We start from the raw sequence: 115,030 nt of genomic DNA on the forward strand, positions 1-115,030 counted from the left end.
GCAGCCGGGTCGTGTGGTCGGTCAGGCCCAGCGCCTCCACGACCGCGTAGTCGACGAACTCCTCGTCGCGCAGCGGCGCCAGTTCCACCCGCCAGACCCCGTCCCGGGGCGCACACCGCGCGGCCGCCCGCGCCGCCAGGCGCGACTTGCCCACCCCGCCGGCCCCGGTCACCGTCACCAGCCGCCCGGAGTCCAGTGCCCGGGCCAGCTCCGCGAGCTCCGTCGCTCTCCCCACGAAGGTGTCGAGTTCCAGGGGAAGGTTGCCGTGCGGGATGCCGTCGCGCCGATGGTCTCGCATGAAACACGGAGCGTACTGAACCGAATTCACTCCGTACAATCGCTTCACGCAACTCCACCCCGCTCCACTGCCCTTCCCCGCACTCCGCCACACGGCACCGGACGCGGGCGGCAATCCGGTACGGAGCCCAGCCCCCGGCGCGATAGGCTCGGTGAACGACTTTCCCGATGTTCAGGTACGTCTTTCAGGGAGCGGGTGCACGCAGTGTCCGGTGGTGAGGTGGCCGGGATCCTGGTGGCCGTCTTCTGGGCGATCCTGGTCTCCTTCCTCGCCGTCGCACTGGCGAGGCTGGCCCAGACGCTCAGGGCGACCACCAAGCTCGTGGCGGACGTGACCGACCAGGCCGTCCCGCTGCTGGCCGACGCCTCGTCGGCGGTGCGGTCCGCGCAGACCCAGATCGACCGGGTCGACGCGATCGCCTCCGACGTCCAGGAGGTCACGTCGAACGCCTCCGCGCTGTCCACCACCGTGGCCTCCACCTTCGGCGGCCCGCTGGTCAAGGTCGCCGCGTTCGGGTACGGCGTGCGCCGGGCACTCGGCGGTCGCAAGGAGGACGTGCCCGCGGGCCCGGCCAAGGAGCCGCGGCGCACCGTGATCGTCGGCCGTACGATCCCGGCGGCGCGGCGGACGAAGCGGAAGAAGGACTGATCCAGCGATGTTCCGCCGTACGTTCTGGTTCGGCACCGGCGTCGCCGCCGGCGTGTGGGCCACCACCAAGGTCAACCGGAAGCTCAAGCAGCTGACCCCCGAAAGCCTCGCCGCGACCGCGGCGAACAAGGCGCTCGACGCGGGCACCCGGCTCAAGGGCCGCGCGGTGGGCTTCGCACTCGACGTCCGCGAGAACATGGCCCGGCGGGAGGCCGAACTGGACGACGCGCTCGGGCTGAACGCCCCCGTCGACCGCGAACTCCCCGAACCCCGGCGTTACAACGCCATCGAGAACCGCAACAACCCGAAGTCCGTCGTCGACGTCAGGGCGACGTACTCGTACAACCGGAATGAGGACCACTGATGGAGTCGGCCGAGATTCGTCGCCGCTGGTTGAGCTTCTTCGAGGAGCGCGGTCACACCGTCGTCCCTTCGGCGTCGCTCATCGCGGACGACCCGACTCTGCTCCTCGTCCCGGCCGGCATGGTGCCCTTCAAGCCCTACTTCCTGGGTGAGGTCAAGCCGCCCTTCGACCGCGCCACCAGCGTGCAGAAGTGCGTGCGCACACCCGACATCGAAGAGGTCGGCAAGACCACCCGCCACGGCACCTTCTTCCAGATGTGCGGCAACTTCTCCTTCGGCGACTACTTCAAGGAAGGCGCCATCAAGTACGCCTGGGAGCTGCTCACCAGCCCCCAGGACAAGGGTGGTTACGGCCTCGACCCCGAGCGTCTGTGGATCACGGTCTACAAGGACGACGACGAGGCCGAGCGCATCTGGCACGACGTCGTCGGCGTCCCCTCCGAGCGCATCCAGCGCCTCGGCAAGAAGGACAACTACTGGTCCATGGGCGTCCCCGGCCCCTGCGGCCCCTGCTCCGAGATCAACTACGACCGCGGCCCCGAGTTCGGCGCCGAGGGCGGCCCCGCCGTCAACGACGAGCGGTACGTGGAGATCTGGAACCTCGTCTTCATGCAGTACGAGCGGGGCGAGGGCATCGGCAAGGAGGACTTCGAGATCCTCGGGGACCTGCCGAGCCAGAACATCGACACCGGGCTCGGCCTGGAGCGGCTCGCCATGATTCTGCAGGGCGTGCAGAACATGTACGAGATCGACACCTCCATGGCCGTCATCAGGAAGGCCACCGAGCTGACCGGCGTGGCCTACGGCGACGCCCACGCCTCGGACGTCTCCCTGCGCGTGGTCACCGACCACATGCGCACCTCCGTGATGCTCATCGGCGACGGCGTCACCCCCGGCAACGAGGGCCGCGGCTACGTGCTGCGCCGCATCATGCGCCGCGCCATCCGCAACATGCGGCTGCTCGGCGCCACCGGCCCGGTCGTCAAGGACCTGATCGACGTCGTGATCGGGATGATGGGGCAGCAGTACCCCGAGCTGATCACCGACCGCGAGCGGATCGAGAAGGTCGCCCTCGCCGAGGAGAACGCCTTCCTGAAGACGCTGAAGGCCGGCACCAACATCCTCGACACCGCCGTCAGCGACACCAAGGCCACCGGCGGCACCGTCCTCGCCGGCGACAAGGCCTTCCTGCTCCACGACACCTGGGGCTTCCCGATCGACCTCACCCTGGAGATGGCCGCCGAGCAGGGGCTGTCCGTGGACGAGGACGGCTTCCGGCGTCTGATGAAGGAGCAGCGGGAGCGCGCCAAGGCCGACGCGCAGGCCAAGAAGACCGGCCACGCCGGCACCGGCGCCTACCGCGAGATCGCCGACCAGGCCGGTGCCACCGACTTCGTCGGCTACAGCGACACCGAGAGCGAGTCGACGATCGTCGGCATCCTCGTCGACGGCGTCTCCTCCCCGGCCGCCACCGAGGGCGACGAGGTCGAGATCGTCCTCGACCGCACCCCGTTCTACGCCGAGGGCGGCGGCCAGATCGGCGACACCGGCCGGATCAAGGTCGACACCGGCGCCGTCATCGAGGTCCGCGACTGCCAGAAGCCGGTCCCGGGCGTGTACGTCCACAAGGGCGTCGTCCAGGTCGGCGAGGTCACCGTCGGTGCCAAGGCCCAGGCCTCCATCGACGACCGCCGCCGCAAGGCCATCGCCCGCGCCCACTCGGCCACCCACCTCACCCACCAGGCGCTGCGCGACGCCCTCGGCCCGACGGCCGCCCAGGCCGGCTCCGAGAACCAGCCCGGCCGCTTCCGCTTCGACTTCGGCTCGCCGTCCGCCGTTCCGACGGCCGTGATGACCGACGTCGAGCAGAAGATCAACGAGGTGCTCGCCCGCGACCTCGACGTGCGCGCCGACGTCATGGGCATCGACGAGGCCAAGAAGCAGGGCGCCATCGCCGAGTTCGGCGAGAAGTACGGCGAGCGCGTGCGCGTCGTCACCATCGGCGACTTCTCCAAGGAACTGTGCGGCGGCACCCACGTGCACAACACCGCCCAGCTGGGCCTGGTCAAGCTGCTCGGCGAGTCGTCCATCGGCTCCGGCGTGCGCCGCATCGAGGCCCTGGTCGGCGTGGACGCCTACAACTTCCTCGCCCGTGAGCACACGGTCGTCGCCCAGCTCCAGGAGCTGATCAAGGGCCGCCCGGAGGAGCTCCCGGAGAAGGTCTCCGCCATGCTCGGCAAGCTCAAGGACGCCGAGAAGGAGATCGAGAAGTTCCGCGCCGAGAAGGTCCTCCAGGCGGCCGGCGGACTCGCCGACTCCGCCAAGGACGTGCGCGGCGTCGCCCTGGTGACCGGCCGGGTCCCGGACGGCACCACCGCCGACGACCTGCGCAAGCTGGTCCTCGACGTGCGCGGCCGCATCCAGGGCGGCCGGGCCGCGGTCGTCGCCCTGTTCACCACGGTCAATGGCAAGCCCCTCACGGTCATCGCCACCAACGAGGCCGCCCGCGAGCGCGGTCTCAAGGCCGGTGACCTGGTGCGCACCGCCGCCAAGACCCTCGGCGGCGGCGGTGGCGGCAAGCCGGACGTCGCCCAGGGCGGCGGCCAGAACCCGGCCGCCGTCGGCGAGGCCGTCGACGCCGTCGAGCGCCTCGTGGCGGACACCGCCAAGTGAGCGACTCTGCGAACGGCCGGAGTGACGGCCGGATGGACGAGCCGGCCGACGCCCCGGTCATGCGCCGCGGGCGCCGTCTGGCCGTCGATGTCGGGGACGCCCGGATCGGGGTCGCCTCGTGCGACCCCGACGGGATCCTCGCCACCCCGGTGGAGACCGTCCCCGGACGCGACGTCCCCGCGGCGCACCGCCGGCTGCGGCTGCTGGTCGAGGAGTACGAGCCGATCGAGGTCGTCGTCGGCCTCCCCCGCTCCCTCAAGGGGGGCGAGGGCCCGGCCGCGGCCAAGGTCAGGCGCTTCGCGCAGGAACTGGCCCGCGGCATCGCGCCGGTCCCGGTCAGGCTCGTCGACGAGCGGATGACGACGGTGACCGCCAGCCAGGGACTGCGCGCCTCGGGAGTGAAGTCCAGGAAGGGCCGGTCCGTCATCGACCAGGCCGCCGCTGTGATCATCCTCCAGCAGGCACTGGAATCCGAACGGGTGTCAGGCAGAGCACCCGGCGAGGGCGTCGAAGTGGTCATCTGATCGCGATACGGTAACGTTCCGCGCGATGCGGAGGCATTCGAACAGCCACCGCACAGCAAGAGGCGGAACGGAAGCCGGCCCTACATGCGAGGTCGGAAACACCCCGTCGCCTCGCGGCTCTAGGGGATCGATGACTGAGTATGGCCGGGGCCCAGGCTCCGAACCGTGGCATCCGGAGGACCCGTTGTACGGGGACGGCGGATGGGGCGGACAGCAGGCCCATACGGGTCAGCAGTCCCCCTACGGCGGCCAGCCACAGCAGTATCCGGAGCAGCAGCAGTCGCAGCAGCAGTACGGCGACTGGGGCGACGGCGGCCAGTCCGCGTACGGTCAGCAGCCGCAGTACGACCAGTACGGCCGGCAGCATCCCGAGCCGCAGTACGACCAGTACGGCCGGCAGCACCCCGAGCCGCAGTACGACCAATACGGTCGGCATGGGCACGACCAGCAGCAGTACGACCAGCAGTACGCCTCCCAGGGGCAGCCCGAGCAGGGCTACGACAACGGCGGCTGGGGCACCGGCGCGCATCCCCACGCGCAGTACCCCGCCGATCCGTCGGACCCCTACGGCCAGCAGCCCGCCGCCTATGGCGCGGAGCAGCCCGATTTCTACGGCACCCCGGAGGCGTACCCGCCGCCGGAACCGCCTGCCCGTCGCCGCGCCGAGCCCGAACCCGAGAACACGGACTGGGACCCCGGTCCCGACGAGGGCGAGCACGCCTTCTTCGCGGGCGGTGACGGCGACGGCGCGGACGGCGAAGGGGACGACGGCGGACGCGGCGGCCGCAGGGGCCGGGGCGGCAAACCCAAGAAGGGCCGCAACGGAGTCGCGTGCCTCGTCGTCTGCCTGGTGCTCGGCGGCGGCGTGGCGGGCGTCGGATATTTCGGCTACCAGTTCTACCAGGATCGTTTCGGCGCGGCCCCGGACTACGCGGGGGACGGCAACGGCGAGCAGGTGACCGTCTCCATCCCCAAGGGCGCGGGTGGCTCGACCATCGGCCAGGAGCTCAAGCGCAAGGGCGTGGTGAAGAGCGTCGACGCCTTCATCGCCGCCCAGCAGAGCAACCCACAGGGGAAGAGCATCCAGGACGGCGTGTACACGCTGCAGAAGGAGATGTCGGCCGAGAGTGCGGTCGAGCTCCTGCTCGACCCCAAGAGCCGCAGCAACCTGATCGTCGCCGAGGGCAGGCGCAACGTCGACGTCTACAAGATGATCGACAAGCAGCTCGGGGTGGACGAGGGCACCACGGCCGGCGTCGCAAAGAGCGAGTGGAAGAGTCTCGGTCTGCCCGACTGGGCGATGAACCACAAGAACGTGAAGGATCCGCTGGAAGGATTCCTCTACCCGTCCAGCTATTCGGCGGCCAAGGGTCAAAAGCCCGAGGAAGTGCTGAAACAGATGGTGGCGCGGGCCAACGAGCAGTACGAGGAGATCGGACTCGAGGAGAAGGCGGAGGGCCTCGGCCTCGAAGGTCCCTGGCAGCTGCTCACCGTGGCGAGCCTGGTGCAGGCCGAGGGCAAGACCCACGACGACTTCCGCAGGATGTCCGAGGTCGTCTACAACCGGCTCAAGCCCACCAACACCGAGACCAACCAGGAACTTCAGTTCGACTCGACCTTCAACTACCTGAAGGGCCAGAGCAAGATCCGCATCAGCGAGTCCGAGATCAACAGCAACCCGGACCCGTACAACACCTACACCAACAAGGGCCTGCCGCCCGGCCCCATCGGCAACCCCGGCGAAGAGGCCCTGCAGGCGGCGCTGCAACCGACGAAGGACGGCTGGATGTACTTCGTGGCCACCGACGGCGTGAGCAAGACCGAGTTCGCCAAGACGCACGACGATTTCCTGAAACTGAAGGAAAAGTACAATGCCAGCTCCAGCAGCTGACCGGCGCCGGGCCGCCGTCCTCGGCTCTCCGGTCGCGCACTCCCTCTCCCCGGTACTGCACCACGCCGCCTATGCGGAGCTGGGTCTGGAGAACTGGACGTACGACCGTTTCGACGTCGACGAAGAGGCGCTGCCGGGCTTCTTCGAGCAGCTGGGCCCCGAATGGGCGGGTCTGTCGCTGACCATGCCGCTCAAACGCGCGGTCATCCCGCTGCTCGACGAGATCAGCGAGACGGCGGCCTCCGTGGACGCGGTGAACACCGTGGTCCTCACCGAGGACGGCCGGAAGACCGGCGACAACACCGACATCCCCGGCATCATCGCCGCCCTGCGCGAACACGGCGTCGAGAAGGTGGAGACCGCCGCGGTCCTCGGCGCCGGCGCCACCGCCTCCTCCGCACTGGCCGCGCTGGCCCGGATCTGCACCGGAGAGGTCGCCGTCTACGTCCGCAGCGAGGCGCGCGCCGACGAGATGCGGGGCTGGGCCGAGCGGCTGGACGTCGCCGTGCGCATCGCCGACTGGGCGGACGCCGAGGAGGCGCTGCGCGCTCCGCTGGTGGTGGCCACCACCCCGGCCGGCACCACCGACGCCCTCGCCGCAGCCGTCCCCGAGATGCCCGCGACCCTCTTCGACGTGCTCTACGACCCGTGGCCGACCGCACTCGCCGGCCGCTGGTCGGCGTGCGGCGGGGCCGTCGTCAGCGGACTCGACCTGCTGCTGCATCAGGCGGTGCTCCAGGTGGAGCAGATGACGGGCCGCGCTCCGGCTCCGCTCGCCGCCATGCGCACGGCGGGGGAGCGAGCCCTAGCGAACCGTTGACGCCCCCGGGGCCTCGCGGGCGTGGCCCGGGCATCGGGCGGCGTCCGCGCGCCCGTCCGCCAGATGGACCGGCGGGCGGGTCCGGAGTCCGGGCGTGGGAGGATCGGGGGTGGCGGACCGGGGCCCGCGCACCCGGACACGCCGTCGCCGTACGCGGAGAAGACGCGTACGCAGGGCATAACCGGGGCGCGAGCACTGAGGAGCACCGTTGAGCAGGTTGCGCTGGCTGACCGCGGGGGAGTCACACGGTCCCGCACTCGTCGCGACGCTGGAGGGTCTGCCCGCCGGCGTGCCGATCACCACGGACATGGTGGCGGACCACCTGGCGAGGCGGCGGCTGGGCTATGGGCGCGGTGCGCGGATGAAGTTCGAGCGGGACGAGGTCACCTTCCTCGGTGGTGTCCGGCACGGGCTCACCCTCGGTTCCCCGGTCGCGGTGATGGTGGGCAACACCGAGTGGCCGAAGTGGGAGCAGGTCATGGCGGCCGACCCGGTGGACCCGGAGGTGCTGGCGGGACTCGCCCGCAACGCCCCGCTGACCCGGCCCCGTCCCGGCCACGCCGACCTCGCGGGCATGCAGAAGTACGGATTCGACGAGGCCCGGCCGATCCTGGAGCGCGCCTCGGCGCGGGAGACGGCCGCCCGGGTGGCGCTGGGCGCGGTGGCACGGTCGTACCTGAAGGAGACGGCCGGTATCGAGGTCGTCAGCCACGTCGTCGAGCTGGCCGCCGCGAAGGCTCCCTACGGCGTGTACCCGACGCCGGCGGACGTGGAGAGGCTGGACGCCGACCCGGTGCGCTGCCTGGACGCGGACGCGTCGGAGGCGATGGTCGCGGAGATCGACCAGGCCCACAAGGACGGTGACACCCTCGGCGGCGTGGTGGAGGTGCTGGCCCACGGCGTTCCGGTGGGCCTCGGCTCGCACGTGCACTGGGACCGCCGGCTGGACGCCCGGCTGGCCGCCGCCCTCATGGGCATCCAGGCCATCAAGGGCGTCGAGGTCGGTGACGGCTTCGGGCTGGCCCGGGTGCCCGGCTCCCAAGCGCACGACGAGATCGTCACCGGTCCCGACGGAATCAAGCGCGCCTCCGGCCGCTCCGGCGGCACCGAGGGCGGTCTGACCACCGGCGAGCTGCTGCGTGTGAGGGCTGCCATGAAGCCGATCGCGACCGTGCCGCGGGCCCTGCAGACCGTGGACGTCGCCACCGGTGAGGCCGCGCAGGCCCACCACCAGCGCTCCGACGTGTGCGCGGTGCCCGCCGCCGGCATCGTCGCCGAGGCGATGGTCGCCCTGGTCCTGGCGGACGCGGTGGCGGAGAAGTTCGGCGGCGACAGCGTGGCCGAGACCCGCCGCAACGTCACCTCGTACCTCGACAACCTGGCCATCCGGTGACCGCGGCCCCGCTGATCGTCCTCGTCGGACCGATGGGCGTCGGCAAGTCCACCGTCGGGCAGCTGCTGGCCGAGCGGCTCGGCGTCGGCTACCGGGACACGGACGAGGACATCGTCACCGGTCAGGGGCGGACCATCGCCGACATCTTCGTCGACGAGGGCGAGGCGGCCTTCCGGGCTCTGGAGAAGCAGACCGTGCGGCGGGCGCTCGCCGAGCACGACGGCGTCCTCGCCCTCGGCGGCGGCGCGATCCTGGACGCGGACACCCGCTCACTGCTCGCCGGGCGGCGCGTCGTCTACCTCTCGATGGATGTCGAGGAAGCCGTCAGGCGCACCGGTCTGAACGCCGCGCGCCCGCTGCTGGCGGTCAACCCGCGAAGGCAGTGGCGCGAGCTGATGGAGGCTCGGCGCCACCTCTACGAGGAGGTCGCCACGGCCGTCGTGGCCACCGACGGCCGCACGCCCGAAGAGGTCGCCCAAGCCGCCCTGGACGCACTGGAGTTGAAGGAAGTATGAGCGAGGCAGTGACCCGGATCCAGGTCGGCGGCACCGCGGGGTCCGACCCCTACGAGGTCCTGGTGGGCCGTCAGCTCCTGGGCGAGCTGGCCGGGCTGATCGGCGCCAAGGCCAAGCGGGTGGCCGTGATCCACCCCGAGGCCCTCGCCGAGACCGGCGACGCGCTGCGCGCCGACCTCGCCGACCAGGGCTTCGAGGCGGTCGCCATCCAGGTGCCCAACGCCGAGGAGGCCAAGACCGCCGAGGTCGCCGCCTACTGCTGGAAGGCGCTCGGCCAGTCCGGCTTCACCCGCACCGACGTCATCGTCGGTGTCGGCGGCGGGGCCAGTACCGACCTGGCCGGTTTCGTGGCCGCGACCTGGCTGCGCGGGGTGCGCTGGATCGCCGTCCCGACCACGGTGCTCGCCATGGTGGACGCGGCCGTCGGCGGCAAGACCGGCATCAACACCGCCGAGGGCAAGAACCTCGTCGGCTCCTTCCACCCGCCGGCCGGCGTCCTGTGCGACCTGGCCGCGCTGGACTCCCTCCCGGTGAACGACTACGTCTCGGGTCTGGCCGAGGTCATCAAGGCCGGCTTCATCGCCGACCCGGTGATCCTGGACCTGATCGAGTCCGACCCCCAGGCGGCGCGCACCCCGGCCGGACCGCACACCGCCGAGCTGATCGTGCGCTCGATCAGGGTCAAGGCGGATGTCGTCTCGTCCGACCTGAAGGAGGCGGGCCTGCGGGAGATCCTCAACTACGGTCACACGCTCGGCCATGCCATCGAGAAGAACGAGCGGTACAAGTGGCGCCACGGCGCGGCCGTATCGGTCGGCATGCACTTCGCCGCCGAACTGGGCCGCCTCGCGGGCCGTCTGGACGACGCGACCGCCGACCGCCACCGCAGCATCCTCGAAGCGGTCGGGCTGCCGCTGCACTACCGGTACGACCAGTGGCCCAAGCTCGTCGAGAACATGAAGGTCGACAAGAAGTCCCGCGGCGACCTGCTGCGCTTCATCGTCCTGGACGGCCTGGCCAGGCCCACCGTCCTGGAGGGGCCCGACCCGGCCGTCCTCCTCGCCGCCTACGGTGAGGTGGGCGAGTAGTACCCCGGCGCACCTTCCGTCCGATTCTCCTTGCGAGACGGGCACTTCGGACCGCCCCCGGCCGTTCACCAAACGACGGCCGGGGGCGGTACCGTTCGGTGGGAAGCGGGCGGGTACCCGTCCCGCAGTCAGCGCCCATCGCCTGTACGAGACGGAGTGGCACCGGATGCAGCACGCAGTGGGTTCTCCGCTGCCGCCGCCCCATCAGCCGGGGCACGGACCGGCCGTCGGCTGGTCCCCGGCCGCACACCACCCGGGCCCGCACCAGGGTTCCGTCCCCGTTCCGCCGCCCGCGCCGGGCTATCCCGTGCAGGTCCCGCCCCCCGTGGCGCCCCAGCAGGCCCCGGCCCCGGGTGCGCGCCAGGCACCGGCTCCGGGTGCGCACCAGGCCCCGGGGCCGCACCGGGCGGCGCCCGTCCCGCCCGTTCCGGACACCACCGGCCACGTACCGCTGCCGCCCGGCGGCCCCGTGGCCGTGCCCAGCGTGCCCGCCGCCACGGCCGCCGCGCCCGACCCCACCTCCACCACCCTCGCGGTGCTGCTCATCGGCCCCGCGGGTGCCGGCAAGACCAGCGTCGCCAAGTACTGGGCGGACACCCGCCGGGTTCCCACCGCGCACATCAGCCTCGACGACGTCCGCGAATGGGTCCGCTCCGGCTTCGCGGACCCCCAGACCGGCTGGAACGAGCACTCCGAGGCCCAGTACCGCCTCGCCCGCCGCACCTGCGGCTTCTCCGCGCGCAACTTCCTTGCCAACGGCATCTCCTGCATCCTCGACGACGCGGTCTTCCCGGACCGTCCGGTCGTCGGCCTCGGCGGCTGGAAGCGGCACGTCGGCCCCGGCCTGCTCCCGGTCGTCCTCCTGCCGGGCCTGGACATCGTCCTGGAGCGCAACGCCGAACGCAGCGGCAACAGGCGCCTCACCGACGAGGAGGTCGCCCGCATCCACGGCCGCATGGCCGGCTGGTACGGCTCGGGACTCCCGATCATCGACAACTCCACACTCGACGTACCGGAAACGGCCCGGGTCCTGAACGAGGTCCTGGCCCGCTCGATAGCCAGCCCCCCGAACTGGTAGTGCCCCGAACCGGTAGCGTCCCAAAGGGGCGCGGGGGACCGCGCGACCAGCCCCCACCGACCGGCGGACGCCACACGACGACGAGCCCCACCCCGATCGGCGCACCCGGCGTCCCCCGCCCCGCCCACTCGGCCCTCCCAAGCGGCGCCCCCCGAGCGAAGCTCTTACGCTCGGCTCATGTCAGAGGTGTACGCGGCCCGCCGGACGCGCCTACGAGAACGCTGCAACGCGGGCGGCAGCGCGGCGGCGCTCGTCTCCCGGCCCGCCAACGTGCGCTATCTCGCGGGCGCCGCCCCGCACGGCGCCGTGCTGCTGCTGGGCAAGACCGAGGATCTCCTGGTCTGCTCCGGCCCGCCGGACGACCGGTCGGCACAGGGCCGGCCCGACGAGTCCCTGCCGGTGCGCGCGCTGCCCGGCCCCGGCGGTGATCCGGCCGTCGCGGCCACCGGCCTCGCCGCGGCCCAGGGCACCGAGTCCCTCGCCACCGAGGACCACCACCTCACCGTGGTCCGGCACCGCGCCATGCGCTCGGTCGCGCCCCGGCTGCGCCTGACCGACCTCGGCCAGGCGGTCGAGCAGCTCCGGGTGGTCAAGGACGAGGAGGAGATCTCCTGTCTGCGTATCGGCGCGGAGATCGCCGACCAGGCGCTCGGCGAACTCCTGGAGTCCATCCTGGTCGGCCGCACCGAACGGCACCTCGCCCTGGAACTCGAACGCCGCCTGGTCGACCACGGCGCCGACGGCCCCGCCTTCCCCACCTCCGTCGGCACGGGCCCGAACTCGGGACGCCGTGGTCACCGGCCCACCGACCGGCGGGTGGAGGAGGGCGACTTCCTCTCCGTCTGCCTGGGCGCCACCTACCGCGGCTACCGTTGCGAGATCGGCCGTACGTTTGTCATCGGCACCTCTCCGGCGGACTGGCAGATCGAGTTGTACGACCTCGTCTTCTCGGCCCAGCGGGCCGGCCGGGAGGCCCTCGCACCCGGCGCCGCCTGCCGCGACGTGGATCGCGCGGCCCGCCAGGCACTGGACTCCGCCGGGTACGCGGAGAACCTTCCGACCCTCACCGGTCACGGTGTCGGACTCGAAATCGACGAGGACCCGCAATTGGCCCCCGCGGCCATGGGTAAACTGGACGCTTGTGTGCCGGTCACCGTCGAACCGGGAGTCCACCTCCCGGGCCGGGGCGGGGTCCGGATCGATGACACGCTCGTCGTGCGCCCCGAGGCGGACGGCGGACCCGAGCTACTCACCATCACGACCAAGGAGCTGCTCGCGCTCTAGCCTCGCGCTGTGCGCATGTCTGCACCGGGGTCGTCCACGTCAGTCCAGTCCAGGAGATTCCGCAACCGTGGCTTCCACGAACGACCTCAAGAACGGCATGGTGCTCAAGCTCGAAGGCGGCCAGCTCTGGTCCGTCGTCGAGTTCCAGCACGTCAAGCCCGGCAAGGGCCCCGCCTTCGTGCGCACCAAGCTCAAGAACGTGCTTTCCGGCAAGGTCGTCGACAAGACCTTCAACGCCGGCGTCAAGGTCGAGACGGCCACTGTCGACAAGCGTGACATGCAGTTCTCGTACATGGACGGCGACTACTTCGTCTTCATGGACATGGAGACCTACGACCAGCTGCACGTCGACCGCAAGGCCGTCGGCGACGCCGCCAACTTCCTGGTGGAGGGCTTCACCGCCACCGTCGCGCAGCACGAGGGCGAGGTGCTCTTCGTCGAGCTGCCCGCCGCCGTCGAGCTCACCATCCAGGAGACCGAGCCGGGCGTCCAGGGCGACCGCTCCACCGGCGGCACCAAGCCCGCCATCCTGGAGACCGGTCACCAGATCAACGTCCCGCTCTTCATCACCACGGGTGAGAAGATCAAGGTCGACACCCGCTCGAGCGACTACCTCGGCCGGGTGAACAGCTAACCGTGGCTGCCCGCAACACGGCCCGCAAGCGCGCCTTCCAGATCCTCTTCGAGGGTGATCAGCGCGGCGCCGACGTCCTGACGGTGCTCGCCGACTGGGTCCGGCACGCCCGGTCCGACACCCGGCAGCCGCCGGTGAGCGAGTACACGATGGAGCTGGTCGAGGGCTACGCCGAGCGCGCGAAGCGCATCGACGAGCTCATCGCCCAGTACTCCGTCGGCTGGACGCTCGACCGCATGCCGGTCGTCGACCGCAACATCCTGCGTCTGGGCGCGTACGAGCTGATCTGGGTCGACGCGACCCCGGACGCCGTCGTCCTGGACGAGATGGTGCAGCTGGCGAAGGAGTTCTCCACGGACGAGTCACCCGCGTTCGTCAACGGCCTGCTCGGCCGGCTGAAGGAGCTCAAGCCCTCGCTGCGCCGCGGCGAGGACTGAGAGAGGCCCGAGGCCCGAGGAGACCCACCATGCCGGAGGGCCCGCAGCAGGCGCGCTGCGGGCCCTCCGGCATGTCCCGCAACTGTCCCGCCGGTCCCGCCAGGCACATGAGCCATAGGACGATGCGCTCAGTGCGAGGCGCACAAGAAGCCGCCGGGATGGCCGGAACCGTTGGGTTCCGGCCATCCCGGCGGCACGTTTCTGCTGAGGCGGCTGAGGCTCAGACGTCCTCGTGGGACGCCACCGCGCGACGCGCGTCCGCGTCCAGGACACCCCAGCTGATCAGCTGCTCGGTCAGGACCGAGGGCGACTGGTCGTAGATGACGGCGAGTGTGCGCAGGTCGTCCTGGCGGATCGAGAGCACCTTGCCGTTGTAGTCACCGCGCTGCGACTGGATCGTGGCCGCGTACCGCTGGAGCGGGCCCGCCTTCTCGGCCGGCACCGTGGCCAGCCGCTCCAGGTCCAGGACCAGCTTCGGCGGCGGCTCGGCGGCGCCGCCCGGAGTGGTGCCCGGGAGCAGCTCCTGCACGGGAACGCCATAGAAGTCCGCCAGCTCGGCGAGGCGCTGCACGGTCACGGCGCGGTCGCCGCGCTCGTACGAACCGACCACGACGGCCTTCCAGCGGCCCTGGGACTTCTCCTCGACACCGTGGAGGGAAAGGCCCTGCTGGGTGCGGATGGCCCGGAGCTTGGCCCCGAGCTGTTTGGCGTATTCGCTGGACATATGGCTCCCCGGACAAGGTGTCGACGCGGCCTGCTGTGTTGCGTGCCGCGCGGCTGGTAACTCACTGTGAGGTTACGCAGCGTTACTCTCCTGCGTCAAGCCGAATGGTCCGCACCGACTCTTCCGTGGTATCCGCCTTGGGTTACGCCGAACGGGTGGCGCTAGTGAGGCAAAAGGGTGACGGGGGAGTGTCCGGGGGGTCGGCGGGACGTCTCTGTGGGCCTGGTACCGTAGGTGGCGCATATCCGACGTCCTTTAAGGTCCGTCCCGTGAGGCGGAGAAGGAGGTCCGTTTCGTATGGACAAGCACGACGAGCAGCAGGACCCGCGGCACGAAGCGCAAGCTCCGCGAGGCGCGCAGTCCGACGCCCGGCCCGTTCTCGAAGGGCCCGACATCGCACGGGTCCTGACCCGCATCGCCCACGAGATCGTCGAACGCGCCAAGGGCGCCGACGACGTGGTGCTCCTCGGCATCCCGACCCGGGGCGTCTTCCTCGCCCGGCGGCTCGCCGACAAGCTGGAGCAGATCACCGAGCGCAAGATCCCGGTGGGTTCGCTCGACATCACCATGTACCGCGACGACCTGCGCATGCATCCCCCGCGTGCGCTGGCCCGCACCGAGATCCCCGGTGACGGCATCGACGGCCGCCTGGTCGTCCTCGTCGACGACGTGCTCTTCTCCGGCCGCACCATCCGTGCCGCCCTCGACGCGCTCAACGACATCGGCCGCCCGCGCGCGGTGCAGCTGGCGGTCCTCGTCGACCGCGGCCACCGCGAACTGCCCATCCGCGCCGACTACGTCGGCAAGAACCTCCCCACGTCGCTGCGGGAGACGGTCAAGGTCCAGCTCGCCGAGGAGGACGGTCGCGACACCGTGCTGCTGGGCGCCAAGCCGGCCACCCCGGGCGCCCACCCGTAGCACCGCGCGTGCGCGTCCAGTCGTGGCGTACGCCCACTCGGTGCGCCCGCACGCGTGCCCGGCCGCCCGAATTATCCCGCTCTTCCGCATGAATCGCCTTACGGAGCCTGACAGATGCAGCGTCATCTCATCTCGGCCGCCGACCTCTCCCGCGACGACGCCGTCCTGATCCTCGACACCGCCGAGGAGATGGCCCGGGTCGCGGACCGGCCGATCAAGAAACTGCCGACCCTGCGCGGCCGGACCGTCGTCAACCTCTTCTTCGAGGACTCCACCCGGACCCGGATCTCCTTCGAGGCCGCCGAGAAGCGCCTGTCCGCGGACGTCATCAACTTCACCGCCAAGGGCTCGAGCGTCTCCAAGGGCGAGTCCCTCAAGGACACCGCCCAGACGCTGGAGGCCATGGGCGTCGACGCCGTCGTCATCCGGCACAGCGCCTCCGGCGCCCCGTACCGCCTGGCCACCTCGGGCTGGATCGACGCGGCCGTCGTCAACGCCGGGGACGGCACCCACCAGCACCCCACGCAGGCCCTGCTGGACGCCTTCACCATGCGCCGCCGCCTGGTCGGCCGCGACACCGGCCTCGGCAAGGATCTGGACGGGCGCCGGATCACGCTCGTAGGCGACATCCTGCACAGCCGGGTCGCCCGCTCCAACGTCGACCTGCTGCACACCCTCGGCGCGGAGGTCACCCTCGTGGCCCCGCCCACGCTGCTGCCGGTCGGCGTCGAGACCTGGCCCTGCGAGGTCTCCTACGACCTCGACTCGACGCTGTCCAAGTCCGACGCGGTGATGCTGCTGCGCGTCCAGCGCGAGCGCATGAACGCCGCGTTCTTCCCGACCGAGCGCGAGTACTCCCGCCGCTACGGCCTCGACGGCGACCGCATGGCGAAGATGCCCGACCACGCCATCGTGATGCACCCCGGCCCCATGGTCCGCGGTATGGAGATCACCGCCGAGGTCGCCGACTCCGACCGCTGCACCGTCGTCGAGCAGGTCACCAACGGCGTCTCCATCCGGATGGCCGTCCTCTACCTGCTGCTCGGCGGCAACGAACCCGCCGTGACCCACGCCCGCACCACCGAGGAGAAGTAAGACAGATGAGCAAGACCCTGATCCGCGGTGCGAAGGTGCTCGGCGGCGAGCCGCAGGACGTGCTGATCGACGGCGGCACCGTCGCAGAGGTGGGCACCGGACTGAGCGCCGAGGGCGCCGAGGTCCTCGAGGCCGACGGCAAGGTGCTGCTGCCCGGCCTGGTCGACCTGCACACACACCTGCGCGAGCCCGGCCGCGAGGACTCCGAGACCGTCCTCACCGGCACCCGCGCCGCGGCGAGTGGCGGCTACACCAACGTGTTCGCCATGGCCAACACCTTCCCGGTCGCCGACACCGCCGGCGTCGTCGAGCAGGTCTGGCGGCTGGGCAAGGAATCCGGCTACTGCGACGTGCAGCCGATCGGCGCCGTCACGGTCGGTCTGGAGGGCAGCAAGCTCGCAGAGCTGGGCGCCATGCACGAGTCCGCGGCCGGCGTCACCGTCTTCTCCGACGACGGCAAGTGCGTCCACGACGCCGTGATCATGCGGCGTGCCCTGGAGTACGTGAAGGCCTTCAACGGCGTCGTAGCGCAGCACGCCCAGGAGCCCCGCCTCACCGAGGGCGCCCAGATGAACGAGGGCGTCGTCTCCGCCGAGCTGGGCCTCGGCGGCTGGCCCGCCGTCGCCGAGGAAGCGGTCATCGCCCGGGATGTGCTGCTCGCCGAGCACGTCGGCTCCCGCGTCCACATCTGTCACCTGTCGACCGCCGGGTCCGTCGAGATCGTCCGCTGGGCCAAGTCCCGCGGCATCGACGTCACCGCCGAGGTCACCCCGCACCACCTGCTCCTCACCGACGAGCTGGTCCGGTCGTACAACCCGGTCTACAAGGTCAACCCGCCGCTGCGCACCGAGCGTGACGTCATGGCCCTGCGCGAGGCGCTCGCCGACGGCACGATCGACATCGTCGCCACCGACCACGCCCCGCACCCGCACGAGGACAAGGACTGCGAGTGGGCCGCCGCCGCCATGGGCATGGTGGGTCTGGAGACGGCACTGTCGGTGGTCCAGGAGACCATGGTGGACACGGGCCTGCTGGACTGGGCCGGCGTCGCCGACCGGATGTCCTTCAAGCCCGCGCAGATCGGACAGGCCACCGGGCACGGCCGTCCCGTCTCGGCTGGTGAGCCCGCCAACCTCACCCTCGTCGACACGGCATACCGTGGCCAGGTGGACCCCGCGGGCTTCGCCTCGCGCAGCCGCAACACCCCGTACGAGGGACGTGAGCTGCCGGGCCGTGTGACGCACACGTGGCTGCGGGGCAAGGCCACGCTCGTCGACGGGAAGCTCACGTGACACCTGTAATCCTGCTGGCCGCCGAGAAGGAATCGGCGGAAGTGACCGACTGGGCCGCCCGCATCGGCTGGGTCGTCGGACTCGGCCTGTTCGTCGCGCTCGTCTACTGGCTGATGCGCGAGGGCTGGAAGTGGCGCAGCACCCTCCAGGGCGACCTCCCGGAGCTGCCCAGCGCGCCGGACGCCCCCGGCCCCGCCAGACTGAGCCTGAGCGGCCGCTACCACGGCTCCACCACCGCCGGGCAGTGGCTGGACCGCATCGTGGCGCACGGCCTGGGCACCCGCAGCCGGGTCGAGCTCACCCTGACGGACGCGGGACTGGACGTCGTACGCCCCGGCGCGGACGACTTCTTCGTCCCCGTCGCCGCACTGCGCGAGGCCCGGCTCGACAAGGGCATCGCCGGAAAGGTCCTCACCGAGGGCGGCCTGCTGGTCGTCACCTGGGCGCACGGCGACAAGCTGATCGACTCCGGCTTCCGCTCCGACCACGCGGCCGAGCACAACGAGTGGGTCGAAACACTGAACGACATGATCAACAAGACGGAAACGGAAGGCGCACGATGACGACCTCCACCAGGGGAGCCGGCAAGGCTCCCGCCGTACTCGTCCTGGAGGACGGCCGGATCTTCCGCGGCCGCGCCTACGGGGCCGTGGGGGCCACCTTCGGCGAAGCCGTGTTCTCCACCGGCATGACCGGCTACCAGGAGACCCTCACCGACCCGTCGTACCACCGCCAGGTGGTCGTGATGACCGCGCCCCACGTGGGCAACACCGGTGTCAACGACGAGGACATGGAGTCCAGGAGGATCTGGGTCTCCGGTTACGTCGTGCGCGACCCCGCGCGCGTACCCTCCAACTGGCGCTCGACCCGCACGCTGGACGAGGAACTGGCCGCCCAGGACGTCGTCGGCATCTCCGGCATCGACACCCGAGCCCTCACCCGCCACCTGCGCGAGCGCGGCGCCATGCGCGTCGGCATCTTCAGCGGGGACGCGATCCAGGACGACGCCGCGCTGCTGGCCCGCGTCCAGGAAGCCCCCGAGATGACCGGCGCCGACCTCTCCGCCGAGGTCGCCACCACCGAGGCCTACGTGGTCCCGGCGATCGGTGAGAAGAAGTTCACCGTCGCCGCCGTCGACCTCGGCATCAAGGGCATGACCCCGCACCGCATGGCCGAGCGCGGCATCGAGGTGCACGTGCTGCCCGCCACGGCCACCGTCGAGGACGTCTACGCCGTCAACCCCGACGGTGTGTTCTTCTCCAACGGACCCGGTGACCCCGCCACCGCCGACCACCCGGTCTCCGTCATGCAGGGCGTCCTGGAGCGCGGGACTCCGCTCTTCGGCATCTGCTTCGGCAACCAGATCCTCGGCCGCGCGCTCGGCTTCGGCACCTTCAAGCTGAAGTACGGCCACCGCGGCATCAACCAGCCGGTGCAGGACCGTACGACCGGCAAGGTCGAGGTCACCGCGCACAACCACGGATTCGCCGTCGACGCCCCGCTCGACAAGGTCTCCGACACCCCCTACGGCCGCGCCGAGGTCTCCCACGTCTGCCTCAACGACAACGTGGTGGAGGGGCTCCAGCTCCTCGACCGGCCGGCCTTCAGCGTCCAGTACCACCCCGAGGCGGCAGCCGGCCCGCACGACGCCGCCTACCTGTTCGACCGCTTCACGTCTTTGATGAGCACCGTCATGGAGGGCCAGCGTGCCTAAGCGCACCGATATCCAGTCCGTCCTGGTCATCGGCTCCGGCCCGATCGTCATCGGCCAGGCCGCCGAGTTCGACTACTCCGGCACCCAGGCGTGCCGCGTGCTCAAGGCCGAGGGCCTGCGCGTCGTCCTGGTGAACTCCAACCCGGCGACGATCATGACCGACCCGGAGATCGCCGACGCCACCTACGTCGAGCCGATCACCCCCGAGTTCGTCGAGAAGATCATCGCCAAGGAGCGGCCCGACGCGCTGCTGCCCACCCTGGGCGGCCAGACCGCGCTCAACACCGCCATCTCGCTGCACGGCAACGGCGTCCTGGAGAAGTACGGCGTCGAGCTGATCGGCGCCAACGTGGAGGCCATCAACAAGGGCGAGGACCGCGACCTGTTCAAGGAGGTCGTGGAGGAGGTCCGCAAGAAGATCGGCCACGGCGAGTCGGCCCGGTCCTACATCTGCCACTCCATGGACGACGTCCTCAAGGGCGTCGAGGAGCTCGGCGGCTACCCGGTCGTCGTCCGCCCCTCCTTCACCATGGGCGGCGCCGGCTCCGGCTTCGCCCACGACGAGGAGGAGCTGCGCCGCATCGCCGGCCAGGGCCTCACCCTCTCGCCGACCACCGAGGTGCTCCTGGAGGAGTCCATCCTCGGCTGGAAGGAGTACGAGCTGGAGCTGATGCGCGACAAGAACGACAACGTCGTGGTCGTCTGCTCCATCGAGAACTTCGACCCCATGGGCGTGCACACCGGCGACTCGATCACCGTGGCGCCCGCGATGACACTGACCGACCGCGAGTACCAGGTGCTGCGCGACGTCGGCATCGCGATCATCCGCGAGGTCGGCGTCGACACCGGCGGCTGCAACATCCAGTTCGCGGTGAACCCCGAGGACGGCCGCGTCATCGTCATCGAGATGAACCCGCGCGTGTCGCGCTCCTCGGCGCTCGCCTCCAAGGCGACCGGCTTCCCGATCGCCAAGATCGCCGCCAAGCTCGCCGTGGGCTACACGCTGGACGAGATCCCGAACGACATCACGCAGGAGACCCCGGCCTCCTTCGAGCCCACGCTCGACTACGTGGTCGTGAAGGCCCCGCGGTTCGCCTTCGAGAAGTTCCCGAGCGCCGACTCCACGCTGACGACGACCATGAAGTCGGTCGGCGAGGCCATGGCCATCGGCCGCAACTTCACCGAGGCCTTCCAGAAGGCGCTGCGCTCGCTGGAGAAGAAGGGCAGCCAGTTCACGTTCGTCGGCGAGCCCGGCGACAAGGCGGAGCTGCTGCGCGAGGCCGTCCGGCCGACCGACGGCCGGATCAACGCCGTCATGCAGGCCATCCGCGCGGGCGCCACGCCCGAGGAGGTCTTCGAGTACACGAAGATCGACCCCTGGTTCGTCGACCAGCTCTTCCTCATCAAGGAGGTCGCCGACGAGCTGGCCGAGGCCCCCGAGCTGACCGCCGACCTGCTCGCCGAGGCCAAGCGGCACGGCTTCTCCGACCAGCAGATCGGCGAGATCCGCGGCCTGCGCGAGGACGTCGTCCGCGAGGTGAGGCACGCGCTCGGCATCCGGCCCGTCTACAAGACGGTCGACACCTGCGCCGCCGAGTTCGCCGCGAAGACGCCGTACTTCTACTCCTCCTACGACGAGGAGACCGAGGTCGCGCGACGCGAGAAGCCGGCCGTCATCATCCTGGGCTCCGGCCCGAACCGCATCGGCCAGGGCATCGAGTTCGACTACTCCTGCGTCCACGCCTCCTTCGCGCTCGGCGACGCCGGGTACGAGACCGTGATGGTCAACTGCAACCCGGAGACCGTCTCCACCGACTACGACACCTCCGACCGGCTGTACTTCGAGCCGCTCACGCTGGAGGACGTGCTCGAGATCGTCCACGCGGAGCAGCAGGCCGGCCCGATCGCGGGCGTGATCGTCCAGCTCGGCGGCCAGACCCCGCTGGGCCTGTCCCAGGCGCTCAAGGACAACGGCGTGCCGGTCGTCGGCACCCCGCCCGAGGCCATCCACGCCGCCGAGGACCGGGGCGCCTTCGGCCGGGTCCTGGCGGAGGCCGGCCTGCCCGCCCCCAAGCACGGCACCGCCACCACCTTCGCCGGGGCCAAGACCATCGCCGACGAGATCGGCTACCCGGTCCTCGTCCGGCCCTCCTACGTCCTCGGCGGACGCGGCATGGAGATCGTCTACGACGAGACCCGCCTGGAGGCGTACATCGCCGAGTCGACCGAGATCAGCCCGTCCCGCCCCGTCCTGGTCGACAGGTTCCTGGACGACGCGATCGAGATCGACGTCGACGCCCTGTACGACGGCGAGGAGCTGTACCTCGGCGGCGTCATGGAGCACATCGAGGAGGCCGGCATCCACTCCGGCGACTCGGCGTGCGCCCTGCCCCCGATCACTCTGGGCGGCTTCGACATCAAGCGGCTGCGCGCCTCCACCGAGGGCATCGCCAAGGGCGTCGGCGTGCGCGGACTGATCAACATCCAGTTCGCGCTGGCCGGGGACATCCTCTACGTCCTGGAGGCCAACCCGCGCGCCTCGCGCACCGTCCCCTTCACCTCGAAGGCGACCGCGGTGCCGCTGGCCAAGGCCGCCGCCCGCATCTCGCTCGGCGCGACCATCGCCGAGCTGCGCGCCGAGGGCCTGCTCCCGGCCACCGGCGACGGCGGCGAGCTGCCGCTGGACGCGCCGATCTCCGTCAAGGAGGCCGTGATGCCGTGGTCCCGCTTCCGGGACATCCACGGCCGCGGCGTCGACACGGTCCTGGGCCCGGAGATGCGCTCCACGGGCGAGGTCATGGGCATCGACTCCGTCTTCGGCACGGCGTACGCCAAGTCGCAGGCGGGCGCGTACGGCCCGCTGCCGACCAAGGGGCGGGCGTTCATCTCGGTCGCCAACCGTGACAAGCGCTCGATGATCTTCCCGGCGCGGGAGCTGGTCGCCCACGGCTTCGAGCTGCTCGCCACCTCCGGCACCGCCGAGGTCCTCAGGCGCAACGGCATCAACGCCACGGTCGTGCGCAAGCAGTCCGAGGGCACCGGCCCCAACGGCGAGAAGACCATCGTCCAGCTCATCCACGACGGCGGGGTCGACCTCATCGTCAACACCCCGTACGGCACCGGTGGCCGCCTCGACGGCTACGACATCCGTACGGCGGCCGTGGCGCGCTCCGTGCCGTGCCTGACGACGGTCCAGGCGCTCGCCGCGGCGGTCCAGGGCATCGACGCCCTCAACCACGGCGACGTGGGAGTGCGCTCCCTCCAGGAACACGCCGAGTTCCTGATCGCGGCCCGCGACTAGCAGCCCCGAGGGGGGACACCGGAAACGGTGTCCCCCTCTTCTTGAGCCCTGCCCACGCGCCTTTCCCTTGAGCCCTGCAATGTGGCTCCACGAGGACACCATGTACAAGATCTTCTTCAAGCTGTTCTTCTCCCGCATGGACCCGGAGCAGGCCCACCACCTGGCCTTCCGCTGGATCCGCTGCACCGCCCGCGTCCCCGTGCTGCGCACCTTCGTCGCCGCCGCGCTCGCGCCCCGCCGCAAGGAACTGCGCACCCAGGCCCTCGGGCTGCGGATGCACGGCCCCTTCGGGCTCGCGGCCGGCTTCGACAAGAACGCGGTCGCCGTCGACGGCATGGCGATGCTCGGCTTCGACCACGTGGAGATCGGCACGGTCACCGGGGAGCCGCAGCCCGGCAACCCCAAGAAGCGGCTGTTCCGCCTGGTGGCCGACCGGGCGCTGATCAACCGCATGGGCTTCAACAACGACGGCTCGCTGGCCGTCGCCGCCCGCCTGGCCTCCCGTACGCCCGTCTTCCGGACCGTCGTCGGCGTCAACATCGGCAAGACGAAGGCCGTACCGGAGAAGGAGGCCGTCGGCGACTACGTGAAGTCCGCCGAGCGGCTCGCTCCCCACGCCGACTACCTCGTCGTCAACGTCTCCTCCCCGAACACCCCCGGGCTGCGCGACCTCCAGGCGGTGGACCACCTGCGTCCGCTCCTGAGCGCCGTCCGCGAAGCCGCCGACCGCGCGGTCACCGCGCGGCGCGTGCCCCTCCTCGTCAAGATCGCGCCCGACCTCGCCGACGAGGACGTCGACGCGGTCGCCGACCTGGCCGTGGAGCTGGGCCTGGACGGCATCATCGCCACCAACACCACCATCGCGCGGGAGGGACTCGGACTGACGTCCTCGCCCGTCCTGGTCCGGGAGACCGGCGGCCTGTCCGGCGCACCCCTCAAGGCGCGCTCCCTCGAGGTGCTGCGCCGCCTCTACGCGCGCGTGGGCGACCGGATCACCCTGGTGGGCGTCGGCGGCATCGAGACCGCCGAGGACGCCTGGGAGCGCATCCTGGCCGGGGCCACGCTGGTCCAGGGCTACAGCGCGTTCGTCTACGAGGGTCCCTTCTGGGGCCGCGCCATCCACCAGGGGCTCGCCGCGCGCCTGCGGCAGAGCCCGTACGCCACCCTCGCCGACGCGGTCGGCGCCGATGTGAGGAAGTCCCGGTGACCGGTATGACCGAGCCCTTTGGCGCGCGCCTGCGGCGCGCGATGGACGAGCGGGGCCCGCTGTGCGTCGGCATCGACCCGCACGCCTCCCTGCTCGCCGAGTGGGGTCTGAACGACGACGTGGCGGGTCTGGAGCGCTTCAGCCGCACCGTTGTGGAAGCGGTGGCCGACCGGGTCGCCGTGCTCAAGCCGCAGAGCGCCTTCTTCGAACGCTTCGGCTCGCGCGGTGTCGCCGTCCTGGAGAAGTCGGTCGAACATGCGCGGGCGGCCGGTGCCCTGGTCGTCATGGACGCCAAGCGCGGCGACATCGGCTCGACCATGGCCGCGTACGCCGAGTCCTTCCTGCGTGCGGGCGCCCCGCTGTTCTCGGACGCGCTGACCGTCTCGCCGTACCTCGGCTACGGTTCCCTGAAGCCGGCCGTCGACCTGGCCCGCGAGAGCGGCGCGGGCCTGTTCGTGCTGGCGCTGACCTCCAACCCGGAGGGCGGTGAGGTCCAGCACGCGGTCCGGGCCGACGGGCGAAGCGTGGGGGCGACGGTGCTGGCGCACCTGGCCGCCGAGAACGCGGGGGAGGAGCCCCTCGGTTCCTTCGGCGCGGTGGTCGGTGCCACCCTCGGTGACCTGTCGTCGTACGACCTGGGCATCAACGGTCCGCTCCTGGCGCCCGGGATCGGGGCCCAGGGAGCCACCCCCGCGGATCTGCCGCGGGTCTTCGGCGCGGCGGTGCGCAACGTCGTTCCCAACGTCAGCCGGGGTGTTCTGCGTCACGGTCCCGACGTGGCCGCGTTGCGGAGGGCCGCGGACCGTTTCGCGGAGGAGGTCAGGACCGCCGTCGCGGCGTCCTGACCCTGGATACATCCTCAAATCCGAGGCAGTATGTCCTAAATGTCCAAGCTGATGGAGGCTGACCAGGACTTTTCCGCTGTTCTCGCTGACTCTGGAGGACTTGGACGCTAGTCTCCGGGAAGAGTCAACGGGCAAGCGTGTTGCTCGTGGCTCCCCAGGTGTGGGGCGACTAGGTTCCTCACCGGTCCGTATCCGACAGTTCGACATCCGAGGTGACGTAGGCGTGGCTCTTCCGCCCCTTACCCCTGAACAGCGCGCAGCCGCGCTCGAAAAGGCCGCCGCGGCTCGCCGGGAGCGGGCCGAGGTCAAGAATCGACTCAAGCACTCCGGCGCCTCCCTCCACGAGGTCATCAAGCAGGGCCAGGAGAACGACGTCATCGGCAAGATGAAGGTCTCCGCCCTCCTCGAGTCCCTGCCGGGCGTGGGCAAAGTCCGCGCCAAGCAGATCATGGAGCGACTGGGCATCTCCGAGAGCCGCCGCGTGCGCGGGCTCGGGTCCAACCAGATCGCCTCCCTGGAGCGTGAGTTCGGCAGCACCGGCAGCTGAGTCCGGACCACTCCGGGATTGCTGGAATAATCGCTGCATGGCTGCAACACCCCGGGGGACGTCCCCCGTACCCCCGGACGCACGTCCGCGGCTGACCGTGCTCTCCGGCCCCTCCGGGGTCGGCAAGAGCACGGTCGTCGCCCATATGCGCAAGAAGCACCCCGAGGTATGGCTGTCGGTCTCGGCGACGACCCGCAGGCCCCGCCCCGGCGAGCGGCACGGTGTCCACTACTTCTTCGTCACCGACGAGGAGATGGACAAACTGATCGCCAACGGCGAGCTGCTGGAGTGGGCCGAGTTCGCCGGCAACCGCTACGGCACGCCGCGCGCGGCCGTACTGGAGCGCCTGGAGGCCGGCGAGCCGGTGCTCCTGGAGATCGACCTCCAGGGCGCGCGACAGGTCCGCGAGTCCATGCCCGAGGCCCAGCTGGTGTTCCTGGCCCCGCCCTCCTGGGAGGAGCTGGTGCGCAGGCTCACCGGCCGGGGCACCGAGCCGCCGGAAGTGATCGAGCGCCGCCTCGCCGCGGCCAAGGTCGAGCTGGCGGCCGAGCCGGAGTTCGACCAGACCCTGGTCAACACCTCCGTCGAGGACGTGGCGCGCGAGCTGCTAGCCTTGACGAACGTCGTGTGATCGTCACTGGTCCGCTGATCCCGACCGATCGGCCGACCGGTCACCCGACTGAATCTTTCCCATCCATCGGAAGGTAGAGCGTGTCCTCTTCCATCTCCGCGCCCGAGGGCATCATCAACCCGCCGATCGACGAGCTCCTCGAGGCCACGGACTCGAAGTACAGCCTCGTGATCTACGCGGCCAAGCGGGCCCGCCAGATCAACGCGTACTACTCGCAGCTCGGCGAGGGCCTCCTCGAGTACGTCGGTCCCCTCGTCGACACCCACGTCCACGAGAAGCCGCTCTCGATCGCCCTGCGCGAGATCAACGCGGGTCTGCTGACCTCCGAGGCCATCGAGGGTCCGGCGCAGTAACACCGGCGGTAGTATTTTCAGCCTGAAGCTGACTTTTCCACAGGCCCGGCAGTCCGACTGCCGGGCCTGTGGTGTGTGATGGGTCGTAGGCGATATCCGAGTCGGGGAGAGGTCGGGGAGAGACGGTGGACAAGCCCAAGGTCGTTCTGGGGGTCAGCGGCGGCATCGCCGCCTACAAGGCCTGTGAGCTGCTGCGCAGATTCACGGAGTCGGGGCACGAGGTCAGGGTCGTCCCCACCGCCTCCGCGCTGCACTTCGTCGGCGCCGCCACCTGGTCCGCCCTGTCCGGCAACCCGGTGTCGACCGAGGTGTGGGACGACGTCGACCAGGTCCCGCATGTACGCATCGGCCAGCACGCCGACCTGGTCGTCGTCGCCCCGGCCACCGCCGACATGCTCGCCAAGGCGGCCCACGGCCTCGCCGACGACCTCCTCACCAACACACTCCTCACGGCCCGCTGCCCGGTCGTCTTCGCGCCCGCCATGCACACCGAGATGTGGGAGCACCCGGCCACCCAGGAGAACGTGGCGACGCTGCGCCGCCGTGGCGCGGTCGTCATCGAGCCGGCCGTCGGCCGCCTCACCGGCGTCGACACCGGCAAGGGCCGGCTGCCCGACCCGGGAGAGATCTTCGAGGTCTGCCGCCGGGTAATCGCCCGCGGCGTGGCCGAGCCGGACCTCGCCGGACGGCACGTCGTGGTCAGCGCGGGCGGCACCCGGGAGCCCCTCGACCCGGTCCGCTTCCTCGGTAACCGCTCCTCCGGCAAGCAGGGCTACGCCCTCGCCCGCACCGCCGCCGCCCGGGGTGCCCGCGTCACGCTGGTCGCGGCGAACGCGTCGCTTCCGGACCCGGCCGGAGTGGACGTGGTGCCGGTGGGTACGGCCGTGGAGCTGCGCGAGGCGATGCTGCGCGCCGCGGCGGACGCCGACGTCGTCGTCATGGCCGCGGCGGTCGCGGACTTCCGCCCGGCCACGTACGCCGCCGGGAAGATCAAGAAGAAGGACGACCAGGAACCCGCGCCGATCACCCTGGTACGCAACCCGGACATCCTCGCGGAGATCTCCGCGGACCGGGCCCGCTCCGGACAGGTCGTCGTCGGCTTCGCCGCCGAGACCGACGACGTCCTGGCCAACGGCCGGGCCAAGCTCAAACGCAAGGGCTGCGACCTCCTCGTGGTCAACGAGGTGGGGGAGCGCAAGACCTTCGGCTCCGAGGAGACCGAGGCCGTGGTCCTCGGCGCCGACGGCAGCGAGACCCCGGTGGCACACGGCCCCAAGGAAGCCCTGGCCGAAACCGTGTGGGACCTCGTGGCCGAACGGCTCGGCTGAATGACTCATTCACTCCACCCGGCCCGCGAACCCCGCGCATTCGAGCGTGGCGGCCCTGGCCAAGGGCGCTCCGTTCCGGGCAGAATGCCCGTGCCGCAGGTCACAGCCCTTCCGAGAGGCGAGACGGGTGGGCCCGTGGCGGAGCGCGACCGATAAACTGTTCTCGGACGTCGCCGGGTGCAGCTCCCCGTGCCGTCCACCAATGATCAGCCAGCAGCCGCTGCAACCCCAGGGAGCGTTGTGTCCCGTCGCCTGTTCACCTCGGAGTCCGTGACCGAAGGTCACCCCGACAAGATCGCTGACCAGATCAGCGACACGATTCTCGACGCGCTACTGCGTGAGGACCCGGCCTCCCGGGTCGCCGTCGAAACCCTGATCACCACCGGTCTCGTGCACGTGGCCGGCGAGGTCACGACCAAGGCCTACGCGGACATCGCCACGCTGGTCCGCGGCAAGATCCTGGAGATCGGCTACGACTCCTCGAAGAAGGGCTTCGACGGCGCCTCCTGCGGTGTCTCGGTCTCGATCGGCGCCCAGTCCCCGGACATCGCGCAGGGCGTCGACACGGCGTACGAGAACCGGGTCGAGGGCGACGAGGACGAGCTGGACCGCCAGGGCGCCGGCGACCAGGGCCTGATGTTCGGCTACGCGTCCGACGAGACGCCGACCCTGATGCCGCTCCCGGTCTTCCTGGCGCACCGCCTGTCCAAGCGCCTGTCGGACGTCCGCAAGAACGGGACCATCCCGTACCTGCGCCCGGACGGCAAGACGCAGGTCACCATCGAGTACGACGGCGACAAGGCCGTCCGCCTCGACACGGTCGTCGTCTCCTCCCAGCACGCGAGCGACATCGACCTCGAGTCCCTGCTGGCGCCGGACATCAAGGAATTCGTCGTCGAGCCGGAGCTCAAGGCACTGCTCGAGGACGGCATCAAGCTCGACACGGAGAACTACCGCCTCCTGGTCAACCCGACCGGCCGCTTCGAGATCGGCGGCCCGATGGGCGACGCCGGTCTGACCGGCCGCAAGATCATCATCGACACGTACGGCGGCATGGCCCGCCACGGCGGCGGCGCCTTCTCGGGCAAGGACCCGTCCAAGGTCGACCGCTCCGCCGCCTACGCGATGCGCTGGGTCGCCAAGAACGTGGTGGCCGCGGGCCTCGCGGCCCGCTGCGAGGTCCAGGTCGCCTACGCCATCGGCAAGGCCGAGCCGGTCGGCCTCTTCGTGGAGACCTTCGGCACCGCCAAGATCGACACCGAGAAGATCGAGAAGGCGATCGACGACGTCTTCGACCTCCGTCCGGCCGCCATCATCCGCGACCTCGACCTGCTCCGCCCGATCTACGCCCAGACCGCGGCGTACGGCCACTTCGGCCGTGAGCTTCCCGAATTCACCTGGGAGCGCACGGACCGCGTGGACGCGCTGCGGCAGGCGGCGGGGCTGTAAGACGCCCGAGCGCCCGCACGACGGCAGGTCGCGAGGCCCGGTGCCCCCGGTGGGGGCGCCGGGCCTCGGCGCGTCCGCGGGCGGGTACGCGGCGCGGGAGCGCGCGAACCCGGACGCCGCCGGTTGTCAGTGGTCTTTGGTAGGAATGCAGGCGTGAGCAGCGAGAACGAACCGGCGGGTGGTGGCGCGCAGGACGCGCCGCCCGAGCAGCTCGCGCTCATCCGGGAGAGCGTGCGCCAGGCGAAGACGCCACGGGCCAAACCGCGGACCTGGCGCGGAGCCGCGCTCGCCGGCAAGCTGCCCGTCGCCCGGGTCCTGGTCGACAAGGGGGTACTCCACCTCGACCGGTACTTCGACTACGCCGTGCCCGAGGAACTCGACGCGGACGCCCAGCCCGGGGTGCGGGTGCGGGTGCGGTTCGGTGCCGGGCGGCACCGGGTGCGGGACGGGCGGCGCGAGGGCGGAGGGCTCGTCGACGGGTTCCTGATCGAGCGGCTCGCCGAGTCCGACTACTCGGGCCCCCTCGCAGCGCTGGCCCAGGTCGTCTCGCCCGAGCGGGTGCTGGACGAGGAGCTGCTCGGGCTCACGCGGGCGGTCGCCGACCGGTACGCGGGCAGCCTCGCCGATGTGCTGCAGCTCGCCGTACCGCCACGCAACGCGCGCGCCGAGAAGCGGACGTCACCCGAACCGCTGCCCCCGCCACCGGCACCCGAGCCGGGACCCTGGACGCGGTACGAGCACGGGGCCGCGTTCGTGGCGGCCCTCGCCTCGGGGGGTGCGCCGCGCGCGGTGTGGAACGCGCTGCCCGGCCCGCGGTGGAGCGAGGAGCTGGCACGGGCCGTCGCGGCGACCCTGGCCTCCGGCCGGGGCGCGCTCGTCGTGCTGCCGGACGGGCGGGCCGTCGCCCGCGCCGACGCCGAGCTGACCGCCCTGCTGGGCGAGGGACGGCACGCCGTGCTCACCGCCGACGCCGGGCCCGAGAAGCGGTACGCGCAGTGGCTCGCGGTGCGCCGGGGGGCCGTACGGGCCGTCATCGGGACCCGCGCCGCCATGTTCGCGCCGGTGCGGGACCTCGGGCTGGTGGCCCTCTGGGACGACGGCGACGACAGCCACAGCGAACCGCACGCCCCGCAGCCGCACGCGCGCGAAGTGCTGCTGCTGCGCGCCGCCCAGGACCGGTGCGCCTTCCTGCTGGGCGGCTGGAGCTGCACCGTGGAAGCCGCCCAGCTCGTGGAGACCGGCTGGGCCCGGCCGCTGGTCGCCGCGCGGGAGCAGGTGCGGGCCGCCGCCCCGCTGGTGCGGACCGTGGGGGACCAGGACCTGGCCCGGGACGAGGCCGCCCGCGCCGCACGGCTGCCGACCCTCGCCTGGCAGGCCGTCAGGGACGGGCTGCGGCACGGACCGGTGCTCGTGCAGGTGCCCCGGCGGGGCTACGTACCGCGGATGGCGTGTGCCGCGTGCCGGACCCCCGCGCGCTGCCGGCACTGCTCGGGGCCGCTGGAGGGGCAGGAGTCCGGGGCCGCGCTGCGGTGCGGCTGGTGCGGGCGCGAGGAGGGCGGGTGGCACTGCCCGGAGTGCGGGGCGTTCCGCTTGCGCGCCCAGGTCGTCGGAGCGCGCCGCACCGCCGAGGAACTGGGGCGGGCGTTCCCGGCGGTGCCGGTGCGCACCTCGGGGCGTGAGCACGTGCTGGACACCGTGCCGCAGGCGCCCGCGCTGGTCGTCAGCACCCCGGGTGCCGAACCGGTCGCCGAGGGCGGTTACGCGGCGGCCCTGCTGCTCGACGGCTGGGCGATGCTCGGGCGGCCCGACCTGCGCGCCGGTGAGGACGCGCTGCGGCGCTGGCTGGCCGCCGCCGCGCTGGTGCGCCCGCAGAGCGCCGGGGGCACCGTCGTCGCGGTCGCCGAGCCGACCCTGCGGCCGGTGCAGGCGCTGGTGCGGTGGGATCCCGTCGGCCACGCGGTGCGGGAGCTGGCCGAGCGGGCCGAACTGGGCTTTCCGCCGGTGTCGCGGATGGCGGCGGTGGCGGGGCCGGTGGAGGCGGTGGCCGACTTCCTCCGCGCCGTCGAGCTGCCCCGCGAGGCCGAGGTGCTGGGCCCGGTGCCGCTGCCGGTCACGGCCGAGGGGCGTCCGCGGCGGGTGGGTGCGCCGCCGCCCGGGGAGCACTGGGAGCGGGCTCTGATCCGGGTGCCTCCGGGGCGCGGGGCGGCGCTGGCCGGCGCGCTGAAGGCCGCTCAGGCGGCGCGGATGGCGCGGGGGAGCGACGCGGCGGTGTGGGTGCGGATCGATCCGCCCGACATCGGGTGAGGACGCGCACCGCACGCCGCACCGCACGTACACCGCCGGGGCCCGCACGCAGGAGCCCGGCACACAGGAGTCCGGCACACAGGAGCCCGCCCTCCTCCCGTGTGGACCGGGGGGACGGCGGGCTGGTGGGGGCCGCCGCGATCGGGCGTGGCGGCTCGGCCGTCGCGGCTCAGCCGTTGCGCGGGCCGGGGAAGGCCGTCGGCCGGACGTCGTCGCGCAGGGCCGGACTGCCCGCCGTCGGCTGGGTCGGCATGGAACGCGCGGCCGGGACCGTGGGCACGGTGGGGAGTCCGGAGCCCACGTGGCCGGAGCCCACGTTGACCGGGCGGGTGCCCGTCGGTTCCGGTGCCTGCTCGGGGGACTCGGTGGTGGGGGCGGTCTGGGTCGCGGCGCGGCGGGAGCCGTAGCGACGGTGCACCGCCTGCTTGGTGACGCCGAGCGCGGAGCCCACGGCGTCCCACGAGAAGCCGAGCGAACGGTCGAAGTCCACGGCTGCCGTGACCAGGGTCTCGACACTGTCCCGCAGTTCCTGGGCGAGACGGACCGTCGGGGCGGGGGCTCGTCCGTAGACGACGAAGCCCGTGGAGGGGCCGGAGCGGCGCGGGCGGTAGACGTTGCCCAGCTGGGCGGTGAGGGTGCGCAGTGCGTCCACCTGCCGGCGGACCCGCTCGATGTCCCGCACCAGCAAGTGCAGGCTGGCCCGAGCCTGGGCGTCGTGGGTTGCGTGGTCGGCCATGAACAAGCCTCTCGAACCGGCGTTGAAAGGAATCGGGCCGCGCGGGCGGCCCGGGGTCAACTCTTCCTTGACCAACGCGTGGGTGCTCCGCGGGTCACGGGGTGGGGGCGTGGCGGCATATGCGTGCGCCGTCCGGCGCCGTGTGCGCCTCGGCCCTCGGCCTCGGATTTCTCTCCCACCCGCGCACCGCCCGGTTCCCGCCGCCCGAGCGGTGGGCGGCCGCCGCCGTGGTGCCGCGACGTCGGCGGCCTTCCGCCGGGTGCGGGCTCGTAGACTGGTGCGTCGCCCGCATCCGCCCCCGCCCGAGAGGCCCGTCCCACCCATGAAGCTCGTCTTCGCCGGCACCCCCGAGGTCGCCGTCCCCGCCCTGGACGCCCTGATCGCCTCCGGACGCCACGAGGTGGCCGCCGTCGTCACGCGGCCCGACGCACCGGCCGGGCGCGGGCGCCGGCTGGTCGCCTCTCCCGTGGCCGAGCGTGCGGAGGAGGCCGGCATCGAGGTGCTCAAGCCCGCGAAGCCGCGCGACCCGGGGTTCCTGGAGCGGCTGCGCGAGATCGCGCCCGACTGCTGTCCCGTCGTCGCCTACGGGGCCCTGCTGCCCCGCGTCGCCCTCGACGTGCCCGCCCGCGGCTGGGTCAACCTGCACTTCTCGCTGCTGCCCGCCTGGCGCGGCGCCGCTCCCGTGCAGCACGCGCTCATGGCGGGGGACGAGATCACCGGGGCGTCCACCTTCCTGATCGAGGAGGGCCTCGACTCCGGCCCCGTCTACGGGACGGTGACCGAGACCATCCGGCCCACCGACACCAGCGGCGACCTGCTGACCCGGCTCGCCTTCGCCGGCTCCGGGCTGCTCGCCGCCACCATGGACGGCATCGAGGACGGCAGCCTGAAGGCGGTACCGCAGCCGGCCGACGGCGTCACCCTCGCCCCGAAGATCACCGTCGAGGACGCCCGGGTCGACTGGGCCGCCCCGGCGCTGCGCGTCGACCGGGTGGTGCGCGGCTGCACCCCGGCCCCGGGCGCCTGGACCACCTTCCGGGACGAGCGGCTCAAGCTCGTGCAGGCGGTCCCCGTGCCCGACCGGACGGACCTCGCGCCCGGGCAGCTCGCCGCCGGCAAGAACAACGTGTACGTCGGCACCGGCTCGCACGCCGTCGAGCTGCTGTGGGTGCAGGCCCAGGGCAAGAAGCCGATGCGGGCCGCGGACTGGGCGCGCGGCGTGCGGATCGCCGAGGGCGACCGGCTCGGCGGCTGACCTCCGCCTCCGTGTCACCGTTCGCCGGCCCGACGTACGCTGGTGAGCGCACTTCATCCCACACCCGGAGCACCTTTTTCGTGAGCGAGCAGCCCCGCCGTCCCCGCAAGCCCGGCAAGCCCGGCAAGCCGTACCGCAGGCCCCAGAAGGACCCCGTCCGCATCCTCGCCTTCGAGGCGCTCAGGGCCGTGGACGAGCGGGACGCCTACGCCAACCTCGTCCTGCCCCCGTTGCTCCGCAAGGCGCGGGAGAAGGAGGGGCCCGAGCAGTTCGACGCCCGGGACGCGGCCCTCGCGACCGAGCTGGTGTACGGGACACTGCGCCGGCAGGGGACGTACGACGCGATCATCGCCGACTGCGTCGACCGGCCGCTGCGGGAGGTCGATCCGCCGGTGCTGGACGTGCTCAGCCTCGGCGTCCACCAGCTGCTCGGGACGCGGATTCCCACCCACGCGGCCGTGTCCGCCTCCGTGGAGCTCGCGCGAGTCGTGCTCGGGGACGGGCGGGCCAAGTTCGTCAACGCCGTGCTGCGCAAGGTCGCACGCGACGATCTCGACGGGTGGCTGGAGCGAGTCGCCCCGCCCTACGACGAGGACCCGGAGGACCACCTCGCCGTGGTGCACTCGCACCCGCGCTGGGTCGTCTCCGCGCTGTGGGACTCGCTCGGCGGCGGCCGGGCCGGCATCGAGGAACTGCTCGCCGCGGACAACGAGCGGCCCGAGGTCACCCTGGTCGCCCGCCCCGGCCGGGCCACGGCGGACGAGCTGCTGGGCGAGGAGGCCGCCGTGCCGGGGCGCTGGTCGCCGTACGCCGTGCGACTGAGCGAGGGCGGCGAGCCCGGGGCCGTCGAGGCCGTACGGGAGAACCGGGCCGGCGTGCAGGACGAGGGCAGTCAGCTCGTCGCCCTCGCGCTGGCGAACGCGCCCCTGGACGGACCGGACCGGCGCTGGCTGGACGGGTGTGCCGGGCCGGGCGGCAAGGCCGCGCTGCTCGGGGCCCTGGCCGCCGAGCGCGGTGCTTTCCTGCTCGCCTCCGAGAAACAACCGCACCGGGCGGGTCTGGTGGCGAAGGCGCTGGACGGGAATCCGGGGCCGTACCAGGTGATCGCGGCCGACGGCACTCGCCCGGCGTGGCGGCCCGGCGGCTTCGACCGCGTCCTGGTGGACGTGCCGTGCACCGGGCTCGGCGCCCTGCGCCGTCGCCCCGAGGCGCGCTGGCGGCGCCGCCCCGAGGACCTGGACGGCTTCGCCCCGCTCCAGCGCGGGCTGCTGCGCGGCGCCCTGGAGGCGGTACGGACCGGGGGCGTCGTCGGCTACGCGACCTGCTCGCCCCACCTCGCCGAGACCCGCGCCGTCGTCTCGGACGTCCTCAAGCAGTTCCCCGACACGGAACTCCTCGACGCACGCCCCCTGCTCCCCGGCGTACCGCACCTCGGCGACGGACCGGACATCCAGCTCTGGCCCCACCTGCACGGCACCGACGCGATGTACCTCGCCCTGATCCGCCGCACCGCGTAGAGCGCTCCGAAGGCGCGCGGCGCCGTGCCGCGTTGCGCCGTGCCGCGTTGCGCCGTGCCGCGTCGCACCGGTGCCGCGTCGCACCGGTGCCGCGTCGCACCGGTGCCGCGCCGGTGCGAGCAACCGGCCACGGCCCGCGGCCGAGGGCCGGCCCCGCGACCCGGGACCGATGCCCCCCATCCCCCGAGGGCATGGCAGTCTGGGGGCATGGCCGCGCAGATCAACCCCAGCATCCTGTCCGCCGACTTCGCCCGCCTCGCGGACGAGGCCAAGGCGGTCGAGGGAGCCGACTGGCTCCACGTCGACGTCATGGACAACCATTTCGTCCCGAACCTCACGCTCGGCGTGCCGGTCGTGGAGTCCCTGGCCAGGGCGACGGACACCCCGCTGGACTGCCACCTGATGATCGAGGCCCCGGACCGGTGGGCGCCGCGGTACGTCGAGGCGGGGGCCGGTTCCGTCACCTTCCACGCGGAGGCGGCCGCCGCGCCGGTGCGGCTGGCCCGGGAGATCCGCGCCAAGGGCGCCCGCGCGTCCATGGCGTTGCGGCCCGCGACGCCGATCGAACCGTACGAGGATCTGCTGCCCGAACTCGACATGCTGCTGATCATGACGGTTGAACCGGGCTTCGGCGGGCAGGCGTTCCTCGACATCATGCTCCCGAAGATCCGGCGCACCCGTGAGTTGATCAAGAAGCACGGTCTGGAGCTGTGGCTCCAGGTCGACGGCGGGGTGTCGGCATCGACGATCGAGCGGTGCGCCGACGCCGGCGCCGACGTCTTCGTCGCGGGTTCCGCCGTGTACGGGGCGTCCGACCCGGCCGAGGCGGTACGTGCATTGCGCACGCAGGCCGAGGCGGCGACCGCCAAGGCGTCCTGGGCGTGCGACCACTGAGGAACAGAACGTGAACGGCTCCCATCAGGGCTGATCAAGTGCGCCGAATCTGCAAGGATGAACGGCGTATCCAGAGTGTGAACAGCAGTGAGGAGATCGCCGTGTCGGGTATGTCGGCGGGCCGTTCAGCCATGCGGATGGGACCCGCTGAGCTGGTCCAGGCGGCGGCCATGGCCCGCCGCTTCTACCTCGAGGGCAAGTCCAAGATCCAGATCGCGGAGGAGTTCGGCGTCAGCCGCTTCAAGGTGGCCAGGGTCCTCGAGACCGCCCTCGAGCGAGACCTTGTACGAATCGAGATCCGGGTGCCGGCCGAGCTGGACGCCGAGCGCTCGGACGCCCTGCGGGCCCGCTACGGCCTCAGGCACGCCGTCGTGGTGGAGTCCCCGGCCGACGCCGAGGAGACGCCCGACCCGGAGAATTTGGGCGAGGTGGCCGCCGACCTGCTCGGCGAGCTGGTCAACGAGGGCGATGTGCTGGGCCTCGCCTGGGGCCGGTCCACCATCCACATGGCGGCGGCGCTCGACAAGCTGCCGCCGTGCACGGTGGTGCAGCTGACGGGCGTGTACGACGCCGGGACCGCCGAGCGCGGCTCGGTGGAGGCCGTCCGCCGCGCCGCCCAGGTGTCGGGCGGCGACGCGCATCCCATCTACGCGCCGATGCTGCTGCCGGACGCGGCCACCGCACAGGCGCTGCGCCACCAGACCGGGATCGCCCGGGCCTTCGAGTACTTCGACAAGGTCACGGTCGCCTGCGTCTCCATCGGCTCCTGGGAGCCGGGTATCTCGACGGTGCACGACATGCTCAGCGACGAGGAGCGCGCGCACTACGCCTCGCTCGGTGTCGCCGCCGAGATGTCCGCGCACCTCTTCGACGCCGAGGGGCGCCGGGTCGGGCGGGACCTGGGGGAGCGGTGCATCACGGTCAAGGCAGACCAGCTCCGTCGTATCCCCGAGGTCGTGGCGATCGCGGGCGGGCAGCGCAAGGCGGGGGCCATTGACGCGGTGCTGCGCTCCGGTCTTGTCACCAGCCTGGTGACGGACACGTCGGCCGCGGACTACCTGATGACCTTGGGCTCGGCGCCCAAGTCGACGCTCAACCGGACCGATCCCGACGGAGCCTGACGGCGTTTCAGGTCATCATGTGATAGGTCGGACGGCCGGGCCACCGGGCGTTCACGAGAGGGGAAGGGCGCGAGATGATCGAGGACTCCGCGGGGCGGCTCGTGGTCACGCTGGACCTCGACGGGGTCGCGGACAAGGCGGGCCTGATGGACCGCTGCGCCCGTGACCTGGCGCTGCCCGACTGGTTCGGCCGGAACTGGGACGCGCTCGCCGACTCCCTCGCCGACCCCTCCGTCTGGCCCGCGGAGGCGGGGGAGCGAGGGCTGGTCCTGGTCGTGCGGGGGTGGCGGGAGTACGCCGAGACGCGGCCGGACGAATGGGCCGTCGCCGAGGAGGTCTTCGCCGAGGCGACGGACCGCGGCCCGGGGCTCTTCGTGACCCTCGGTCCCGGCGAGTGACCCTCGGTACTGGAGGATCCTCCAAGGAGGTCGCTGACCAGCCTGGACGATCTGCCCGGGGGTTGTCGGCCATCAGCCGTGGGAGAATGAAGTACGTGCTCTTTCCCCCTGGCTGACCTGTCCGGGGGCCACCTCTGATCGACTGGGATGTGCAGCACGTGCGTTTCCTGAATGACATCCAGCCCTCGTACGACCTGACGTACGACGACGTGTTCATGGTGCCGAGCCGCTCCGCCGTGGGCTCCCGGCAGGGCGTGGACCTCGGCTCCCCGGACGGCACGGGCACCACCATCCCGCTCGTCGTCGCCAACATGACCGCCATCGCGGGCCGCCGCATGGCCGAGACGGTGGCCCGGCGCGGCGGCCTGGTGGTCATCCCGCAGGACATCCCGATCGAGGTCGTCACCGACGTCGTCTCCTGGGTGAAGAGCCGCCACCTCGTCCTGGACACCCCGATCGTGCTGGCGCCGCACCAGACCGTCGCCGACGCGCTGTCCCTGCTGCCCAAGCGCGCGCACAACGCCGGTGTCGTCGTCGACGACGGCGGCAAGCCCGTCGGCGTGGTCACCGACACCGACCTGACCGGCGTGGACCGCTTCACCCAGCTCGAAGAGGTCATGTCCAAGGACCTGATCCTCATCGACGCGGACATGGACCCGCGCGAGGCCTTCAACACCCTCGACGCCGCCAACCGCCGCTACGCGCCCGCCGTGGACAAGGACGGCCGCCTCGCCGGCATCCTGACCCGCAAGGGCGCCCTGCGGGCCACCCTCTACACTCCGGCGACCGACGCGCGGGGCCGCCTGCGCGTCGCCGCCGCCGTCGGCATCAACGGCGACGTGGCGGGCAAGGCCAAGCAACTGCTGGACGCGGGTGTGGACACCCTCGTCATCGACACGGCGCACGGTCACCAGGAGTCGATGATCGGCGCCGTCAAGGTGGTGCGCGACCTCGACCCGCAGGTCCCGATCGTCGCGGGCAACATCGTCTCCGCCGAGGGCGTGCGCGACCTGATCGAGGCGGGCGCCGACATCGTCAAGGTCGGCGTCGGACCCGGCGCCATGTGCACCACCCGCATGATGACGGGCGTCGGCCGGCCGCAGTTCTCCGCGGTCCTGGAGTGCGCCGCCGAGGCCCGGAAGTACGGCAAGCACGTGTGGGCCGACGGTGGCATCCGGCACCCGCGCGACGTGGCGATGGCCCTCGCGGCCGGTGCGTCCAACGTGATGGTCGGCTCCTGGTTCGCGGGTACGTACGAGTCCCCGGGCGACCTCCAGCACGATGCCAACGGCCGCCCCTACAAGGAGTCGTTCGGCATGGCCTCCGCCCGCGCGGTGCGCAACCGCACCTCGGAGGAGTCGGCGTACGACCGGGCCCGCAAGGGGCTGTTCGAGGAGGGCATCTCCACCTCCCGGATGTTCCTCGACCCGGCCCGGCCCGGCGTCGAGGACCTGATCGACTCGATCATCGCCGGTGTCCGCTCCTCCTGCACCTACGCCGGTGCCGCCTCCCTGGAGGAGTTCGCCGAGAAGGCCGTCGTCGGCATCCAGAGCGCCGCCGGCTACGCCGAGGGCAAGCCGCTGCACGCCAGTTGGAGCTGACCACGCCCGGGTCCGGGCGCCCGAGTCCCGACGCCGTCGGGGTGGCCTGACGCCGAGCCACCCCGACGCGGCGCCGGACGCAGGACGACGGCGCCGGACGCATGCCGGTGCCGGTGCCCGGCGCGGCCCCGGCCCGCGGCCAGTAGGCGCCGGCTTCCCGGGCCGCGCGGAGGTGAACCGGCGTCCGTGGGCGGCCTTGCGGGCGATCCCTCGCTCAGTGCACGCGGTTCGAGGAGCTGGATGCGGCCGAGGGCCTCGCCGCCGCCGCCGTCCCGGCCGGGGACAGGGGCGGGTGGGACGCTCGTCGGGAGCAGGCCGCCCGGGAGGCGCACCCGCTCTGGACCGACGCCCGAAAGGCCGCACGTGACCGGCCCGCAGAGATCGGTTCCGACGCGGCGGACGCGCTGGGGCGCGGGCGCTCGCGGGCGCACCGGACGGGCGCTGACCAGGGCCGATTCCCCACCCCTCGACCCTCGTACGCAACGCTCCAAAGCCTCCGCGCAACGAACACGCGCCTTGCCCCGGCGAACGCAACGATCGTGCGGAGATGCGCAAGGTTGCTTCATTACCGAGGGCCCGCACCGCTCGTAGTGTTCTGCGCTGTACGTGGCGTGGCGGGGACCCCGCTCGGTGGGTTCCCGCTCTTTCGCGTGGGTGCCCGCCATGTCCCCGCCGCTCCAGAGGCCCGCCGCAAGCCCGTCCGCTCACACCCGGCGGGCGCGACCGGCAGCGACAAAGGAGTCAACGCGTGCTCGACCAAGGCGCACCCCCGCATCACGACGCATCGGCCGCCCCCTCGTCCCCGGGCCTGGCCGCGCGCCTCATGCGCCGCAAGCCCGTGGAACGCCTGGTCGCCGAGGGCGGCCAGGGCGAGGGCGGCACCCTCCGCCGCTCCCTCGGCCTGTGGCAGCTCACGATGATCAGCATCGGCGCCACCCTCGGCACCGGCATCTTCGTCGTCCTCGGCGAAGCCGTCCCCAAGGCCGGCCCGGCCGTCACGCTCTCCTTCGTCATCGCCGGCCTCACGGCACTCTTCTCGGCCCTGTCCTACGCCGAACTGGCCGGCACCATCCCGGTCGCCGGCTCCTCGTACTCGTACGCCTACGCCACCATGGGCGAACTGGTCGCCTGGATCTGCGGCTGGTGCCTGGTCCTGGAGTACGGCGTGTCCGTCGCCGCCGTCGCCGTCGGCTGGGGCGAGTACCTCAACGAACTCCTCGACGGCACCATCGGCGTCACCATCCCGGCCGCGCTGTCGGCCCCGCCCGGCGACGGCGGCGTCTTCAACCTGCCCGCGCTGATCGTCGTGCTCCTCGCCATGACCTTCCTGCTGGGCGGTGCCCGCGAGTCCGCCCGCGCCAACACGATCATGGTCGTCGTCAAGATCGCCGCGCTGGTGCTGTTCTGCGCGATCGGCGTGCAGGGCTTCCGCTCCGGCAACTACGAGGACTTCATGCCGCTCGGCATGGCCGGCGTCAGCGCGGCCGGCGCGACGCTCTTCTTCTCGTACATCGGCTTCGACGCCGCGTCCACCGCCGGCGAGGAGGCCAAGAACGCCCAGCGCGACCTGCCCCGCGCGATCATGCTGTCCCTCGTCATCGTGACGGTGCTGTACGTCCTCGTCGCGGCCGTCGCCGTCGGCGCCAGGCCCTGGCGGACCTTCACCGACTCCGAGGCCTCCCTCGCCCAGATCATGACCGACGTCACCGGCCAGAGCTTCTGGGGCACCCTGCTGGCCTTCTGCGCGGTCATCGCCATCGCCAGCGTCGTCCTGACCGTGCTCTACGGCCAGACCCGCGTCCTGTTCGCCATGTCCCGCGACGGGCTCGTGCCCAAGGTGTTCTCCCGGGTCCATCCGAAGACCGGCGCGCCCCGCGCCAACACGCTGATCGTCTCCCTGTTCTGCGGCGTCCTGGCCGCCGCCATCCCGCTCGGACAACTCGCCGACGCCACCAGCATCGGCACCCTCTTCGCCTTCGCCCTCGTCAACGTGGCCGTCGTGGTGCTGCGCCGGTCCCGCCCGGACATGCACCGCACCTTCCGGGTGCCGCTGGCACCGGTCCTGCCGGCCCTGGGCTTCGCCTTCTGCGTCTGGATGATGGGCAGCCTGTCCACCGTCACCTGGGTGGTCTTCGGTGTCTGGATGGCGGTCGGGCTCGTGTTCTACTTCGTGTACGGCCATCGCCGCTCCCGGCTCGCCACGCCGGAGACCTCAGAAGCCCAGCAGCTCCAGTAGCTCCAGAAGCGAAGTGAACGACCCGCAGTGCTGAACGATCTCGACGAACGCATCGTGCACGCCCTCGCCGAGGACGCCCGCCGCTCCTACGCGGACATCGGGCAGTCGGTCGGCCTGTCCGCGCCCGCCGTGAAGCGGCGCGTGGACCGGCTGCGCGCCACCGGAGCCATCACCGGGTTCACCGTACGGGTCGACCCCGCCGCGCTCGGCTGGGAGACCGAGGGGTTCGTCGAGATCTTCTGCCGCCGCAACACCTCGCCGGAGACCATCCAGCGGGGCCTGGAGCGCTACCAGGAGGTGGTGGCCGCGTCCACCGTCACCGGCGACGCGGACGCGGTCGCCCAGGTCTTCGCCTCCGACATGCGCCACTTCGAACGGGTCCTGGAGCGGATCGCCGGCGAGCCGTTCGTGGAGCGCACCAAGTCCGTGCTGGTGCTCTCGCCGCTGCTGCGCCGCTTCTCGTCGGGATCGCCCACGTGAGTCGGGGCCGCCGGCGGTAATCGGTGGGCAGCGGGCCCGGTGCCGTCTAGCATCGGTGCCATGACCTGGCGACATTGATCCACCAGCAGCGCCTTGCCCCGAGGGCCGCCTCGGACGCCGTACCTCCGGTGTCCGATCCGCCCCCTCGGGAAGGCCTCATGACTCTCTCACCCGAGCGTGCTCCCGCCACCGCCGGTACCCGGCGGCTGACGCGCACGCTGTACGCCTCGGCGTTCTGCGACGACCTCGTCCTGCTGTACCCGGTGTACGCGCTGCTGTTCAGCGACACCGGTCTGTCCGTCTGGCAGATGTCCTCGCTGTTCGCCCTGTGGTCGCTGACCGGCGTGGTCCTGGAGGTGCCCTCCGGCGCCTGGGCCGACGCCGTCTCCCGGCGGCTGCTGCTGGTGCTCGGCCCGCTGCTCACCGCCGCCGGCTTCGCCCTGTGGGTGCTCGTGCCCTCCTACGGCGCCTTCGCGCTCGGCTTCGTGCTGTGGGGCGCAGGCGGCGCGCTCGGCTCGGGGGCGCTGGAGGCGCTGGTCTACGAAGAACTGGACCGGGCGGGCGCCGCCGACCGGTACGCCCGCGTCATGGGCCGGGCGCGGGCGGTCGGCATCGCAGCGACGATGACCGCGATGGGCCTGGCCGGACCGGTGTTCGCCCGGGGCGGCTACGAGGCGGTGGGCGCGGCGAGCGTGCTGGTCTGCCTGGCAGGCGCGGCCGTGGCGGCCCGGTTCCCCGAGCACCGCGAACCGTCCGCCGACGGCGACCGGTGGTCCGCGACCCTGCGCGCCGGACTCGTCGCGGCCCGCACCGACCGGTCCGTGCGCGGCGCGCTGCTCCTCGTACCGGCCGTGACCGCGGTGTGGGGCGCCCTCGACGAGTACTCGCCGCTGCTGGTGCGCGACACCGGCGTGGCGCGGGAGACCGTCCCCTGGCTGCTGCTGGTGATCTGGGCCGGTGCCACGGCCGGGAGCCTGCTGGCCGGCGCCGCCGCACGCCTGACCACGACCGGGTTCGCCGCCCTGCTCACCGGCTCGGCGCTCGCCCTGGCGGTGGGCGCCGCGGCGGGCACCCCGGGCGCCCTGGTCCTGGTGGCGCTGGCCTTCGGCGGCTTCCAGCTGGCGACCGTGCTGGCCGACGCCCGCCTCCAGGAGCGCATCGACGACACCGGTCGGGCCACCCTGACCTCGGTCGCCGGCCTGGGCACCGAGCTGGGCACCCTCGCCACCTACGGCGCGTACGCGGCGGCCGCCACGGTGACGGGGCACGGCACCGCGTTCGCCCTGTCCGCGGTGCCGTATCTGCTGACGGCGCTGCTGCTGGCCACCGCCGCCCGCGCTACAGGCGCGGCTGCCAGGGCACGACCTCGAAGTCCCCGGTTCCCTTCCTGACCTTCTCGAAGGGCGCCGAGGACACGCACTTGGGCAGCTCCCCGCCGTCCGCGGGGCTGCCCGTCGCGGCCCAGCTGTAGCCTAGGCGGTCGTGGCGGCCGCGGTCGTGGACCGTGACGCCGACCCGCTCGCCCTCGGCTCCGGGCAGGTCGGAGTCGGTGACGACACCGGAGACGACGGCCACGTCACCGCCGGTCAGCAGGCAGTCGACGGCGACCTCCGCCCGGGCGCCCTCGCCGTTCACGTAGTGGCTGAACTCGAACGTACCCGTGGCCTTGAGCGGGTCGTCGTTGTGCTCGGCCGCCAGATGGGCGTCGAAGGTGAACGTGATGTCGTCACCCGCCGACCGGTACAGCTTGGCGGAGCCGGTGAGCGCGGCGGCCTCCCTCGGAGGTCGCTCCTCGTGGGGACCGGAGGCGACCGCGGCGCCCGTCGTCACGGCGGTGAGGAGCAGTGCGGCGCAGAGTGCGGCGGTCATCGTACGGCGTTTCATGGAGGTCCTCTCCGCAGGCGGAAACTGGCGAACTGAACGCCCACCACTCTTCCGGCGCCGTACTCCCGCCACATCGCGCTCAAGGCGGGACCCTCCTCCGCCGCGCGGCGGGGGGAAGGGGCCGCGGTGTGCCTCCTGGGGAGGACCCGGACATGCGGACGGAATCTGAGCCCGCAGCGCTCCGTCCGGCACCAGCGAGACGCCGCGCGGGTGGCCGGGGTGCCGAGTCGTGGGTGGCTGGCGGTGGCCGGGGTGCCGAGTCGTGGGTGGCTGGCGGTGGCCGGGGTGCCGAGTCGTGGGTGGCGGACGGTGGCCGGGGTGCCGAGTCGTGGGTGGCGGACGGTGGCCGGGGTGCCGAGTCGTGGGCGGCTGGCGGTGGCCGGGGTGCTGAGTCGTGGGTGGCGGACGGTGACCGGAGCGCCGACTCCTGCGTGGCCGGCGGTGGCCGAGGTGTCGGGCGTGCGCGGCCGAGGGCGGTCCGGCCGCGTGGGGTGCACAACGAATCGCCGTGGGGTGCCCCGCGAACGCAACGATCCGCTCACCGGCGCGCAACAGGTCCTTCTTGTCCGGCCCTGTCCGCCGACCGTACCGTCTATCTGGCCCCCCGACCCCCGCCCCCCTGGTGAGGAACACGCATGCGCACCGCCCTGCTCCAGAGCTCCGGCCGGCCCGGCTCCACCGCCGAGAACCTCAAGGTCCTCGACGAGGCCGCGGGCCGGGCCGCCGCCGCGGGAGCCGGGCTGCTGGTCACCGCCGAACTGTTCCTGACCGGGTACGCGATCGGCGACGACGTCGCGGTCCTCGCCGAGCCCGCCGACGGCGACTGCGCCGACGCCGTCGCGGAGATCGCCGGGCGCCACGGACTCGCCGTCGCCTACGGGTACCCCGAGCGGGCCGGCGAGAGCGTCTTCAACTCCGTCCAGCTGATCTCCGCCGACGGCACCCGCCTCGCCGACTACCGCAAGACCCACCTCTTCGGCTGCTTCGAGCGCGACCACTTCACGCCGGGCGAGCAGCCGGTCGTCCAGGCCCGGCTCGACGGGGTGACCGTCGGCCTGATGATCTGCTACGACGTGGAGTTCCCGGAGAACGTCCGCGCCCACGCCCTGGCCGGCACCGACCTCCTGCTGGTCCCGACCGCGCAGATGCACCCGTTCCAGTTCGTCGCCGAGTCCGTCGTGCCGGTCCGGGCCTTCGAGAACCAGATGTACGTGGCGTACGTCAACCGCGTCGGCCGGGAGGGCGAGTTCGAGTTCGTCGGGCTCTCCACCCTCGCCGGGCCCGACGGCACCGCCCGCGCCCGCGCCGGGCGTGCCGAGGAACTGGTCCTCGCCGATGTCGACCCGGCCTTCCTCGCCGCCTCCCGTGCGGCGAACCCGTACCTGAAGGACCGCCGCCCCGGCCTCTACGGGTCCCTCACCTGAGCCCCGAGCCCCGCCCCCGTTCCACCTCGCAAGGAGTCCGTACCCCATGACGTCCACCGTGCCCAACGCGATCGAGCACGCAGACGAGCAGCAGCCGCCGATCACCATGTTCGGGCCGGACTTCCCGTACGCGTACGACGACTTCCTCGCCCACCCGGCGGGTCTCGGTCAGATACCCGCGACCGAGCACGGCACCGAGGTCGCGGTCATCGGCGGCGGCCTGTCCGGCATCGTGGCCGCCTACGAGCTGATGAAGATGGGCCTCAAGCCCGTCGTGTACGAGGCCGACCGGATCGGCGGGCGGCTGCGGACCGTGGGCTTCGACGGGTGCGACCCGTCGCTGACCGCCGAGATGGGCGCGATGCGCTTCCCGCCGTCCTCCACCGCGCTCCAGCACTACATCGACCTGGTCGGCCTGAAGACCAGTCCCTTCCCCAACCCCCTCGCCGAGGCGACGCCCTCGACCGTCGTCGATCTCAAGGGCGAGTCGCACTACGCCGAGAAGCTCGACGACCTGCCCCAGGTCTACCGTGACGTGGCCGACGCCTGGGCGAAGTGCCTGGAGGAGGGTGCCGACTTCTCCGACATGAACCGCGCCCTGCGCGAGCGCGACGTCCCGCGCATCCGCGAGATCTGGGCGAAGCTGGTCGAGAAGCTCGACAACCAGACCTTCTACGGCTTCCTCTGCGACTCCGAGGCGTTCAAATCCTTCCGGCACCGGGAGATCTTCGGCCAGGTCGGCTTCGGCACGGGCGGCTGGGACACCGACTTCCCCAACTCCATCCTGGAGATCCTCCGCGTCGTCTACACCGAGGCCGACGACCACCACCGCGGCATCGTCGGCGGCTCCCAGCAGCTGCCGCTCAGGCTCTGGGAGCGCGAGCCGGAGAAGATCGTCCACTGGGACCACGGCACGTCGCTGGCCAAGCTGCACGCCGGCGGCGCGCCCCGCCCGGCCGTGACCCGGCTGAACCGCACCGCCGGCAACCGCATCACCGTGACCGACGCCGACGGGGACATCCGCACGTACCAGGCGGCGATCTTCACCGCCCAGTCCTGGATGCTGCTCTCGAAGATCGCCTGCGACGACTCGCTCTTCCCGATCGACCACTGGACCGCGATCGAGCGGACCCACTACATGGAGAGCTCCAAGCTCTTCGTGCCGGTCGACCGGCCCTTCTGGCTGGACAAGGACGAGGACACCGGGCGGGACGTCATGTCGATGACGCTCACCGACCGGATGACGCGCGGTACCTACCTCCTGGACGACGGACCGGACAAGCCCGCCGTCATCTGCCTCTCCTACACCTGGTGCGACGACAGTCTGAAGTGGCTGCCGCTGTCCGCGAACGAGCGGATGGAGGTCATGCTGAAGTCGCTCGGCGAGATCTATCCGAAGGTCGACATCAGGAAGCACATCATCGGCAACCCGGTGACGGTCTCCTGGGAGAACGAGCCCTACTTCATGGGCGCGTTCAAGGCCAACCTGCCCGGTCACTACCGCTACCAGCGGCGCCTGTTCACGCACTTCATGCAGGAGGAGCTGCCCGAGGACAAGCGGGGCATCTTCCTCGCCGGCGACGACGTCTCCTGGACGGCCGGCTGGGCGGAGGGCGCCGTCCAGACCGCGCTGAACGCGGTCTGGGGCGTCATGCACCACTTCGGCGGGGAGACCGACGCGACCAACCCGGGCCCGGGGGACGTCTACGACGAGATCGCGCCGGTCGAGCTGCCCGAGGACTAGCCGGCTAGGGGGTGTCGTTTGGATCTTGCCGGGGTCGCGGGGCCTGGCACGCACATCTGCGGCGTTGTCGTCGGTTGCCAACGCTCCGCGTCGTCGCCCTCCTCCGCCTTGCAGCTGCACGCACCAGACCCCGCTCGGGTCGGCCACAAGGCACCGTCTCCTGGAGCCGGCCTGATCCAAACGACACCCCCTAGATCCCGTTCGCCCGCGCCTTCTCGTACACCTCGGCGGCGATGTCCTTCAGCTCCTCGGCGTCCCGGGCCGTGCTCTGGAAGTCGAGGAGGATCTCGTCCAGGCCGATCTCGGCGTGTGCGGCGAGGTCCTCGACGATCTGGCCGGCGTCGCCGTGGAAGGGGCTTCGGCCGGAGGTCTCCAGGGGCGCCGTCCGGTGGCGGACGTTGGCCCGCAGCACCGTCCGGATCGGCTCCGTACGACCGCGCTCGGCGGCCAGGTCCCGCAGTACCCGCCACTGCTCGGCCACGGCCTCGGCGCCGATGGCGTTGGGCAGCCAGCCGTCGGCGTGGTCGACCAGCCGGCGCCGGGCCCGGCCGCTGCCCGCCGCCAGCAGGACCGGGATCGGCCGGGCGGGCTTGGGGCCGACGACGGCGGACGCGATCTTGGTGACCTCGCCGTCGTACACCACCGGGTCCGGGCCCCAGACCGCGCGGCACACCTCGATCAGCTCGTCCAGGGCCCGGCCGCGCTCGGCGAACGGCCGCACGGACGCCGCCGCGTACTCGTCGTGCGACCAGCCGGTCCCGAAGCCCGCGACCACCCGGCCGCCGCTGGCCGCGTCCAGCGAGGCCAGTGCCTTGGCCAGTTGGAACGGGACGTGCAGCGGCGCGACCAGGACACTGGAGCCCAGCTCCGCCCGTTCGGTGGCCGCGGCGGCGAGGGCCAGGGTGATCAGCGGCTCCGCCACGCCGCGGTACTCGTCCGGCCAGGGCAGGCCCTCGATGCCGTACAGCCCCTGCGTGGCGGGCTCGGGGAACAGGGCCCGTTCGAAGACCCAGAGGCTGTCGTAGCCCATCCGTTCCGCCGCGCGGGCCACGTCGGGGACGTCCTTGCCGAGGTCGTACTGCCGCATCTGGGGGAGGCCGAGACCGAGCCGGGTCGTCATACCTGGGTGCTCCTTCGCAGTCGGGACGCGATGTTGCCCAAGGCCTCAACGTACAGCGGTCGCCGGGCGGTTACCGGAGCGCTCACCGCGAATTCCGGCCGTGTCAGTCCGGCAGCGGGGTGAGCAGCATGCGGCCCGCGAAGCCCACCGCCGCGTCCAGCCGCTCGGTGAACTCCCCGGCGACGTCGGGCAGCCGGCGCAGCGCCCACAGCGCGCGGGCCGCCGTCCAGGTGGCGTCGCGGGCGCGCTCCAGGCTCCAGGCGCCGAGCAGGTGGGTCAGCGGGTCCGCGATTTGCAGGAGATCGGGGCCGGGCATCAGCTCGTCGCGGATGCGCTCCTCCAGCGACACGAGGAGGTCGCCCACCCGGTCGAACTCGTCCTCCAGCTCGACGGGGTCGCAGCCGAGCGTACGACAGGTGTCCACCACGGCCAGCGCCAGATCGTGACCGATGTGCGCGTTGATGCCCGCCAGCGCGAACTGCAGCGGCCGTACGCCGGGATGGCGGCGGAACTGGAACAGGGGCCGCCAGCACGCGGGCGGCCGGTGCCCGTCCTCCAGGGCGTCCACGGCGGCCAGGTAACGCTCCGCGAACCGTACGTCCAGCGCGATCGCGGCCCGGGCGTCCGTGAAGCGACCGGTGTCGATGTGCCGGTCGACCGCCTCGGTGACGGTCAGGTAGACGCGGTTGAAGACGGCCACCCCGTCCCGGGCGGGCAGCGTCGTGTCGAGGGCGCGCATCCGGGAGAGGACCGTGTCCACCGTCCGGACGGCCGCCGGGACTTGTTCGCAGTGCGCCATGGCGGCAGGGTCGCAGCTTTAGGCTGGCGGGAGTGCCGGCGGGCCCGGCGCTTCCCCAGAACGGGGGAACGCGCCCGCCGTGCGGGGGAGGGGGAACCACACGTGTCAGGCCTTCGTGCCCGGCGCCTGGCCACGCGCAGGGCCGAGCGCAGACGTGCCGCCCGCCGCGGCGCGATGGTCGCGGCGGCGTCCGTCGTGGTCGTGGTGGGCACCGCGACCGGCATGCTGTCCGCGCTCGGTGACGACGGCGGCGGGGTGGACGAGGCCCGGCCGGAGATGACGCGGTCGGCGGGGCCGCAGTCCCTGCCCGTCGTACCGTCCGCCTCGGCGACGCCGTCGGTCTCCGCCTCGCCCTCCGCCTCGGCCCGGAAGACGGGCCCCGGCCCCTCGCCGAAGCCGGGGAAGACGTCCGCGGCGTCCGAGAAGTCGCAGGAGGCCGGGAAGCAGGAGTCCCGGACCTCCCCGGCCTCCACTCGGCTCTACCGGCACCCCCGGTCCCAGGTCCTCGACTGGGTCCGGGCCCACCCCGACGATCCGCGCCGGGACGTCATCCAGTCCCGGATAGCCGACCATCCGGCCGCCGTGTGGTTCGCCGACTACACGCCCGCGACCATCACCTCCCGGGTCCGCGCCGTCACCTCGGGCGGTGCCGCGGCGGGCCGGGTGCCGGTCGTCGTGCCGTACGCGATACCCGACCGCGACTGCGGCGGCCACTCCCAGGGCGGCGCGCCGGACCTCGATGCCTACGACGACTGGATCGACCGCTTCGCCGCCGGGCTCGGCTCGGGCGACGTGATCGTCGTCCTGGAGCCCGACTCGGTGGCCCAGGCGGAGTGCCTGTCGGCCGGTGAGCGCGCCGACCGCTTCGCGTCCCTGGCCCGCGCCGGACGGGTCCTGAAGGACGCCGGCCCGAACGCCCGGGTCTACTTCGACGCGGGGCACTCCGGCTGGCACGCGTCGGCCAGGCAGGCGGGCTGGCTGAAGCAGGCGGGCGCCGCCTCGGCCGCCTCCTCCGACGGCATCTTCAGCAACGTCTCCAACTTCCACGCCACCGCCGACGAGGTGGCCTACGACCGCGCGGTCCTCGACGCCCTCGGTGGCCCCGCGAGCCTGGGTGCCGTCATCGACACCAGCCGCAACGGCAACGGCGCCCCGCCCGACGGCCAGTGGTGCGACCCGGCCGGCCGCACCCTCGGCCGCGCACCGACGCTGAGCACCGGCATGGGGCGCATCGACGCCTACCTGTGGGTCAAGCTGCCGGGGGAGTCGGACGGCTGCGAGGGGAAGCCGGGCACCTTCACGCCGTCCTACGCCTACGACTTGGCACGCTGAGCACCGTCGCCGCCGCCCTCGGTCTTCTCGTCGTACGACGACGTGCCCTCGTCCAGCAGCGGCTGCTGCGTCTTGAGGTGGGCCGGGGCGAAGGCACGCAGCGCGTGGTAGCCGGTGATGACGACCACGGTGCCGAGCGCGATGCCGCTGAGGGAGAAGGTGTCGGTGAACTCCATGCTGACGTTGCCGACGCCGATGATGATGCCGGCGGCGGCCGGCACCAGGTTCAGCGGGTTGCGCAGGTCCACCTCGGCGTTGATCCAGATCTGGGCGCCGAGCAGGCCGATCATGCCGTAGAGGATGACGGTGATGCCGCCCAGCACCCCGCCGGGGATCGCGGCCACGACCGCGCCGAACTTCGGGCAGAGGCCGAACAGGAGCGCGAAGCCCGCGGCGGCCCAGTACGCGGCCGTCGAGTAGACCCGGGTCGCGGCCATCACGCCGATGTTCTCGGAGTACGTCGTGTTGGGCGGGCCGCCGACCGCGGTGGACAGCATCGAGCCGACGCCGTCCGCGGAGATCGCCGTGCCGAGCTTGTCGTCGAGCGGGTCGCCCGTCATCTCGCCGACCGCCTTGACGTGCCCGGCGTTCTCGGCGACCAGCGCGATGACGACCGGCAGGGCGACCAGGATCGCCGACCACTCGAAGCTCGGCCCGTGGAAGGACGGCAGGCCGATCCAGTCGGCCTGGCCCACGGCGGAGAAGTCCAGCCGCCAGTGGTCGGTGAGCTTGCCGCTGCCGTCCACCGAGTGGATCCTGCCGAAGATCCGGTCGAGGGCCCAGGACAGGACGTAGCCGAAGACCAGTCCGAGGAAGATCGCGATCCGGGACCAGAACCCGCGCAGGCAGACCACGGCCAGACCGGTGAACAGCATCACCAGCAGCGCCGTCCACTGGTCCTGCGGCCAGTAGGTGGAGGCGGTGACCGGGGCCAGGTTGAAGCCGATCAGCATCACCACCGCGCCGGTGACGATCGGCGGCATCGCGGCATGGATGATCCGCGCCCCGAACCGCTGCACGGCGAGCCCCACCAGGAACAGCGCGGCACCGACCACCAGGACCGCGCCGGTCACCGTGGCGCTCGTGCCGCCCTGGGCGCGGATCACCGCGGCGACGCCCACGAAGGAGAGCGAGCAGCCGAGGTAGCTGGGCACCCGGCCGCGGGTGGCGAGCAGGAAGATGACGGTCGCCACGCCCGACATCATGATCGCCAGGTTGGGGTCCAGGCCCATCAGGACCGGAGCCACGAAGGACGCCCCGAACATGGCCACCACGTGCTGGGCGCCGAGCCCGGCCGTGCGGGGCCACGAGAGCCGTTCGTCGGGGCGGACCACCGCTCCGGGTGCGGGCGTGCGCCCGTCACCGTGCAGCTTCCAGCGCACGCCGAGGTCCATGGTGAGGTTTCGCTTTCTCTGTACGTGAGGACTGTCCGGACCATTGTCAGGGGTACCGGACGGTCCCATGTGCCGCGCCCCCCGCTGACCAGCACCTTCCCGGCGGCAGCTGCTGAGCGTCCGCTTAGGATGGGGTGGATCCGCCGTACGCGAGTACCTACGTGAGCACAGCCGAGCAAGACCAGGAGCACCGCCCGTGACCGCCGAAGCCCCCGCCGCGCCCGCCCTGACCTACGGCCGGCTCGTCCCCGTGACCGTCCACTTCGACGACCTCGACGCGCTCGGCCTGCTGCACAACGCCCGCTACCCGGTGATGGCCGAGCGGGCCTGGGCCGAGCTGTGGGCCGAGCACGGCTTCCGGTTCGAGGGCGACTGGGCGGCGGCCGGCGACGCCTGCAACGCGGTCAGGGAACTGACGGTCGGCTACGAGGCGCCGGTCACCCGGCCGGGCGCGTACGCCGTGCACCTCTGGCTGGACCGGCTCGGCACCACCGGGCTGACGTACGGCTTCCGGTTCTGCTCGGCGGACGGCGCCGTCACGTACGCCCACGGCACCCGGGTGCTGGTCCGGCTGGACTCCCGGACGCTGCGCCCGGCGCCGTGGAGCGACGCCTTCAGGGCTGCCGGTCGGGCACTCCTGCGCTCGGCGGACTGATCTTCGGGCGGTTCCGGTCCCCGGCGCGCAGCACCCTCGCGAACAGCACCAGGCAGCAGGCCAGCACCGTCACCAGCCCGAAGGACACCACCAGGCTGGTCGCCTGGGCCAGACCGCCGATCGCGCTCGGAGCGACCAGGCCCGAGGTGTACGTGATGGTGGCGACGCCCGCGATGGCCTGGCTCGGGTTGGAGCCCGCGCGGCCGGCCGCGGCGAAGCACAGCGGGACGACCACGGCGATGCCGAGACCCATCAGGGCGAAGCCGGTCATCGCCACCGCCGGATGGCCCCCGAGGACGATGAGCAGACCGCCGAGGGTGGCCAGCACACCGCTCACCCGGACCGTACGCACCGCGCCGAACCGGTCCACCACCTTGTCACCGGCGAGCCGGGCCAGCGCCATGGTGAGCGTGAAGCCCGTCGTGCACGCCGCCGCCAGACCGGCCGACGCCTCCAGCTGATCCCGCAGATACACCGCCGACCAGTCCAGGCTCGCCCCCTCCGCGAACACCGCGCAGAAACCGACCGCGCCGATCAGCAGCGCCGACCTGGGCGGCAGCGCGAACCTCGGCGGCGGGTCCTCGTCCTCGGCGGGCTGGAGGTCCAGCACCCAGGAGCAGGCGACCAGGCCGGCGACCGTCAGCACCGCGGCGGCCAGGACATGGTGCAGCCGGGCGTCCGCGCCCAGGTGGGCGGCGAGCGTGCCGGCCGCCGAACCGATCAGGGCGCCCGCACTCCACATGCCGTGCAGGCCGGACATGATCGACTTGTCCAGCCGGTTCTCGACCTCGACGCCGAGCGCGTTCATCGCCACGTCCGACATGCCCGCCGTGGCGCCGTAGACGAACAGGGCGAGGCACAGGGTGAGCAGGTTCGGGGCGAGGGCCGGCAGGACCAGCGCCAGCGTCCACAGGGCCAGCAGACCGCGCAGCGCGGTGCGGGCGCCGAAGCGGTGGCTGACGCTGCCGGCCAGCGGCATGGCGACCGAGGCGCCGATCGCCGGGAACGCGAGCGCCAGCCCCAACTGGCCCGCGCTCACCCCCGCATGGTCCTGGATCCAGGGCACACGGGTCGCGAACGAGCCGGTGACGGTGCCGTGCACGGCGAAGACGGCCGCCACGGCATAACGGGCGCGCCTCACCTCGTGCCGCTCGTAGACCACTGCGCTCATTCTCGGGGCTCTCCATCGGGTCTGCGCCGCCGCGTCGGCTTCCTGGCGTCACTGCGCCGCGTAAACTATCAGGAACCCTGCCTGATAGATAGGGGATTACCGGCGTGGGCCCCCGCGCCGCCGATCTGGAAGGATCCCGGCATGCCCGCATCCCCGAGCACCGCCCGGGCCATCAACGACCGGCTCGCCCTGCGCCTGCTCCAGCAGGAGGGCCCGTTGACGGCAGGCCAGTTGAAGACACTGACCGGCCTCTCCCGCCCCACCGTGGCCGACCTCGTCGAACGTCTCACCGCCGCCGGCCTCGTGGAGCCGGCGGGGGAGTCGGGCGAGCAGCGCCGGGGGCCGAACGCCAAGCTGTACGGCATCGTCGCCGAGCGCGCCTACCTCGCCGCCCTCGACGTACGCACCGAGGGCGTCGCCGTGCTGGTCTCCGACCTGCTCGGCCGGGTGCGCGCCGAGGCGTCCGTGCCGATCGGCGACGGCACCGGCACCGGGCCCGCGGTGGAGCAGGCGGTGAGCCTGGTCGAGCGGGTGGCGAAGGAGGCCGGGGCCGACCGGCTGCACACCGTCGGCATCGGTGCGCCCGGCCTGATCGACCCGGCCAGCGGCGAACTCCGCGACTCCACCGGCCTGCCCGAGTGGCACCGGCGGCTGATGGCCGCGTTGCAGGAGAGGTTCCCCGAGGCACGGGTCGGCGTCGAGAACGAGACCAACCTCGCCGCCCTGGCCGAGCAACGCGACGGGGCGGCCCGCGACCGGGACACGTTCGTCCTGCTCTGGCTCGGCCTCGGCATCGGCGCCGCGGTCGTCCTCGACGGCACGCTGCGGCGGGGCGTCTCCGGAGGCGCGGGCGAGGTCGGCTTCATGCCGGTGCCCGGTACCTCGGGCCTGCCGTCGGCCACCGACTGCGACGGCGGCTTCCACTCCGTGGCCGGGGCGGCGGCGGTGACCGCCCTCGCGGCGCGGCACGGCGTGACGGCGACGCCCGACGGACCGGAGCCGCACGCCGCCGCGCTGGTACGGGAGGCGGTACGCCGGTCGGGAACGGACCGGGGCCGGTACCCGGACGCCCCGGACCCGGCCGCCGGGCGGTTCCTCGACGCGCTCGCCGACCGGGTCGCCCTCGGTGCCGCCGCCGTCGTCTCCGTCCTGGACCCCGGCTGCCTGGTGCTGGCCGGTGAGGTCGGCCGGGCCGGCGCCGACGCGCTCGCCGCCCGCGTCCAGGACCGTCTCACCCGGATGTCGCCGCTCGCCACCGAGGTCCGGGCGAGCGCTCTGGGCGGCGGCGCCGTACTGCGCGGTGCCCTGCTGACCGCCCGCGACCGCGCCCAGGACGAGCTGTTCGCGCCGCCGGAGCGGTAGCCCGCGGCCGGGGCTGTCGCCCCGGCCGCGGGCAGCCCCAGCCTCCCCCGGTGTCCGCACGGGCCCGGGAGGCGGCCCCAGGCGCGGCACGTGCCGGACACCGGGGGCACTCCTCCGAGGGAGGCACCCCCACAGCGCCGGACCGCGCGTCCGACCCCGGTGCCCGGCGCGGCCCCTCAGTCCACGGAGCGTGGAGCCGGGCCGGCCTGCCGGAACACCGCTTTGTCCGCCGCCAGCCACAACAGTGCCGTCGGCAGCAGCACCGCCGCCCCCAGCAGCGCCATGAACCCCGCACCGCCGGCCGCCGACAGGGGCTCCAGGTGCCGGGCGTGGAAGAGGAGGTGGACGACGGAGGACACCAGGTAGGCCACCAGCGCGGTGATCACCAGCCGCCGTTCCATCGCCGCCACCGCCGAGCACAGCACCACCGCGAGGGCGAGGCTCGCCCCGCCGAAGTCCCGCAGCAGGTGCTCGTTGTAGGGCGGCAGATACGACACCCACCGCCACTTCCAGAACACCTCGGGCAGCAGTGAGATCCACAGTCCCAGCGCCACCTGCGCACCGGCCAGCAGTCCCAGCCCCGCCCGCAGCCACGCCCGTCTGCTCATCCGCGCCGCCCGTCCGTCCCGCCGCCGAGGCGCACCGCGGGGTACTCCTCGAACGTCCTCTCGCCGACCGCCCGCTCGGGGCGCGAGGTGCCCGCCCGTGCGGAACCCCGGGTAAGCCTTCCCGGCGAGCGGCGCCTTCCCCACGTCCGCCGCCCGGTCGCGCGCGCAAAGGCCCGGGCCGGCGGCTCGAAGGCCCGCGCCTCGGTGTTGGGAGACCCGGCGGCGGGCAAGGGCCTTCGTCACCGCCGCCGGGCCGGTCTTGCCGGGGTCAGCAGGCGCCGAGGTCCTGCCAGACGCCCCACTCACCGGTGGTGCCGGGCTCCTCGCCCTTCGTCCACCACTTGGACTTCCACGAGTGCCCCTCGTGGGACACCGTGATGCCGCCGCCGTACGACGCCGTCGCGTCCCAGGCCGGGGCCGTGCACTGCCCGGTGCCGTCCGTCGGGCTCGGACCCGGGCCCGGGGAACCGGTCGCCGTGGGCGTGGGCGTGGGCGTGGGCGTGGGCGTGGGTGTCGGGTTCGGCGTCTCCGTCCCGGGTTCCACGACGGTCGTCCCCCGGGTCAGGTCGCCCGCCAGGGCGTACGTCTTCCCGCCGAAGGAGACCGTCCAGTTCGACGGGGTCGACACGGGCAGGTAGTAGACGAAGTCCACCGTCGTGGACGCGCCCGGCGCCAGCGACTGCCAGGCCGGCAGCTTCAGCGAGACGCGGTGGTAGTCGCCCTTCAGGCCGCCCGTGTTGCCGCCCGTGTGGTCGCTGCGGATCACCGAAGTGCCCCAGCCGGACTGGTCCTTGGCATTGCCGGGCGCGGAGGTGGAGTAGTCGAACCGGAACTCCGTACCGCCCGGCAGCGCCGTCCTGGTGTTGTTGGTGATCTTCAGCTTGGGACTGATCGGGTAGTTGGAGTCACCGAGCGGGAACTCGCCGAACTCCACGTCGACGTCCAGTGCCTCGGCCGGCATGTCGATCGTGGCGCGCTCGGCACCGTAGGGGGAGGCCGACTTGAAGGTGTCGTACATCGTGTCCGTCAGCGTCGAGCCCGGCACGTACTGCCCCTTGCCCGCGTCCCACGCGTAGTCGCCCGCGAGCTCCCACACCATCGTGCCGCCGATGCCGCGGTCGGCCACGTAGTCGGCCTTGGCCTCGACCGACTGCTCGTCCTCGGTGGACAGGAAGACCTTCTTCTCGGCGTTCCACAGCCAGGGCGCGACCAGCGTGGCGTCGTACTTGCGGGCGTAGGTGCCGGTCAGCTTCGTGTCGGCCGGGAAGCCGTAGTCGGTGACGTAGTCGCCGACGACGCCCTTCTCCAGGTTCTTGGCGTGCCACATCGGGTTGGATCCCGCGGGCGACTCCTCGCCGTCGGTGTCCAGGTCGTGCCACAGGTTGTCGATGCCGACCGCGCCGTCGCCGCACTTGGTCAGGCCGGAGCCGGCCGGGCAGTCCGTGGAGGGTGCCTTGCCCCAGAGCCCGTCGGTGCCGCCGGTGACGTTCTTGAAGCCGCGCGTGTAGTACGGCAGACCGATGTTGATGCGGCCGGCCGGCATCGAGCCGCGGAAGTAGTGGTAGGCCCAGTCGGTGTTGAGGTAGCCGATGCCGCCGTACTGGGAGGTGGTGTACACGCCCGCGGCGGCGAGTTCGGAATCCTTGCCGTCGTCGAACAGGGAGGCGTTCGGGCCGACGTGCTCGTTCCAGGCGCCGTGCAGGTCGTACGACATGATGTTGACGTAGTCGAGGTACTTCTGGACCTGGAAGGTCTCCATGCCGCGCAGCAGGTATCCGGAAGAGGGCGCGGCGACCGAGAGGAGGTAGTGCCTGCCGTCCGCGGCGCCCGCGCGGTCGAGCTTCTCACGCAGCGTCTTCATCAGCGCCGCATAGCCCTCGACCAGCCCGGCGCGGCGGCCGTTGGCGAAGGACCAGTCGAGCGGATTGCCCGCGTCCTTCATCGTCGTCGGGTACTCGTAGTCGATGTCGACGCCGTTGAAGCCGTACTTCCGGACGAAGTCGACCGCCGAGTCCGCGAAGGTCTCGATGCCGGCCCGGTTGACCGAGCCGTCGGCGTTGGTGGCCATCGAGTAGAAGCCGCCCGAGTCCACGCGGGTGCCGTCGTCCGCGAAGTAGCCGCCCGTCTCGGCCCAGCCGCCCACCGAGATCATCGTCTTGACGTCCGGGTGCTGCTTCTTGAACTTGTTCAGCTGATTGAAGTGGCCCTTGTAGGGGAGGTCCGGGTCCATCCCGGCGCCCTCGACCCCCGGCCACGTCATGCCGGTCGCCGGGTTCTTCGCGGTGTCCGGGCCGACGGAGAGCCTGTTGCCGCCGTCGACGTGTGCGAAGGCGTAGTTGATGTGGGTGATCTTGTCCCACGGGATGTCGGAGGCGAGATAGGCGGGCTTGCCGTCCTTGCCGGTGCGCCAGCCGGTGAAGTAGCCGATCACGCGGCGCGGGTGGTCGGCACCCATCTTCTCCCGGCCCGCGGAGTCGTAGACCGAGCAGTAGGGAACGTCGACGCCGGGAGTCCGGTAGAGGCCGTCGGGGCGGCAGCTCTCCTGGCCGGCGGCTTGCGACGCGGTTGCCGGGAGGCCGGCGAGCAGCAGGCCGGCGACGGCGGCGGCCGCCGCGAGCAGGGCCGGCCCCCCTCTGTGGCGGGATCTGGAGCGTGACGGGGAAGGCACAGTCGGTTCCTCTCCACGGAAGTTGCGCAGACCCTAAAGAGGACTAGACCAGTGAGTCAATAGGTATGGACCAATCTCAAGGCGGGGCCCAGGCGGCCCAGTTGGAGGCGGCCGCGGCGCACTCGATCTCCCGGGAAGCGTTCTGTGAGCCACTCCACACGCACTGTCCGCATGGATGGCGATCAGGCGTGGCACACTGATCGTGTACCAGAAGCAGCGCACTCCGGGGTCGGTGAAAGTCCGAACCGGCGGTTACAGTCCGCGACCCGGTCGCCTCCAGCGACCGGTTGACCAGGTGAAATTCCTGGACCGACGGTTAAAGTCCGGATGGGAGGCAGTGCGCGGCGGGCGAGCACATGTGCGCGCCGCCGATTTCTGGGCTCGCCCGTTGCCGGGCGGGTCCCGTCCGGCGTCGCTCCCGGTGTCCTCGCTCGCGATCTCTGTCGTTCCTCGGCAGCCCCGGAGTCCGTGCCCGAAGAGGCAGGAGGACCCGGGAAGTGTTCACCGGAATCGTCGAAGAGCTGGGCGAGGTCACCGCCGTCGAGATCCTCGACGACGCCTGTCGCTTCCGCCTGCGTGGCCCCGTCGTCACCGAAGGCGCACGGCACGGCGACTCCATCGCCGTCAACGGCGTCTGCCTCACGGTCGTCGACCACGAGGGCGACGAGTTCACCGCGGATGTGATGGCCGAGACCCTGAACCGCTCCAGCCTGGGCGTTCTCGCCGTCGGCTCACGCGTCAACCTGGAGCGCCCCACCGCCGTCGGCGCCCGCCTCGGCGGGCACATCGTGCAGGGCCACGTCGACGGCACGGGCGAGATCCTGGAGCGCAAGCCCTCCGAGCACTGGGAGCTCGTGAAGATCTCCCTGCCCGCGGACCTCACCCGCTACGTCGTGGAGAAGGGCTCCATCACCGTCGATGGCATCAGCCTCACCGTCGTCGACGCCGGCCCCGACTTCTTCACCGTCAGCCTCATCCCCACCACCCTCGCCCTGACCACGCTCGGCCTCAAGCAGCCCGGCGACCCGGTCAACCTCGAGGTCGACGTCATCGCCAAGTACGTCGAGCGGCTGCTCGGAGCCCAGGGGGGCACCCGGTGAACTGGCTCAACTCCGAGGCGTTCACGCTCTTCGACCAGCACATCAAGTGGTCGGACATGATCGGCAACGTGATCGGTCTGCTCGGCCTCGCGCTCGGCTGGCGGCGCTCGATATGGACCTGGCCCGTGCAGTTCGCCTCCGGCCTCATCCTCTTCACGGCCTTCGCCACGGCCCACCTCTCCGGCAGCGCGGGCAAGCAGATCGTCGTCATGGTCGTCGCCGCCTGGGGCTTTTGGCAGTGGAACCGCGGCCGGCGACAGACCCAGGACGGAACCATCGCCGTCCGGTTCGCCACCGGCCTCGAACGGGTCCTTCTGGTGGGCGCCGCAGTCGTGGGAACCCTCGCGGTGGGAGGGCTGTTCACCCTCTATCCCTCGCTGTCCTGGGACCCCTGGCCGGACGCGTACATCTTCGTCGGCACCATCGTCGCCATGTACGCCCAAGCGCGCGGCATGGTCGAGTTCTGGTTCGCCTGGCTCCTGGTCGACCTGGTCGGCGTCCCGCTGAACTTCGCCAACGGCTTCGCCTTCTCCGGCTTCGTCTACGTCATCTACGGCGCGCTGGTCCTGTGGGGCCTGCGCGACTGGTGGCTGCGCTCCCGCACCGCGGCGCGGCCCGTCCCGGAAGGAGCGCCCGCATGAGCACGGCACCCATTCTCTACAGCACCGAAGGCCTCGACGACCTCACGCTCGACCCCGTCGAGCAGGCCGTCGCGGACATCGCCGCCGGCCGCCCGGTCGTGGTCGTCGACGACGAGAACCGCGAGAACGAGGGCGACCTCGTCATCGCCGCGGAGAAGGCGACCGAGGAGATCGTCGCCTTCATGATGACCGAGTGCCGCGGTCTGATCTGCGCCCCCATGGAGGGCGACGAACTCGACCGGCTCCGCCTGCCGCAGATGGTCGACGACAACACCGAGTCGATGAAGACCGCCTTCACCGTCTCCGTGGACGCCACCGCCGAGCACGGCGTGAGCACCGGCATCTCGGCCGCCGACCGCGCCACCACCCTCCAGCTCCTGGCGAGCGGCACCGCCGAGCCGGCCGACCTGGTCCGCCCGGGCCACATCTTCCCGCTGCGCGCCCGCTCCGGCGGTGTCCTCGTCCGCAACGGCCACACCGAGGCCGCCGTCGACCTCGCCCGCCTCGCGGGCCTGCGCCCGGCCGGCGCCATCGTCGAGATCGCCGGCGAGGACGGGCGCATGCTGCGGCTGCCCGAGCTGATCCCGTTCGCCCGCAAGCACGGCCTGACGATCATCTCCATCGAGGACCTCATCGCCTACCGCCGCGACGAGGAGCCCACCGTCCGCCGTGAGGCCGAGGTCCGGCTGCCCACCCGGCACGGCGAGTTCACGGCGTACGGCTACCGCTCCACCGTCGACGGCGTCGAGCACGTCGCCCTCGTGCACGGCGAGATCGGCGACGGCGCGGACGTCCTGGTCCGCATCCACTCCGAGTGCCTCACCGGCGACGTCTTCGGCTCCCAGCGCTGCGACTGCGGACCCCAGCTGGACGCCTCGCTGGACCGCATCCAGGCCGAGGGCCGGGGAGTGGTCGTCTACCTGCGCGGCCACGAGGGACGCGGCATCGGCCTGATGTCCAAGCTGCGCGCCTACGAGCTCCAGGAGCGCGGCCGGGACACCCTCGACGCCAACCTGGAACTCGGCCTGCCCGCCGACGCCCGCGACTACGGCGCAGGCGCGCAGATCCTGACCGACCTCGGCGTGCGCGCCGTGCGCCTGATGACCAACAATCCGGACAAGAGCGACGCCCTCGAACGGCACGGCATCGAGGTCACCGGCCGCGAGCCGATGCCCGTCCAGGCCGGCGAGCACAACCTCCGCTACCTGCGCACCAAGCGGGACCGGATGGGACACGACCTGCCCTGGCTGGACACGACGCCCGTGTCCACCTGCGGAAACCAGTAAGCCCGGTAAGTAAGAATTCCAGGAGAGACATGAGCGGCAAGGGTGCACCGGAGCTGTCCGTACGCAATGTGGGGGACCTGCGGGTCGCCGTCGTCGCGGCACAGTGGCACGACAAGGTGATGGACGGACTGGTGGACGGCGCCCTGCGCGCCCTGCACGAGCTGGGCATCGACGAGCCGACCCTGCTCAGGGTCCCCGGCAGCTTCGAGCTCCCGGTGGTCGCCAAGGTCCTCGCGGGCCGCGGCTACGACGCGATCGTCGCCCTCGGCGTCGTCATCCGCGGCGGCACCCCTCACTTCGACTACGTGTGCCAGGGCGTGACCCAGGGCCTCGTCCAGGTCTCCGTGGAGACCGGCGTCCCCATCGGCTTCGGCGTCCTCACCTGCGACACCGAGGAGCAGGCCCTGGACCGGGCCGGCATCGAGGGCTCCAACGAGGACAAGGGGCACGAGGCGGTGACCGCGGCCGTCGCCACGGCGGCCACGCTCCGCTCAGTATCCGAACCGTGGCGCTAGGCCGGACGGCACTACGCGTAAAGTGGGCGCCACCATGTCCAAGAAGACTTTCGAGGAGCTCTTCACCGAGCTCCAGCACAAGGCCGCGAACGGCGACCCCACCACCTCCCGCACCGCCGAACTGGTGGACAAGGGCGTCCATGCCATCGGCAAGAAGGTCGTCGAGGAGGCCGCCGAGGTCTGGATGGCCGCCGAGTACGAGGGCAAGGAGGCGGCGGCCGAGGAGATCTCCCAGCTGCTGTACCACGTCCAGGTGATGATGGTCGCCCGCGGGATCTCCCTGGACGACGTCTACGCCCACCTGTAAAGCCGCACCCCCCTTTTTTTCTTCACCCCTTCACACAAAGGAAGCCGACCTCATGCTGCGCATCGCCGTCCCCAACAAGGGTTCCCTGTCAGGCCCCGCGGGCGACATGCTGCATGAGGCCGGCTACCAGCAGCGCCGCGAGTCCAAGGAACTGCGGATCGTCGACCCGGTCAACGAGGTCGAGTTCTTCTACCTCCGCCCCCGCGACATCGCGATCTACGTCTCCTCCGGCAAGCTCGACATCGGCATCACCGGCCGCGACCTGCTGATCGACTCCGGCGCCGACGCCGAGGAGATCCTCCCGCTCGGCTTCGCCCGCTCCACCTTCCGCTTCGCCGGCAAGCCGGGCGCCGCGAACGGCATCGAGGACCTCAAGGGCCGGACCGTCGCCACCTCCTACGAGGGCATCGTCGCTGCGCACCTGGCGGACCAGGGCGTCGACGCCTCCGTCGTCCACCTCGACGGCGCCGTCGAGACCGCCATCGAGCTCGGTGTCGCCGAGGTCATCGCGGACGTCGTCGAGACCGGGACCTCCCTGCGCAACGCGGGCCTGGAGGTCTTCGGCGACCCCATCATGAAGTCCGAGGCCATCGTGATCCGCCGCTCCGGCGCGGAGCCCGACGAGACCACCGAACCCAAGGTGCAGCAGTTCCTGCGCCGCCTCCAGGGCGTCCTGGTGGCCCGGACGTACGTGATGATGGACTACGACTGCCGCGTGGAGCAGCTGGAGAAGGCCGTGGCGCTCACCCCCGGCCTGGAGTCCCCGACCATCTCCCCGCTGCACAACGAGGGCTGGGTCGCCGTCCGTGCCATGGTCCCGGCCAAGGAGGCCCAGCGGATCATGGACGACCTGTACGGGATCGGTGCCCGGGCCATCCTGACCACGGCCATCCACGCCTGCCGTCTCTGAGCGCGACCCGGAGCGACGCCATGCCCGACACCACGCCCCCCACCACGCCGGGCCTGCCCGAACTGCCCGTGACCTTCCGGCCGGGGCGCACCCGGGCGGTCCTGACCGTCCTCGCCGTCGGCACGTTCGTGACCGTCACGGCGGTCGGGATGCTGCTGGACGGCCTCGGTACGGGGGAGCGGCTCAGCTTCGCGCTGACGGCGCTCCTCCTCGCCGGGGTCCTGTTCCTGCTGGCCCGGCCCCGGGTCACCGCCGACGAGGCGGGCGTCACCGTCGTCAACCTGACCGCCAGGCGACGCCTCGCCTGGGCCGAGATCCTCCGGGTCAACCTCCGCCAGGGCGACCCGTGGGCCTTCCTCGACCTCAGCGACGGCACCAGCCTGCCCGCACTCGGTATCCAGCCGGGCATCGCCCGGCAGCGCGCCATCCAGGACGCGCGTGCCCTGCGCGCTCTCGTCGAGGCCCGTTCCACCGCCGCCCCCGAGGCTCCGCGCGGCTGACGCGGGAGCGGCGACCCTGCCGCGGGCACCCTTTTCGTGATTAATCTGGGAACGACGACGCGGCCGTCGCGTCCTCACCCCTGTCGCTCCGCCCGGTGCGCGGGGGTTCCTGCTACCCGAGGAGTGACTCCCCCCGGCGATGGACGGATCGTCCTGCAGTACCTGCGCCGCCCCCTGCTGTGACTCCCCACAGGCGGCGGCATCATGACCACCACCCCGCTGCTGCTCCTGGCAGCCGCGTTCCTGCTGATCCTCGCCAACGGCTTCTTCGTCGCCGCCGAGTTCGGCCTGGTGACCGTCGAACGCCCCGACGCCGAGCAGGCGGCCGCCGACGGTGACCGACGTGCCCGCCGGGTCGTCGAGTCCCTGAAGGAGCTGTCATTCCAGCTCTCCGGCACCCAGCTCGGCATCACCATCACCTCCCTCGTCGTCGGCATGCTCGCCGAACCGGCGCTCGCCCGACTGCTGGACGGCCCCTTCACGGCGACCGGCCTCCCCGACGGCGCCGTCCCCGGCGTCTGCGTCGTCGTCGGCATGCTGCTGGCCTCGGCGGTGCAGATGGTGATCGGCGAGCTGGTGCCCAAGAACTGGGCGGTGTCCAAGCCACTCCAGGTCGCGCGCTTCGTCGCGGGTCCGCAGCACGCGTTCGCCCGGCTCTTCCATCCGGTGATCGCCGCGCTGAACGCCGTGGCCAACCGCCTGGTCCGCGCGCTCGGCATCGAACCCACCGAAGAGCTGGCCTCCGCCCGCACCCCCGGCGAACTGGTCTCCCTGGCCCGGCACTCGGCCCGGGCCGGCGCCCTGGAACAGGACACCGCCGACCTCTTCGTACGGACCCTGTCGCTGGGCGGGCTGACCGCGCAGCACGTCATGACCCCGCGCGTGAAGGTCAGCGCCCTGCACTCCTCGGCCACCGCCGAGGACGTCGTCAACCTGACCCGGGCCACCGGCCTGTCCCGCTTCCCCGTCTACCGGGAGAAGATCGACGAGATCGTCGGCATGGTCCACCTCAAGGACGCCCTCGCGGTCCCCGCGCCCGACCGGCTGCGCACCCCCGCCGGCCGCATCGCCCGCCCGGCGCTGCTCGTCCCCGAGACCCTGCCCGTACGGCCCCTGCTCACCCGGCTGCGCAGCGAGCAGCCCATCGCGGTCGTCGTCGACGAGTACGGCGGCACGGCCGGCGTCGTCACCCTGGAGGACATCGTCGAGGAGCTCGTCGGCGAGGTCCGCGACGAGCACGACGGCCTGGACGTGCCCGAACTCGCCCCCGCCCCGCCCGAGGACGGCCGGCCCGCCTGGGACGTGGACGGCAGCTGCCGCGTCGACGCCCTGCGGCGCATCGGCCTCGACGCGCCCGAGGGACCGTACGAGACCGTGGCCGGTCTCGTCGCCGACCGGCTCGGCCGGATCCCGGCCGTCGGGGACCGGACGGAACTCCCCGGCTGGCGCCTCTGCGTCCGCCAGGTCGGCCACTACCGCGCCGAACGCATACGGCTGGTGCGGACGGCACCGGTCTCCGTGCTGGAGGCCGCCCGGTGAGCGCGCTGCAACTCCTCTTCGCCGCGCTGCTCGTGCTCGCCAACGGCTTCTTCGTCGGCGCCGAGTTCGCCCTCGTCTCCGTCCGCCGCAGTCAGATCGAGCCGCTCGGCACGGCGCGCGCCCGCCAGGTGCTGTACGGCCTGGAGCGGCTGCCGCAGATGATGGCCGCGGCCCAGTTCGGCATCACGGTCTGCTCCCTCACCCTCGGCGCGGTCGCCGAGCCGACGGTCGCCCACCTGCTGGAGCCGGTCTTCGAGTGGATCCACCTGCCGCACGGCGTGATCCACCCGCTCGGCTATGTCATCGCGCTGGCCGCCGTGGTCTTCTGCCACCTCGTCATCGGCGAGATGGTCCCGAAGAACCTCGCGATGGCCGCCCCGGAGAAGGCCGCGCTGTGGCTGAGCCCCGGCCTGGTCGCCTTCGCCCGCCTGTGCCGGCCGATCACCGCCGCCCTCGGGGCCTGCGCCCAGGGCATCCTGCGGCTCTTCCGCGTCGAGCCCAAGGACGAGGTGGAGGCCGTCTTCACCAGCGAGCAGCTCAACCGGCTGGTCGGGGACGCCGGCCAGGCGGGCCTGCTCGACCCGGAGGAGCAGGAACGCCTGGAGGACGCCCTGGAACTGGGCTCCCGCCCGGTCACCGACGTGCTCCTCGCACGCGAGTGCCTGATCACGGTCAGCCCGTCCGTCACGCCGGCCGAGATCGTCGGACTCACCGCCCGCACCGGTTACTCGCGCTTCCCGGTCGCGGCGGAGAAGGGCGCCTTCATGGGGTACCTCCACGTCAAGGACGTCCTCGACCTGGTCCTGGACTCCGACGACTCCGACCGGGCCGTCCCACAGCACCTCTGGCGTCCGATGACCACCCTCCGCCCCGAACTGCCCCTTGACGACGCCCTCACCGTGATGCGCCGCGCGGCAACCCACCTGGCCCAGGTGACGGACGCCTCGGGGCGGGCCCTGGGCCTGGTCGCGCTGGAGGACGTACTGGAGCTACTGGTCGGGGAGGTCAGAGACCCGGCCCACCGCGAGGTGACGCTGGCGACATAGGCGCCGGACCGCGCCTCACAACGCCGACGGATCCTGCGGCCCCCGGCCCGACAGCACCTCCCCGTAGGCCTGCATCAGATCCGGCAGCCGCAACGTCGCCAGATCGTCGCGAGTCAACGACCCCGGGTACACGGACAACCGCAGATCCCGGTACGCACAACTCTTCTCGTACAGCGTCCGCAGGAACCGTCCGTTCCCCAACTCGTCGATCCACCCCTGGTCCACCACGTGCCCGGCGATCGACCGCAACTCGTCCAGCGCCTCCTCGTCCCACACGTCCCCGTTCTCGGCCGCGAGGACCTCACCGATCGAGGTGAGCTCCAGCGGCCGGTACGACGGGAAGTCGACCCGCGTGGTGAAGCGCGAGGACAGCCCCGGGTTGGCCGTCAGCAGCCGGTCCATGCCCTCGGGATAGCCGGCCAGGATCACCACCAGGTGGTCCCGGTTGTCCTCGGCCCGCTTCAGCAGCACCTGCAGCGCCTCGTCGCCGTACGCGTCGCCCTTGCCGTAACCGGAGTTGGACAGGGAGTACGCCTCGTCGACGAAGAGGACGCCGCCGAGCGCGGAGTCGATCAGTTCATTGGCCTTCACGGCGGTCTGGCCGAGGTACTCGCCGACGAGGTCGGCCCGCTGCGCCTCCACCAGGTGGTCGCCGCCGAGCAGGCCGAGGGCGTAGAAGACGCGCCCCAGGATGCGGGCCACGGTGGTCTTGCCGGTGCCGGAGGGGCCGGAGAAGACGAAGTGCCGTTTGGGTGGCTGGACCGGCAGGCCCTGCCCGGCCCGCAGCCGCGCCATGTTCAGCTGCGCGGAGAGGGCCTTCACCTGACGCTTCACCGGCTCCAGCCCCACCATGCGCTCCAGCTCGGCGAGCGCCTCCTCCAGTAACGCGGGGTCGGTGGGCCCGGTGGGCAGGGAGGGGTCCGGTCCGCCGGCCTTCTCGCGCACGGACGGACCGCCCAGCGAGGGGAGCGGGGCGGCCGGGGAGGGCTCGGGTACGGAGAGTTTGACGTCGCGCTCCTCGGTGCCGAAAAGGGGGTCGAGCCCGTCGAGGCCCTCCGGTCCCAGACCGGCCCCCGCGAGCCCCGCGAGGTCGGTGGAGTCGTCGTAGCCGTCGCCTTCGGCGATCGCGGCCAGCCGGGCCGAGGTGTCCATGAACGCCGGGTCGACGCGGTGGACGGCCCGGTACAGGGGCAGCGCCGCGGCACTGCGGCCCGTGCCCTCGTGGGCCCGCGCCAGCCAGTAGCGCAGTTCCTTGCGCTGCGGCTGCTCGCTGCGGCACCGCATGAGGGCAGCCGACAGCAGCGGCTCGGCCTGCCCGTACATCTCCAGGCGCACCCGGGCCATCCCGCTGAAGAGGCCGGCCTCGATGCCCAGCAGGGGGTCGCCGAGCAGTGGGTCGGTGTGCCGGACGAGTTGTTCCCAGTCCTTGACGAGGTAGGCGCGGCAGGCGTGCAGGAAGCGGACCTGGGGGTCGGTGTCCACGGGCGGCAGCCCGGCCAGGGCCCGGTCCAGTTCCGGGACGTGGCGGCCGTCGAGCCAGTGTGAGGCGTGCGCCAGCAGCAGGTCGCGGGGGTTCTCCAGTACGGGCTGCACCCACCAGCCCAGCCAGTACCAGGAGTTGAGCGTGCGACGGTGGCGGGCGCGCTGCTCGCCGAAGCGCTCCCGGTGCCGGAACATCCTGAGGAGTGCGCTGGTGGTGTCGACGCGCAGCGCGTGCAGTCCCAGCCAGCCGTCGGCCATCGTGGGGTCGATGCGCACCGCTGTCCGGAACTCCTCCTCCGCCTGCGGATAGGCCCCCATGGTGTAGGCGTCCACGCCGCGCAGCCAGGCGAGGTCGGCCGGGGCCTGTGCGCCCTGCGTGCCGAAGTCCATCCCGTCCCCCACGTACCGTGCCCCCGTCGGTATGCCGCCGAGCCGTGGCCCGCCGACCGCCTCGGCCAACGGCTGTACCGCGGGCCGGAGTTGCAAGGTGCGCGCGGCAACCGCCCGTAGGTCGCACCGGGGGCATCGTACCCGCGGCGGTCTCCCCTTTCGAAGGGTGCCGGGGCAGGCCGTTGCACGAGGCGGGAGCAGACGGGGAGCGTGCCGGACGGTGACCGAGGGTGAGTACTCGGCGCCCCGGAGCAGCCGCAAATCGCGCTCAGGGCAGAACGAAGCCCCCGATCACGGGGGAACAACCGGGGGCTTCGCGTCTGCCGACGGCCCCTGAGGGCCGCACATTCAGAACGTAAGACCTGTACGGCCCCCGGGTCAAGCGGAGTTGAGGCACTCCGGCCGGCGGTCAGGCGGCGATCTTCACGTGTTCACCACATTGCCTACCGGCCATCACTCTGCGTGAGGAAATAGGCCAGGGAGGTGGTTCCCTCGGGTCCCGGAAATACCTCGTACCCCTTCTCCCTCTGCCGCACCAGAAGGTGCGCGAAGGGGCGCGAAGGATCGTCGGTGAAGTGCCGGCGCTCCGCCGGGATCCAACCGTCCCAGAACGTCCGCTGCTCCGCTCCGTCGCGCGCCCGCCCACGCGTCCACGCCTCCTCGCGCGGCAGTTCCATCCAGAGCAGGTGGGCCAGGTGCGGACGCAGCGCTTCACGGCCGGCCCCCACGCCCTCCACCAGGACCACCGGGTCCGGCGGCAGCGCGCGGGCCGCGCCGAAGGTCCGCGCCCGCCAGTCGTAGGGGGCGTAGTGCGCGGTTTCGCCGCGCCGCAGCGGCTCGATCACCTGGCTCAGCAGCCGCCCGGTCCAGTCGAACAGTTCGTCGTGACTGGCGATGTCGTCGAGGTGCAGTACCGGCACACCGCCCAGCTCGGCGGCCAACCGCCCGGCGAACGTGGACTTTCCGGAGCCGGCGTGCCCGTCGACGCCGATCAGGCGCACGGGCCCGCAGGAGGGGGGAAGCCGGCGGAGCCGGGCTGCGAGGTCGTGGATGGCGGATCCCGGGCGGCGCGAAGGGACGGACGTCGTTCGCCCGCACTCTAACCGCGCCCGCCGGAGCCCCGACGCCCCGGCCGTCCACCCCCCACCCTCTGCACCCCGCCCTCCACACCCCGCCCTCTGCACCCCACCCTCCACCCCCCTGAGCGCCCCACCGGCCGAAACCGAACCGGGCGAGTCACCGTCCCCGCCCCCACCCGTTCCCGTGCTCATCCCCGCCCCCGTGCTCTCCTGTGTTCCACCGCACGCCACTGGTCGACACCAATGTTCATGGCGTGGCGGGCGCAGAGGTGCTGGCAGGAGCGGACGCCTGCCGCCATAGTTGGCGCACAACCGTGCAACGGACCCGCCCGACTCGGACACCTGGGGGTCTTCCGCCCATGAGCAGAGCCGAACAGCCGTCCCGCAGAACCGTCCTGGCCGCAGCCGTCGTCGCCGCCGTGGCGGGCGTCGCGGTTCCGGCCACCGCCGGTGCCACGCCCGGCAAGAACTCGGGCGCCGGCGGCGCGGACCCCGGCCGTGCCACCGCCCGACAGGTCGACTACCGCGCCTGGACCACGTTCCGCGACTGGCGGAGCGGGACCGTGCGGGGCGCCCGTCCCGTCGCGGGCGCCCGGCCCGGGATCGTGATCAGTGCCCCGGCCGGCAGCGCCGACTACACAGACCCGCACACCGGCAGGACCACCGCCTGGGAGTACGCGACCTGGACCTCGCCCGTCCACCGGCTCGCCGTGCCCTCGACCGAGGTCATCGCCTCCTGGAACGCGCACACCCCGAGCGGCACCTGGATCCAGGTCGAACTCAAGGGCACCTACTCCGACGGCACGGACACACCCTGGTACGTGATGGGCCGCTGGGCGGCCGGCGACGGTGACCAGGACATCCGGCGGACCTCGGTCGACGACCAGGGCGACGGGAAGAGCAGTGTGTGGACGGACACGTTCGCCGTCGACGACGCCTCCACGGGGCTGCGTCTGACCTCCTACCGGCTCAGGCTCACCCTCCACCGCCGCCCCGGCACGAGGGCCACGCCCACCGTCTGGCGGCTCGGCGCGATGGGCTCCGACGTCCCCGACCGCTTCACCGTCCCGGCCTCCGCCCCCGGCCTCGCCCGGGAACTGCGCGTCCCGCGCTACTCGCAGGAGATCCACAAAGGCCAGTACCCCGAGTACGACAACGGCGGTGAGGCCTGGTGCAGCCCCACCTCCTCCCAGATGGTCATCGAGTACTGGGGCGGCCGGCTCACCGAGGAGCAGCTCGCCTGGGTCGATCCCTCCTACGCCGACCCGCAGGTCTGCCACGCGGCCAGGTACACCTACGACTACCAGTACGAGGGCTGCGGCAACTGGCCCTTCAACGCCGCCTACGCGGCCACCTTCAAGGGCCTGCAGGGCGTGGTCACCCGTCTCGGTTCCCTCGCCGACCTGGAGACGCTGATCGCGGCCGGTATCCCGGCCATAACGTCCCAGTCCTTCCTGGAGAAGGAGCTGACGGGGGCGGGTTACGGTACCTCGGGCCATCTGATGACCGTGATCGGCTTCACGGCCGAAGGCGACGTGATCGCCAACGACCCCGCCTCGGACGACAACGAGGCCGTGCGCCGCGTCTACAAGCGGCGTGAGTGGGAGAACATCTGGCTCAGAACCAAGCGGTACAACGCGAGCGGGAAGGTCGTCTCGGGCACGGGCGGCGTCTGCTACCTGTACTTCCCGGCACATCCGAGCCCGCGCCAGCGCGAGGCCCTCGCGGCGGTGGGCGTGCGCTGACCCGCACCACGCCCCCGCACCACGCCCCCGCACCGCGCCCCCGCACCGCGACGGCGGCCCCCGGCGCCGAAGCTCCGGGGGCCGTCGCTGTGACCAAGGTCTCGGTCGTAAAAGCCGCTCGCGGTGGCAAGGTGGACAGGGTTACCGCGAGGGGGAGTCTCCGGGGGGAGTCCACCGAACGCCGAGATCAGCGAGAAGCCATGACCGCACACACCGCCACCGCCGCCCGTGTCCGTACCGGCGGCCCCAAGGACGACGGCCCGAAGATCCTCGAGCACGTCATGGGCTGGACCCTCGTCGTGGTGATCGCGATGCTCGTGGTGCAGCTGGGACTGCTGTGACGTGACCGTCATGTGACCTGCCCCACGATCCGACCTGCAATACTGCGGATGTCCCGCTGCCCGTAGGAGACCAGGGTCGAAATTGAATATCAGTCAACAGCGCGCCGATGCCCGTCCCCGGGCGCGCGGCACGGAGCGCTCGGCGGCGCGCCGCGCCGAACTCATCGCCATTGGGCGGAGGTTGTTCGCCGACACGTCGTACGACGCGCTTTCGATGGATGACATCGCCCGCCAGGCGCATGTCGCCAAGGGGCTGATCTACTACTACTTCCAGTCCAAGCGGGGCTACTACCTGGCGATCATCCAGGACTCCGTCGCCGGCCTGGTCACCACCGCCGCGCGAGGGACCGAACTGCCCCAGGTGGACCGCGTCCACCGCACCATCGACGGCTATCTGCGCTACGCCGAGCAGAACCAGGCCGCCTATCGCACGATCGTCAGTGGCGGAGTCGGCTTCGACGCCGAGGTGCACGCCATCCGGGACGGTGTCCGCGAGGCGATCGTCGTCACCATCGCCGAAGGAGCGTACGGCCGTTCCGACATCGGACAACTGGCCCGCATGGGGCTGCTCTCCTGGGTGTGCAGCGTCGAGGGTGCCACCCTGGACTGGATCGGCCGTCCCGGACTGTCCCGCGAGACGATGCGCGAGCTCCTGGTGAAATCGCTCGGCGGAACCCTGCGCGCCATCGAGGAACTGGACCCCGCCTGTCCGGCCCCGGCCCCCGCCCGCCGGGAAGACTGACGGGCGAAGGGGCGGAGACCCGAACCGGCCTCCGCCCCGTGCCCCCGTGGCCGTGGTCAGTCGATCGCCCGGATCAGCTCACCGTTCGCGGTGTCCCCGCTCAGCTCCCAGAAGAAGGTGCCGCCCAGGCCCTGCTGGTTCTTGTACGTCATCTTGGTCGCGATGGTCTGTGGAGTGTCGTGACTCCGCCAGTCGTTCCCGCACTTGGCGTACGCGGTGCCGGCCACCGTGCCGGTCGCCGTGCCGCCCGGCGCGGCCTGGGTGCCGCCGGTCCAGCCGCGGCCGTAGAAGCCGATGCCATGCTCCGGTGCGAGTGCCGGGATCCGCCCCTGTCCCGGCGGCCGGAGCATTTCTTGAAGTAAGCGGTCGTTAACTGGTGACTCCATGCCTCCAATCGGGCATACTCACAGCGCACAGCCGCTGGTCAGCCGCTTCCGCGACCCGGGAGTGCGAGCATCGGCCAGGCCGAACGACCCGGCGGAGCCGCCTCCACCCAAGGCGCACATCCGCCGATGTGCCCGACAGGGAGGAAAGCGTCGACATGCCCGACCGCGCCCCGCAGCCGGTGGACCGGCAACTGCCCACGGATGAGGCACGGGATCTGATCTCGCTCGTCCGCGACATCGCGCAGCGTGAGATCGCCCCGAGCGCGGCCGAGGAGGAGGAAGCCGGACGCTTTCCGCGCGAGGTCTTCGCCCTGCTCTCCGAATCCGGCCTGCTCGGCCTGCCCTACGACGCCGAGTACGGCGGCGGCGAGCAGCCGTACGAGGTCTATCTCCAGGTCCTCGAAGAGCTCGCCGCGGCCCGGCTCACCGTCGGTCTCGGCGTCAGCGTGCACACGCTCGCCTCCTACGCGCTCGCCGCCTACGGCACCAAGGAGCAGCAGCTCGAGCACCTGCCCGCGATGCTCGGTGGCGGCCTGCTCGGCGCCTACTGCCTCTCCGAACCCGCCTCCGGCTCGGACGCCGCCTCGCTGCGCACCAAGGCCGTACGCGACGGCGACGACTGGGTGCTCACCGGTACCAAGGCGTGGATCACGCACGGTGGCATCGCCGACTTCTACACCGTCATGGCGCGCACGGGTGAGGAGGGGCCGCGTGGGATCACCGCCTTCCTCGTCCCCGGCGACGCCGAGGGACTGAGTGCCGCGGTGCCCGAGAAGAAGATGGGGCTGAAGGGCTCGCCCACCGCGCAGGTCCACTTCGACGGCGTGCGGGTCTGCGACACCCGGCGCCTCGGAGACGAGGGGCAGGGCTTCGCGATCGCCCTGTCCGCGCTCGACTCCGGACGGCTGGGCATCGCCGCCTGCGCGATCGGCGTGGCCCAGGCGGCGCTGGCCCAGGCGGTGTCGTACGCGGCGGACCGGCGGCAGTTCGGCAAGCCGATCGCCGACTTCCAGGGGCTGCGCTTCATGCTCGCCGACATGGCGACCCAGATCGAGGCCGGCCGCGCGCTCTACCTGACGGCGGCACGGCTGCGGGACGCGGGACTGCCGTTCGCCAAGCAGGCCGCCATGGCCAAGCTGCACTGCACCGACACGGCGATGCGGGTCACCACCGACGCCGTGCAGGTCCTCGGCGGGTACGGCTACACCGCGGACTTCCCGGCCGAGCGGTACATGCGCGAGGCCAAGGTGCTGCAGATCGTCGAGGGCACCAACCAGATCCAGCGGATGGTCATCGCCCGTCATCTCGCGGGTCCAGAGGAACGCTGAAGGCGCCGGTGACACGGAAGTCGCCGGTGGTGAACGGCTCCCCGGTGGAGAAGGCGTCGCCGAGCCCGCGCGGAGGCGCCGCGAGCCGGACCCACTCCGGGTCATCGCGCCCCGGCAGGGTACGGCCGCGATCGGCCCAGGTCCGCATCAGCTCACGGTAGATCGGCGGGTCCGGGACTTGCGGAGCCGGCGGAACCGGCCCCGCGGGCACCGGGACGAACACGCGGCGCCGACGCCCGGTCGCCGAGTACGTGGGGGTCATACCCGGGCAACGCGGCAAAGGCGGACAGGTCACCGGCCCGGGGAATCGAGCTTGAGTTCGCGGGCGTCCACCACCGAGTCGCCGTTGCCGGACCGGACCGGACCGGACCCGGCACACGGCCGCCGGCCCTCGGCCCGACCGGGGTGGAACACGTCGGAACACACCGGCCCGCGCCACGGCGGCCTGCTCCGAGCCGTGGCGCGGGTGAATCAGTGGAATCGGGCGGCGTCCCCCCGGACGGTGCGTGCCCGGCGGCTCAGGCCGCCTCGCGCCGCATCGTCGGGACGCGCATCGGGCGCGAGCCCGGGCCGCCGACGTGGGAGAAGGGCTGGGTCCGCCAGTCGAGGCCTCGGGGGAGCGTCAACAGCAGGGCGGTGTCCTGCTCGTGAGGCTGGAACGACTCGTCCGCGGGACGGGCCTCGGTGGCCCGGCGGCCGGTGCCGGCGCAGACCGAGAGCCCGAACGGGTTCCACGGCGACGCGCACAGCGCGTGCTCCGGCAGCACCTCCTCGTCCGCCAGCAGGGCGATGGGCTGCGCGCAGTCCGGGCAGATCACCCGGTACATCTCGAAGGTGTCGTAGGTGTCGGGTTCCTCGTCGTCGAATGCGTCGGGTTCGACGCCCTCCGATACGGGCTCGACGACCGGCTGCTGCCGCTTGGACGCGGTACGACCAGGGCGCTTAAGACTCTGCATGGGATTCTCCCCCTCGGGCTGGGCCGTGACGGCACTGCGGCCTCGACCACAGCAAGCACTTCCCGTCCCCAATCCGGGGTAATCACGAGAGCATCACGGAGACCGTTCGGGAGGTGTGGTCTTCATCACATGCCACCCGCAGGTGCCCCGGACGGCCGGTTTGTCCCCCCGCGGCCGCCGGTCGGGTCCCCCTCGCATCACGAACCGGCACGACCTGGGCTGCTCAGGTATCCGAGGAGATCAACCGCACTGTAGGTTCTTGCGCCATGGAGGAGCTGGACCGACAGATCGTGCAGCTGCTCGTCAAGGACGGGCGGATGAGCTACACAGACCTGGGCAAGGCCACGGGCCTGTCCACGTCGGCCGTGCACCAGCGGGTGCGGCGGCTGGAACAGCGTGGCGTCATCCGCGGGTACGCCGCGGTCGTCGACCCGGAGGCCGTCGGGCTGCCGATCACCGCCTTCATCTCGGTGAAACCGTTCGACCCCAGCGCCCCCGACGACATCGCGGACCGCCTGGCCGGCGTCCCCGAACTGGAGGCCTGCCACAGTGTGGCGGGCGACGAGAACTACATCCTCAAGGTGCGTGTGTCGACCCCGCACGAACTGGAGGAACTGCTCGCCCGGGTGCGCTCCCTCGCCGGGGTCTCCACACGGACCACCGTGGTCCTGTCGACGCCGTACGAGTCCCGGCCGCCGCGGATCTGACCGACGGCAACGCCGCCCCACCGCCGCGGATCCCGGCCGTTCGGCGCGCCCGGACTCCCGCGCGGCGTCGCCCTGCGTGCGGAGCCGTTCGCGCGAAGGGTGAGACTGGTGCTCATGAGCGAGCCCACCACCCCGTCCACGACCGTCCTGCTGCGCCGCGGCGAGGTCCACAGTCCCGCCGACCCCTTCGCGACGGCCATGGTCGTCGAACGCGGCCAGGTCGCCTGGGTCGGCTCCGAGGGCGCCGCGGACGCCTTCGCGGACGGCGTGGACGAGGTGATCGACCTGGACGGCGCCCTGGTCACCCCGGCGTTCACCGACGCACACGTGCACACCACGTCCACCGGCCTCGCCCTCACCGGCCTCGACCTCTCCGGTGCCGCCACCCGCGAGGCGGCCCTCGCCCTCGTACGGGACTTCGCCGCGGCCCGCCCGGACGACCGGGTCCTGCTCGGCCACGGCTGGGACGCCTCGCGCTGGCCCGACGGGCTGCCCCCGACGCGTGCCGAGCTGGACGCCGCCACCGGTGGCCGCGCCCTCTATCTCAGCCGTATCGACGTCCACTCGGCCGTCGTCACCACCGCTCTGCTCGACCTCGTCCCCGGTGACGTCGGGCGTGCGGACGGCCCGCTCACCGCCGGCGCCCACCACGCCGTACGCGCCGCCGCCCTCGGGGCCGTCGCCCCCGCACAGCGCACCGAGGCCCAGCGCGCCGCGCTCGCGCACGCCGTCTCCCTCGGCATCGGCACCGTTCACGAGTGCGCAGGACCGGAGATCTCCTCCGAGGACGATCTCACCGGTCTGCTGCGGCTGGCGGCCGAGGAGGCGGGGCCGCGCGTGGTCGGCTACTGGGCCGAACAGGACGTCGACAAGGCGAGGGAGCTGGGCGCGATCGGCGCCGCAGGCGACCTTTTCGTGGACGGCGCCCTCGGCTCGCACACCGCCTGCCTGCACCAGCCGTACGCCGACGCGGGGCACACCGGTACCGGCTACCTGGACGCCGCAGCCGTCGCGGCCCACGTCGTCGCCTGCACCGAGGCAGGCCTTCAGGCGGGCTTCCACGCCATCGGCGACGCCGCCGTGGCCGCCGTCGTGGAGGGCGTGCGCGCCGCCGCCGGCAAGGCCGGCCTCGCCCGCGTCCGCGCCGCCCGGCACCGCGTCGAGCACGCCGAGATGCTCACCCCCGAGACCGTCGCGGCCTTCGCCGAACTGGGCCTGACCGCCTCCGTCCAGCCCGCCTTCGACGCCCTGTGGGGCGGCGAGGACGGCATGTACGCCCGGCGTCTGGGCGCCGAGCGGGCCCGCACGCTCAACCCCTTCGCCGCCCTGCTGCGCGCCGGTGTCCCGCTCGCCTTCGGCTCCGACAGCCCGGTCACGCCCCTCGACCCGTGGGGCGCCGTCCGGGCCGCCGCCTTCCACCGCACGGCGGAGCACCGCGTCTCCGTGCGCGCGGCGTTCACGGCGCACACGCGCGGCGGATGGCGGGCGATCGGCCGCGACGACGCGGGCGTCCTGGTGCCGGGCGCGCCCGCCGACTACGCCGTGTGGCGTACCGGCGAGCTGGTGGTCCAGGCTCCCGACGACCGGGTCGCTCGCTGGTCGACCGACCCGCGCTCCGGTACCCCCGGCCTGCCCGATCTGACTCCGGGCCGGGACCTGCCCGTCTGCCTGCGCACCGTGGTGGGCGGCCGCACGGTCTTCGTACGGCCGGGCGAGTGATCCACACGGCCGACGGGGCGATGATCTTCTCCCGCGTACGACCTGCGCGTCCTCCGTGCTGACCTGGGCTTTGACACGGAAGCCGCAGGTCGAACGACTGTTGACAGGCGACGGCGGGAGGCCGGTAGGTTCGGCCGAGTCCACCACCGGACGCCCGACCGGGGAATCCTCCGCGCACGCGTCGCGGCGCCGCTGGGTCAGGGACGGTGTGCCGCACCGGGCACCGTCACTGGGAGCCAGGCTCAGCGCTCGCGTCGCGACGAGGGAACGTTCCGGCCGGTCGGGAGGTGTGACCCGGGTGGGGCCCGGGCGCTCAGTAGACAACGGCTTAGGTCGACCCGCAGCCGGCGGGTCCCAGGTCGGCCCGAAGGGCGCCGGGCCCCCATCCGCCGCGCAAACGTCCCTAATCGGCCATCCCTACCCCGGTCCAGCGGATCCGACACCACCGTACGGGCGTCCTGTCACGTCTCCGCAGGCCGCGGCGATTATGGTGGTCCTCTGCGTACGGACATGAAGGGGCAGCGGTGAACGACGGCGACGGGACGCCCGCGGTAGCGGGGCAGGGGAGGCGGTTCGGCCCCCTGGGCACGGCCTTGGTGATCATTCCGACCTACAACGAGGCGGAGAACATCAAGGCGATCGTCGCGCGTGTGCGTGAGGCGGTCCCCGAGGCGCACGTTCTGGTCGCCGACGACAACAGCCCCGACGGCACCGGCAAGCTCGCCGACGAGCTGGCCGCCGAGGACGATCACGTCCAGGTCCTGCACCGCAAGGGCAAGGAGGGTCTGGGCGCCGCCTACCTCGCGGGCTTCCGCTGGGGCCTGGAGCACGGCTACGGCGTGCTGATCGAGATGGACGCCGACGGCTCCCACCAGCCCGAGGAGCTGCCCCGCCTGCTGACCGCCCTCAAGGGCGCCGACCTGGTGCTCGGCTCCCGCTGGGTGCCCGGCGGCAGGGTGGTGAACTGGCCCAAGTCGCGCGAGTTCATCTCCCGCGGGGGCAGCATGTACTCGCGCCTCGCGCTGGACCTGCCGCTGCGCGACATCACGGGCGGCTACCGGGCCTTCCGCCGCGAGACCCTGGAGGGGCTCGGCCTGGACGAGGTCTCCTCGCAGGGCTACTGCTTCCAGGTCGACCTCGCCCGCCGGGCGATCAAGGCGGGTTACCACGTCGTCGAGGTGCCGATCACGTTCGTCGAGCGTGAACTCGGCGACTCCAAGATGAGCCGCGACATCCTCGTGGAGGCGCTGTGGCGGGTCACCACGTGGGGTGTGGGGGAGCGGGTCGGCAAGGTGCTGGGCCGCGACAGGCAGCCCGACAGGCAGCCCGGCAGGCAGCCCGGCAGGCAGCCCGGCAGGCAGCCGGGCGGGGCGGCCGGTGAGCCTGGCGGCTCGTCAGCCGAAGCGCCGGCGGACGGGCCGGTGAACCATGCGGCGGGGAGGCCGGCCGGCGAAGCTGCCGAGAAGTCGTCGGCGGAGCCGGGCGACGAGTCGGCACAGGCGCCTGACAGGAACGCCTGATCGTCCCCTTATGCCGCACTGAGCCGGGGCCAGGCACACTGGGGGTATGACGACTGGCGCTCAGACCCCCAGGTCCCCCGCCCGGCCCCCGCGTTCCAGGCTGCGCACGTTCCTGCCGCTGGGCATCGCCGCGTGGCTCGTGCTGGAGATCTGGCTGCTGACCGTGGTCGCGAGTGCCTCCAGCGGGTTCGTGGTCTTCCTGCTGCTGGTGGCCGGCATCGTCCTCGGATCCGTGGTGATCAAGAGTGCGGGCCGCCGCGCCTTCAGGAACCTCACGGAGACGCTGCAGCAGCAACAGTCCGGCGTCATGCCCGAGGCCCGACCGAACAGCGAGGGCAACGGCCTGATGATGCTGGGCGGACTGCTCCTGATCCTCCCCGGCCTGATCTCGGACGCCCTGGGCCTGCTCATGCTGCTGCCCCCGGTCCAGAAGGCCGTGAGCCGCCATGCGGAGCGGACGGTGGAGCGCAAGCTCCGCGAGGCCGGCCCGGGCACCCTGGGCGACGCGTTCCGCCAGGCCCGCATGCAGCAGCAGGACGGCAAGGTCGTCCAGGGCGAGGTCATACGGGACGACCCGGACGACGCACCGCAGGACCCTCGCCCTCCGCTGGCGCGCTGAGGCGGTCGACGGGCCCGGGGGCGGACGGACGGCTCCGGGCCCGCCCGGCGGGCACCGGCAACGAAGGCACGCGAAACCGAACGAGGACAAACGAGGACATGCGAAACCGCGGGTGCCGTACGTGAAGTTCACGTACGGCACCCGCGGTGTTCGGTAGTGCTGGTTACGCCTTTACGGGTTTTCGCTACGCACTCTTGCGGCTGTCTCGCGGATGTACCGCGATGTTCATCGCGCCGGAGCGCAGAACGGCCAACCGCTCCTCGAGGACCTCTTCGAGTTCCTCGCGGGTGCGCCGCTCCATCAGCATGTCCCAGTGCGTACGCGCGGGCTTGGCCTTCTTCTCCTCAGGGCCGTCGCCATCCACGAGGAGTGCCTGGGCCCCGCAGACCTTGCACTCCCACTCCGGCGGGATCTCCGCCTCGACCGAGAAGGGCATCTCGAATCGATGCCCCTTCTCGCATGCGTACTCCACGGCCTGGCGCGGGGCCAGGTCGATGCCGCGGTCCGTCTCGTAGCTGGTCACCACGAGGCGCGTGCCGCGAAGAGCTCGCTCACTCATGAATCGTGCCTCCCGGGCTTGTCGCCCACAGGACAGGTGTCGCTGTCGTCGTCATCCGGTCAACGTCCGGGCGGCGGTAAAGATTCCCGTCCCGCTCCCGTTCCGGGCGTCTGCGTCGCCGTCGCAGTCGCAGCCTTGCAACCAGTGCAGTACCCGCCGACGTCCGGTTTGTCACCTCTGCTGGCAGACGCGACATAGCGTTTCGGCACCTTTGACGCGCAGTAACGGTACGCCTGGCAGGCCAAACGCGTACACTACAGCGCTTTCGCGCCGAGTGCTAAATCCTTTCGGGCACCGGGTTGCCCGCGTCGCCGATCGCCCGCCGCACCGGGACCCGCGCGAGCAGCACGAAACCGATGACGAAGAAGGCCACCAGCGAGATGATCGCGTCACGGTAACTCCCGGTCAGCTGATAGGTGAGCCCGAACAGCAGCGGTCCGAGCCAGCTCATCCCGCGGTCGCTCAGCTCGTACGCCGAGAAGTACTCGGCCTCCTTGCCGGCCGGGACCAGGTGGGAGAACAGGGAGCGGGACAGCGCCTGGCTGCCGCCCAGGACGAGACCGATCCCGGCGGCCAGCACGAAGAACCACACCGGCTCCCCGGCCGGCAGGAAGTACCCGGCCGCGAGCGTGACCGTCCAGGCCACCAGCGACCCGAGGATCGTGCGCTTCGCCCCGTACGTCCGGGCCAGCCGCCCCAGCGCCAGCGCGCCCGCCACCGCCAGCAGCTGGACCAGCAGGACGGCCACGATGAGCGTGGACTGTCCGAGGCCCAGCTCCTCGGAGCCGTAGACGGAGGCCTGGGAGATCACCGTCTGGATGCCGTCGTTGTAGACGAGGTACGCCAGCAGGAAGGCCAGCGTCAGCGGACGGCGCCGCATGTCGCGGACGGTCGCCGCGAGCTGCCGGAACCCTGGCAGGGCGGCCTCCCGCGCGGGAACGCGCCGGTCGCGCAGCCGCCGTAGCGGGATGAGGGCGAAGGCGCCCCACCACAGACCGGCCGACGCCAGGCAGACACGGACCGCGGCGCTCTCGCTGAGCCCGAAGGAGTCGTGGGCCGTGTAGAGGATGAGGTTCGCGATCAGCATCAGGGCCCCGGCGGCGTACCCGAAGGCCCAGCCCCGCGAGGAGACCGCGTCGCGTTCCTCGGGCGGGGCGATCTGGGGAAGGTAGGAGTTGTAGAGCATCATCGCCACCGACTGCGCGGCGTTGGCGACGACCAGGAGCAGACCGCCGAGCAGATAGCGGTCGCCGTCGAGGAAGAACATGCAGGTCGTGGCCGCGGCCCCGGTGTACGCGGCGGCGGCCAGCAGCGGCTTCCTGCGGCCCGAGCGGTCGGCCGCGGCCCCCACCAGGGGCATCACCAGCACCGCCACGATCACCGACAGCGACACCGAGTACGCGAAGAAGGACCCGGCGCGCACGGGTATGCCCAGCGGGTGGACGTATCCGTCCGCGCCCGCCGCCGACTCGGCGACCGACGTCAGATAGGGCCCCAGGAACACGGTGAGCACGCTCGTGGAGTAGACCGAGCACGCCCAGTCGTAGAAGTACCAGCCGCGCTGTTCGCGCCGTCGGCCGTCGGCGCCGTCGGCCGCGTCCGTCCGCAGGGTGTCGGTGCCCACCCGTGCCCTCGCTTTTCCGTGAACGCGCGACGTCCCGGGGCTCGGTCGCGGTCCTCGGACGGTCCCGGACCGTCTCAGACCCAGACGCCGCGGTCCTCCATGACCTTGCGCAGTGTGTCGATGTGATCGGTCATGATGCCATCCACTCCCAGGTCCAGGAGCCGGTGCATGCGGTCGGGATCGTTCACCGTCCAGACGTGCACCTGGAGCCCGCGCGCATGGGCGGCGCGCACGAAACGGTGGTCGACCACCTGGATGCCCGACTGGACCTCGGGCACCTGCGCGGCCACCGCCGAGCGGCGGAGCGCGGCCGGTACGCCCCAGGAGCGCAGCCGCAGATTGAGAACGCCCCGGGTTCCGTACGAGGTGGCCAGGCGAGGGCCGGCCAGGCGCTGGGCACGGATGACGCGGGCCTCGGAGAACGACCCGACGCAGATCCGGTCCCAGGCGTCGGTCCGCCCGATCAGCTCCAGCAGCGGCAGCAGCGCGGGCTCGGCCTTCACGTCGATGTTCCAGCGCACCCCGGGGAAGGTCTCCAGCAACTCCTCGAAGAGCGGCACCGGCTCCTCGCCCGCCACGCGCGCGCGGCGCACCCTCTCCCACGAGAGGTCGGCGATCCGCCCCGCCCCGTCCGTCACCCGGTCCAGGGTCGCGTCGTGGAAGGCGACGAGCTTCCCGTCCCGCGTGGCGTGGACGTCCGTCTCGATGTACCGGTAGCCCGCCTCGACCGCGCGCCGGAACTGCCGCAGCGTGTTCTCCAGGCCGTCCGCGGCACCGCCCCGGTGGGCGAAGGCGATCGGGCCGGGATGGTCCAGATAGGGATGGCGGGGGTGGCGTATCGGGGTGCTCACCGACGCAGTATCGCGCGGCGGGGTTGAGCGGCGGCAACCACCGTGCTGCCGCCGGATGCCGACGGGACGGCGAACACGCGCAGGAAGACCTGGGCGAGCGGACCGATCGCCACCGCGTACAGCAGGGTGCCGACACCGACCGTGCCGCCGAGAGCGAACCCTGTGGCCACGACGGTGATCTCGACGGCCGTGCGCACCAGGCGCACCGAGAGCCCCGTGCGCCGGTTCAGCCCGGTCATCAGCCCGTCGCGCGGGCCCGGACCGAACCGTGCGGCGATGTACAGCCCGGTCGCCGCGCCGTTCAGGACGATCCCCGCCACCATCATGGCGATCCGCGGCGTCCACCCGTGGACGTCGGGCACCACGGCCAGCGTCGCGTCCATCGCGGCGCCGATCACCAGCACGTTGGACACCGTGCCGAGGCCCGGCCGCTGGCGCAGCGGGATCCACAGCAGCAGGATCGCCGCGCCCAGCAGGGTCAGCACCACGCCCATCGGCAGGCCGGTGTGCTCCGCGAGGCCCTGGTGCAGCACGTTCCACGGCTCCAGTCCGAGTCCCGACCTGACCAGGAGCGCCGAACTCGCGCCGTAGAGCACGAGACCGCCGTAGAGCTGTGTCAGTCGCCGCGTGAGATGCCGCTGCCCGGTCTGCCTGGACAAGTCGTCCCCCTGTGTGGTGGTAGTGGCCTGCTGCATGACACCCTGTGGCTTGAGAACGCGAGTCAACCATGGCCAATTCGGGGAAGGTGGACTGATTTCCATGACGCAGTGGACCTCGGCTGTGGGGGCGGGGCAGCTCGCCCGACTGCTCGGCTCACAGCAGGACCGTCCGGCCGGGCCCGGCACCCGCCGCCCGCCCGCCTACCGCGCGCTCGCCGACGGCATCCGGCTGCTGGTGCTCGAGGGGCGCGTGCCGGTCGCCGCCCGGCTGCCCGCCGAACGCGAGCTGGCCCTGGCCCTGACCGTCAGCCGCACCACCGTGGCCGCCGCCTACGAGGCGCTGCGCGCCGAGGGCTTCCTGGAGTCCCGGCGTGGCGCGGGCAGCTGGACCGCCGTACCCGCCGGGAATCCCCTGCCGGCGCGCGGTCTGGAGCCGCTGCCGCCCGAGGCGCTGGGCTCCATGATCGACCTCGGCTGCGCGGCGCTCCCCGCGCCCGAGCCCTGGCTCACCCGGGCCGTGCAGGGCGCCCTGGAGGAGCTGCCCCCCTACGCGCACACCCACGGTGACTACCCGGCCGGGCTGCCCGCGCTGCGCGCGATGATCGCCGAGCGCTACACCGCGCGCGGAATCCCGACCATGCCGGAGCAGATCATGGTGACCACGGGGGCGATGGGCGCGATCGACGCCATCTGCCACCTCTTCGGCGGGCGCGGGGAGCGCATCGCCGTCGAGTCGCCCTCGTACGCCAACATCCTCCAGCTGATGCGCGAGGCCGGGGCCCGCCTGGTCCCCGTCGCGATGGCCGAAGGGCTCACCGGCTGGGACGTGGACCGCTGGCGCCAGGTGCTGCGCGAGGCCGCGCCCCGCATCGCCTACGTCGTCGCCGACTTCCACAACCCCACCGGCGCGCTCGCCGACGAGGACCAGCGGCGGCGGCTGGTGGACGCGGCCCGCTCGGCGGGCACGGTGCTCGTGGCCGACGAGACGATGAGCGAGCTGTGGCTGGACGACGAGGTCGAGATGCCGCGCCCCGTGTGCGCCTTCGACCCGGCCGGGTCCACGGTCGTCACCGTCGGCTCCGCCAGCAAGGCCTTCTGGGCGGGGATGCGCATCGGCTGGGTCCGCGCCGCGCCCGACGTGATCCGCAGCCTGGTCGCCGCGCGCGCGTACGCCGACCTGGGTACGCCGGTACTCGAGCAGCTGGCCGTGAACTGGCTGTTCAGCACGGGAGGCTGGGAGCAGGCCGTTCGGGTGCGGCGCGAGCAGGCCCGCCGGAACCGGGACGAGTTGGTGGCCGCGGTGCGCCGTGAACTGCCCGACTGGGAGTTCGAGGTACCGCGCGGCGGGCTCACCCTGTGGGTGCGGACCGGCGGCCTCTCGGGCTCGCGGCTCGCCGAGGCGGGGGAACGTGTGGGCGTACGGGTCCCGTCCGGACCGCGCTTCGGGGTCGACGGGGCCTTCGAGGGCTACGTCCGGCTGCCCTTCACCGTCGGCGGTGCGGTGGCCGAGGAGGCCGCGATGCGACTGGCCGCGGCGGCCCGGCTGGTGGAGAACGGCGGCGTCGGGGGCGGCGAGGCCCCGCGAACGTTCGTGGCGTAGGCGTAGGCGTAGGCGTAGACGGGGGCGTAGACGGGGGCGGGGGGGGGGGCGGGTTGTGGCGGGCGGGTTCCGGGCACGGAGACGGCCCGGGCACCGCATCGTGGCAGGGCCGGGCCGTCTTGGAGTCGGTGGGTGGGGGAGCCGCGCCGGGCCGTGGCCGGACCGGCGTTCGTCAGGAGGTCTCGGCCGCCACCGCCTTGGCGGGAACCGTCTCCGGCGTGGGCGGCTCCGCCGCGGTCACCTCCTGCGCCGTCGCCTCCATAGTGACGGTCGCCTCCACGGAGACCGGCGTCGCCTCGACCGTGACCGGGGTCGTTTCCACCGTGACCGGTGTCGCCTCGACCGTGGCAGGGGTCGTTTCCACCGTGACCGGCGTCGCCTCGACCGTGGCCGGGGTCGCCTCGACCGTGGCCGGGGTCGCTTCGGCGTCCGCCTGCGGCCTTTCCGGCCCGGGCTCGCCCGCGACGGCCTTCTTCTCGATGGAGACCTTCTCCTCGGCCGTGTCCTCCTCCACGGGCACCCGCTCCCCGTCCGCCGGCGTCGTGCGCGGCGGGAGCAGGCCGAGCACAGCCTGCCGTTGGCCGTCGCTCGTCGCGTCGTCGTAGGGGTCCGGTGTGGCCGGAACCTGGAGGCGGTGCACCGGCCCGGTGCCCAGACGGGCGTATCCCCGGCCGGGCGGGACCTGATCCGGGGGCGTGGTGTGCGGGGGAGCGCCGAGCGCCGTCGCCAGCTCGTCGGCCGTGGCCGGGCCGAGGACGACACGCGCGCGCGTGTGCTGCCGTACGGCGTCGCCGAGGCTGCCCAGGGCGTCCAGCTGGTCGGCGACGACCACCGTCACGTTCGCGGCGCGGCCGTGCCGCAGGGGGACGTGGAGCAGGGACTGCGGGTCCTTGCGGCCGTCCGCCGCGGCCAGGTGCGCGAACGCGCTCGGCCGGTCCAGGAAGACCCACAGCGGCCGCTTGGTGTCCTCGGGCGCCGGCCGGCCCTCCTGACGGGCCCGGTTGACGGTGATCAGCCGGCGCTCCGTCTCGGCGGCGGCCCACTCCAGGCTGGTCAGCGCACCGGTGAGGCCGCACTCGACGGCCAGGACGCCGTCCCGGCCGACCAGGCAGGCGTACTCGCCGGTGCCGCCGCCGTCGACGATCAGCAGGTCGCCGTGGCGCAGGGCCTGCAGCGCGACCGAGCGCAGCAGGGTGGACGTGCCGGCACCGGGCTGCCCCAGGACCAGCAGGTGGGGCTCGGTCGAGCGGATGCCGGTACGCCAGACGACCGGGGGCACGTCGCGCCGATCCTCGCCGTGGGTGAGCGGGAGGGTGCGCTGGACCCGGGTCGGGTCGGTGAAGCCGAGGACGGTCTCACCGGGCGCCGTCACGAAGCGCTGCGCGGCGATGTCGGTGGGGAGCGCCGGGAGTACGTCGACGGAGAGGTGGTTGGCCTCCTCGTCCCACGTGAATCGGTACTCCCGGCCGCGGCCGGACTTCGCGGTGAGCAGGTGCTCGATCCGGGCGCGGGCCTCGGCCTCACCGTCGGTGAAGTACGCGGGGTAGCGGATCACCAGGTGGGCGAAGCGGCCGGTGTCGTCGAAGTCGTACGCGGGGAACGCCTTCTCCCACGTGCCGCCGTGGGCGTACAGGGGGTCCGGGTCCTCCGCGATGGAGAAGTACGGGACCAGCGCCTCGTAGAGGGACCGCAGGCGCCGGGTCTGGGAGTCGTCGGGTCCCTCCGGCTCCGCCGGGGCGCGGTCCCTGCCCTGCCAGGCTGCCGCCGCCATCAGGGCGACGACGGCGAGCAGCGGGCCGTACGGCATGAGTGCCACGACCAGGACCACCGAGGCCACCAGGAACAGCAGCGCGCCGCGCCGGTCCTTGGGGGTCTCGGTCCATCTGCGCCGCGCGGCCGCGGCCAGGCGGCGCAGACCGCGGGCGATCGTGATCAGCGGCTGGAGGACGTCGGTGGCGCTGTCGGCCGCCGTCCGGGCCAGCTCCCGGCTCCGGGCGAGCTGTGCGCCGCCGTTGCTCAGAATGCGGGGGAGGGGCCGCCGGGCCACTGCTGCCTCCTGGAAGTGCGTACGTGAGGATGTCGGGCGGGGGAGAGGGGCGTCAGAACTTGATTCCGCCGAGGAGGCCCGCCAGGCTCTCGCCGCCCGCCTTGATGCTCGGGGCGATGGCCGTACTCGCGAGGTAGAACCCGAACAGGACCGCGACCAGCGCGTGTGAGGCCTTGAGGCCGTCCTTGCGGAAGAAGATGAAGACGACGATGCCGAGCAGGACCACGCCTGAGATCGAGAGGATCATGTGAGTTCTCCTGGTTCGCGGGGACAGTCACCATGAGTACTTCCAGGCTCACAGCATGTATCCATACGATAAAAGGTGCAAATGGGGGAATTTTTGACGAATTACCCCACGCGGCGGAGTAGTCCTTGGGCCGGTTGAGCAGGGCGGTTGCGCCCTGGAGGGTCCGTGCCGATCTTTACCTCGGGCACTTCGGCTCATGTGCGGCGCGAGCCAGTACCCTGGCGATTCACTCGCACGGCCGCACCGCTCGCGGTCGTGCGCACAGTCCCCGGCATACGTTGTGAGAGGTGGTCCGGCCGATGAGTGAAGCCCCCGACCCGGAGGTCGTGGAGCTGGCGACCAAGATCTTCGATCTGGCCCGGCAGGGCCGGACCGAGGAGCTGGTGGCGTATGTGGACGCCGGTGTTCCCGCCAATCTCACCAACGACCGCGGCGACTCCCTCGTCATGCTCGCCGCCTACCACGGCCACGCCGACGCGGTGCGCGCGCTGCTGGCCCGCGGCGCCGAGGCCGACCGCGTCAACGACCGGGGTCAGACCCCGCTCGCCGGTGCCGCCTTCAAGGGTGAGACGGAAGTGACCAGGGCGCTTCTGGAGGCCGGCGCGGATCCGTCCGCCGGTACCCCGTCGGCCGTCGACACGGCGCGCATGTTCGCCCGGACAGAGCTGCTGGAGCTGTTCGGCGCCCAGTGACCGGACGCCGATCCGGACTGCTCCGGGTCAGCTCCACACTGACTGACCAGGGAAAACGCGAATAACGGGGGAGGCGGTAACGGGCCGCCGAAATTTCGGTCGCGGCAGATGTGACCGCCGGGTCATCATGACGACGTGGTTCACGGACGTGATGGCTGGGCAGGTGTTGCCGCACCGCGCGGGCCGTGACACGGCCCGCAAGGGCCACCGACGAGAGGCAGAGGAACATGGTCTTCGGCAAGCAAGAGACGGCGGGCGCTTCGACGTGTTGGCGCACGGCCAGGTAACGCGTGCTCCCCGGTTGCGTCGACGCTTGATGTGAGGCTGTTTCCCATGTTCGATCCGGTCATAGCGCCCAGCGGTACGCTGCTCGGCCTGCTTCAGCGGGGTCGCGGCGACGGCACGCTGCATGCGCTCACCGCTCCGCGCCCCGAAGCGCTCGCGGCACTCAACCACTGCGTGCTGCACGACCCCCGCCACGACTGGCAGGTCGAGAACCGTTCCCTCTACTACGCCCGCCTCTACCTCGACCTGAACGGCGAGCTGGACGCGATCGAGGACCACCTCTTCGACCCCGAGGACATCCTCGACGCCGACGAGTCACGCACCGGGCTGGCCCTCGCGGTCCTCGGCCACCTCGCCTCCTACGGCAGGCTGGACGCGCTCCAGCTGCTGCGCAGGTACGCCGCCCACGGCGTCAACTGGGCGTGGGCCCTGGACGAACTGGCGCTGCGCGACGACGACGCCGGTCTGCGCGCCCTCGCCGCGCCCGTCCTGGCGCGCTTCTCGCGCGATGCCGAGGGCGACGCCGAGCTCGCCGTCGCGGTGCGGGACGCCTTCGAACCACGGCCCTGGCGGCTGTGGGCCGACGATCCGCGCGAATCGATCGCCACGCGCGTGCGTGCCGCCCACGAAACGGGCAGCTTCGACCGCTGGCAGCGGCAGATGAGCCCCACCGGCCCGCGCCCGGGCTGGAGCGTCCGGGCCGTGTTCGAGTGGGCCCAGCAGGGGGTGGATCGAGGCGCCGCGCTCCATGTGCCGGCCGCCCGGTGCCTCACCGCCGTCGCCGGGCCCGAGGACCGGCCCGAGATCGTCCAGGCCGCCCGGTCCGGAGACGAGGGCGCCCGCTGCACGGCTCTGCGCTATCTCGCCGACGGCAACGATCCGGACGCCCTCGACCTGATCGAGGGCGCCGTGGCCGACGGCTCGACGCCGGTCGTGGAGGCCGCCGTCGCCGCCTTCGAGCGCATGCGCAGCCTCGCCGCGGTCGACCTGGCGCGCCGCTGGGTGCACCGGCCCGACGCCCTCGGCGCCGCCGCCGGGCGGGTACTCGCCTGCCGGGGCGGAACCAAGGACCGCGACCTCGTCCTCGCCGCGCTGCGGGAGGCGGTACGCGGTGAAGGCCCCGACGCGCCGACCCTGTGGACCCTCGTCGACGGCACCGGCCGGCTCGGCATCGCCTGCGCCGCGCCCGTACTGCGCCACATCTACCGGGAGACCGCCTCCTCCCACCTGCGCGGCCGGGCCGCCCGCGCGCTGGCCGCCACCGACCCGTCCTTCGCCGCCGGGTTCGCCATCGAGTGCCTGTGGGACTGCGAGGAGACCACCCGCGAACTTGCCGCCCGGCATGCCGAGACCGGCGACAACCGCGTCGTCGAACGACTGCGCAGGCTCGCCGCCGATCCGGCCGAGGAGGACGAGGTCCAGACGGCCGTACGCAGCCGCTTCGGACCGGACGCGCCGGCCGTGTGAGCGAATGCGGACGGCTGCGGACTGACGGCTGACGGCTGACGGCGGAGGCCGCGCGCGGGCGCTCGGGGAGCGGGCGGAGACGCCGCGCGGGTACGGGCGCTCGTGTCCGGCTCGCGTGGGTGCGCAGCCGACGACCTCGGAGCGGCCTCCGGAGCGAGCCGCCGCCCATCCGGCCGTCCTCGCGGACGTGGCCTTCGGTCGGTCGTCCTCGGGCACGTGGCCTTCGGTCGGTCGTCCTCGGGCACGTGGCCTTCGGTCGGTCGTCCTCGGGCACGAGGCCTCCGGCTGGTCGTCCTCGGGCAGTGGCGCGGCCCGCCCCGGGCGTCGCCCACCGGTCCGCGAAGACCGGTCCCCGCGTCGCGGGTGGCTCGCGCCGGCGGGCGTCACCGCTGCGGGGCGCCGGGCGCCACTCCTGCGGGTCGCCGGTCGCCGGTCGCCGCGTGACGCCAGGGTGGTCCCGTCCATGTGCGTCGCCTCTGTATGCGTCGCCTCCATATGCCGCGCTCTCCGTGTGCGCGTTCTCCATATGCGCGCTCTCCGTGTGCGCGCCCTTCGTGTGAACGACGGATGGCCCTCGGGTACGGCTGGTGTGGCCGCGGTCTGGCCCACTCGGAGGGCAGGGCAACGCTCATGGGACGTTCCTCGGCCGGAAAGATCGACGTTGACGCGAGCACGTCCAGTCCGGCGACAACACCGGTATGCGTGTCGTCATCGTGACCGAATCCTTTCCCCCCGATGTGAACGGCGTCGCCCACTGCGCGCTCCAGACCGCCCGGCACCTCGTCGAACGCGGTCACGACTGCGTCGTCGTCGCCCCGGCCACAGCTCCCGGCAACGCGGCGGACACCTCCGCCCCGTGCCCCCTCGTCCGGATCCCCTCCCTCCCGCTCCCCGGCTACCCGCAGGTCCGCGTCGCCCTCCCCAGCCGGCGCGTGGCCGCCGCCATCGCCGAGCACCGCGCCGACCTCGTCCACCTGGCCAGCCCCTTCGTCCTGGGCGTCCGGGGCATGGCCGCCGCCGCACGGCTCGGTGTCCCCGCCGTCGCCGTCTACCAGACCGACCTCGCCGGATACGCCCGCACGTACATGGGGGCGGGCGAGGCTGCGGCCTGGCGGCGCATCCGCGCCGTGCACTCCGCAGCCGACCTCACCCTCGCCCCGTCCGGCGCGGCCCTGCGCGACCTCCAGGCGCACGGTGTGCCCCGGGTCGGCCTGTGGCCGCGCGGGGTGGACACCGCCCGCTTCCGGCCCGACCGGCGCGACGAGGCACTGCGCCGCGAACTCGCCCCGAACGGTGAGCTGATCGTCGGCTACGTCGGGCGGCTCGCCCCCGAGAAGCAGGTGGAACTGCTCGCCGGTGTCTGCGGCCTGGACGGTGTGCGCGTCGTGGTGGTCGGCGACGGACCCAGCCGGCCCGGCCTGGAGCAGGCGCTCCCCGGCGCCCTCTTCCTCGGCCGCCGTACCGGCGACGACCTCGCCCGGGTCTTCGCCTCACTGGACGTCTTCGCGCACACCGGCCCCTTCGAGACGTTCTGCCAGACCGTGCAGGAGGCCATGGCGAGCGGCGTGCCCGTCGTCGCGCCCGCCGCCGGCGGCCCACTGGACCTCGTCGCCCACGGGCGCACCGGACTGCTCGTGCCCCCGCGCGACGCCGCCGCCGTACGCGACGCGGTGTGGTCGCTGGCAGCCGACCCCGCACTGCGGGCCGCGTACGGAGCGGCCGGGCGGACGGCCGTCGAGGGGCGCACCTGGGCGGCCGTCGGCGACCGGCTGATCGGGCACTACACGGACGTCCTCGCCTCGCGGAAGGCGGTGCTGGCGGCATGAGCGGCCCGCTGCGGATCGTCCGGCTCGCCAATTTCGTCGCGCCCGCGTCCGGCGGCCTGCGCACCGCGCTGCGCGAGCTGGGCAAGGGCTTCCGCGAGGCCGGACACGACCCGGTCCTCGTCGTCCCCGGCGAGTACGCCGACGACCGGGAGACCGAACAGGGCCGGGTGATCACCCTCCCGGGGCCGCTGCTGCCGGGCACCGGCGGCTACCGCGTCCTGACCGGCAGGCGGCGCGTGGCCGCGCTGCTGGAGGAACTGGCACCCGACCGGCTGGAGGTCTCCGACCGGACCACGCTGCGCTGGACCGGCAAGTGGGCCCGGCGGGCCAGGGTCCCCGCCGTGATGGTCTCCCACGAGACCACCGACGGGGTGCTGCGCACCTGGGGCCTGCCCCAGCGGACCGCCGTGCGTACCGCCGACGCCCTCAACACACGTACGGCGCACACCTACGCGCGCGTGGTGTGCACCACGGAGTTCGCCGAGCGCGAGTTCGTCCGTATCGGGGCCCGCAACGTCGTACGGGCTCCTCTCGGCGTCGACCTGGCGGGACGGCACCCGGCGCTGCGCGATCCGGGACTGCGCGCCCGGCACGCGCGCGCGGACGAGACGCTGCTGATGATGTGTTCCCGGCTCTCCGTGGAGAAACGGCCCGGCACGGCGCTCGACGCACTGGCGGCGCTGCGGCGGCGCGGTGAGCGGGCGGTGCTGGTGGTGGCCGGGGACGGGCCGCTGCTCCCGCGGCTCCGGCAGCGGGCGCGGGAGCGGGGGCTGCCGGTGACCTTTCTCGGTCACGTCGCCGACCGCGGGCTGCTCGGCGCGCTCCAGGCGTCCGCCGACGTGTGCCTGGCCCCGGGACCGGCCGAGACCTTCGGGCTGGCCGCGCTGGAGGCGATGGCGTGCGGCACGCCCGTGGTGGCCAGCGCGTCCTCGGCGCTGCCGGAGGTGATCGGCTCCGCCGGGGCCGTCGCCGCCGACCACGGGGAGGCCTTCGCGGACGCCGTGGACCTCCTTCTCGGACGCCGGGAGGAGGACCGGCGGGAGGCGGCACGCGCGCGTGCCGAGTGTTTCGGCTGGGACGCGGCGGTCGAGGCGTTCCTGGCCGCGCACGACGCGACGGTCCGCACGCGTCCCGTGCCGCCCGAGGCCGTGTCATGAGACGCGTCCGGTTCGTGGCCCTCGGCGACTCGCTCACCGAGGGCGTGGGCGACCCGGTGGGCGACGGGTGGCGCGGCTGGGCCGCGTTGCTCGCCGCCGGGATCGCCGAGGATCCCGTCGAGTTCACCAACCTCGCCCTCAGCGGGGCGCAGACTCGTGACGTGGCCGAGCGGCAGCTGCCCGTCGGCCTCGCCCTGCGCCCCGACGTCGCGTCCGTCGTCGTCGGCGTCAACGACACCCTGCGCCGCACCTTCGACCTCGGTGCCGTCGCCGCCCGGCTCGACGCGGTGTACGCCGCCTTCACCGGGCAGGGCGCGCTGCTGCTCACGGCGTGCCTGCCGGACCCCGGGGCGATGCTCGGCCTGCCGGGTGTGCTGGCCCGCCCGCTGGCCCGGCGGCAACGGGCGGTCAACGCCGTGGTGCACGCCCTGTCCGGCCGGTACGGGGCCGTGCACCTGCACGCGAGCGAGGGCGACTGGATCACGGACCGCGCGATGTGGAGCGCGGACCGGCTGCACCCCGGCGAGCGGGGCCACCGGCAACTGGCCCTGCGCTTCCACGCCCTGCTCGCCCAGCGCGGCGACGCCACCGGGCCCGCGCCCTCGCCCGAGAACGAGTCCCCCGCGCCCACCAGGTCGGCGGCACTGTGGTGGCTGGCCACGGCCGGCACCGGCTGGGTGGCCCGGCGCTGCACCGACCTGCTGCCGCAACTGCTGGCGCTGGCCGCCGACGAACTGCGGCACCACGCGCGCGGGACGAGCACCCGGCTCGACCTGCGCACGTCCGCCGCGGTCTCCGCCGCGCTCGCGGCCCTGTCGCCGACGGAGCGACCAGAGGCGGCGTGACCGGCGGCGCGAAGACGCGTGCCGGTGCGGTCGCGTGGCCGAGCGGGACGGAGGCCACGGGCCACGGAGCATGCGAGCCGCGCGGGGCCTCCCCGTCCGCGTACGGCGTCGGTGCTCGCGCACGACGGCACGCGGGGCGGCGGTATCGGCGTCGGGCCTCCGCGCAAGCCGGTACGGCGGCGTACGCGCTCGTGTGGGCCGTACGGCGGTGTCAGCGTCTGGGGGCCGTGGGGGCCGTGGGGGCCGTGGGGGCCGTATGGGCCGTATGGGCGGTACGGCGCGTCAGCGTCTGCGTACGGTCACGAAGCGCACCGGCGTCCCGGGTGCCGCCTGGGCCGCCGCCGGGAGGTCGGCGGTGCGGACCACGCCGATCACCGGATAGCCGCCGGTCGTCGGATGGTCGGCCAGGAAGACGACCGGTCTGCCGTCGGGCGGCACCTGGACCGCGCCCAGCACCATGCCCTCACTGGGGAGTTCGCCGGCCCGGGCCCGTCGCAGAGCCGGTCCTTCCATGCGCAGGCCGATGCGGTTGCTCGCGGGCGACACCCGGTACGCGCGCGAGGTGAACGTCCGTACCGCCTCCGGCGTGAACCAGTCGGCGCGCGGGCCCGGCGTCACCCGCAGGACCAGCTCAGCCGGGGGCGCCGGCTGCGGGGCGACGTCCACGCGCGCGTGCTGCCCGCGCGGTCGCCCCAGGGGCAGCACCGTGCCGTCGGCGAGGGGCGGTGGGCCGAGGCCGGACAGCAGGTCGGTGGAGCGGCTGCCGAGGACCGGCTCGACGAGGATGCCGCCGGAGACGGCCACATAGCTGCGGACGCCGGAGTCGGCCGCTCCCACGTTGAGCAAGGCGCCGGCGGGCACGGCGACCGGCGCCCCCCAGGGCACCGGCCGGCCGTCCACCGTCACCGGGCAGGGAGCGCCGCCGACCGCCACCGTGACCGCGCAACGCGGACGCAGGGCGCAGCCGGTGAGCGTGGTCTCCAGGACCGCGGCGTCGGGCGGGTCGCCGACCAGCCGGAGGACCAGCGACGCCGCGGGCGCGTCGAGCGCGCCGGAGCGGGGGACGCCGAGGTGCGCGTGGCCGGGGCGGCCCCGGTCCTGCACGGTGGTCAGGGCCCCCGCCCGGACCACGGCGAGCGCACGGTCCGTCATGAACCCCCCTGATGCCCGCACCGGGGACCGCGGCGGACGAACCGCACGCGCGTGCCCGGCGACAGCAGTGCCGCGGGCACGCGCGTGTGGTCCCACAGCACGGCGTCCGTGGTACCGATCAACTGCCAGCCACCCGGCGACGATCGCGGGTACACGCCGGTGTACGGGCCCGCCAGCGCCACCGATCCGGCCGGAACGGCCGTGCGCGGGGTGTCCCGGCGCGGGACGTCGTAGCGCGCGGGCAGACCGGTGAGGTAACCGAACCCGGGCGCGAACCCGCAGAAGGCGACGTGGAACTCGGTACCCGAGTGGATGCCGCCCACCTGGTCCTCCGCCACGCCCCAGTACGCGGCGACATCGGCCAGGTCCGGACCGTCGTAGCGGACCGGGATCTCGACGACGCGACCCGCGCGCGGGGGAGCGGGCGGCACCTCGGCGGCGGTCAGTTCGGACGCCAGCCGGGCGGCGTCGGTGAGGCCGTCGAGGAGGACGGTGCGGGCCGCCGGGACGATCTCCCGGGCCGTGAGCGTGCCCTCCGCGCGGCGCCGCAGCAGCTCCGCGTGCAGTGCCTCGGCCTCGTCGCCCGAAGAGACCTCGACGAGCAGCGCGTCGTCACCGACCGGCAGGACGTTCATGCGAAGGCCTCCACGCGGACGCCCGACGCCTCCAGCCGCTTCCGGACCCGGCGGGCCAGTTCCACTGCGCCGGGTGTGTCGCCGTGCACGCACAGGGAGCGGGCCCGGACCTCGACACGCGCCCCGGAGAGCGCGGTGACGGTGCCGGAGACGGCCAGGCCCACCGAGCGCTCCACGACGGCGTCCGGGTCGGCGACCACGGCGCCCTCCCGCCCCCGGGGCACCAGCGTGCCCTCGTCGGTGTACGCGCGGTCGGCGAACGCCTCCGCGACGACCGGCAGCCCGGCCCGCCCGGCCAGCGCCAGCAGGCGTGAGCCGGGCAGTCCGAGCACGGGCGGAGCACCACCCGCGAGGAGCACACCGTCGACGACCGCCGCGGCCTGCTCCTCGTCCCGCACCACCCGGTTGTACAGGGCACCGTGCGGCTTGACGTACGCCACGCGCGTGCCGGCCGCGCGCGCGAACACCTCCAGGGCGCCGACCTGGTAAGCCACCTCGGCCGCCAGCTCGGCGGACGGCACGTCCATCGCGCGCCGCCCGAAGCCGGCCAGGTCCCGGTAGGAGACCTGGGCGCCGACCGTGACGCCCCGCTCGGCCGCCAGCTCGCACACCCGCCGCATGGTGGCCGGGTCCCCGGCATGGAAGCCGCACGCCACGTTGGCGCTGGTGACGACCGAGAGCAGGCCCTCGTCGTCGGTGAGCCGCCAGCGGCCGAAACCCTCGCCGAGGTCGGCATTGAGGTCGATCGACGTCATGTCTCCAGTGTCTCCGGTTTCCGGCCTGTGTCGGGACCTCCCGGGATCAGGCCACGCGGTACTGCTCGTCCCGCGCGTCGGTGAGGAGCATCTGCCCCGGCGCGTGGGTGAGGGCGAAGGGCGGACGCGAGGCCATGACCGCCGCCTGCGGGGTCACCCCGCACGCCCAGAACACCGGGATGTCGTCCGGCTCGCCGTCCACCGGGTCGCCGAAGTCCGGCCGGCCGGGGTCGTCGATGCCGAGCGCCGACGGATCACCGCAGTGCACCGGGCCGCCGTGCACCGCCGGCAGCAGGCTGGTCTCCCGGATCGCCGCCGACAGGTGAGCGGGCGGTACCGGGCGCATGGACACCACCATCGGCCCGTGCAGCCGCCCGGCCGGACGGCACGGCCGACTGGTGACGTACATCGGGACGTTGCGCCCCTGTTCGACATGGCGGATCGGGACGCCCGCGGCGGCCAGCGCCCACTCGAAGGTGAAGCTGCAGCCGATCAGGAAGGACACCAGGTCGTCCCGCCAGTGCGCGCGTACGTCCGTCGGCTCGTCCACCAGTTCGCCGTCCCGCCACACCCGGTAGCGCGGCAGATCGGTGCGCAGGTCGGCGCCGTCGGCGAGCGCGGTGGTCCAGGACCCGGCGTCCGTGACGTCGAGGACCGGGCAGGGCTTCGGGTTGCGGGTGCAGAACAGCAGCACGTCGTAGGCCCAGTCGGCGGGCACCGAGATCAGGTTGGCCTGGGTGTGGCCGGCCGCGACCCCGGCCGTGGGGCCGGTCAGCCCCTCCCGGAAGCGGGTGCGGGCCGATTTCGGGCTCCACGCGCGCGCGTGCTCGTCGACGAGGGCGACGGGACGGTCCTCGGTCACGTGGTGTGGGTTCTTCACGTCAGTTCCCTTCCGCGCGTCTCCGGCAGCCCCAGCAGTGCCAGCGCCGCGATGCCGTAGCCGATGGCGCCGAAGACCAGCGCGCCGCCCACACCCCAGCTGTCGGCCAGGAAGCCGACCGTGGTCGGGAAGACGGCGCCCACGGCGCGGCCGGTGTTGTACGTGAACCCCTGGCCGGCACCCCGCACGGCCGTCGGATACAGCTCGCTCAGATACGAACCGAAGCCGCTGAAGATCGCCGACATGCAGAAGCCGAGGGGGAAACCGAGGAGCAGGAGCAGGGTGTTCGCGCCGCTGGGGATGTTCGCGTACGTCAGGATGCAGAGCGCCGACAGCAGTGCGAAGAGCCAGATGTTGCGCTTTCGGCCCAGCCGGTCGGTGAGGTAGCCGCCGGTGAGGTAGCCGATGAAGGCTCCCGAGATCAGGAAGGTCAGGTACCCGCCGGTGCCGACGACCGACAGGTCGCGCTCGTCCTTGAGGTACGTCGGCACCCAGGTGGCGAGGGTGTAGTAGCCGCCCTGGACGCCGGTGGAGAGCAGGCTCGCGAAGAGCGTCACGCGCAGCAGGCCCGGTGCGCCGGCGGTGCCCGGCTTGAAGATCGCCGCGAACGAGCCCTTTCCCGCGCCCTTCTCCCGGGCCTCGGCGGCCTTGGGCGCGTCGTGGACGCTGCGCCGCACCCACACGACGAGCAGCGCGGGCAGCGCGCCGGTCCAGAACATGACGCGCCAGGCCAGATCGTCGCCGACCAGCGAGAACACCAGCGTGTACACGACCACCGCGAGCGCCCAGCCCACGGCCCAGGAGCTCTGGATCGCGCCGAGCGTGCGACCGCGGTTCTTGGCACTCGCGTACTCGGCGACCAGGATCGCGCCGACCGCCCACTCACCGCCGAAGCCGAGGCCCTGGAGCGCACGGAAGACCAGCAGCGTCTCGTAGTTGGGTGCGAAACCGCAGGCCACCGTGAACACGGCGTAGGTGATCACGGTGAGCAGCAACGCCTTGACCCGGCCTACACGGTCCGCCAGGACGCCCGCGAGCGCTCCGCCGATGGCCGAGACGACGAGCGTGACGGTCGTGAGCAGTCCGGTCTGGCCGCTGTCCAGGCCGAAGTACGCGGCCAGCGCGACCATCGTCAGCGGCAGTGTGAAGTAGTCGTACGAGTCGAGCGCGTAGCCGCCGAACGCGCCGCCGAAGGCGCGGCGGCCCCGCGGGCCCAGAGCGCGCAGCCAGCCGAACGGGCCGTCGTCGGCGGCGGGTTCGCCCGCGCCGGAAGGACGGGTTTCCACGGGCGGGGCCTGCGGTGGAGGGGGTGTGCTCATGGTGCACCTCGCAGTGGGAGGACGGAGAGTGCTTGTGGAGTGAGCCGTGCGGTGCGGTGCGGTGCGGTGAGCGGAGCGGAGCGGGCGCCGTGTCGTCACCTCTGGGCACCGTAGGGGATTGTTCAACGATCCCTCAATACCCCTGTTGTTTCGTTCTGGTATCTGCGATTCAATTCCGGGCATGGCAGAGCAGTTGACGGGACTGGCCGACGATCGCGCCCTCCTCGGGCGGACCAGCACCGCCGAGCGGGTCTCGGACATCCTCAGGAGCCGGATCGCCGAGGGCTACTTCCCGCCCGGGACCCGGCTGTCGGAGGACAGCATCGGTGGCGCGCTCGGGGTCTCGCGCAACACACTGCGCGAGTCGTTCCGGCTGCTCACCCACGAACGCCTGCTCGTCCACGAGCTGAACCGGGGCGTCTTCGTCCGCGTCCTCACCGTCGAGGACGTCGAGGACATCTACCGCACCCGCTCCCTCGTCGAATGCGCCGTCGTGCGGGGCCTCGGAGAGCCGCCGTACGGGCTGGAAGGACTCGCCGGGGCCGTCGAGGAGGGGCGGCGGGCCGCCCGCGAAGGTGACTGGAAAGGTGTGGGCACCGCCAACATCCACTTCCACCGGGAACTGGTCGCCCTCGCCGGCAGCGAACGCACCGACGAGCTGATGCGCAGCGTCTTCGCCGAACTGCGCCTCGCCTTCCACGTCGTGGACGACCCGCGGCGCCTGCACGAGCCGTACATCGCGCGGAACGCCGAGATCCTCGCGGCCCTGGAGAGCGGCGAGCGGGAGACGGCGGAGCGGCTGCTCGCGGTCTACCTCGAGGATTCGCTGAAGCGGGTCGTGGAGGTCTACCTGCGGCGGGTCGGGGACGAGCCGTAGGCCCGGGAGGCCGAACACCGCGTACGTGACTGCGGACGGGACCGCGTACGGAACTGCGGGCGGGACCGGGGACGAGACCGCGTACGGAACTGCGGGCGGAGTGCGGGAACCGCGTACAGGACCGCGAACACGGGCGGAGCGCCCCGCGACCGTCGTGTCGGCGCGCCCACGGTGCCTGTCGCGTCGGGGCGCATCTGCGTCGTTTGGGACGTTGTCAGACCGAGGACCTAGTCTGTGCACCGTGACTTCGCCTGCATCGACGGACAGCGTTCCGCCCCAGCTCAGCGCGGGGCCGCGCCCCGCCCAGGGCCCGGCCGCCGACGAGGGACTGGCGCGGCGGCTGCGCGCGCTCGCCTGCACGGCGCCGCTGCACGACCTCGACGCGCGCAAGGCCAACCTCGCGGGTGAGTACTCGGTGTACGGAATGGCGGAGGTCGCCCTCGCCGCCATCGACCTCGTCACACTGAACATGGACTTCGACACCGGTGCCGACCACGACCAGATAGCGGCCCGGCTGATCCCGCGCGTCGCCGCCCAGGCCCCGGCGCGGCCCGCCGCCGAGCACGAGCGGGTGGCCCGCTGGGTCCTGGAGAACCTGATCAACGTCGGCAGCGTCGACCGCGGCTTCCGCGCGGTGTACGGCACATTCGGGCCGGACGGCACCTACGTGCGCCGCGACTACGACTTCAAGCTCCTCGAAGAGGTCCCCGGCCCCGGCGGCGCCGTCTACCTGCGTACCACCGACGAGGCGGTCAACGTCCTCGTCGGCGCCCTGGACACCGACGTCACCAGCGCCCAGATCGCCGCCGAGGTCAAACTGGAGGTGCTGATCAGCCGTGGCCGCCTCGCCGACGCCCAGCTCGCCGCCGAACAGGCCCGGTACCGGACCGTCCAGTACTCGGAGACCCTGCGCAGGGCCCTGGACGCCACCCGGCGCAACGTCCGCGCGGTGGACTGGCTGAGCGCCGTCCCCGACATGATCGCCGAGGCCCTGGACCACGTCGCCGACCGGTACCGCCACGAGAACGCGATCCTCACCAACATCCGCAAGGCCCGCGACGAGTCCGAGGACCCCGAGCACAAGCGCCGCGCGGCCGAGCTCGTCGACATCGTCAAGGACTGCATCCGCCGCCACACCCAGCTCCAGTCCCGGCTCCTGGAAGCAGGCCCGCTCTTCCGCGCCGAACAGGACCGGCAGGCCTTCGCCACCCCCCTGACGACCTCGGGCCTGGACCTGTACGGCCACCTCGTCGCCCCCGTCCTGCCGCTGCCCCTGGAGCGGGCGCTCCGTGTCACCGACGCCTTCTTCGCCCGCGGCACCGGTCTGCGTACGCCCGTCTCCGTCCGGGTCGGCGACCTCGTCGACATACTGCTGGCCCCGCCGGTGGAGCGGGAGCACCTGGGCGCCGAGATGCCCGAGCCCGACCTGATCGCCACCCCGGACGACAGCCGCTTCAGCGAGGACCAGCTCGCGGCCGCCATGGAACTGCTCGACCTGCCGCACGACGCCCCGCGCCGGCTCTCCGGGCTGCTGACCGACGCCCGCGCCAAAGACGCGGAGCTCCCGTACCTCGTGGCCCTGCTGGCCGTCCACGCGGCCAGCCCGCCGGTCGGCACCGCGTACCGCCAGGGCGAACCGAAGCTGCTCTTCGCCGTGGACGACGGCACCGAGCTGGACGACCCCGAGTTCGGCGGCGCCGACCTCATCGTCGGCACGGCGCTGCTGGACGCGGCCGGGATGGCCGCGGACCGCACGGAGGCGGCATGAACGACCACCCGACGCGTCGGCGTCAGGACCGGCACCGGCACGGCGAGCACGAGCAGCAGCACCAGCACAGCGAGGAGTACCGACCGTGACCGAGCACGTCGACCGGAGCGAACCGGAGTCGGGTGCCGCGCCGGCCACCGCGGCCGTCACGCCCGCCGACGCCGCCGACGCGGCGCGGCTCGTCGCCTTCGGCCTGCAGCCCAAGCTGCTGCCCGCACGCGACCAGGAGTACGCCGACCTGCTGCGCCGCTACCGCGAGGACCCGGCCTTCGCCCGGCTCGCCGACGCGGTGGCGACCGGCCTCGGGCTGATCGTCCTGGAGGTGTCCCCGCGCGCGGGGATGGCCGTGACCGCCGCCGAGGACTCGGTGTTCGCCGTCCGCATGGGCGACTACGCGCGTCGTGCCGCCACCGACTCCGGTGACCGCTTCCTGCACGGGCTCGCCCACCTCGCCGTCGCCGCCATGGCCTACCCGCGTCCCGAGGATCTCGCCGACGACGGCTACATCGGCCGCGTCACGGTCAACGGCGTGGACGCCTTCGTCCGCCAGGCCTGCCGACGGCTGGAGGAGCGGGCCGAGGAGCAGGGCGAGAACACCGACCCGGCCACGGACGCCCCGGGGCTGGAGGCCGCCTGGCGGATCTGGGCCCGGCGCAGCTCGACCGGCGCGACCAAGGACGCGCGCAGACTCCCCGGCTCCACGACCGGCATCGTCGGCAAGGCCGCGGCCTTCCTCACCGAGTCCGGCTTCCTCCAGCGCACCGGCGACGACAACGGCGGTACGTACCGCACGACGGCCCGCTACCAGCTCCAGGTGCGCGACATGGCGGGCAGCGCCGCCATGGCCGAACTGCTCGACCTGGGTGTCGTCCCGGTCACCGACGGCACGGCGACGCTGCTGCCCGCCGAGGAGACGGAGGACCTGGAGCTGGTGGCCGACGCCGGACTGCCGTTCCACTCCTCCTGACACCGCCCACGCCCCGCGCCCCTCACGCCGCCCAGCCCCCCGCACCCCCGCTTTCCCGAAGACTTACGAGAGTCCGCCATGTACGAGCTGTCCCGGGTCCGCCTCTACTCCATCGGACCCGCCGGTGCGCGCTACGCCGACACCGTGCTTGACCTGCGCGGTGTGGGCGAGCCCGTGCCCGATCCCGCCCCCACGCAGGCGGAGTTCTTCGAGGAGGAGCCCGTCGGCCCGCCGCGCAGGCCCGCGCCCGCCGGCGTGCTCTTCCTGGAGAACGGCGGCGGCAAGTCCGTCCTGCTGAAGCTGATCTTCTCGGTGATGCTGCCGGGCCACCGCAACACCCTGGGCGGCGCCAGTTCCGGCGTGCTGCGCAAGTTCCTGCTCGCCGACGACTGCGGTCACGTGGCGCTGGAATGGCAGCACGTGCAGACCGGCGAGTGCGTCGTCGTCGGCAAGGCCAGCGAGTGGCGCGGCCGCCAGGTCTCGGGCGACCCGCGCAAGTTCGCCGAGGCCTGGTACTCCTTCCGCCCCGGCCCCGGCCTGACCCTCGACAACCTGCCCGTCGCCGAGGCCACCGCCGTACGACCGCCCGTCGAGGGCGTCTCCGGCGCCCGGGGCCGGCGGCGCACCATGAAGGGCTTCCGGGACGCGATCACCGAGGCCGGGAAGACCTACCCGCACCTGGAGGTGCACTGGGAGGAGATCCACGACCGCTGGATCGAGCACCTCGGCGATCTCGGCCTCGACCCCGAACTCTTCCGCTACCAGCGCGAGATGAACGCCGACGAGGGCGAGGCGGCCGGCCTCTTCGCCGTCAAGAAGGACTCCGACTTCACCGACCTGCTGCTGCGCGCCGTCACCGACACCCGCGACACCGACGGACTCGCCGACCTGGTCGGCGGCTTCGGCAACAAGCTCGGCCGGCGTGCGGAGCTGATCGCCGAGCGCGACTTCACCGCCGGGTCCGTCGACCTCCTCGGCCGGATCGTGGAGGCCGCCGACGCCCGCACCCGGGCACGGGACATCCACACCGCCGCCGAACGCCGGACCAGGACCCTGGCCCGCCGGCTTTCCGCCCGCGGCGCCCAGGAGCGGGTCCGGGCAGGCGATCTCGCCCAGCGGGTCACCGCCGCCGCCTACGCGGTCACGCACGCCGAGTCCGCGCGGGACCGCAGCTCCCGCATCGCCGCCGAACTCGCCTACCGGCACGCCTCCCTGGCCCTGACCGGGGCCGAGAAGTCCGCCGCCGCGCAGAAGCGCGAACTCGCCGACGCGCGCACCCTGCACGCCGCCTGGCAGGCCGCCGAGGCCGTGCTGCGCCACCGCGCCGCCGCCGACCGCGTCGCCCGCGTGTCCGCCGCCATCCAGGAGGCCGAGCGGGACGCCGCCCCCGCGCTCGCCGCCCGTGCCAAGGCCGCCGTCGAACTCGTCCGCGCCCTGCACGCGGCGGCCGGGAAGGCCGAGCACCACGCCAACGAGGAGGAGGAGCGGTCCGCCTCCCTCCAGGAGGTGAGCGACGCCGCCCACCGGGACTCCACCACCGCGGCCACCGAGGCGCAGCGCGCCCGCAGCGAGGCCGGGCACCTGCGCCAGCGCCTCACCGAGGTCGAGCAGGAGACCGCCGAGGCCGTCCGCGCCGGCTGGCTCGACGACAGCGCGCCCGACGCCGACCCGGCCCGCGCCGCCCTGGCGGCCAGCGACGCCGAGAAGACGACCGTCGCCGCCTGGGACACCGCCCGCGAGGCGGCACGCCGGGCCACGGAGCACGCGCGCGAGGCGGCCGCCGCGGAGAGCCGCGCCGAACTGACGGCCGCCCGCGCGGCGGACGCGGCCACCGCCGCCGAGCGCGCCCATCAGGCCGAGCACCGCACGGCCCAGGCCCTGACGGCCGAAGAACGGCTCGCCGAACTGCTCGGCCTGGCCGCCGAGACCCGCCCGGGCATCCCCCAGCCCCGCCAGGACGCCGACCGCGACGACCGGACCGCCGCCGGCGCACCGGAGGGGGCGCTGACCCCCGAGGAGCTCGACCGCTTCGCCGACGAGCTGCGCGAGCTGCTCGACGACACCGTCTCCGCCGCCGAACGCCAGCTGTTCGAGCTGCGCACCGCCGCCGCCGACGACTCCCGCATCCTCGGCGCGCTCGGTGACGGCGGACTGCTGCCGCCCGGCCCGGACGTGCTGGCCACCGTCGAGTTCCTCGGCGAGCACGGCATCCCCGCCCTGCCCGGCTGGCGCTACCTCGCGCAGGCCGTCGACCCCGCCGACCACGCGCGCGTGCTGGCCGCCCGGCCAGAGCTGGTCGACGGCGTGATCATCACCGACCCCGACTCGCACACCCGCGCCCGTGACGTCCTCGGCGACGCCGCCCTGCTGCCGCGCTCCGCCGTCGCCGTCGGCACGGCCGCCGCCCTGCTCGCGCCGACCCCGGCGCCGGACTCCGGCACCGGGGACGTCTTCCTCGTACCGCCGAACCCCGCCATGCACGACGAGCACGCCGCCGACGAGGAGCGACACGCGTTGCGCGCGCGGGCGAGCGAGCGCGACGAGGAGATCCGCGCCCTCGCCGCCCGGCTCGGCAAGGACCGGGAGCTGGCGGCCCGGCTCTCCTCCTGGCGCGCCGGCTGCCCCGCCGGACGACTCGCCGAACTGGCGCGGACCGCGCGGGAGGCGCGCTCCTTCGCAGAGGAGACCGAGGCCGAGCTGACCGAGGCGCGCACCGTGCGGGCCGAGGCCGACGAGAGCGCCGCCGAGGCCGTACGGACGCGGGACGAGCGGCAGGAGGCCGCGCAGAAGGCCCGCCGCGCCGCCGACGCCCTCGCCGGACTCGCCTTCCGGCTGCGTGAGCGCGCCGGCTGGCAGGTCAGGCTCCGCGAACTGGCCGACGATGCAACCGAGGCCGAGGCCCGCGCCCAAGCCTGCCTGGAGCGGGCCCGCGCCGCCGACGAGGACCGCCGCGCCGCCCAGCGGGCCGCCGACGACGCCCGCCGCACCGCCCGCACGCTGCGCGCCGAGCGCTCCGAGATCGCCGGCGCCCCCGACGACGTACCGCAGGACGCACCGGACGACGGCACGAGCGCGCCGAAGACGTCACTGCCCGCCCTCCGCGAGGCCTACCGCGCGGCCTCCCAGCTCTACGAGAAGGTCGGAGTCGGTGCCGACCTGCGGGCCGAGCAGGCCCGCGCGGAAAGCGACGAGAGCGCGGCCCGCGCCGAACTGGACCGGCTCAGCAACAAGGTCCGCACCAGGGCCGGACAGCTGCTGGAGTCGCCCGACGGCTCCGACGGACCGTCCCGGCAGGCCGCCGCCGCCCGCGCCGAGGAACTGGTGCAGCTCCTGGAGACCCGCGTGTCGAGCGCGAGCGAACAGCTCGGCCGGCTGCGCGGCGAGGCCGAACGGCTCGCGCCCGAGGACGGCGACGCCCACACCGAACTCCCGGAGGAACTCCTCCCGCGCGACGCCGAACACGCCCAGAGCCTGCTGCGCACGGCGACCGCCGAACTCGCCGCCCACAACGAGGCACTGACCCAGGCCCGCGACGCCCACGCCGAACTGCTCGACGCGCACCGGGCCGCCGAGGACGCGGCCGGCGGGTTCGACGAGGTCGCCGCCCTGCTCCGCGACCTGCTGCGCGAGCACGCCGCCGAGGAGGAGCAGGAGGAGCCCGAGCCCTACCCGGGCGGCCTGGAGGAGGCCCGCCAGTCCGCCGCGGAGGTCCGCCGCTCGCTGCGCGGCTGCGCCGCCGACCTGTCCGCCGCCGAGGCCGCCGTGCGCGAGGCGAGCGACGTCCTCGTCCGGCACGCCAACTCCACCCGCTACGAGCAGGTGCGCACCCCCGCCCGCCAGCAGATCCGCGAGCTGCCCGCCTCCGCGCTGCCCGAGCACGCGGGCAAGTGGGCGGACGCCTTCGCGCCCCGCCTCCGCGTCCTGACCGACGAGCTGGCCCAGCTGGAACGCAACCGCGACTCGATCGTGGACCGGCTGCGCGGCCTGGTCGAGTCGGCCCTCGCCACCCTCCGCTCCGCCCAGCGGCTCTCCCGGCTGCCGGAGGGCCTCGGTGAGTGGTCCGGGCAGGAGTTCCTCCGCATCCGCTTCGAGGAACCCGATCAGGCCACGCTCACCGAGCGGCTCGGCGAGGTCGTCGACGAGGCCACCCGGGCCGCCGTGAAGAAGAACTCCGACCTGCGCCGCGACGGCATGTCACTGCTGCTGCGAGGCGTCGCCGCCGCCCTCCAGCCGAAGGGCGTCGCCGTGGAGATCCTCAAGCCCGACGCCGTACTGCGCGCCGAGCGCGTCCCCGTCGGCCAGATGGGCGACGTCTTCTCCGGGGGCCAGCTGCTCACCGCGGCCATCGCCCTGTACTGCACGATGGCCGCGCTCCGCAGCAACGACCGGGGCCGCGACCGGCACCGGCACGCCGGCACCCTCTTTCTCGACAACCCCATCGGCCGTGCCAACGCCACCTACCTGCTGGAGCTCCAGCGGGCCGTGTCCGACGCGCTCGGCGTCCAGCTCCTCTACACCACCGGCCTGTTCGACACGACCGCGCTGGCCGAGTTCCCGCTGGTCATCCGGCTGCGCAACGACGCCGACCTCAGGGCGGGCCTCAAGTACATCAGCGTGGAGGAGCACCTCAGGCCGGGACTGCCCCAGCCGACCCCGGCCGGCGACGGCGAGACAGAGACGGTGCACAGCGAGATCACGGCGACCCGGATGTTCAAACGGCCCACCCAGTCACCCGCCTAGCGCGGGCTCAGCCGTCGAGCCCGCCCCGCCGTCGTCGCCGGCGAGCCGTTCCAGCAGCCACTCGTGGAAGGTGCCGATGTGGTGCTCGGTCGGCACGAGGACCCCGCCGGCGCGGTAGGCCCGCGACGCCATGGCGGGCTGGGTCCGCTCGCACGCCTCGAAGTCCTGTGTGTTGACCCGGTGGAACAGCTCGACCGACTTCGACAGATCGGCCCCGGACGCCACGACCTCGGGCGCGTACAGCCAGTCGCACTCGACGACCGTGCGATCCTCGGCGAGCGGGAACATGCGGTGCAGGATCACGTGGTCGGGGACGAGGTTGACGAAGACCGTCGGCTTGACGGTGACGGCGTAGTAGCGGCGGTCCTGGTCCTGCGACACCTCGGGCAGCCTGCCGAAACCCGCGCTGCCGTCGACCGTGAAGCCCCGCACGTCCTCGCCGAACTCGGCGCCGTGGCCCACGTAGTACTGAGCCGCGTAACCGTCGGTGAACTCCGGCAGCACGTCGGTGAGCTCGGGGTGGATGGTCGCGCAGTGGTAGCACTCCATGAAGTTCTCGACGATCAGCTTCCAGTTCGCCCGCACGTCGTACCTGACGCGCCGCCCGAGTGCCAGGCTCTCCGTCCCGTACTGCTCGATCGCGGCCGGGTCGCCGAGCCGTTCGACGACCGCGCCACGCACCGTCTCCTCGAAGGAGGGCGGCGCCTCGGCCAGACACACCCAGGCGTAGCCGAGCCACTCGCGCAGGGCGACCCCGACCAGACCGTACGCGGAACGGTCGACGTCCGGCATCTGTGTGAGGCCGGGCGCGGCGACCAGCCTGCCGTCGAGGTCGTACGTCCACGCGTGGTACGGGCACTGGAGGCTGCGGCGCACCTCGCCGGACTCCGCCAGGCAGAGCCGGGCCCCGCGGTGCCGGCAGATGTTGAGGAAGGCGCGCAACTCACCCGCGCGGGTACGCGTGATGACGACGCTCTCGCTTCCGACCTGCACGGTGCGGAAGGCGCCGGGCCGGTCCAGGTCGGCGCCGCGGACGGCGCAGAACCACATCGACTCGAAGACGTGCCGTTGCTCCTGACGGAAGACCTCCGGGTCGGTGTAGTAGTGGCCCGGCAGGGTCGCGATGAGGCTGGGGGACAGGGGAGTCGTCGTCACGTGAGTGCTCCTCCGGCGGGCGCGGCGGCGAGTCGGGCGGGGTCGAAGAGACCGATGGGGTGCGTGGTGGCGCCGGTCAGGGCCAGGTCGGCGAGGATCTCGCCCACCACGGGCACGAACTTGAAGCCGTGCCCGGAGAAGCCGCAGGCCACGGTGACCGAGTCGGGGTGCGCGGGGTGCGGGGCGATGACGAAGTGCTCGTCCGGCGTGGTGGTGTACATGCAGGTCGCGGCCTTGAGGAAGGCCCCGGGCAGGTCCGGGATGCGGCCGGACATGTGCTCCGCCATCGCCTCTACCTCGTGGTCGTACACGGTCCGGTCGATGGTCTCCGGGGTGGTGTCCCGCCCCTTGCGGAAGAAGGCGACCTTGGCACCGCGGCCGGGGCCGTCGATGGCCGGGAAGCCGTAGACCTGGACGCCGGCCGCGTCCTCCCAGACGTAGATCGGCTGGGAGGACGGGAGGAACGGCCGGGTGCCGTTCCTCGGCTGGAACCAGTACATGACCTGCCGCTCGACCGTGAAGGGCACTCCCAGATCCCCCAGCAGCCGCGGTGCCCAGGCGCCCGGGCAGATCACCAGTCGGGAGGCGGTGTAGGTGTTCTCGGCGGTGTGCACCCGCACGCCGTCCCGGTACGGCTCCCACCGTGTCATCGGCTCGTCGAAGTGCAGGTCGGCGCCCTGCCGGGTGGCGAGCTGGAGGTGGGCGGCGACCGTGTTCTCGGGGCGCAGGAGACCGGCCTTGGCCTCGTACAGCGCGACCTCGTCGTCCGCCGGGGTGAGCGTCGGGAAGCGGCGGCGGATCTCCCGCGCGTCCAGCAGCTGGTGCGGCAGGTCCCACTCGCGCGCCGAGCGCAGCGAGCCGGAGACGGTCCACGAGTCGGGGCGGCCGACCATCACCCCGCCGCAGAGCAGGGCGACGTCCCGGCCGGTGGCCCGCTCCAGGTCCTCGTACAGCTCGTAGGCGCGCAGGAGGAGCGGTACGTAGGCCGGGTCCTCGAAGTACGACTGCCGGGTGATCCGGGAGCCGCCGTGACTGGAGCCCCGGTTGTGCACCGGGCCGAACTTCTCCAGGCCCAGTACGCGGGCGCCGCGCGCGGACAGGTGGTGGGCGGCGGCGCTGCCCATGCCGCCGAGGCCGATGACGATCACGTCGTAGGTGGGGGACATCGGAGCGCCTCCTAGCGGCGGATGCGGGTCATCTTCGGGTCGAACAGCGGCTCGTCGGCGACGGTGGCGGGCACCTTCTCGCCGAAGTACTCCACGTGCACGCCGGTGCCGGCGGCCAGACCGGCCGGGAGCCAGGCGTACGCGACGCAGCGGCCGAGCGTGTAGCCGTACGCGGCGCTGGTCACGTAACCGGAGGGCGCGCCGTCCACGTGGACGGGTTCCTTGCCCAGGACCACGGCGGCCGGGTCGTCGAGGAGGAGGGGCGTGAGGCGCCGGGCCGGTTCGCCCGCGCGCGCCAGCGCGGCCCTGCCGACGAAGTCCGCCTTGTCCCCGCGGACCGCGAAACCGACGCCCGCCTCGTACGGGTCGTGCTCGTCGGTCATGTCGATGCCCCAGGCCCGGTACCCCTTCTCCAGCCGCAGCGAGTTGAAGGCCGATCGCCCGGCCGCGATCACGCCCAGGTCCCGGCCGGCCTCCCACAGCGTGTCCCAGAGCCTCAGCCCCAGGTCGGCGGTGGTGTACAGCTCCCAGCCGAGTTCACCGACGTAGCTCAGGCGCATGGCCGTGACGGGTACGTGGCCGATGTACGTCTCCTTGGCGCGGAAGTAGCCGAACGCCTCGTGCGAGAAGTCGTCCGGTGTCAGCGGCTGGACGAGGTCGCGGGCGAGCGGGCCCCAGACACCGATGCAGCAGGTGCCGGAGGTGATGTCCCCGACGTGGACACCGTCGGGCGCGTGGCGCAGCAGGTGGTCGAGGTCGGCGGGGGAGTTGGCGCCGACCTGGAAGCGGTCGGGGGCGAGGCGGGCCACGGTGAGGTCGGAGCGGATGCCCCCGCTCTCGTCGAGGAGGAGCGTGTAGGTGACCGCGCCGGGCTTCTTGCGGAGGTTGTTGGTGGTCATGCGGTCGAGGAAGTCGAGGGCCCCGGGGCCGGTGACCTCCAGGCGGCGCAGCGGGGTCATGTCGTACAGGGCGACCTTCTCGCGGGTGGCCAGTGCCTCGGCCGCCGCGACGGGGGACCAGTGACGGGCCGACCAGGCGTCGCGGTCGGGGAGGCGCAGGCCCTCCACGAGTCCGGCGTTGGCCTCGTACCAGTGCGGGCGCTCCCAGCCGCCGCCCTCCAGGAAGTACGCGCCGAGCTGCCGCTGGCGTGCGTGGAAGGGGCTCACCCTGAGCGGGCGTGGACGCTCCATCGGCTGGAGGGGGTGGAGGACGTCGTAGACCTCGACGAACTGCTGTGAGCCCCGTTCACGGATGTAAGCCGGTGAACGCTGCGCTTCCTCGAAGCGCGTGAGGTCGCACTCGTGCACGTCGAGCGACGGGCGCCCGTTCACCATCCACTCGGCGACGGCCTTGGCGACACCGGCCGAGTGGGTGACCCAGACGGCCTCCGCCAGCCAGAAGCCGCGCAGCGTGCGGGACTCGCCGAGGACCGGCATGCCGTCCGGCGTGAAGGAGAAGACGCCGTTGAAGCCAGACTCGATCTCCGCAGCGCGCAGGGCGGGCATCAGCCGTCGGCAGTCCTCCCAGCTCGGCGCCCAGTCGCCCGGGGTGAAGGGGTAGGAGGAGGGCATCTCCATGTTCCGGTCACGGGCCTCGTCGTAGGCGGGGACGGCGAACGGGTCCACGGGCAGCGGGCGGTGGGCGTAGGAGCCGATGCCGAGGCGGTCGGTGTGCTCACGGAAGTACAGGTCGCGGTCCTGGAACCGGAGGATCGGTTTCGAGGCCTCCGCGGTGGCGTCGCTCAGCTCCCGCAGCGGTCCGGTCCGCGCGTACTGGTGGGCGAGGGGTTGCAGGGGCACGTCGACCCCGGCCATGCGGCCGACGACCGGGCCCCAGAATCCGGCCGCGGAGACCACGTGGTCGGCGGGGAAGGCGCCCCGGTCGGTGACCACCCCCGTGACCCTGCCGTCCCGCCGCTCGATGCCGGTGACCGTGTGCCGGTCCAGGAAGCGGGCGCCCCGCGCGGTGGCTCGGCCGAGCTGGGCGCGGGACGCGTGCAGGGCGCGGGCCAGGCCGTCCTCGGGCGTGTGGAAGCCGCCGAGCACCACCGACTCGTCGAGGAGCGGCCAGAGTTGCTTGCAGCGGGCGGGGCCGACGATCTCGCCGCGCAGGCCCCAGGCGGCGGCGTGACCGGCCCTGCGGTGCAGGTCGGCGAGGCGCTGCGGGGTGGTGGCCAGCTCCAGGCCGCCGACCGGCTGGAAGCACGGCACGCCGTCGGATTCGAGGGAGGCGAACTTCTCGACGGTGTACTGGGCGAACTCCGTGAGCGTCTTGGACGGGCTGGTCCGGAAGACGAGGCCGGGCGCGTGCGAGGTGGAGCCGCCGGGGGCGGGCAGGGAGCCTTGTTCGAGGACGGTGACGTCGCTCCAGCCACGCGCGGTCAGCTCGTCGGCGAGCGAGCAGCCGACGATGCCGGCGCCGATGACGACCACGCGGGGGGAGGGGCGGGAGCGGTGGGAGCGGTGGGCGGCGTGGGTACTCACAGGACCACCACCGAGCGGAGTACCTCGCCGCGGTGCATCTTGGCGAACGCCTCCTCCACCCGGTCCAGCGAGGTCGTCTCCGAGACGAAGGCGCCCAGGTCCAGCAGCCCGTAGAGGTACTGGTCGACGAGGAACGGGAAGTCGCGGCTCGGCAGACAGTCGCCGTACCAGGACGACTTGACGGCGCCGCCGCGTGAGAAGACGTCGATGAGCGGCAGTTCGACCGTCGTATCCGGCGTGGGCACGCCCACCTGGACCAGCACGCCCGCGTGGTCGCGCATGTAGAAGGCCTGGCGGAAGGTCTCCGGGTGCCCCACCGCGTCGATCGCGATGTCCACGCCGTGGCCGTCGGTCAGGGCGCGGACCGCCTCGACGGGGTCCGTGCCACGGGAGTCGACGGTGTGCGTGGCCCCGAATCGCTCCGCCCGGTCCAGCTTCCCGCCGTCCACGTCGACCGCGATGATCTTCATGGCGCCGTTGAGGGCGGCTCCCGCGATGGCCGCGTTGCCGACGCCGCCGCAGCCGATGACGGCGACCGAGTCGCCACGGCCCACGTTGCCCGTGTTGACGGCGGCGCCGTACCCGGCCATCACCCCGCAGCCGATCAGGCCGGCCGCCTCGGGGCGCGCGGCCGGGTCGACCTTCACCGCCTGGCCCGCCGCGACCAGCGTCTTCTCGGCGAAGGCGCCGATGCCGAGGGCGCTGGTCAGCGTCGTGCCGTCGAGCAGGGTCATCGGCTGGGCGGCGTTGCGGGAGTCGAAGCAGTACCAGGGGCGGCCACGCCGGCAGGAACGGCAGCCGCCGCAGGGCGCCCGCCAGGCCAGGACCACATAGTCGCCCTGCCGCAGATCGGTGACTCCCTCTCCGACCGCCTCGATCGTGCCGGCGGCCTCATGGCCGAGCAGGAAAGGGAAGTCGTCCGTGATAGCGCCCTCCCGGTAGTGCAGGTCCGTGTGGCAGACCCCGCAGGCCTGTACCGCGACGAGAACCTCGCCCGGTCCCGGGTCCGGCACGACGATCGTCTGCACCTCGACCGGTGCGCCCTTCTTCACAGCGACTACGGCACGGACCTCGTGTGACACGACAAGCTCCTCTGCTGTTGCGCATTGCACGATGGGTTGCGCTATGAGGAACATAGTGAGAACGCTGTCGAGCGGCCGTCAAGGGGTGCGGGCCAACCCTTGGCAAAGGAGCGAAGGGGGCGTCGAGGCCGGAATCCGCCGGGTACGCCAACGGCGCGGGGCCGGCCGAATCCCACTCGGATTCCCGGCCCCGCGCCGTTGGTTCGCCTCGCTCCGTCGCCGTGTCCGTCGTCGTGTACCGCGCCGCTGCCCGTGCCGTCGTGCTGTCCGCGCTGCCCGTGCCGTCGTGCTGTCCGCGCTGCCCGTGCCGGTGTGCTGCCTGTGCTGCGCGCGCCGGTGTGCCGTTTGCGCCGTTCTCGCCCGCTGCGCTCCTGGGCCTGCGCGTGGACCGCGCTCGGGAGGTGCGCCTGGCGCCTGGATCGTCCAGTGCCGCTGCGCCCCGCGCCGGGTCAGCAGCCGTAGCCCATGCGGCGGGACAGCTCGACCCCCGCCGCCAGTGTGCGCTTCGCCAGGTCCGGCAGCCGGTCCGGCGTCAGCCGGTACACCGGGCCGGAGACGCTGAGCGAGGCGATCACCTTGCCGTCGTGGGAACGGACGGGCGCCGCCACGGCCGCGAGCCCGATCTCCAGCTCCTCCTGCGTGATGGCGTAGCCCTGCTCGGCCACGGTCGCCAACTCGCCGCGCAGCACCGCCGCGCCGGTGACCGTGTGCTCGGTGAACCGGTGCAGCGGGCGGGCCAGCAGGCCCTCGCGCAGGGTGGCCGGCAGGTGGGCGAGGAGCACCTTGCCGCTGGCGGTGGCGTGCAGTGGAGTGCGCCGGCCGAGCCAGTTCTGCGCCGTCACGGATGCGGTGCCGCGGGCCTGCATGACGTTGACCGCCGCGTCGTCGTCCAGCACGGCGATGTTCGAGGTCTCGCCGAGTTCGTCGGCGAGTTCGCGGCAGACGGGCACGCCCTCCTGCGAGATGTCCAGACGCACTGCCGCCGCCCCCGCGAGGCGCAGTACGCCGGCACCCAGGTAGTACTTGCCGCGCTCCTTCTCCTGGGCCACCAGACCGCGGTTCTCCAGGACGCCGAGCAGCCGGAAGGCGGTGGACTTGTGCACGTCCAGCTCGTCGGCGATCTCGGTGACGCCGGCCTCCCCGTGCCGGGCCAGGATCTCCAGCACGCTCACGGCGCGGTCCACCGACTGCACGCCGCTCGTCGCTCCTCTGCCCACCTGCTTGTTCTCCACGCGTTCCTCACCATGGTCGGGCTGCTTCTGTGTGCGGGTCATGGCTCAACTCTCACTGCCTGGCGGTCCCGTTCGGACCGCGTCTGCGGGAAGCCCTTGACGTCACGGGCGCCCGCCCGGATTCTGTTGCGCATAGCGCTCTCCAGTGCGCCATGTGAAACATCATGTTACCGAAGCGTCCGGATCCCGGAAGGGTACGCGTTCCCGCACCCGTCGGGACACGTGTTCCGGACCGAGAGGGGGAGCCCATGATTTCCGTCTGCCGCCTCGAAGACCTCCCCAAGGGCGGGTCCGCCCGCGTCGGGACGACTCCGCCGATCGCCGTCTTCCACACCGACGACGGTGATCTCTACGCCATCGACGACACGTGCAGCCACCAGGACGCCTCTCTCTCCGAGGGCTGGCTGGAGGGCTGCCTGGTCGAATGCCCGCTGCACGCCGCGTCGTTCGATCTGCGGACGGGCCGGCCGACCTGCCTCCCGGCCCGCAGGTCCGTACGCACTCACCGCGTCACTGTCCACGAGGGTGTCGTGTACGTCCGTCTCGCCGCTGAGGAGGGGAGCGCCGCGTGAGGACCGTGACCGTCGTCGGAGCCTCGCTCTCCGGCCTGTACGCCGCCCGGGAACTGCGCGCCCAGGGGTTCGACGGCCGGCTGGTGATCGTCGGTGACGAACCCCACCGCCCCTACGACCGGCCTCCCCTCTCCAAGGACTTCCTCACCGGCCGGGCCGGGGAGGATCAACTGGCGCTCACCGACGCCGAGGAGACCGCCGGCCTGGACGCGGAGTGGCTGCTCGGCGTCCGTGCCCGCGGCCTGGACACCCGGGGCCGCACCGTGCTGCTCGACGACGGCCGCACGGTGTCCACCGACGGCGTCGTCGTCGCCACCGGTGCCTCGGCCCGGCGCCTCCCCGACGACGGCCGCACCGGCATCCACACCCTGCGCACCCTGGACGACGCCCGCGCCCTGCGCGCGGAACTCACCCGCGGTCCGCGCAGGGTCGTCGTGATCGGCGGCGGCTTCATCGGTGCGGAGACCGCCTCCTCGTGTGCCGCCCTCGGTCACACCGTCACCGTCGTCGAGGCCGCTCCGCTGCCGCTCGTGCCCCAGCTCGGCGCCGAGATGGCCGCCGTGTGCGCCACGCTGCACCGCCGCGGGGGTGCCGAACTCGTCACCGGTGCGTCCGTGGCCGCACTGCGCGGCACGGGCGCGGTCACCGCGGTGGAACTCTCCGACGGCCGTTCCCTGCCCGCGGACGTGGTGATCGTCGGCATCGGCGCCACGCCCAACACGGCTTGGCTGGCGGGCTCGGGGCTGGTTCTGAACGAAGGCGTTCTCTGCGACGACGGCTGTGTGACGTCCCTGCCTCGGGTGGTCGCCGTCGGTGACGTGGCCCGCGTCGGGGGCACGCGCGCGGAACACTGGACCTCCGCCACGGAGCAGCCCCGGGTCGCCGTGACCAACCTGCTCGCCGGGCGGACCGTGGAGTGCGCGGCGACGGTGCCGTACTTCTGGTCCGACCAGTACGGGGCCCGCCTCCAGTTCGCCGGCCGGCGCCGGGAGGGAGACACCGTCCGCATCGTCGAGGGCGGGATCGCCGACGGCGTACCGGCTGACGACGGCTTCCTCGCCCGCTACGAACGGAACGGCGGTATGACCGCGGTGCTCTCCATGGGCCGCCCGCGCTCCTTCATGCGGGCCCGACGGGAACTCGCCCGCGATACCGAGCTGACGCAGCCGGCGGGTGCTCGGGCGTAGGCGGCGGGTGACCGGGTGCGGCCGGCGGGTGAACGGGTGCGGTCGGCGGGTGACCGGGTGCGGTCGGCGTTGCCGTGAAGCGTGGCCGCTGTCGGAGCCCGACCAGTCGATCGACCACTCACCCGGTTCACCCGGTCGCTCACGAGTGCGACAACTGCCCCGCGCCGCCCCGCCGGCGTATCCGCTCCTGGGCCCGCTCCGCGGACCGGGCCTGCCGCCTGGCCCGGCGACGCTCGCGTCGCATGGCCCGCGCGGTGCTGCTCGGCATCGACACCACGCCGTGCCGCTGGTTCCAGACCTGCCGTGTCACCCAGACGTCCAGCACGCCCCATGTGGCCACCACCGTGCCCGCCACGCTGCCGATCACCATGGGGAACGCCAGCCAGGATCCCGCCATCGTGCACAGAAAGGCCACCATCGCCATGATCAGTGTCACGGCGACGACGAGCACCGCGCGCACGGCCGCCGTACGCACCGGGTCCGGGAGTCGACGTCGCCGCGCGGGCTCCTCCGTCCACAACGGCCGGTAGGCCGACTGCCGCTCCCGCGCTTCCCGCAGCTCCCGCGCTTCTTGCCGGTCCAACCGGTCC

Annotated in this window: 101 protein-coding genes, 1 pseudogene and 1 riboswitch (2 of these 103 cut by a window edge); of the genes and pseudogenes, 70 read left to right on the plus strand and 32 right to left on the minus strand. The window is 72.6% G+C overall.

Going from position 1 to position 115,030, the window contains the following annotated elements; genetic code table 11:
* Positions 1-298, minus strand: partial view of an ATP-binding protein gene (locus ACZ4V1_RS17460; RefSeq protein ID WP_468336159.1) — the beginning only. The gene continues 1,889 nt to the left of window position 1, outside the view; 298 of the gene's 2,187 nt are visible here — the first part of the coding sequence; it begins with the start codon at positions 296-298; its stop codon lies off the left edge, out of view.
* A 195-nt stretch (positions 299-493) separates the two neighbouring features.
* On the opposite strand from ACZ4V1_RS17460, the gene ACZ4V1_RS17465 reads away from it, so the two are divergent.
* The 13 genes from ACZ4V1_RS17465 (at position 494) to nusB (ending at position 13,646) form a co-directional block, all read left to right on the plus strand.
* A complete protein-coding gene (locus tag ACZ4V1_RS17465) occupies positions 494-946 on the plus strand; it encodes a DUF948 domain-containing protein (RefSeq protein ID WP_468336162.1) in 453 nt (150 codons plus the stop codon).
* 7 nt (positions 947-953) lie between these two features.
* Positions 954-1,310 (plus strand): hypothetical protein, encoded by a 357-nt coding sequence (locus tag ACZ4V1_RS17470; protein WP_468336164.1) that lies wholly within the window; start codon positions 954-956, stop codon positions 1,308-1,310.
* A complete protein-coding gene (gene alaS / locus ACZ4V1_RS17475) occupies positions 1,310-3,982 on the plus strand; it encodes an alanine--tRNA ligase (RefSeq protein ID WP_468336167.1) in 2,673 nt (890 codons plus the stop codon). Before ACZ4V1_RS17470 ends, alaS begins: the two co-directional genes overlap by 1 nt.
* Before the next feature lie 32 nt (positions 3,983-4,014).
* A complete protein-coding gene (ruvX, locus tag ACZ4V1_RS17480) occupies positions 4,015-4,506 on the plus strand; it encodes a Holliday junction resolvase RuvX (RefSeq protein WP_468336480.1) in 492 nt (163 codons plus the stop codon).
* Between the two features lie 130 nt (positions 4,507-4,636).
* Positions 4,637-6,397, plus strand: coding sequence for an endolytic transglycosylase MltG (mltG, locus tag ACZ4V1_RS17485; RefSeq protein WP_468336170.1), 1,761 nt, complete (start codon positions 4,637-4,639; stop codon positions 6,395-6,397).
* The gene (locus tag ACZ4V1_RS17490) at positions 6,378-7,217 is read left to right on the plus strand and encodes a shikimate dehydrogenase (RefSeq protein WP_468336173.1); all 840 of its coding nucleotides are present in this window, start codon (positions 6,378-6,380) and stop codon (positions 7,215-7,217) included. The genes mltG and ACZ4V1_RS17490 overlap by 20 nt, the downstream gene beginning before the upstream one ends.
* A gap of 208 nt (positions 7,218-7,425) precedes the next feature.
* Entirely contained in the window at positions 7,426-8,610 is a 1,185-nt protein-coding gene (aroC, locus tag ACZ4V1_RS17495; RefSeq protein ID WP_468336176.1) for a chorismate synthase, read from the plus strand.
* Positions 8,611-8,642: 32 nt separating this feature from the next.
* Positions 8,643-9,125: a shikimate kinase gene (locus tag ACZ4V1_RS17500; RefSeq protein WP_468336483.1), complete on the plus strand. Its 483-nt coding sequence runs from the start codon at positions 8,643-8,645 to the stop codon at positions 9,123-9,125.
* A complete protein-coding gene (gene aroB / locus ACZ4V1_RS17505) occupies positions 9,122-10,213 on the plus strand; it encodes a 3-dehydroquinate synthase (RefSeq protein ID WP_468336178.1) in 1,092 nt (363 codons plus the stop codon). The genes ACZ4V1_RS17500 and aroB overlap by 4 nt, the downstream gene beginning before the upstream one ends.
* A 166-nt stretch (positions 10,214-10,379) precedes the next feature.
* Positions 10,380-11,291 (plus strand): Pro-rich N-terminal domain-containing protein, encoded by a 912-nt coding sequence (locus ACZ4V1_RS17510; protein ID WP_468336181.1) that lies wholly within the window; start codon positions 10,380-10,382, stop codon positions 11,289-11,291.
* A 177-nt stretch (positions 11,292-11,468) separates the two neighbouring features.
* A complete protein-coding gene (locus ACZ4V1_RS17515) occupies positions 11,469-12,575 on the plus strand; it encodes an aminopeptidase P family protein (RefSeq protein WP_468336184.1) in 1,107 nt (368 codons plus the stop codon).
* Positions 12,576-12,642: 67 nt separating this feature from the next.
* Positions 12,643-13,209 (plus strand): elongation factor P, encoded by a 567-nt coding sequence (gene efp, locus ACZ4V1_RS17520; protein ID WP_055415926.1) that lies wholly within the window; start codon positions 12,643-12,645, stop codon positions 13,207-13,209.
* A gap of 2 nt (positions 13,210-13,211) precedes the next feature.
* Complete coding sequence (gene nusB / locus ACZ4V1_RS17525) at positions 13,212-13,646, plus strand: transcription antitermination factor NusB (protein ID WP_468336186.1); 435 nt, start codon at positions 13,212-13,214, stop codon at positions 13,644-13,646.
* A 220-nt stretch (positions 13,647-13,866) separates the two neighbouring features.
* Here nusB and bldD read toward each other — a convergent pair whose 3' ends face one another.
* A complete protein-coding gene (bldD, locus tag ACZ4V1_RS17530) occupies positions 13,867-14,370 on the minus strand; it encodes a transcriptional regulator BldD (protein ID WP_024887373.1) in 504 nt (167 codons plus the stop codon).
* A gap of 297 nt (positions 14,371-14,667) precedes the next feature.
* On the opposite strand from bldD, the gene pyrR reads away from it, so the two are divergent.
* The 14 genes from pyrR (at position 14,668) to ACZ4V1_RS17600 (ending at position 31,354) form a co-directional block, all read left to right on the plus strand.
* A complete protein-coding gene (gene pyrR / locus ACZ4V1_RS17535) occupies positions 14,668-15,288 on the plus strand; it encodes a bifunctional pyr operon transcriptional regulator/uracil phosphoribosyltransferase PyrR (protein ID WP_468336189.1) in 621 nt (206 codons plus the stop codon).
* 114 nt (positions 15,289-15,402) lie between these two features.
* On the plus strand, positions 15,403-16,383 hold the full coding sequence (locus tag ACZ4V1_RS17540) for an aspartate carbamoyltransferase catalytic subunit (RefSeq protein WP_468336192.1): 981 nt from the start codon (positions 15,403-15,405) through the stop codon (positions 16,381-16,383).
* Between the two features lie 5 nt (positions 16,384-16,388).
* Positions 16,389-17,675, plus strand: a complete 1,287-nt coding sequence (locus ACZ4V1_RS17545; protein ID WP_468336195.1) for a dihydroorotase — start codon at positions 16,389-16,391, stop codon at positions 17,673-17,675.
* Positions 17,672-18,238: a PH-like domain-containing protein gene (locus tag ACZ4V1_RS17550; protein WP_468336198.1), complete on the plus strand. Its 567-nt coding sequence runs from the start codon at positions 17,672-17,674 to the stop codon at positions 18,236-18,238. The genes ACZ4V1_RS17545 and ACZ4V1_RS17550 overlap by 4 nt, the downstream gene beginning before the upstream one ends.
* Positions 18,235-19,389 carry a glutamine-hydrolyzing carbamoyl-phosphate synthase small subunit gene (carA, locus tag ACZ4V1_RS17555; RefSeq protein WP_468336201.1) on the plus strand — a complete coding sequence of 385 codons (1,155 nt, stop codon included), beginning with the start codon at positions 18,235-18,237 and terminating at the stop codon, positions 19,387-19,389. The genes ACZ4V1_RS17550 and carA overlap by 4 nt, the downstream gene beginning before the upstream one ends.
* Positions 19,382-22,690, plus strand: coding sequence for a carbamoyl-phosphate synthase large subunit (carB, locus tag ACZ4V1_RS17560; protein ID WP_468336204.1), 3,309 nt, complete (start codon positions 19,382-19,384; stop codon positions 22,688-22,690). Before carA ends, carB begins: the two co-directional genes overlap by 8 nt.
* Positions 22,691-22,790: 100 nt before the next feature.
* Positions 22,791-23,897, plus strand: coding sequence for a quinone-dependent dihydroorotate dehydrogenase (locus ACZ4V1_RS17565; RefSeq protein WP_468336207.1), 1,107 nt, complete (start codon positions 22,791-22,793; stop codon positions 23,895-23,897).
* A 5-nt stretch (positions 23,898-23,902) separates the two neighbouring features.
* On the plus strand, positions 23,903-24,742 hold the full coding sequence (gene pyrF / locus ACZ4V1_RS17570) for an orotidine-5'-phosphate decarboxylase (protein ID WP_468336210.1): 840 nt from the start codon (positions 23,903-23,905) through the stop codon (positions 24,740-24,742).
* Between the two features lie 223 nt (positions 24,743-24,965).
* Complete coding sequence (locus ACZ4V1_RS17575) at positions 24,966-25,289, plus strand: integration host factor (RefSeq protein WP_003977346.1); 324 nt, start codon at positions 24,966-24,968, stop codon at positions 25,287-25,289.
* A 37-nt stretch (positions 25,290-25,326) separates the two neighbouring features.
* Positions 25,327-25,920: a guanylate kinase gene (gmk, locus tag ACZ4V1_RS17580; protein ID WP_468336213.1), complete on the plus strand. Its 594-nt coding sequence runs from the start codon at positions 25,327-25,329 to the stop codon at positions 25,918-25,920.
* 80 nt (positions 25,921-26,000) lie between these two features.
* Positions 26,001-26,273, plus strand: coding sequence for a DNA-directed RNA polymerase subunit omega (gene rpoZ, locus ACZ4V1_RS17585; RefSeq protein WP_003977348.1), 273 nt, complete (start codon positions 26,001-26,003; stop codon positions 26,271-26,273).
* 125 nt (positions 26,274-26,398) lie between these two features.
* On the plus strand, positions 26,399-27,601 hold the full coding sequence (gene coaBC, locus ACZ4V1_RS17590; RefSeq protein WP_468336216.1) for a bifunctional phosphopantothenoylcysteine decarboxylase/phosphopantothenate--cysteine ligase CoaBC: 1,203 nt from the start codon (positions 26,399-26,401) through the stop codon (positions 27,599-27,601).
* A gap of 240 nt (positions 27,602-27,841) precedes the next feature.
* Positions 27,842-29,050 carry a methionine adenosyltransferase gene (gene metK, locus ACZ4V1_RS17595; RefSeq protein WP_468336219.1) on the plus strand — a complete coding sequence of 403 codons (1,209 nt, stop codon included), beginning with the start codon at positions 27,842-27,844 and terminating at the stop codon, positions 29,048-29,050.
* Between the two features lie 153 nt (positions 29,051-29,203).
* Complete coding sequence (locus ACZ4V1_RS17600) at positions 29,204-31,354, plus strand: primosomal protein N' (RefSeq protein WP_468336222.1); 2,151 nt, start codon at positions 29,204-29,206, stop codon at positions 31,352-31,354.
* A gap of 169 nt (positions 31,355-31,523) precedes the next feature.
* On the opposite strand, the gene ACZ4V1_RS17605 is transcribed toward ACZ4V1_RS17600, so the two are convergent.
* A complete protein-coding gene (locus ACZ4V1_RS17605; RefSeq protein ID WP_468336225.1) occupies positions 31,524-32,090 on the minus strand; it encodes a hypothetical protein in 567 nt (188 codons plus the stop codon).
* A 322-nt stretch (positions 32,091-32,412) separates the two neighbouring features.
* On the opposite strand from ACZ4V1_RS17605, the gene fmt reads away from it, so the two are divergent.
* The 9 genes from fmt (at position 32,413) to ACZ4V1_RS17650 (ending at position 42,983) form a co-directional block, all read left to right on the plus strand.
* Positions 32,413-33,345 carry a methionyl-tRNA formyltransferase gene (gene fmt / locus ACZ4V1_RS17610; protein ID WP_468336228.1) on the plus strand — a complete coding sequence of 311 codons (933 nt, stop codon included), beginning with the start codon at positions 32,413-32,415 and terminating at the stop codon, positions 33,343-33,345.
* 80 nt (positions 33,346-33,425) lie between these two features.
* Complete coding sequence (locus tag ACZ4V1_RS17615; protein ID WP_468336231.1) at positions 33,426-34,862, plus strand: RsmB/NOP family class I SAM-dependent RNA methyltransferase; 1,437 nt, start codon at positions 33,426-33,428, stop codon at positions 34,860-34,862.
* A gap of 207 nt (positions 34,863-35,069) precedes the next feature.
* On the plus strand, positions 35,070-35,756 hold the full coding sequence (gene rpe / locus ACZ4V1_RS17620) for a ribulose-phosphate 3-epimerase (RefSeq protein WP_468336234.1): 687 nt from the start codon (positions 35,070-35,072) through the stop codon (positions 35,754-35,756).
* A gap of 77 nt (positions 35,757-35,833) precedes the next feature.
* Positions 35,834-36,877, plus strand: a complete 1,044-nt coding sequence (locus ACZ4V1_RS17625; protein WP_468336237.1) for a sugar-binding transcriptional regulator — start codon at positions 35,834-35,836, stop codon at positions 36,875-36,877.
* A 74-nt stretch (positions 36,878-36,951) separates the two neighbouring features.
* On the plus strand, positions 36,952-37,275 hold the full coding sequence (locus tag ACZ4V1_RS17630; RefSeq protein ID WP_468336240.1) for a barstar family protein: 324 nt from the start codon (positions 36,952-36,954) through the stop codon (positions 37,273-37,275).
* Positions 37,276-37,433: 158 nt separating this feature from the next.
* Positions 37,434-38,876 carry a GuaB1 family IMP dehydrogenase-related protein gene (locus tag ACZ4V1_RS17635; protein ID WP_468336243.1) on the plus strand — a complete coding sequence of 481 codons (1,443 nt, stop codon included), beginning with the start codon at positions 37,434-37,436 and terminating at the stop codon, positions 38,874-38,876.
* Positions 38,877-39,624: 748 nt separating this feature from the next.
* The gene (locus tag ACZ4V1_RS17640; protein WP_468336246.1) at positions 39,625-41,112 is read left to right on the plus strand and encodes an amino acid permease; all 1,488 of its coding nucleotides are present in this window, start codon (positions 39,625-39,627) and stop codon (positions 41,110-41,112) included.
* A gap of 27 nt (positions 41,113-41,139) precedes the next feature.
* The gene (locus tag ACZ4V1_RS17645; RefSeq protein ID WP_003977367.1) at positions 41,140-41,592 is read left to right on the plus strand and encodes an Lrp/AsnC family transcriptional regulator; all 453 of its coding nucleotides are present in this window, start codon (positions 41,140-41,142) and stop codon (positions 41,590-41,592) included.
* Between the two features lie 158 nt (positions 41,593-41,750).
* The gene (locus tag ACZ4V1_RS17650) at positions 41,751-42,983 is read left to right on the plus strand and encodes an MFS transporter (RefSeq protein WP_468336249.1); all 1,233 of its coding nucleotides are present in this window, start codon (positions 41,751-41,753) and stop codon (positions 42,981-42,983) included.
* Here ACZ4V1_RS17650 and ACZ4V1_RS17655 read toward each other — a convergent pair.
* On the minus strand, positions 42,931-43,476 hold the full coding sequence (locus ACZ4V1_RS17655; RefSeq protein WP_468336252.1) for a Repetin: 546 nt from the start codon (positions 43,474-43,476) through the stop codon (positions 42,931-42,933). The genes ACZ4V1_RS17650 and ACZ4V1_RS17655 overlap by 53 nt on opposite strands.
* Before the next feature lie 635 nt (positions 43,477-44,111).
* Between ACZ4V1_RS17655 and ACZ4V1_RS17660 the strand changes: the two genes are divergently transcribed.
* Both ACZ4V1_RS17660 and ACZ4V1_RS17665 read left to right on the plus strand, forming a co-directional pair.
* A complete protein-coding gene (locus ACZ4V1_RS17660; RefSeq protein ID WP_468336255.1) occupies positions 44,112-44,900 on the plus strand; it encodes a carbon-nitrogen hydrolase family protein in 789 nt (262 codons plus the stop codon).
* A 46-nt stretch (positions 44,901-44,946) separates the two neighbouring features.
* Positions 44,947-46,644, plus strand: a complete 1,698-nt coding sequence (locus tag ACZ4V1_RS17665) for a flavin monoamine oxidase family protein (protein WP_468336257.1) — start codon at positions 44,947-44,949, stop codon at positions 46,642-46,644.
* A gap of 190 nt (positions 46,645-46,834) precedes the next feature.
* Here ACZ4V1_RS17665 and ACZ4V1_RS17670 read toward each other — a convergent pair whose 3' ends face one another.
* Positions 46,835-47,764, minus strand: coding sequence for an LLM class F420-dependent oxidoreductase (locus tag ACZ4V1_RS17670; RefSeq protein WP_468336260.1), 930 nt, complete (start codon positions 47,762-47,764; stop codon positions 46,835-46,837).
* Between the two features lie 103 nt (positions 47,765-47,867).
* Positions 47,868-48,563, minus strand: coding sequence for a DUF5995 family protein (locus tag ACZ4V1_RS17675; protein ID WP_468336263.1), 696 nt, complete (start codon positions 48,561-48,563; stop codon positions 47,868-47,870).
* A 174-nt stretch (positions 48,564-48,737) separates the two neighbouring features.
* Between ACZ4V1_RS17675 and ACZ4V1_RS17680 the strand changes: the two genes are divergently transcribed.
* Positions 48,738-49,895 (plus strand): glycoside hydrolase family 6 protein, encoded by a 1,158-nt coding sequence (locus ACZ4V1_RS17680; RefSeq protein WP_468336486.1) that lies wholly within the window; start codon positions 48,738-48,740, stop codon positions 49,893-49,895.
* Here the strand turns inward: ACZ4V1_RS17680 and ACZ4V1_RS17685 are convergent.
* Positions 49,877-51,289, minus strand: a complete 1,413-nt coding sequence (locus ACZ4V1_RS17685) for a uracil-xanthine permease family protein (protein WP_468336265.1) — start codon at positions 51,287-51,289, stop codon at positions 49,877-49,879. The genes ACZ4V1_RS17680 and ACZ4V1_RS17685 overlap by 19 nt on opposite strands.
* A 196-nt stretch (positions 51,290-51,485) precedes the next feature.
* Between ACZ4V1_RS17685 and ACZ4V1_RS17690 the strand changes: the two genes are divergently transcribed.
* Entirely contained in the window at positions 51,486-51,944 is a 459-nt protein-coding gene (locus tag ACZ4V1_RS17690) for an acyl-CoA thioesterase (protein ID WP_468336268.1), read from the plus strand.
* Here ACZ4V1_RS17690 and ACZ4V1_RS17695 read toward each other — a convergent pair.
* Positions 51,904-53,115: an MFS transporter gene (locus ACZ4V1_RS17695; protein ID WP_468336271.1), complete on the minus strand. Its 1,212-nt coding sequence runs from the start codon at positions 53,113-53,115 to the stop codon at positions 51,904-51,906. The genes ACZ4V1_RS17690 and ACZ4V1_RS17695 overlap by 41 nt on opposite strands.
* Positions 53,116-53,256: 141 nt before the next feature.
* On the opposite strand from ACZ4V1_RS17695, the gene ACZ4V1_RS17700 reads away from it, so the two are divergent.
* Positions 53,257-54,477: an ROK family transcriptional regulator gene (locus ACZ4V1_RS17700; protein WP_468336273.1), complete on the plus strand. Its 1,221-nt coding sequence runs from the start codon at positions 53,257-53,259 to the stop codon at positions 54,475-54,477.
* Between the two features lie 176 nt (positions 54,478-54,653).
* Here the strand turns inward: ACZ4V1_RS17700 and ACZ4V1_RS17705 are convergent, their stop codons facing one another.
* Both ACZ4V1_RS17705 and ACZ4V1_RS17710 read right to left on the minus strand, forming a co-directional pair.
* Positions 54,654-55,085, minus strand: a complete 432-nt coding sequence (locus ACZ4V1_RS17705) for a hypothetical protein (RefSeq protein ID WP_468336275.1) — start codon at positions 55,083-55,085, stop codon at positions 54,654-54,656.
* Between the two features lie 268 nt (positions 55,086-55,353).
* Positions 55,354-57,753: a chitinase C-terminal domain-containing protein gene (locus ACZ4V1_RS17710; RefSeq protein WP_468336278.1), complete on the minus strand. Its 2,400-nt coding sequence runs from the start codon at positions 57,751-57,753 to the stop codon at positions 55,354-55,356.
* Positions 57,754-57,967: 214 nt separating this feature from the next.
* Positions 57,968-58,098: riboswitch (FMN riboswitch) on the plus strand.
* 152 nt (positions 58,099-58,250) lie between these two features.
* On the opposite strand from ACZ4V1_RS17710, the gene ACZ4V1_RS17715 reads away from it, so the two are divergent.
* The 9 genes from ACZ4V1_RS17715 to ACZ4V1_RS17755 all read left to right on the plus strand — a co-directional run bounded on the left by ACZ4V1_RS17715 (position 58,251) and on the right by ACZ4V1_RS17755 (position 65,597).
* Positions 58,251-58,853 carry a riboflavin synthase gene (locus ACZ4V1_RS17715; protein ID WP_468336281.1) on the plus strand — a complete coding sequence of 201 codons (603 nt, stop codon included), beginning with the start codon at positions 58,251-58,253 and terminating at the stop codon, positions 58,851-58,853.
* Positions 58,850-59,494 (plus strand): nicotinamide mononucleotide transporter family protein, encoded by a 645-nt coding sequence (locus ACZ4V1_RS17720; protein ID WP_468336284.1) that lies wholly within the window; start codon positions 58,850-58,852, stop codon positions 59,492-59,494. Before ACZ4V1_RS17715 ends, ACZ4V1_RS17720 begins: the two co-directional genes overlap by 4 nt.
* Complete coding sequence (locus ACZ4V1_RS17725; protein ID WP_468336287.1) at positions 59,491-60,780, plus strand: bifunctional 3,4-dihydroxy-2-butanone-4-phosphate synthase/GTP cyclohydrolase II; 1,290 nt, start codon at positions 59,491-59,493, stop codon at positions 60,778-60,780. The genes ACZ4V1_RS17720 and ACZ4V1_RS17725 overlap by 4 nt, the downstream gene beginning before the upstream one ends.
* 29 nt (positions 60,781-60,809) lie before the next feature.
* On the plus strand, positions 60,810-61,295 hold the full coding sequence (gene ribH / locus ACZ4V1_RS17730) for a 6,7-dimethyl-8-ribityllumazine synthase (protein ID WP_404179279.1): 486 nt from the start codon (positions 60,810-60,812) through the stop codon (positions 61,293-61,295).
* Positions 61,296-61,329: 34 nt separating this feature from the next.
* Complete coding sequence (locus ACZ4V1_RS17735; protein WP_205039161.1) at positions 61,330-61,602, plus strand: phosphoribosyl-ATP diphosphatase; 273 nt, start codon at positions 61,330-61,332, stop codon at positions 61,600-61,602.
* 52 nt (positions 61,603-61,654) lie between these two features.
* Positions 61,655-62,512, plus strand: coding sequence for an ATP phosphoribosyltransferase (hisG, locus tag ACZ4V1_RS17740; protein WP_468336292.1), 858 nt, complete (start codon positions 61,655-61,657; stop codon positions 62,510-62,512).
* 20 nt (positions 62,513-62,532) lie between these two features.
* Complete coding sequence (locus ACZ4V1_RS17745; protein WP_468336295.1) at positions 62,533-63,012, plus strand: PH domain-containing protein; 480 nt, start codon at positions 62,533-62,535, stop codon at positions 63,010-63,012.
* Between the two features lie 204 nt (positions 63,013-63,216).
* Entirely contained in the window at positions 63,217-64,551 is a 1,335-nt protein-coding gene (locus tag ACZ4V1_RS17750; protein ID WP_468336298.1) for a hemolysin family protein, read from the plus strand.
* Positions 64,548-65,597: a hemolysin family protein gene (locus ACZ4V1_RS17755; RefSeq protein ID WP_468336301.1), complete on the plus strand. Its 1,050-nt coding sequence runs from the start codon at positions 64,548-64,550 to the stop codon at positions 65,595-65,597. Before ACZ4V1_RS17750 ends, ACZ4V1_RS17755 begins: the two co-directional genes overlap by 4 nt.
* 15 nt (positions 65,598-65,612) lie before the next feature.
* Here ACZ4V1_RS17755 and ACZ4V1_RS17760 read toward each other — a convergent pair whose 3' ends face one another.
* Together ACZ4V1_RS17760 and ACZ4V1_RS17765 are read right to left on the minus strand one after the other, a co-directional pair.
* Positions 65,613-67,469, minus strand: coding sequence for an AAA family ATPase (locus tag ACZ4V1_RS17760; RefSeq protein WP_468336304.1), 1,857 nt, complete (start codon positions 67,467-67,469; stop codon positions 65,613-65,615).
* Positions 67,470-67,912: 443 nt separating this feature from the next.
* Positions 67,913-68,521 (minus strand): uridine kinase family protein, encoded by a 609-nt coding sequence (locus tag ACZ4V1_RS17765; RefSeq protein WP_468336489.1) that lies wholly within the window; start codon positions 68,519-68,521, stop codon positions 67,913-67,915.
* Between the two features lie 386 nt (positions 68,522-68,907).
* Here ACZ4V1_RS17765 and ACZ4V1_RS17770 point away from each other — a divergent pair, with 386 nt between their 5' ends.
* The 3 genes from ACZ4V1_RS17770 (at position 68,908) to ACZ4V1_RS17780 (ending at position 71,376) form a co-directional block, all read left to right on the plus strand.
* Entirely contained in the window at positions 68,908-70,293 is a 1,386-nt protein-coding gene (locus tag ACZ4V1_RS17770) for a peptidase C39 family protein (RefSeq protein WP_468336307.1), read from the plus strand.
* Between the two features lie 200 nt (positions 70,294-70,493).
* A complete protein-coding gene (locus ACZ4V1_RS17775; RefSeq protein ID WP_468336310.1) occupies positions 70,494-70,634 on the plus strand; it encodes an SCO1431 family membrane protein in 141 nt (46 codons plus the stop codon).
* Positions 70,635-70,716: 82 nt separating this feature from the next.
* Positions 70,717-71,376, plus strand: coding sequence for a TetR/AcrR family transcriptional regulator (locus ACZ4V1_RS17780; protein ID WP_468336313.1), 660 nt, complete (start codon positions 70,717-70,719; stop codon positions 71,374-71,376).
* 56 nt (positions 71,377-71,432) lie between these two features.
* Here the strand turns inward: ACZ4V1_RS17780 and ACZ4V1_RS17785 are convergent.
* Positions 71,433-71,699 (minus strand): annotated as a pseudogene (locus ACZ4V1_RS17785) (glycosyl hydrolase family 18 protein); the annotation flags it as partial.
* Positions 71,700-71,917: 218 nt separating this feature from the next.
* Here ACZ4V1_RS17785 and ACZ4V1_RS17790 point away from each other — a divergent pair.
* The gene (locus ACZ4V1_RS17790) at positions 71,918-73,090 is read left to right on the plus strand and encodes an acyl-CoA dehydrogenase family protein (RefSeq protein ID WP_468336316.1); all 1,173 of its coding nucleotides are present in this window, start codon (positions 71,918-71,920) and stop codon (positions 73,088-73,090) included.
* Here ACZ4V1_RS17790 and ACZ4V1_RS17795 read toward each other — a convergent pair.
* Together ACZ4V1_RS17795 and ACZ4V1_RS17800 are read right to left on the minus strand one after the other, a co-directional pair.
* On the minus strand, positions 73,053-73,352 hold the full coding sequence (locus ACZ4V1_RS17795; protein WP_468336319.1) for a hypothetical protein: 300 nt from the start codon (positions 73,350-73,352) through the stop codon (positions 73,053-73,055). The two genes, ACZ4V1_RS17790 and ACZ4V1_RS17795, sit on opposite strands and share 38 nt — an antisense overlap.
* Positions 73,353-73,608: 256 nt before the next feature.
* The gene (locus ACZ4V1_RS17800; protein WP_468336322.1) at positions 73,609-74,046 is read right to left on the minus strand and encodes a hypothetical protein; all 438 of its coding nucleotides are present in this window, start codon (positions 74,044-74,046) and stop codon (positions 73,609-73,611) included.
* A gap of 266 nt (positions 74,047-74,312) precedes the next feature.
* On the opposite strand from ACZ4V1_RS17800, the gene ACZ4V1_RS17805 reads away from it, so the two are divergent.
* The 4 genes from ACZ4V1_RS17805 to fxsA all read left to right on the plus strand — a co-directional run bounded on the left by ACZ4V1_RS17805 (position 74,313) and on the right by fxsA (position 78,611).
* The gene (locus ACZ4V1_RS17805; protein ID WP_468336325.1) at positions 74,313-74,753 is read left to right on the plus strand and encodes an Lrp/AsnC family transcriptional regulator; all 441 of its coding nucleotides are present in this window, start codon (positions 74,313-74,315) and stop codon (positions 74,751-74,753) included.
* 114 nt (positions 74,754-74,867) lie between these two features.
* Complete coding sequence (locus tag ACZ4V1_RS17810; protein WP_468336328.1) at positions 74,868-76,472, plus strand: amidohydrolase; 1,605 nt, start codon at positions 74,868-74,870, stop codon at positions 76,470-76,472.
* A gap of 524 nt (positions 76,473-76,996) precedes the next feature.
* Positions 76,997-77,992, plus strand: coding sequence for a polyprenol monophosphomannose synthase (locus tag ACZ4V1_RS17815; protein ID WP_468336331.1), 996 nt, complete (start codon positions 76,997-76,999; stop codon positions 77,990-77,992).
* A gap of 46 nt (positions 77,993-78,038) precedes the next feature.
* A complete protein-coding gene (fxsA, locus tag ACZ4V1_RS17820) occupies positions 78,039-78,611 on the plus strand; it encodes an FxsA family membrane protein (RefSeq protein WP_468336334.1) in 573 nt (190 codons plus the stop codon).
* A 184-nt stretch (positions 78,612-78,795) separates the two neighbouring features.
* On the opposite strand, the gene ACZ4V1_RS17825 is transcribed toward fxsA, so the two are convergent.
* The 4 genes from ACZ4V1_RS17825 to yczE all read right to left on the minus strand — a co-directional run bounded on the left by ACZ4V1_RS17825 (position 78,796) and on the right by yczE (position 82,340).
* On the minus strand, positions 78,796-79,170 hold the full coding sequence (locus tag ACZ4V1_RS17825; RefSeq protein ID WP_003977404.1) for an RNA polymerase-binding protein RbpA: 375 nt from the start codon (positions 79,168-79,170) through the stop codon (positions 78,796-78,798).
* A 277-nt stretch (positions 79,171-79,447) separates the two neighbouring features.
* Positions 79,448-80,794, minus strand: coding sequence for an MFS transporter (locus tag ACZ4V1_RS17830; protein WP_468336337.1), 1,347 nt, complete (start codon positions 80,792-80,794; stop codon positions 79,448-79,450).
* A 74-nt stretch (positions 80,795-80,868) separates the two neighbouring features.
* Positions 80,869-81,645 (minus strand): glycerophosphodiester phosphodiesterase, encoded by a 777-nt coding sequence (locus ACZ4V1_RS17835; RefSeq protein WP_468336340.1) that lies wholly within the window; start codon positions 81,643-81,645, stop codon positions 80,869-80,871.
* Complete coding sequence (gene yczE / locus ACZ4V1_RS17840; RefSeq protein WP_468336343.1) at positions 81,642-82,340, minus strand: membrane protein YczE; 699 nt, start codon at positions 82,338-82,340, stop codon at positions 81,642-81,644. The genes ACZ4V1_RS17835 and yczE overlap by 4 nt, the downstream gene beginning before the upstream one ends.
* Before the next feature lie 64 nt (positions 82,341-82,404).
* Between yczE and ACZ4V1_RS17845 the strand changes: the two genes are divergently transcribed.
* A complete protein-coding gene (locus ACZ4V1_RS17845) occupies positions 82,405-83,904 on the plus strand; it encodes an SCO1417 family PLP biosynthesis transcription factor (RefSeq protein WP_468336346.1) in 1,500 nt (499 codons plus the stop codon).
* A 172-nt stretch (positions 83,905-84,076) separates the two neighbouring features.
* On the opposite strand, the gene ACZ4V1_RS17850 is transcribed toward ACZ4V1_RS17845, so the two are convergent.
* Complete coding sequence (locus ACZ4V1_RS17850; RefSeq protein ID WP_468336349.1) at positions 84,077-85,951, minus strand: hypothetical protein; 1,875 nt, start codon at positions 85,949-85,951, stop codon at positions 84,077-84,079.
* Positions 85,952-86,003: 52 nt separating this feature from the next.
* Positions 86,004-86,198, minus strand: coding sequence for a hypothetical protein (locus ACZ4V1_RS17855; protein ID WP_003977410.1), 195 nt, complete (start codon positions 86,196-86,198; stop codon positions 86,004-86,006).
* 299 nt (positions 86,199-86,497) lie between these two features.
* On the opposite strand from ACZ4V1_RS17855, the gene ACZ4V1_RS17860 reads away from it, so the two are divergent.
* From ACZ4V1_RS17860 to ACZ4V1_RS17880, 5 genes are all read left to right on the plus strand, one after another.
* Positions 86,498-86,890, plus strand: a complete 393-nt coding sequence (locus tag ACZ4V1_RS17860; RefSeq protein WP_210961399.1) for an ankyrin repeat domain-containing protein — start codon at positions 86,498-86,500, stop codon at positions 86,888-86,890.
* 333 nt (positions 86,891-87,223) lie between these two features.
* A complete protein-coding gene (locus ACZ4V1_RS17865) occupies positions 87,224-88,642 on the plus strand; it encodes a HEAT repeat domain-containing protein (RefSeq protein WP_468336353.1) in 1,419 nt (472 codons plus the stop codon).
* Positions 88,643-89,340: 698 nt separating this feature from the next.
* Positions 89,341-90,468 carry a glycosyltransferase family 4 protein gene (locus tag ACZ4V1_RS17870; protein WP_468336356.1) on the plus strand — a complete coding sequence of 376 codons (1,128 nt, stop codon included), beginning with the start codon at positions 89,341-89,343 and terminating at the stop codon, positions 90,466-90,468.
* Positions 90,465-91,625, plus strand: coding sequence for a glycosyltransferase (locus ACZ4V1_RS17875; protein WP_468336359.1), 1,161 nt, complete (start codon positions 90,465-90,467; stop codon positions 91,623-91,625). The genes ACZ4V1_RS17870 and ACZ4V1_RS17875 overlap by 4 nt, the downstream gene beginning before the upstream one ends.
* Entirely contained in the window at positions 91,622-92,470 is an 849-nt protein-coding gene (locus ACZ4V1_RS17880) for an SGNH/GDSL hydrolase family protein (protein ID WP_468336362.1), read from the plus strand. The genes ACZ4V1_RS17875 and ACZ4V1_RS17880 overlap by 4 nt, the downstream gene beginning before the upstream one ends.
* A 282-nt stretch (positions 92,471-92,752) precedes the next feature.
* Here ACZ4V1_RS17880 and ACZ4V1_RS17885 read toward each other — a convergent pair whose 3' ends face one another.
* The 5 genes from ACZ4V1_RS17885 to ACZ4V1_RS17905 are packed head-to-tail and all read right to left on the minus strand — an operon-like array spanning position 92,753 to position 97,211.
* Positions 92,753-93,622, minus strand: a complete 870-nt coding sequence (locus ACZ4V1_RS17885; RefSeq protein ID WP_468336365.1) for a 5-oxoprolinase subunit C family protein — start codon at positions 93,620-93,622, stop codon at positions 92,753-92,755.
* On the minus strand, positions 93,619-94,257 hold the full coding sequence (gene pxpB / locus ACZ4V1_RS17890; protein WP_468336368.1) for a 5-oxoprolinase subunit PxpB: 639 nt from the start codon (positions 94,255-94,257) through the stop codon (positions 93,619-93,621). Before pxpB ends, ACZ4V1_RS17885 begins: the two co-directional genes overlap by 4 nt.
* Complete coding sequence (locus tag ACZ4V1_RS17895; protein WP_468336371.1) at positions 94,254-95,012, minus strand: LamB/YcsF family protein; 759 nt, start codon at positions 95,010-95,012, stop codon at positions 94,254-94,256. Before ACZ4V1_RS17895 ends, pxpB begins: the two co-directional genes overlap by 4 nt.
* Before the next feature lie 46 nt (positions 95,013-95,058).
* The gene (locus tag ACZ4V1_RS17900; protein ID WP_468336375.1) at positions 95,059-95,892 is read right to left on the minus strand and encodes a putative hydro-lyase; all 834 of its coding nucleotides are present in this window, start codon (positions 95,890-95,892) and stop codon (positions 95,059-95,061) included.
* The gene (locus ACZ4V1_RS17905) at positions 95,889-97,211 is read right to left on the minus strand and encodes an MFS transporter (protein ID WP_468336378.1); all 1,323 of its coding nucleotides are present in this window, start codon (positions 97,209-97,211) and stop codon (positions 95,889-95,891) included. Before ACZ4V1_RS17905 ends, ACZ4V1_RS17900 begins: the two co-directional genes overlap by 4 nt.
* Positions 97,212-97,392: 181 nt before the next feature.
* Between ACZ4V1_RS17905 and ACZ4V1_RS17910 the strand changes: the two genes are divergently transcribed.
* From ACZ4V1_RS17910 to ACZ4V1_RS17925, 4 genes are all read left to right on the plus strand, one after another.
* Entirely contained in the window at positions 97,393-98,088 is a 696-nt protein-coding gene (locus ACZ4V1_RS17910) for a GntR family transcriptional regulator (protein WP_468336381.1), read from the plus strand.
* Between the two features lie 241 nt (positions 98,089-98,329).
* Positions 98,330-99,856, plus strand: coding sequence for a hypothetical protein (locus tag ACZ4V1_RS17915; RefSeq protein WP_468336384.1), 1,527 nt, complete (start codon positions 98,330-98,332; stop codon positions 99,854-99,856).
* 85 nt (positions 99,857-99,941) lie between these two features.
* The gene (locus ACZ4V1_RS17920; protein WP_468336387.1) at positions 99,942-100,823 is read left to right on the plus strand and encodes a hypothetical protein; all 882 of its coding nucleotides are present in this window, start codon (positions 99,942-99,944) and stop codon (positions 100,821-100,823) included.
* Positions 100,824-100,901: 78 nt separating this feature from the next.
* Positions 100,902-105,563 (plus strand): hypothetical protein, encoded by a 4,662-nt coding sequence (locus tag ACZ4V1_RS17925; RefSeq protein WP_468336390.1) that lies wholly within the window; start codon positions 100,902-100,904, stop codon positions 105,561-105,563.
* Here ACZ4V1_RS17925 and ACZ4V1_RS17930 read toward each other — a convergent pair.
* The 5 genes from ACZ4V1_RS17930 to ACZ4V1_RS17950 form a co-directional block, all read right to left on the minus strand.
* Positions 105,552-106,718 carry an aromatic ring-hydroxylating oxygenase subunit alpha gene (locus ACZ4V1_RS17930; protein ID WP_468336393.1) on the minus strand — a complete coding sequence of 389 codons (1,167 nt, stop codon included), beginning with the start codon at positions 106,716-106,718 and terminating at the stop codon, positions 105,552-105,554. The genes ACZ4V1_RS17925 and ACZ4V1_RS17930 overlap by 12 nt on opposite strands.
* Positions 106,715-107,884: an N-methyl-L-tryptophan oxidase gene (gene solA / locus ACZ4V1_RS17935; RefSeq protein ID WP_468336396.1), complete on the minus strand. Its 1,170-nt coding sequence runs from the start codon at positions 107,882-107,884 to the stop codon at positions 106,715-106,717. The genes ACZ4V1_RS17930 and solA overlap by 4 nt, the downstream gene beginning before the upstream one ends.
* Before the next feature lie 11 nt (positions 107,885-107,895).
* Positions 107,896-110,367, minus strand: coding sequence for a GcvT family protein (locus ACZ4V1_RS17940; protein WP_468336399.1), 2,472 nt, complete (start codon positions 110,365-110,367; stop codon positions 107,896-107,898).
* On the minus strand, positions 110,364-111,449 hold the full coding sequence (locus tag ACZ4V1_RS17945; protein WP_468336402.1) for an S-(hydroxymethyl)mycothiol dehydrogenase: 1,086 nt from the start codon (positions 111,447-111,449) through the stop codon (positions 110,364-110,366). The genes ACZ4V1_RS17940 and ACZ4V1_RS17945 overlap by 4 nt, the downstream gene beginning before the upstream one ends.
* Before the next feature lie 449 nt (positions 111,450-111,898).
* On the minus strand, positions 111,899-112,723 hold the full coding sequence (locus ACZ4V1_RS17950) for an IclR family transcriptional regulator (protein WP_468336405.1): 825 nt from the start codon (positions 112,721-112,723) through the stop codon (positions 111,899-111,901).
* A gap of 206 nt (positions 112,724-112,929) precedes the next feature.
* On the opposite strand from ACZ4V1_RS17950, the gene ACZ4V1_RS17955 reads away from it, so the two are divergent.
* Positions 112,930-113,253: a bifunctional 3-phenylpropionate/cinnamic acid dioxygenase ferredoxin subunit gene (locus ACZ4V1_RS17955; protein WP_468336408.1), complete on the plus strand. Its 324-nt coding sequence runs from the start codon at positions 112,930-112,932 to the stop codon at positions 113,251-113,253.
* Positions 113,250-114,440 carry an NAD(P)/FAD-dependent oxidoreductase gene (locus ACZ4V1_RS17960; protein ID WP_468336411.1) on the plus strand — a complete coding sequence of 397 codons (1,191 nt, stop codon included), beginning with the start codon at positions 113,250-113,252 and terminating at the stop codon, positions 114,438-114,440. The genes ACZ4V1_RS17955 and ACZ4V1_RS17960 overlap by 4 nt, the downstream gene beginning before the upstream one ends.
* 139 nt (positions 114,441-114,579) lie before the next feature.
* Here ACZ4V1_RS17960 and ACZ4V1_RS17965 read toward each other — a convergent pair whose 3' ends face one another.
* Positions 114,580-115,030, minus strand: the 3' portion of a protein-coding gene (locus tag ACZ4V1_RS17965; protein WP_468336414.1) for a hypothetical protein. 164 nt of this gene lie beyond the right edge of the window; the window shows 451 of its 615 coding nt (coding positions 165-615); its start codon lies beyond the right edge, outside the window — the gene reads right to left on this strand; it ends in the stop codon at positions 114,580-114,582.

This window comes from Streptomyces sp. NPDC028991, from assembly GCF_055564775.1.

Coding starts and splice junctions, on each gene's coding strand:
- ACZ4V1_RS17565 (WP_468336207.1), top strand. CDS start 22,791: ATGTACAAGATCTTCTTCAAGCTGTTCTTCTCCCGCATGGACCCGGAG.
- hisG (WP_468336292.1), top strand. CDS start 61,655: ATGCTGCGCATCGCCGTCCCCAACAAGGGTTCCCTGTCAGGCCCCGCG.
- ACZ4V1_RS17705 (WP_468336275.1), bottom strand. CDS start 55,085: ATGAGCAGACGGGCGTGGCTGCGGGCGGGGCTGGGACTGCTGGCCGGT.
- ACZ4V1_RS17955 (WP_468336408.1), top strand. CDS start 112,930: ATGATTTCCGTCTGCCGCCTCGAAGACCTCCCCAAGGGCGGGTCCGCC.
- ACZ4V1_RS17845 (WP_468336346.1), top strand. CDS start 82,405: ATGACGCAGTGGACCTCGGCTGTGGGGGCGGGGCAGCTCGCCCGACTG.
- ruvX (WP_468336480.1), top strand. CDS start 4,015: ATGGACGAGCCGGCCGACGCCCCGGTCATGCGCCGCGGGCGCCGTCTG.
- ACZ4V1_RS17655 (WP_468336252.1), bottom strand. CDS start 43,476: ATGAAACGCCGTACGATGACCGCCGCACTCTGCGCCGCACTGCTCCTC.
- pyrR (WP_468336189.1), top strand. CDS start 14,668: ATGGACAAGCACGACGAGCAGCAGGACCCGCGGCACGAAGCGCAAGCT.
- solA (WP_468336396.1), bottom strand. CDS start 107,884: ATGTCCCCCACCTACGACGTGATCGTCATCGGCCTCGGCGGCATGGGC.
- ACZ4V1_RS17870 (WP_468336356.1), top strand. CDS start 89,341: ATGCGTGTCGTCATCGTGACCGAATCCTTTCCCCCCGATGTGAACGGC.
- ACZ4V1_RS17700 (WP_468336273.1), top strand. CDS start 53,257: ATGCCCGCATCCCCGAGCACCGCCCGGGCCATCAACGACCGGCTCGCC.
- aroB (WP_468336178.1), top strand. CDS start 9,122: ATGAGCGAGGCAGTGACCCGGATCCAGGTCGGCGGCACCGCGGGGTCC.
- ACZ4V1_RS17790 (WP_468336316.1), top strand. CDS start 71,918: ATGCCCGACCGCGCCCCGCAGCCGGTGGACCGGCAACTGCCCACGGAT.
- ACZ4V1_RS17770 (WP_468336307.1), top strand. CDS start 68,908: ATGAGCAGAGCCGAACAGCCGTCCCGCAGAACCGTCCTGGCCGCAGCC.
- ACZ4V1_RS17925 (WP_468336390.1), top strand. CDS start 100,902: ATGTACGAGCTGTCCCGGGTCCGCCTCTACTCCATCGGACCCGCCGGT.
- ACZ4V1_RS17800 (WP_468336322.1), bottom strand. CDS start 74,046: ATGCAGAGTCTTAAGCGCCCTGGTCGTACCGCGTCCAAGCGGCAGCAG.
- ACZ4V1_RS17670 (WP_468336260.1), bottom strand. CDS start 47,764: ATGACGACCCGGCTCGGTCTCGGCCTCCCCCAGATGCGGCAGTACGAC.
- ACZ4V1_RS17795 (WP_468336319.1), bottom strand. CDS start 73,352: ATGACCCCCACGTACTCGGCGACCGGGCGTCGGCGCCGCGTGTTCGTC.
- ACZ4V1_RS17695 (WP_468336271.1), bottom strand. CDS start 53,115: ATGAGCGCAGTGGTCTACGAGCGGCACGAGGTGAGGCGCGCCCGTTAT.
- ACZ4V1_RS17855 (WP_003977410.1), bottom strand. CDS start 86,198: ATGATCCTCTCGATCTCAGGCGTGGTCCTGCTCGGCATCGTCGTCTTC.
- ACZ4V1_RS17895 (WP_468336371.1), bottom strand. CDS start 95,012: ATGACGTCGATCGACCTCAATGCCGACCTCGGCGAGGGTTTCGGCCGC.
- ACZ4V1_RS17490 (WP_468336173.1), top strand. CDS start 6,378: ATGCCAGCTCCAGCAGCTGACCGGCGCCGGGCCGCCGTCCTCGGCTCT.
- ACZ4V1_RS17500 (WP_468336483.1), top strand. CDS start 8,643: ATGGGCGTCGGCAAGTCCACCGTCGGGCAGCTGCTGGCCGAGCGGCTC.
- ACZ4V1_RS17805 (WP_468336325.1), top strand. CDS start 74,313: ATGGAGGAGCTGGACCGACAGATCGTGCAGCTGCTCGTCAAGGACGGG.
- ACZ4V1_RS17630 (WP_468336240.1), top strand. CDS start 36,952: ATGATCGAGGACTCCGCGGGGCGGCTCGTGGTCACGCTGGACCTCGAC.
- ACZ4V1_RS17515 (WP_468336184.1), top strand. CDS start 11,469: ATGTCAGAGGTGTACGCGGCCCGCCGGACGCGCCTACGAGAACGCTGC.
- ACZ4V1_RS17910 (WP_468336381.1), top strand. CDS start 97,393: ATGGCAGAGCAGTTGACGGGACTGGCCGACGATCGCGCCCTCCTCGGG.
- ACZ4V1_RS17540 (WP_468336192.1), top strand. CDS start 15,403: ATGCAGCGTCATCTCATCTCGGCCGCCGACCTCTCCCGCGACGACGCC.
- ACZ4V1_RS17735 (WP_205039161.1), top strand. CDS start 61,330: ATGTCCAAGAAGACTTTCGAGGAGCTCTTCACCGAGCTCCAGCACAAG.
- fmt (WP_468336228.1), top strand. CDS start 32,413: ATGAAGCTCGTCTTCGCCGGCACCCCCGAGGTCGCCGTCCCCGCCCTG.
- ACZ4V1_RS17750 (WP_468336298.1), top strand. CDS start 63,217: ATGACCACCACCCCGCTGCTGCTCCTGGCAGCCGCGTTCCTGCTGATC.
- ACZ4V1_RS17950 (WP_468336405.1), bottom strand. CDS start 112,723: ATGACCCGCACACAGAAGCAGCCCGACCATGGTGAGGAACGCGTGGAG.
- bldD (WP_024887373.1), bottom strand. CDS start 14,370: ATGTCCAGCGAATACGCCAAACAGCTCGGGGCCAAGCTCCGGGCCATC.
- ACZ4V1_RS17685 (WP_468336265.1), bottom strand. CDS start 51,289: ATGGACCTCGGCGTGCGCTGGAAGCTGCACGGTGACGGGCGCACGCCC.
- yczE (WP_468336343.1), bottom strand. CDS start 82,340: ATGCAGCAGGCCACTACCACCACACAGGGGGACGACTTGTCCAGGCAG.
- ribH (WP_404179279.1), top strand. CDS start 60,810: ATGAGCGGCAAGGGTGCACCGGAGCTGTCCGTACGCAATGTGGGGGAC.
- carA (WP_468336201.1), top strand. CDS start 18,235: ATGACGACCTCCACCAGGGGAGCCGGCAAGGCTCCCGCCGTACTCGTC.
- ACZ4V1_RS17510 (WP_468336181.1), top strand. CDS start 10,380: ATGCAGCACGCAGTGGGTTCTCCGCTGCCGCCGCCCCATCAGCCGGGG.
- pyrF (WP_468336210.1), top strand. CDS start 23,903: ATGACCGAGCCCTTTGGCGCGCGCCTGCGGCGCGCGATGGACGAGCGG.
- ACZ4V1_RS17725 (WP_468336287.1), top strand. CDS start 59,491: ATGAGCACGGCACCCATTCTCTACAGCACCGAAGGCCTCGACGACCTC.
- ACZ4V1_RS17810 (WP_468336328.1), top strand. CDS start 74,868: ATGAGCGAGCCCACCACCCCGTCCACGACCGTCCTGCTGCGCCGCGGC.
- ACZ4V1_RS17675 (WP_468336263.1), bottom strand. CDS start 48,563: ATGGCGCACTGCGAACAAGTCCCGGCGGCCGTCCGGACGGTGGACACG.
- ACZ4V1_RS17760 (WP_468336304.1), bottom strand. CDS start 67,469: ATGGACTTCGGCACGCAGGGCGCACAGGCCCCGGCCGACCTCGCCTGG.
- ACZ4V1_RS17660 (WP_468336255.1), top strand. CDS start 44,112: ATGCGCACCGCCCTGCTCCAGAGCTCCGGCCGGCCCGGCTCCACCGCC.
- ACZ4V1_RS17650 (WP_468336249.1), top strand. CDS start 41,751: ATGACTCTCTCACCCGAGCGTGCTCCCGCCACCGCCGGTACCCGGCGG.
- ACZ4V1_RS17680 (WP_468336486.1), top strand. CDS start 48,738: ATGGTCGCGGCGGCGTCCGTCGTGGTCGTGGTGGGCACCGCGACCGGC.
- ACZ4V1_RS17545 (WP_468336195.1), top strand. CDS start 16,389: ATGAGCAAGACCCTGATCCGCGGTGCGAAGGTGCTCGGCGGCGAGCCG.
- fxsA (WP_468336334.1), top strand. CDS start 78,039: ATGACGACTGGCGCTCAGACCCCCAGGTCCCCCGCCCGGCCCCCGCGT.
- ACZ4V1_RS17860 (WP_210961399.1), top strand. CDS start 86,498: ATGAGTGAAGCCCCCGACCCGGAGGTCGTGGAGCTGGCGACCAAGATC.
- gmk (WP_468336213.1), top strand. CDS start 25,327: ATGGCTGCAACACCCCGGGGGACGTCCCCCGTACCCCCGGACGCACGT.
- ACZ4V1_RS17470 (WP_468336164.1), top strand. CDS start 954: ATGTTCCGCCGTACGTTCTGGTTCGGCACCGGCGTCGCCGCCGGCGTG.
- ACZ4V1_RS17825 (WP_003977404.1), bottom strand. CDS start 79,170: ATGAGTGAGCGAGCTCTTCGCGGCACGCGCCTCGTGGTGACCAGCTAC.
- ACZ4V1_RS17775 (WP_468336310.1), top strand. CDS start 70,494: ATGACCGCACACACCGCCACCGCCGCCCGTGTCCGTACCGGCGGCCCC.
- ACZ4V1_RS17745 (WP_468336295.1), top strand. CDS start 62,533: ATGCCCGACACCACGCCCCCCACCACGCCGGGCCTGCCCGAACTGCCC.
- mltG (WP_468336170.1), top strand. CDS start 4,637: ATGACTGAGTATGGCCGGGGCCCAGGCTCCGAACCGTGGCATCCGGAG.
- ACZ4V1_RS17665 (WP_468336257.1), top strand. CDS start 44,947: ATGACGTCCACCGTGCCCAACGCGATCGAGCACGCAGACGAGCAGCAG.
- ACZ4V1_RS17605 (WP_468336225.1), bottom strand. CDS start 32,090: ATGGCCGACCACGCAACCCACGACGCCCAGGCTCGGGCCAGCCTGCAC.
- ACZ4V1_RS17875 (WP_468336359.1), top strand. CDS start 90,465: ATGAGCGGCCCGCTGCGGATCGTCCGGCTCGCCAATTTCGTCGCGCCC.
- rpe (WP_468336234.1), top strand. CDS start 35,070: ATGGCCGCGCAGATCAACCCCAGCATCCTGTCCGCCGACTTCGCCCGC.
- ACZ4V1_RS17885 (WP_468336365.1), bottom strand. CDS start 93,622: ATGACGGACCGTGCGCTCGCCGTGGTCCGGGCGGGGGCCCTGACCACC.
- pxpB (WP_468336368.1), bottom strand. CDS start 94,257: ATGAACGTCCTGCCGGTCGGTGACGACGCGCTGCTCGTCGAGGTCTCT.
- ACZ4V1_RS17865 (WP_468336353.1), top strand. CDS start 87,224: ATGTTCGATCCGGTCATAGCGCCCAGCGGTACGCTGCTCGGCCTGCTT.
- alaS (WP_468336167.1), top strand. CDS start 1,310: ATGGAGTCGGCCGAGATTCGTCGCCGCTGGTTGAGCTTCTTCGAGGAG.
- ACZ4V1_RS17880 (WP_468336362.1), top strand. CDS start 91,622: ATGAGACGCGTCCGGTTCGTGGCCCTCGGCGACTCGCTCACCGAGGGC.
- ACZ4V1_RS17905 (WP_468336378.1), bottom strand. CDS start 97,211: ATGAGCACACCCCCTCCACCGCAGGCCCCGCCCGTGGAAACCCGTCCT.